At 61.6% G+C, this 110,708-nt stretch carries 114 protein-coding genes and 4 tRNA genes (1 of these 118 cut by a window edge); 57 read left to right on the top strand and 61 right to left on the bottom strand.

The genetic code is table 11. From position 1 onward, the window contains the following. The 3 genes from yidC to K3136_RS06425 all read left to right on the top strand — a co-directional run. Nucleotides 1–138: the 3' portion of a membrane protein insertase YidC gene (gene yidC / locus K3136_RS06435; protein ID WP_221432040.1), read on the top strand. The gene continues 1,611 nt to the left of window position 1, outside the view; 138 of the gene's 1,749 nt are visible here — the last part of the coding sequence; its start codon lies off the left edge, out of view; the stop codon is at nt 136–138. Nucleotides 139–148: 10 nt separating this feature from the next. Beyond that, entirely contained in the window at nt 149–802 is a 654-nt protein-coding gene (gene yihA / locus K3136_RS06430) for a ribosome biogenesis GTP-binding protein YihA/YsxC (RefSeq protein WP_221432039.1), read from the top strand. 73 nt (nt 803–875) lie between these two features. Beyond that, nucleotides 876–1,814 carry a TraB/GumN family protein gene (locus tag K3136_RS06425; protein ID WP_247711456.1) on the top strand — a complete coding sequence of 313 codons (939 nt, stop codon included), beginning with the start codon at nt 876–878 and terminating at the stop codon, nt 1,812–1,814. Between the two features lie 22 nt (nt 1,815–1,836). Here K3136_RS06425 and K3136_RS06420 read toward each other — a convergent pair whose 3' ends face one another. Further along, entirely contained in the window at nt 1,837–2,256 is a 420-nt protein-coding gene (locus tag K3136_RS06420; RefSeq protein WP_221432038.1) for a VOC family protein, read from the bottom strand. Between the two features lie 101 nt (nt 2,257–2,357). On the opposite strand from K3136_RS06420, the gene K3136_RS06415 reads away from it, so the two are divergent. Together K3136_RS06415 and K3136_RS06410 are read left to right on the top strand one after the other, a co-directional pair. Further along, nucleotides 2,358–3,017, top strand: a complete 660-nt coding sequence (locus K3136_RS06415) for a glutathione S-transferase family protein (protein WP_221432037.1) — start codon at nt 2,358–2,360, stop codon at nt 3,015–3,017. Beyond that, complete coding sequence (locus K3136_RS06410; RefSeq protein WP_221432036.1) at nt 2,984–3,877, top strand: S1/P1 nuclease; 894 nt, start codon at nt 2,984–2,986, stop codon at nt 3,875–3,877. Before K3136_RS06415 ends, K3136_RS06410 begins: the two co-directional genes overlap by 34 nt. Here the strand turns inward: K3136_RS06410 and K3136_RS06405 are convergent. Further along, nucleotides 3,874–4,341, bottom strand: a complete 468-nt coding sequence (locus tag K3136_RS06405; protein WP_221432035.1) for a cupin domain-containing protein — start codon at nt 4,339–4,341, stop codon at nt 3,874–3,876. The two genes, K3136_RS06410 and K3136_RS06405, sit on opposite strands and share 4 nt — an antisense overlap. A 29-nt stretch (nt 4,342–4,370) precedes the next feature. On the opposite strand from K3136_RS06405, the gene dapE reads away from it, so the two are divergent. Genes dapE through K3136_RS06390 form a run of 3 tightly spaced genes read left to right on the top strand, consistent with a single transcriptional unit; the run spans nt 4,371 to nt 7,054 of the window. Beyond that, the gene (dapE, locus tag K3136_RS06400; protein ID WP_221432034.1) at nt 4,371–5,504 is read left to right on the top strand and encodes a succinyl-diaminopimelate desuccinylase; all 1,134 of its coding nucleotides are present in this window, start codon (nt 4,371–4,373) and stop codon (nt 5,502–5,504) included. A gap of 25 nt (nt 5,505–5,529) precedes the next feature. Next, entirely contained in the window at nt 5,530–6,768 is a 1,239-nt protein-coding gene (locus K3136_RS06395) for a dicarboxylate/amino acid:cation symporter (RefSeq protein ID WP_221432033.1), read from the top strand. Beyond that, nucleotides 6,761–7,054 carry a hypothetical protein gene (locus K3136_RS06390; RefSeq protein ID WP_221432032.1) on the top strand — a complete coding sequence of 98 codons (294 nt, stop codon included), beginning with the start codon at nt 6,761–6,763 and terminating at the stop codon, nt 7,052–7,054. The genes K3136_RS06395 and K3136_RS06390 overlap by 8 nt, the downstream gene beginning before the upstream one ends. A 106-nt stretch (nt 7,055–7,160) precedes the next feature. Here K3136_RS06390 and nth read toward each other — a convergent pair whose 3' ends face one another. From nth to dapB, 3 genes are read right to left on the bottom strand one after another with little or no spacing between them, the layout of a single operon-like run. Continuing rightward, nucleotides 7,161–7,811 (bottom strand): endonuclease III, encoded by a 651-nt coding sequence (nth, locus tag K3136_RS06385; RefSeq protein WP_221432031.1) that lies wholly within the window; start codon nt 7,809–7,811, stop codon nt 7,161–7,163. A 10-nt stretch (nt 7,812–7,821) separates the two neighbouring features. Next, on the bottom strand, nt 7,822–8,613 hold the full coding sequence (locus K3136_RS06380; RefSeq protein ID WP_221432030.1) for an ion transporter: 792 nt from the start codon (nt 8,611–8,613) through the stop codon (nt 7,822–7,824). 4 nt (nt 8,614–8,617) lie between these two features. Then, nucleotides 8,618–9,346, bottom strand: a complete 729-nt coding sequence (gene dapB / locus K3136_RS06375; protein WP_221432029.1) for a 4-hydroxy-tetrahydrodipicolinate reductase — start codon at nt 9,344–9,346, stop codon at nt 8,618–8,620. 35 nt (nt 9,347–9,381) lie between these two features. Here dapB and K3136_RS06370 point away from each other — a divergent pair, with 35 nt between their 5' ends. Further along, nucleotides 9,382–10,080, top strand: a complete 699-nt coding sequence (locus K3136_RS06370) for an NAD-dependent deacylase (RefSeq protein ID WP_221432028.1) — start codon at nt 9,382–9,384, stop codon at nt 10,078–10,080. Nucleotides 10,081–10,195: 115 nt separating this feature from the next. Here the strand turns inward: K3136_RS06370 and K3136_RS06365 are convergent, their stop codons facing one another. From K3136_RS06365 to rpsT, 4 genes are all read right to left on the bottom strand, one after another. After that, a complete protein-coding gene (locus K3136_RS06365) occupies nt 10,196–10,963 on the bottom strand; it encodes a HesA/MoeB/ThiF family protein (protein WP_221432027.1) in 768 nt (255 codons plus the stop codon). Continuing rightward, a complete protein-coding gene (locus K3136_RS06360) occupies nt 10,960–11,391 on the bottom strand; it encodes a DUF983 domain-containing protein (RefSeq protein WP_221432026.1) in 432 nt (143 codons plus the stop codon). Before K3136_RS06360 ends, K3136_RS06365 begins: the two co-directional genes overlap by 4 nt. A gap of 110 nt (nt 11,392–11,501) precedes the next feature. Further along, complete coding sequence (gene dnaA / locus K3136_RS06355; protein ID WP_221432025.1) at nt 11,502–12,959, bottom strand: chromosomal replication initiator protein DnaA; 1,458 nt, start codon at nt 12,957–12,959, stop codon at nt 11,502–11,504. Nucleotides 12,960–13,402: 443 nt separating this feature from the next. Continuing rightward, a complete protein-coding gene (gene rpsT / locus K3136_RS06350) occupies nt 13,403–13,663 on the bottom strand; it encodes a 30S ribosomal protein S20 (RefSeq protein WP_221432024.1) in 261 nt (86 codons plus the stop codon). A gap of 201 nt (nt 13,664–13,864) precedes the next feature. On the opposite strand from rpsT, the gene msrB reads away from it, so the two are divergent. Both msrB and K3136_RS06340 read left to right on the top strand, forming a co-directional pair. Continuing rightward, the gene (gene msrB, locus K3136_RS06345) at nt 13,865–14,269 is read left to right on the top strand and encodes a peptide-methionine (R)-S-oxide reductase MsrB (protein ID WP_247711455.1); all 405 of its coding nucleotides are present in this window, start codon (nt 13,865–13,867) and stop codon (nt 14,267–14,269) included. Nucleotides 14,270–14,380: 111 nt separating this feature from the next. Continuing rightward, nucleotides 14,381–16,573 carry a transglycosylase domain-containing protein gene (locus K3136_RS06340; RefSeq protein ID WP_221432023.1) on the top strand — a complete coding sequence of 731 codons (2,193 nt, stop codon included), beginning with the start codon at nt 14,381–14,383 and terminating at the stop codon, nt 16,571–16,573. Nucleotides 16,574–16,652: 79 nt separating this feature from the next. On the opposite strand, the gene K3136_RS06335 is transcribed toward K3136_RS06340, so the two are convergent. The 3 genes from K3136_RS06335 to hflK all read right to left on the bottom strand — a co-directional run bounded on the left by K3136_RS06335 (nt 16,653) and on the right by hflK (nt 20,306). Next, complete coding sequence (locus K3136_RS06335) at nt 16,653–18,185, bottom strand: Do family serine endopeptidase (protein WP_221432241.1); 1,533 nt, start codon at nt 18,183–18,185, stop codon at nt 16,653–16,655. Nucleotides 18,186–18,346: 161 nt separating this feature from the next. Then, nucleotides 18,347–19,180, bottom strand: coding sequence for a protease modulator HflC (gene hflC / locus K3136_RS06330; RefSeq protein ID WP_221432022.1), 834 nt, complete (start codon nt 19,178–19,180; stop codon nt 18,347–18,349). Between the two features lies 1 nt (nt 19,181). Then, complete coding sequence (gene hflK / locus K3136_RS06325) at nt 19,182–20,306, bottom strand: protease modulator HflK (protein WP_247711454.1); 1,125 nt, start codon at nt 20,304–20,306, stop codon at nt 19,182–19,184. Nucleotides 20,307–20,423: 117 nt separating this feature from the next. Between hflK and K3136_RS06320 the strand changes: the two genes are divergently transcribed. The 4 genes from K3136_RS06320 to K3136_RS06305 are packed head-to-tail and all read left to right on the top strand — an operon-like array spanning nt 20,424 to nt 26,120. Further along, complete coding sequence (locus K3136_RS06320) at nt 20,424–21,389, top strand: Mrp/NBP35 family ATP-binding protein (protein ID WP_425594363.1); 966 nt, start codon at nt 20,424–20,426, stop codon at nt 21,387–21,389. After that, a complete protein-coding gene (locus tag K3136_RS06315; protein WP_221432020.1) occupies nt 21,368–23,668 on the top strand; it encodes a molybdopterin cofactor-binding domain-containing protein in 2,301 nt (766 codons plus the stop codon). Before K3136_RS06320 ends, K3136_RS06315 begins: the two co-directional genes overlap by 22 nt. Continuing rightward, nucleotides 23,665–24,693, top strand: a complete 1,029-nt coding sequence (hemH, locus tag K3136_RS06310) for a ferrochelatase (protein ID WP_221432019.1) — start codon at nt 23,665–23,667, stop codon at nt 24,691–24,693. Before K3136_RS06315 ends, hemH begins: the two co-directional genes overlap by 4 nt. A gap of 38 nt (nt 24,694–24,731) precedes the next feature. Continuing rightward, entirely contained in the window at nt 24,732–26,120 is a 1,389-nt protein-coding gene (locus K3136_RS06305; RefSeq protein ID WP_221432018.1) for a cytochrome P450, read from the top strand. Between the two features lie 8 nt (nt 26,121–26,128). On the opposite strand, the gene K3136_RS06300 is transcribed toward K3136_RS06305, so the two are convergent. Together K3136_RS06300 and K3136_RS06295 are read right to left on the bottom strand one after the other, a co-directional pair. Further along, nucleotides 26,129–26,392, bottom strand: a complete 264-nt coding sequence (locus K3136_RS06300; RefSeq protein WP_221432017.1) for a hypothetical protein — start codon at nt 26,390–26,392, stop codon at nt 26,129–26,131. Then, a complete protein-coding gene (locus K3136_RS06295; RefSeq protein ID WP_221432016.1) occupies nt 26,393–26,551 on the bottom strand; it encodes a DUF1674 domain-containing protein in 159 nt (52 codons plus the stop codon). A 57-nt stretch (nt 26,552–26,608) separates the two neighbouring features. Here K3136_RS06295 and K3136_RS06290 point away from each other — a divergent pair, with 57 nt between their 5' ends. After that, complete coding sequence (locus tag K3136_RS06290; protein ID WP_221432015.1) at nt 26,609–27,847, top strand: RsmB/NOP family class I SAM-dependent RNA methyltransferase; 1,239 nt, start codon at nt 26,609–26,611, stop codon at nt 27,845–27,847. A 277-nt stretch (nt 27,848–28,124) separates the two neighbouring features. Beyond that, nucleotides 28,125–29,003 (top strand): OmpA family protein, encoded by an 879-nt coding sequence (locus tag K3136_RS06285; protein ID WP_247711453.1) that lies wholly within the window; start codon nt 28,125–28,127, stop codon nt 29,001–29,003. A gap of 56 nt (nt 29,004–29,059) precedes the next feature. Here K3136_RS06285 and K3136_RS06280 read toward each other — a convergent pair whose 3' ends face one another. Beyond that, the gene (locus tag K3136_RS06280) at nt 29,060–30,007 is read right to left on the bottom strand and encodes an NAD(P)/FAD-dependent oxidoreductase (RefSeq protein WP_221432013.1); all 948 of its coding nucleotides are present in this window, start codon (nt 30,005–30,007) and stop codon (nt 29,060–29,062) included. A 23-nt stretch (nt 30,008–30,030) separates the two neighbouring features. Beyond that, a complete protein-coding gene (gene msrA / locus K3136_RS06275) occupies nt 30,031–30,567 on the bottom strand; it encodes a peptide-methionine (S)-S-oxide reductase MsrA (RefSeq protein WP_221432012.1) in 537 nt (178 codons plus the stop codon). Nucleotides 30,568–30,670: 103 nt separating this feature from the next. On the opposite strand from msrA, the gene K3136_RS06270 reads away from it, so the two are divergent. The 4 genes from K3136_RS06270 to K3136_RS06255 all read left to right on the top strand — a co-directional run bounded on the left by K3136_RS06270 (nt 30,671) and on the right by K3136_RS06255 (nt 33,639). Further along, the gene (locus K3136_RS06270) at nt 30,671–31,495 is read left to right on the top strand and encodes a class I SAM-dependent methyltransferase (protein WP_221432011.1); all 825 of its coding nucleotides are present in this window, start codon (nt 30,671–30,673) and stop codon (nt 31,493–31,495) included. Between the two features lie 73 nt (nt 31,496–31,568). Beyond that, nucleotides 31,569–32,336, top strand: a complete 768-nt coding sequence (locus K3136_RS06265) for an SIMPL domain-containing protein (protein ID WP_221432010.1) — start codon at nt 31,569–31,571, stop codon at nt 32,334–32,336. Between the two features lie 12 nt (nt 32,337–32,348). Next, nucleotides 32,349–33,212: an N-carbamoylputrescine amidase gene (aguB, locus tag K3136_RS06260; protein WP_221432009.1), complete on the top strand. Its 864-nt coding sequence runs from the start codon at nt 32,349–32,351 to the stop codon at nt 33,210–33,212. Between the two features lie 4 nt (nt 33,213–33,216). Then, nucleotides 33,217–33,639, top strand: a complete 423-nt coding sequence (locus tag K3136_RS06255; RefSeq protein WP_221432008.1) for a hypothetical protein — start codon at nt 33,217–33,219, stop codon at nt 33,637–33,639. Here K3136_RS06255 and K3136_RS06250 read toward each other — a convergent pair. Continuing rightward, nucleotides 33,636–35,051, bottom strand: a complete 1,416-nt coding sequence (locus tag K3136_RS06250) for a M20/M25/M40 family metallo-hydrolase (RefSeq protein ID WP_221432007.1) — start codon at nt 35,049–35,051, stop codon at nt 33,636–33,638. The two genes, K3136_RS06255 and K3136_RS06250, sit on opposite strands and share 4 nt — an antisense overlap. A 48-nt stretch (nt 35,052–35,099) precedes the next feature. Here K3136_RS06250 and folK point away from each other — a divergent pair, with 48 nt between their 5' ends. Further along, nucleotides 35,100–35,585, top strand: a complete 486-nt coding sequence (gene folK / locus K3136_RS06245; protein WP_221432006.1) for a 2-amino-4-hydroxy-6-hydroxymethyldihydropteridine diphosphokinase — start codon at nt 35,100–35,102, stop codon at nt 35,583–35,585. On the opposite strand, the gene K3136_RS06240 is transcribed toward folK, so the two are convergent. After that, entirely contained in the window at nt 35,551–36,144 is a 594-nt protein-coding gene (locus K3136_RS06240) for an LbetaH domain-containing protein (RefSeq protein WP_221432005.1), read from the bottom strand. The genes folK and K3136_RS06240 overlap by 35 nt on opposite strands. A gap of 91 nt (nt 36,145–36,235) precedes the next feature. Between K3136_RS06240 and K3136_RS06235 the strand changes: the two genes are divergently transcribed. The 3 genes from K3136_RS06235 (at nt 36,236) to K3136_RS06225 (ending at nt 37,661) form a co-directional block, all read left to right on the top strand. Then, nucleotides 36,236–36,311, top strand: a tRNA-Lys gene (locus tag K3136_RS06235). Between the two features lie 55 nt (nt 36,312–36,366). After that, nucleotides 36,367–36,942 carry a TIGR04282 family arsenosugar biosynthesis glycosyltransferase gene (locus K3136_RS06230; protein ID WP_221432004.1) on the top strand — a complete coding sequence of 192 codons (576 nt, stop codon included), beginning with the start codon at nt 36,367–36,369 and terminating at the stop codon, nt 36,940–36,942. Continuing rightward, nucleotides 36,939–37,661 (top strand): glycosyltransferase, encoded by a 723-nt coding sequence (locus tag K3136_RS06225; RefSeq protein WP_221432003.1) that lies wholly within the window; start codon nt 36,939–36,941, stop codon nt 37,659–37,661. The genes K3136_RS06230 and K3136_RS06225 overlap by 4 nt, the downstream gene beginning before the upstream one ends. Nucleotides 37,662–37,670: 9 nt before the next feature. On the opposite strand, the gene K3136_RS06220 is transcribed toward K3136_RS06225, so the two are convergent. After that, on the bottom strand, nt 37,671–38,687 hold the full coding sequence (locus tag K3136_RS06220) for an SDR family oxidoreductase (protein ID WP_221432002.1): 1,017 nt from the start codon (nt 38,685–38,687) through the stop codon (nt 37,671–37,673). Continuing rightward, the gene (locus K3136_RS06215; RefSeq protein ID WP_221432001.1) at nt 38,681–39,733 is read right to left on the bottom strand and encodes a methyltransferase domain-containing protein; all 1,053 of its coding nucleotides are present in this window, start codon (nt 39,731–39,733) and stop codon (nt 38,681–38,683) included. Before K3136_RS06215 ends, K3136_RS06220 begins: the two co-directional genes overlap by 7 nt. A gap of 89 nt (nt 39,734–39,822) precedes the next feature. Between K3136_RS06215 and K3136_RS06210 the strand changes: the two genes are divergently transcribed. Genes K3136_RS06210 through K3136_RS06200 form a run of 3 tightly spaced genes read left to right on the top strand, consistent with a single transcriptional unit; the run spans nt 39,823 to nt 42,772 of the window. Next, nucleotides 39,823–41,238 carry a dihydrolipoyl dehydrogenase family protein gene (locus K3136_RS06210; RefSeq protein WP_221432000.1) on the top strand — a complete coding sequence of 472 codons (1,416 nt, stop codon included), beginning with the start codon at nt 39,823–39,825 and terminating at the stop codon, nt 41,236–41,238. Next, nucleotides 41,235–42,224, top strand: a complete 990-nt coding sequence (locus K3136_RS06205; protein ID WP_221431999.1) for a radical SAM protein — start codon at nt 41,235–41,237, stop codon at nt 42,222–42,224. Before K3136_RS06210 ends, K3136_RS06205 begins: the two co-directional genes overlap by 4 nt. 32 nt (nt 42,225–42,256) lie before the next feature. Next, the gene (locus K3136_RS06200; protein ID WP_221432239.1) at nt 42,257–42,772 is read left to right on the top strand and encodes a DUF421 domain-containing protein; all 516 of its coding nucleotides are present in this window, start codon (nt 42,257–42,259) and stop codon (nt 42,770–42,772) included. A gap of 6 nt (nt 42,773–42,778) precedes the next feature. Here the strand turns inward: K3136_RS06200 and K3136_RS06195 are convergent, their stop codons facing one another. Beyond that, the gene (locus tag K3136_RS06195; protein WP_221431998.1) at nt 42,779–43,510 is read right to left on the bottom strand and encodes a queuosine precursor transporter; all 732 of its coding nucleotides are present in this window, start codon (nt 43,508–43,510) and stop codon (nt 42,779–42,781) included. 134 nt (nt 43,511–43,644) lie between these two features. Between K3136_RS06195 and K3136_RS06190 the strand changes: the two genes are divergently transcribed. The 3 genes from K3136_RS06190 (at nt 43,645) to K3136_RS06180 (ending at nt 49,602) form a co-directional block, all read left to right on the top strand. Further along, nucleotides 43,645–44,988: a NupC/NupG family nucleoside CNT transporter gene (locus K3136_RS06190; RefSeq protein WP_221431997.1), complete on the top strand. Its 1,344-nt coding sequence runs from the start codon at nt 43,645–43,647 to the stop codon at nt 44,986–44,988. A gap of 14 nt (nt 44,989–45,002) precedes the next feature. Continuing rightward, a complete protein-coding gene (locus K3136_RS06185) occupies nt 45,003–45,944 on the top strand; it encodes an isopenicillin N synthase family dioxygenase (RefSeq protein ID WP_221431996.1) in 942 nt (313 codons plus the stop codon). A 250-nt stretch (nt 45,945–46,194) separates the two neighbouring features. Further along, entirely contained in the window at nt 46,195–49,602 is a 3,408-nt protein-coding gene (locus K3136_RS06180) for a TonB-dependent receptor (protein WP_221431995.1), read from the top strand. 78 nt (nt 49,603–49,680) lie between these two features. On the opposite strand, the gene K3136_RS06175 is transcribed toward K3136_RS06180, so the two are convergent. Continuing rightward, nucleotides 49,681–52,479, bottom strand: a complete 2,799-nt coding sequence (locus K3136_RS06175) for an ATP-binding protein (protein ID WP_221431994.1) — start codon at nt 52,477–52,479, stop codon at nt 49,681–49,683. A 76-nt stretch (nt 52,480–52,555) separates the two neighbouring features. On the opposite strand from K3136_RS06175, the gene K3136_RS06170 reads away from it, so the two are divergent. The 3 genes from K3136_RS06170 to K3136_RS06160 are packed head-to-tail and all read left to right on the top strand — an operon-like array spanning nt 52,556 to nt 55,167. Then, nucleotides 52,556–53,281 carry a TonB family protein gene (locus K3136_RS06170; RefSeq protein WP_221431993.1) on the top strand — a complete coding sequence of 242 codons (726 nt, stop codon included), beginning with the start codon at nt 52,556–52,558 and terminating at the stop codon, nt 53,279–53,281. Nucleotides 53,282–53,341: 60 nt separating this feature from the next. Further along, entirely contained in the window at nt 53,342–54,358 is a 1,017-nt protein-coding gene (locus K3136_RS06165; protein WP_345725183.1) for a mannose-1-phosphate guanylyltransferase, read from the top strand. Continuing rightward, nucleotides 54,355–55,167 carry a class I mannose-6-phosphate isomerase gene (locus tag K3136_RS06160; protein WP_221431991.1) on the top strand — a complete coding sequence of 271 codons (813 nt, stop codon included), beginning with the start codon at nt 54,355–54,357 and terminating at the stop codon, nt 55,165–55,167. Before K3136_RS06165 ends, K3136_RS06160 begins: the two co-directional genes overlap by 4 nt. Here the strand turns inward: K3136_RS06160 and K3136_RS06155 are convergent. The 6 genes from K3136_RS06155 to K3136_RS06130 form a co-directional block, all read right to left on the bottom strand. Next, nucleotides 55,154–57,715, bottom strand: coding sequence for an HWE histidine kinase domain-containing protein (locus tag K3136_RS06155; protein ID WP_221431990.1), 2,562 nt, complete (start codon nt 57,713–57,715; stop codon nt 55,154–55,156). The genes K3136_RS06160 and K3136_RS06155 overlap by 14 nt on opposite strands. Then, nucleotides 57,712–58,203, bottom strand: a complete 492-nt coding sequence (locus K3136_RS06150) for a biliverdin-producing heme oxygenase (RefSeq protein ID WP_221431989.1) — start codon at nt 58,201–58,203, stop codon at nt 57,712–57,714. Before K3136_RS06150 ends, K3136_RS06155 begins: the two co-directional genes overlap by 4 nt. Before the next feature lie 219 nt (nt 58,204–58,422). Next, complete coding sequence (locus K3136_RS06145) at nt 58,423–58,725, bottom strand: polyhydroxyalkanoic acid system family protein (protein ID WP_221431988.1); 303 nt, start codon at nt 58,723–58,725, stop codon at nt 58,423–58,425. Continuing rightward, entirely contained in the window at nt 58,725–59,483 is a 759-nt protein-coding gene (locus K3136_RS06140; RefSeq protein ID WP_221431987.1) for a hypothetical protein, read from the bottom strand. The genes K3136_RS06145 and K3136_RS06140 overlap by 1 nt, the downstream gene beginning before the upstream one ends. 1 nt (nt 59,484) lies before the next feature. Further along, the gene (locus tag K3136_RS06135; RefSeq protein WP_247711452.1) at nt 59,485–60,735 is read right to left on the bottom strand and encodes a toxic anion resistance protein; all 1,251 of its coding nucleotides are present in this window, start codon (nt 60,733–60,735) and stop codon (nt 59,485–59,487) included. Between the two features lie 115 nt (nt 60,736–60,850). Then, nucleotides 60,851–62,590 (bottom strand): fatty acyl-AMP ligase, encoded by a 1,740-nt coding sequence (locus K3136_RS06130; protein WP_221431986.1) that lies wholly within the window; start codon nt 62,588–62,590, stop codon nt 60,851–60,853. 131 nt (nt 62,591–62,721) lie between these two features. On the opposite strand from K3136_RS06130, the gene K3136_RS06125 reads away from it, so the two are divergent. The 4 genes from K3136_RS06125 to K3136_RS06110 all read left to right on the top strand — a co-directional run bounded on the left by K3136_RS06125 (nt 62,722) and on the right by K3136_RS06110 (nt 64,750). Then, nucleotides 62,722–63,300 (top strand): regulatory protein RecX, encoded by a 579-nt coding sequence (locus tag K3136_RS06125; RefSeq protein ID WP_221431985.1) that lies wholly within the window; start codon nt 62,722–62,724, stop codon nt 63,298–63,300. Then, nucleotides 63,282–63,794 (top strand): DUF192 domain-containing protein, encoded by a 513-nt coding sequence (locus K3136_RS06120; protein WP_221431984.1) that lies wholly within the window; start codon nt 63,282–63,284, stop codon nt 63,792–63,794. The genes K3136_RS06125 and K3136_RS06120 overlap by 19 nt, the downstream gene beginning before the upstream one ends. A 63-nt stretch (nt 63,795–63,857) precedes the next feature. After that, entirely contained in the window at nt 63,858–64,253 is a 396-nt protein-coding gene (locus K3136_RS06115; protein ID WP_221431983.1) for an NADH:ubiquinone oxidoreductase subunit NDUFA12, read from the top strand. A gap of 2 nt (nt 64,254–64,255) precedes the next feature. Then, nucleotides 64,256–64,750: a DUF2155 domain-containing protein gene (locus tag K3136_RS06110; RefSeq protein ID WP_221431982.1), complete on the top strand. Its 495-nt coding sequence runs from the start codon at nt 64,256–64,258 to the stop codon at nt 64,748–64,750. Here the strand turns inward: K3136_RS06110 and aat are convergent. Next, nucleotides 64,699–65,382 (bottom strand): leucyl/phenylalanyl-tRNA--protein transferase, encoded by a 684-nt coding sequence (gene aat, locus K3136_RS06105; protein ID WP_221431981.1) that lies wholly within the window; start codon nt 65,380–65,382, stop codon nt 64,699–64,701. The two genes, K3136_RS06110 and aat, sit on opposite strands and share 52 nt — an antisense overlap. Before the next feature lie 90 nt (nt 65,383–65,472). On the opposite strand from aat, the gene K3136_RS06100 reads away from it, so the two are divergent. Beyond that, a tRNA-Trp gene (locus K3136_RS06100) sits at nt 65,473–65,548 on the top strand. Between the two features lie 53 nt (nt 65,549–65,601). Then, entirely contained in the window at nt 65,602–66,492 is an 891-nt protein-coding gene (locus tag K3136_RS06095) for an LOG family protein (protein WP_221431980.1), read from the top strand. Here the strand turns inward: K3136_RS06095 and thiD are convergent. The 3 genes from thiD to glmM are packed head-to-tail and all read right to left on the bottom strand — an operon-like array spanning nt 66,489 to nt 68,868. Beyond that, nucleotides 66,489–67,310: a bifunctional hydroxymethylpyrimidine kinase/phosphomethylpyrimidine kinase gene (thiD, locus tag K3136_RS06090; protein ID WP_221431979.1), complete on the bottom strand. Its 822-nt coding sequence runs from the start codon at nt 67,308–67,310 to the stop codon at nt 66,489–66,491. The genes K3136_RS06095 and thiD overlap by 4 nt on opposite strands. Then, complete coding sequence (locus K3136_RS06085; RefSeq protein ID WP_221431978.1) at nt 67,307–67,531, bottom strand: DUF1272 domain-containing protein; 225 nt, start codon at nt 67,529–67,531, stop codon at nt 67,307–67,309. The genes thiD and K3136_RS06085 overlap by 4 nt, the downstream gene beginning before the upstream one ends. Beyond that, complete coding sequence (gene glmM, locus K3136_RS06080; protein WP_221431977.1) at nt 67,531–68,868, bottom strand: phosphoglucosamine mutase; 1,338 nt, start codon at nt 68,866–68,868, stop codon at nt 67,531–67,533. The genes K3136_RS06085 and glmM overlap by 1 nt, the downstream gene beginning before the upstream one ends. A 174-nt stretch (nt 68,869–69,042) precedes the next feature. Here glmM and K3136_RS06075 point away from each other — a divergent pair, with 174 nt between their 5' ends. Continuing rightward, nucleotides 69,043–69,654: a superoxide dismutase gene (locus tag K3136_RS06075; protein ID WP_221431976.1), complete on the top strand. Its 612-nt coding sequence runs from the start codon at nt 69,043–69,045 to the stop codon at nt 69,652–69,654. Between the two features lie 57 nt (nt 69,655–69,711). Here K3136_RS06075 and K3136_RS06070 read toward each other — a convergent pair whose 3' ends face one another. From K3136_RS06070 to K3136_RS06060, 3 genes are read right to left on the bottom strand one after another with little or no spacing between them, the layout of a single operon-like run. Continuing rightward, nucleotides 69,712–70,890 (bottom strand): AI-2E family transporter, encoded by a 1,179-nt coding sequence (locus tag K3136_RS06070; RefSeq protein WP_221431975.1) that lies wholly within the window; start codon nt 70,888–70,890, stop codon nt 69,712–69,714. Nucleotides 70,891–70,933: 43 nt separating this feature from the next. Beyond that, nucleotides 70,934–71,542 carry a sigma-70 family RNA polymerase sigma factor gene (locus tag K3136_RS06065; protein ID WP_221431974.1) on the bottom strand — a complete coding sequence of 203 codons (609 nt, stop codon included), beginning with the start codon at nt 71,540–71,542 and terminating at the stop codon, nt 70,934–70,936. Beyond that, a complete protein-coding gene (locus K3136_RS06060; protein ID WP_221431973.1) occupies nt 71,542–71,727 on the bottom strand; it encodes a NepR family anti-sigma factor in 186 nt (61 codons plus the stop codon). Before K3136_RS06060 ends, K3136_RS06065 begins: the two co-directional genes overlap by 1 nt. A 222-nt stretch (nt 71,728–71,949) precedes the next feature. Between K3136_RS06060 and K3136_RS06055 the strand changes: the two genes are divergently transcribed. Continuing rightward, nucleotides 71,950–73,608, top strand: coding sequence for a CHASE domain-containing protein (locus K3136_RS06055; RefSeq protein ID WP_221431972.1), 1,659 nt, complete (start codon nt 71,950–71,952; stop codon nt 73,606–73,608). 111 nt (nt 73,609–73,719) lie between these two features. On the opposite strand, the gene K3136_RS06050 is transcribed toward K3136_RS06055, so the two are convergent. Beyond that, nucleotides 73,720–74,511 (bottom strand): response regulator, encoded by a 792-nt coding sequence (locus K3136_RS06050; protein ID WP_221431971.1) that lies wholly within the window; start codon nt 74,509–74,511, stop codon nt 73,720–73,722. Nucleotides 74,512–74,771: 260 nt separating this feature from the next. Here K3136_RS06050 and K3136_RS06045 point away from each other — a divergent pair, with 260 nt between their 5' ends. Further along, nucleotides 74,772–75,425 (top strand): Crp/Fnr family transcriptional regulator, encoded by a 654-nt coding sequence (locus K3136_RS06045; RefSeq protein ID WP_221431970.1) that lies wholly within the window; start codon nt 74,772–74,774, stop codon nt 75,423–75,425. A gap of 239 nt (nt 75,426–75,664) precedes the next feature. Here the strand turns inward: K3136_RS06045 and K3136_RS06040 are convergent, their stop codons facing one another. Both K3136_RS06040 and K3136_RS06035 read right to left on the bottom strand, forming a co-directional pair. Beyond that, the gene (locus K3136_RS06040; RefSeq protein WP_221431969.1) at nt 75,665–76,102 is read right to left on the bottom strand and encodes a response regulator; all 438 of its coding nucleotides are present in this window, start codon (nt 76,100–76,102) and stop codon (nt 75,665–75,667) included. Between the two features lie 138 nt (nt 76,103–76,240). After that, nucleotides 76,241–77,398, bottom strand: coding sequence for an N-acetyltransferase (locus K3136_RS06035; protein ID WP_221431968.1), 1,158 nt, complete (start codon nt 77,396–77,398; stop codon nt 76,241–76,243). A gap of 159 nt (nt 77,399–77,557) precedes the next feature. On the opposite strand from K3136_RS06035, the gene K3136_RS06030 reads away from it, so the two are divergent. Beyond that, the gene (locus tag K3136_RS06030; RefSeq protein WP_221431967.1) at nt 77,558–78,649 is read left to right on the top strand and encodes a fatty acid desaturase family protein; all 1,092 of its coding nucleotides are present in this window, start codon (nt 77,558–77,560) and stop codon (nt 78,647–78,649) included. 94 nt (nt 78,650–78,743) lie between these two features. On the opposite strand, the gene K3136_RS06025 is transcribed toward K3136_RS06030, so the two are convergent. The 8 genes from K3136_RS06025 to K3136_RS05990 form a co-directional block, all read right to left on the bottom strand. Then, complete coding sequence (locus tag K3136_RS06025; protein ID WP_221431966.1) at nt 78,744–78,983, bottom strand: hypothetical protein; 240 nt, start codon at nt 78,981–78,983, stop codon at nt 78,744–78,746. Nucleotides 78,984–79,052: 69 nt separating this feature from the next. Beyond that, nucleotides 79,053–79,571: a GNAT family N-acetyltransferase gene (locus K3136_RS06020; RefSeq protein ID WP_221431965.1), complete on the bottom strand. Its 519-nt coding sequence runs from the start codon at nt 79,569–79,571 to the stop codon at nt 79,053–79,055. After that, on the bottom strand, nt 79,568–80,665 hold the full coding sequence (gene lptG / locus K3136_RS06015; RefSeq protein WP_221431964.1) for an LPS export ABC transporter permease LptG: 1,098 nt from the start codon (nt 80,663–80,665) through the stop codon (nt 79,568–79,570). Before lptG ends, K3136_RS06020 begins: the two co-directional genes overlap by 4 nt. Beyond that, nucleotides 80,665–81,885, bottom strand: coding sequence for an LptF/LptG family permease (locus tag K3136_RS06010; RefSeq protein WP_221431963.1), 1,221 nt, complete (start codon nt 81,883–81,885; stop codon nt 80,665–80,667). Before K3136_RS06010 ends, lptG begins: the two co-directional genes overlap by 1 nt. Before the next feature lie 68 nt (nt 81,886–81,953). Then, nucleotides 81,954–82,460 (bottom strand): DUF427 domain-containing protein, encoded by a 507-nt coding sequence (locus K3136_RS06005; RefSeq protein ID WP_221432237.1) that lies wholly within the window; start codon nt 82,458–82,460, stop codon nt 81,954–81,956. A 4-nt stretch (nt 82,461–82,464) separates the two neighbouring features. Then, on the bottom strand, nt 82,465–82,827 hold the full coding sequence (gene clpS, locus K3136_RS06000; RefSeq protein ID WP_221431962.1) for an ATP-dependent Clp protease adapter ClpS: 363 nt from the start codon (nt 82,825–82,827) through the stop codon (nt 82,465–82,467). A gap of 223 nt (nt 82,828–83,050) precedes the next feature. After that, nucleotides 83,051–83,860 carry a phasin family protein gene (locus K3136_RS05995; protein WP_221431961.1) on the bottom strand — a complete coding sequence of 270 codons (810 nt, stop codon included), beginning with the start codon at nt 83,858–83,860 and terminating at the stop codon, nt 83,051–83,053. A gap of 122 nt (nt 83,861–83,982) precedes the next feature. Further along, nucleotides 83,983–85,863, bottom strand: a complete 1,881-nt coding sequence (locus K3136_RS05990) for a PHA/PHB synthase family protein (protein WP_221431960.1) — start codon at nt 85,861–85,863, stop codon at nt 83,983–83,985. Between the two features lie 134 nt (nt 85,864–85,997). Here K3136_RS05990 and K3136_RS05985 point away from each other — a divergent pair, with 134 nt between their 5' ends. The 3 genes from K3136_RS05985 to K3136_RS05975 all read left to right on the top strand — a co-directional run bounded on the left by K3136_RS05985 (nt 85,998) and on the right by K3136_RS05975 (nt 88,801). After that, complete coding sequence (locus K3136_RS05985; protein ID WP_221431959.1) at nt 85,998–87,185, top strand: LL-diaminopimelate aminotransferase; 1,188 nt, start codon at nt 85,998–86,000, stop codon at nt 87,183–87,185. Between the two features lie 73 nt (nt 87,186–87,258). Continuing rightward, nucleotides 87,259–88,029, top strand: coding sequence for a winged helix-turn-helix domain-containing protein (locus tag K3136_RS05980; protein ID WP_247711451.1), 771 nt, complete (start codon nt 87,259–87,261; stop codon nt 88,027–88,029). Further along, entirely contained in the window at nt 88,001–88,801 is an 801-nt protein-coding gene (locus tag K3136_RS05975) for a crotonase/enoyl-CoA hydratase family protein (RefSeq protein WP_221431958.1), read from the top strand. The genes K3136_RS05980 and K3136_RS05975 overlap by 29 nt, the downstream gene beginning before the upstream one ends. Before the next feature lie 34 nt (nt 88,802–88,835). Here K3136_RS05975 and K3136_RS05970 read toward each other — a convergent pair whose 3' ends face one another. From K3136_RS05970 to K3136_RS05960, 3 genes are all read right to left on the bottom strand, one after another. Then, entirely contained in the window at nt 88,836–90,287 is a 1,452-nt protein-coding gene (locus K3136_RS05970; protein WP_221431957.1) for an amidohydrolase family protein, read from the bottom strand. 83 nt (nt 90,288–90,370) lie between these two features. Continuing rightward, nucleotides 90,371–91,213: a transglutaminase-like cysteine peptidase gene (locus K3136_RS05965; protein WP_221431956.1), complete on the bottom strand. Its 843-nt coding sequence runs from the start codon at nt 91,211–91,213 to the stop codon at nt 90,371–90,373. Nucleotides 91,214–91,317: 104 nt separating this feature from the next. Continuing rightward, nucleotides 91,318–92,097: an acyl-CoA thioesterase gene (locus tag K3136_RS05960; protein ID WP_221431955.1), complete on the bottom strand. Its 780-nt coding sequence runs from the start codon at nt 92,095–92,097 to the stop codon at nt 91,318–91,320. Between the two features lie 114 nt (nt 92,098–92,211). Here K3136_RS05960 and K3136_RS05955 point away from each other — a divergent pair. The 3 genes from K3136_RS05955 to K3136_RS05945 all read left to right on the top strand — a co-directional run bounded on the left by K3136_RS05955 (nt 92,212) and on the right by K3136_RS05945 (nt 92,790). Further along, nucleotides 92,212–92,285: transfer RNA gene (locus K3136_RS05955), tRNA-Cys, on the top strand. A 26-nt stretch (nt 92,286–92,311) separates the two neighbouring features. Next, nucleotides 92,312–92,387: transfer RNA gene (locus K3136_RS05950), tRNA-Thr, on the top strand. Between the two features lie 196 nt (nt 92,388–92,583). Then, entirely contained in the window at nt 92,584–92,790 is a 207-nt protein-coding gene (locus K3136_RS05945; RefSeq protein ID WP_221431954.1) for a hypothetical protein, read from the top strand. 35 nt (nt 92,791–92,825) lie between these two features. On the opposite strand, the gene K3136_RS05940 is transcribed toward K3136_RS05945, so the two are convergent. From K3136_RS05940 to K3136_RS14180, 5 genes are all read right to left on the bottom strand, one after another. Then, a complete protein-coding gene (locus tag K3136_RS05940; protein ID WP_221431953.1) occupies nt 92,826–93,173 on the bottom strand; it encodes a hypothetical protein in 348 nt (115 codons plus the stop codon). 391 nt (nt 93,174–93,564) lie between these two features. After that, nucleotides 93,565–93,720, bottom strand: a complete 156-nt coding sequence (locus K3136_RS14060) for an excalibur calcium-binding domain-containing protein (RefSeq protein ID WP_247711450.1) — start codon at nt 93,718–93,720, stop codon at nt 93,565–93,567. Between the two features lie 144 nt (nt 93,721–93,864). Continuing rightward, nucleotides 93,865–94,545, bottom strand: a complete 681-nt coding sequence (locus tag K3136_RS05930) for a hypothetical protein (RefSeq protein WP_221431952.1) — start codon at nt 94,543–94,545, stop codon at nt 93,865–93,867. After that, nucleotides 94,542–94,793, bottom strand: a complete 252-nt coding sequence (locus tag K3136_RS05925) for a hypothetical protein (protein WP_221431951.1) — start codon at nt 94,791–94,793, stop codon at nt 94,542–94,544. The genes K3136_RS05930 and K3136_RS05925 overlap by 4 nt, the downstream gene beginning before the upstream one ends. A gap of 137 nt (nt 94,794–94,930) precedes the next feature. Further along, a complete protein-coding gene (locus K3136_RS14180) occupies nt 94,931–95,098 on the bottom strand; it encodes a helix-turn-helix transcriptional regulator (protein WP_221431950.1) in 168 nt (55 codons plus the stop codon). A 100-nt stretch (nt 95,099–95,198) separates the two neighbouring features. Between K3136_RS14180 and K3136_RS05915 the strand changes: the two genes are divergently transcribed. From K3136_RS05915 to K3136_RS05900, 4 genes are all read left to right on the top strand, one after another. Continuing rightward, nucleotides 95,199–95,510 (top strand): hypothetical protein, encoded by a 312-nt coding sequence (locus K3136_RS05915; RefSeq protein ID WP_221431949.1) that lies wholly within the window; start codon nt 95,199–95,201, stop codon nt 95,508–95,510. A gap of 75 nt (nt 95,511–95,585) precedes the next feature. Beyond that, nucleotides 95,586–96,734: a Na/Pi cotransporter family protein gene (locus K3136_RS05910; RefSeq protein WP_221431948.1), complete on the top strand. Its 1,149-nt coding sequence runs from the start codon at nt 95,586–95,588 to the stop codon at nt 96,732–96,734. A 103-nt stretch (nt 96,735–96,837) separates the two neighbouring features. Further along, a complete protein-coding gene (locus K3136_RS05905; RefSeq protein WP_486659991.1) occupies nt 96,838–97,575 on the top strand; it encodes an Abi-alpha family protein in 738 nt (245 codons plus the stop codon). Nucleotides 97,576–98,051: 476 nt separating this feature from the next. Next, on the top strand, nt 98,052–98,699 hold the full coding sequence (locus K3136_RS05900; RefSeq protein ID WP_221431946.1) for a competence protein CoiA family protein: 648 nt from the start codon (nt 98,052–98,054) through the stop codon (nt 98,697–98,699). A 47-nt stretch (nt 98,700–98,746) separates the two neighbouring features. Here K3136_RS05900 and K3136_RS05895 read toward each other — a convergent pair whose 3' ends face one another. Both K3136_RS05895 and K3136_RS05890 read right to left on the bottom strand, forming a co-directional pair. Then, complete coding sequence (locus tag K3136_RS05895) at nt 98,747–99,223, bottom strand: hypothetical protein (protein ID WP_221431945.1); 477 nt, start codon at nt 99,221–99,223, stop codon at nt 98,747–98,749. Between the two features lie 48 nt (nt 99,224–99,271). Continuing rightward, entirely contained in the window at nt 99,272–99,526 is a 255-nt protein-coding gene (locus tag K3136_RS05890; RefSeq protein ID WP_221431944.1) for a hypothetical protein, read from the bottom strand. Nucleotides 99,527–100,200: 674 nt separating this feature from the next. Here K3136_RS05890 and K3136_RS05885 point away from each other — a divergent pair. Continuing rightward, a complete protein-coding gene (locus K3136_RS05885) occupies nt 100,201–100,467 on the top strand; it encodes a hypothetical protein (RefSeq protein WP_221431943.1) in 267 nt (88 codons plus the stop codon). Here K3136_RS05885 and K3136_RS05880 read toward each other — a convergent pair. Next, nucleotides 100,464–100,601 (bottom strand): hypothetical protein, encoded by a 138-nt coding sequence (locus K3136_RS05880; protein ID WP_221431942.1) that lies wholly within the window; start codon nt 100,599–100,601, stop codon nt 100,464–100,466. The two genes, K3136_RS05885 and K3136_RS05880, sit on opposite strands and share 4 nt — an antisense overlap. A gap of 312 nt (nt 100,602–100,913) precedes the next feature. Here K3136_RS05880 and K3136_RS05875 point away from each other — a divergent pair, with 312 nt between their 5' ends. Next, entirely contained in the window at nt 100,914–101,219 is a 306-nt protein-coding gene (locus K3136_RS05875; RefSeq protein WP_221431941.1) for a MerR family transcriptional regulator, read from the top strand. Between the two features lie 141 nt (nt 101,220–101,360). Here K3136_RS05875 and K3136_RS05870 read toward each other — a convergent pair whose 3' ends face one another. The 3 genes from K3136_RS05870 to K3136_RS05860 form a co-directional block, all read right to left on the bottom strand. Next, nucleotides 101,361–102,119 carry a tyrosine-type recombinase/integrase gene (locus tag K3136_RS05870; RefSeq protein ID WP_247711449.1) on the bottom strand — a complete coding sequence of 253 codons (759 nt, stop codon included), beginning with the start codon at nt 102,117–102,119 and terminating at the stop codon, nt 101,361–101,363. Between the two features lie 288 nt (nt 102,120–102,407). Then, nucleotides 102,408–102,611 carry an Arm DNA-binding domain-containing protein gene (locus tag K3136_RS14175; protein WP_221431939.1) on the bottom strand — a complete coding sequence of 68 codons (204 nt, stop codon included), beginning with the start codon at nt 102,609–102,611 and terminating at the stop codon, nt 102,408–102,410. A gap of 975 nt (nt 102,612–103,586) precedes the next feature. After that, nucleotides 103,587–107,180, bottom strand: coding sequence for a class I SAM-dependent DNA methyltransferase (locus tag K3136_RS05860; protein WP_221431938.1), 3,594 nt, complete (start codon nt 107,178–107,180; stop codon nt 103,587–103,589). Between the two features lie 230 nt (nt 107,181–107,410). Between K3136_RS05860 and K3136_RS05855 the strand changes: the two genes are divergently transcribed. Next, the gene (locus K3136_RS05855; protein WP_221431937.1) at nt 107,411–107,914 is read left to right on the top strand and encodes a hypothetical protein; all 504 of its coding nucleotides are present in this window, start codon (nt 107,411–107,413) and stop codon (nt 107,912–107,914) included. Nucleotides 107,915–108,734: 820 nt separating this feature from the next. Here the strand turns inward: K3136_RS05855 and K3136_RS05850 are convergent. Continuing rightward, nucleotides 108,735–110,222 (bottom strand): S1 family peptidase, encoded by a 1,488-nt coding sequence (locus K3136_RS05850; protein ID WP_221431936.1) that lies wholly within the window; start codon nt 110,220–110,222, stop codon nt 108,735–108,737. Nucleotides 110,223–110,708 lie beyond the last annotated feature (486 nt).

The raw sequence follows: 110,708 nt of genomic DNA, 5'->3' as shown, positions 1-110,708 counted from the left end.
CTGCTGCTCTACTGGGTGACCTCGAACATCCTGACGCTCGCGCAGCAGAAATATCTCTATTCGAAGCACCCGCAATTGAGGGCGGCGGCCGAGAAGGAAAAGGCCGAGAAGGCCGCAGCGGCGAAGGCCGGGAAGTAGGATAGCGCAAGTGACCGAAAAAGAAGCCGCCGAACTGGCCCAGCTGGAACGGCGCGCCAAGAAGCTGTTTTCGGGTCGGGTGGAGTTCCTCCTCTCGGCCCCGCAGCTCAAGTTCCTGCCCGAACCGACCGTGCCCGAGATTGCCTTCGCGGGCCGCTCGAACGTGGGCAAGAGCTCGCTCCTGAACGCGCTCGTCGGCCGCAAGAAGATCGCGCGTGCCTCGGTGACGCCGGGCCGCACACAGGAACTGAACTTCTTCGAAGTGGGCGATCCCACGCTGTTCCGCCTCGTGGACATGCCCGGCTACGGCTTTGCCAAGGCGCCGGTGAAGGTCGTCGAGAAGTGGAAGAACCTCGTGAAAACCTATCTGCGCGGGCGTCAGGTGCTGGTCCGCAACCTCGTGCTGGTCGACAGCCGCCACGGGCTGAAGGACGTCGACCGCGAGATGATGAAGATGCTCGACGAGGCCGCCGTCGGCTATCGCGTGGTCATGACCAAGGCCGACAAGATCAAGGCGAGCGAGCTGGAAAAGACCGTGGCCGCGGTCGAAGCCGAAGCGAAAAAGCACGTCGCAGCCTTCCCGCACATCCATGTGACGTCGAGCGAGAAGGGCATGGGGATCGGCGAACTGCGTGCCGCGTTGCTGCAGGATGCCGGCGTCTGATCCGAAAGCCGGATCACCACTACGCCACGTCCATTCAGAAACCGTCTATCCGCTGCTCGGTAGGCAGGCGCGCATGATCTCCAAGTCAATCGCCGTCCTCGCTGCAGGTCTTGCCGCGGTCTCGCTTTGCGCAGTCCCGGCAGCGTCGCAGGCCCCTTCTTCGCAGAACGAGATTATCGTTACCGCCCAGCGCTCCGGAGCGCCGATGTGGACCATCGACACGCCGACCGGCACGATCATACTTGTCGGTGAAATCGCTGCGGTGCCCAAGGCCACGCCATGGCTGCCCGAGCGGCTGGAGGAAGCCACTGCCGAATCCAGCCGGGTCATCCTGCGCGCGACCCCGAAGTTCTCGCCCGGCGATGTGTTCCGGCTGATCTTCAGCGGCGGCAAGATCACCAAGCTGCCCGATCGCACGAATGCGGGCGATTACCTCTCGGCCGACCAGCGCGAGAGACTGGCGGCGCTCGAAGCCGAATACGACATCGACTACGACCGGCGCAGCTTTCTCATGACGTCCTTCGACCTGCTTGCCCGGCGGCTGGACTTCGATGACGACATCACCAAGGATGCGACCGAAATCGTACGCAAGGCGGCAAAGCGCGCCGACGTCCCGATCACGCGACCGGAGCGTTTCCGCGGCGAGGACCTGCTCGACGATCTGGCCGAGGCGGAACCGGCAAGCCATATCCCGTGCCTAATGGCAGCCATGACCGCCGTCGAAGCGGGACCCGCAGTGATCGAGGCGCGTGGCAATGCGTGGCGTAAGTTCGATGTAGCAGGCGTAATGGCGAACCCGCTGGAAATCGCGCTCGGCACTTGCTGGCCGTGGACCGATGACGATCTGGGAGAGGAAATTCGCGACCAGTGGACGGGCCTGATCGAGGATGCTGCCGGCGATACGGGCGTTACCCTCGCGGTCGTGCCGCTACGCGTGCTGGCAGAAGAGGGCGGCGTCCTCGACCAGCTAGAGACGCGCGGCTTCGAGATATTCGGGCCCGACTGGCGCTGATCGGAAAGGTCCGCGCGGACACTCAGGTGGCGAAAAGCATCCCGTCGTCGGCGAAGGCCTTCATCTCCAGCGCATTGCCGCTAGGGTCGCGGAAGAACATCGTGGCCTGTTCGCCCGGCTGGCCCCTGAAGCGCACGGTGGGCGGGATGATGAAGTCCACGCCCGTCGCCTCGAGACGGGACTTGAGCGCTTCCCATTCCGCCATCGTCAGGACAACGCCGAAATGCGGCACCGGGACTTCTTCGCTATCGACCTTGGTCCGCGCGCGGTCTGCCACAAGGCCAGGTGCCTGGTGTGCGACGATCTGGTGGCCGTGGAAATCGAAGTCGATCCAGTCGTCGGAAGAACGTCCCTCCGCGCAGCCGAGCAGCTCGCCATAGAAGGTGCGTGCAGCATCAAGGTCGTGGACGGGGAAGGCGAGGTGGAAGGGGCGTAGACTCATGGCGCCTGTCTAGCTCCATCGGCCACTCACGGAAAGTCGTGTTGTTCAGCCTCGACAGTGTAATCCTGAACCTTTAACGCGCGCTCTCGAAAGGTGGGTTCATGAAGATCATCATCGGCAACAAGAACTATTCGAGCTGGAGCTTGCGCGGCTGGCTCGCGGCCAAGCAGTCGGGCCTGTCGTTCGAGGAAATCGTCGTGCCGCTGTTCGGCGAAAACTGGGAAGCCAACAAGAAGGGCGACGACATCCAGCCCAGCCACGGCAAGGTCCCGCTCCTGTGGGATGACGAGATCGTGGTGTGGGACAGCCTCGCCATGCTCGAATATCTTGCCGACAAGGTCGGGCGCGACCGCTTCTGGCCGAAAGAGGATGCGGCACGCGGCATGGCGCGATCGATGGTCGCCGAAATGCACAGTTCCTATGCCGCGCTGCGCAGCGAATGCCCGATGAACGTGCGCAAGCGCTTCGACGGGTTCTCCCCGAGCGAGGCCTGCAAGGCCGATATCCTGCGCATCCTCGGCCTGTGGGCGGAAGCGCGCAGCCGCTTCGGCAGCGGCGGCCCCTATCTCTTCGGCACCTTCGGGGCGGCGGACATCTTCTTCGCCCCCGTCGTGTCGCGGTTCATCAGTTACCAGATCCCCGTCCCGGGCTTCGCCGCCGCCTATATGCAGGCGGTGTGGGAGCACGACTGGATGAAGGCGTGGATCGAAGCATCGGAAAACGAAGAATGGGTCATCGAGCAATACGAAACCGTTTCCTGATCGCATTCGCGGCGCTGCTCGCGATGCTTCCGGCACAGGCGCATGCGTGGGGCGAGTTTGCCCACCGGACGACCGCTGAAATCGCGCTGGAGAACATCCGGCCCGAAACGCGCGCGGCTATTGCGGAATTGCTGAAGGCCGCGCCGGAACTGGGCGAGCCCGACTGCGAACTCTCCAGTCTGGAGGATGCGGCCGTATGGCCCGATTGCCTGCGCAAGGATTACTGGCGCTGGGGCTATACCTTTGCCTGGCATTATCGCACCACGCCGGTGTGCGAGGCCTATGAGCCGCGCAAGAACTGCTCGGGCCAGAACTGCATCCTTGCCCAGATCGAGCGCAACCAGCGCATCCTTGCCGACGAGGACCTGCCCGCCAATGTGCGGCTGGAGGCGCTGGCCTTCCTCGTGCACTTCATCGGCGATGTTCACATGCCGCTCCATTCGGGCGACCATGAGGACCGCGGCGGCAACGACATCGAGACAGATTACGGCATCGCGCCGGGTCTCAACCTGCACTGGATCTGGGACGGGCCGCTGGCCGAGCGCGCGATTACCTCTGCGGAAGTGCCGCTGGTGCGCCGATATACGGCGGAAGAACGCGCAGAGCTTGGCGGGGGTACACCTGCCGACTGGGGCCGCGAAAGCTGGCAGACGAGCCGCGACTTCGTCTACCCGAACGCCTTCGACCGACCGCCATGCGACGAGGGGGAACTGCCCGACGAAACCGCGCTGACGCAGGAGGATATCGAGCGAGCCATTCCCATCTCCCAGCGCCGCGTCACGCAGGCAGGGATCAGGATGGCGGAATACCTCGACGCGGCCTTCGCGCCCGGCCCTCTTCCCGAGCCGGAGCGTAACTAGGGCACGCGTTTGGTCGGGTAGGGGCTGCCGTCCTTCCTGAAATAGCCTTCGGGCGTGAAGACCATGTCGATATCGGGATATTCGCCGCGGTCCTCGTCGCGATCTCCGCCGCTGATTGCGATGAAGACGCACGGGATGTCGCCGCTGTTATGAAGGCGGTGACCGTTCTTCTCTCCCGCAGGCCAGGCAAGGATATCGCCGGGGCCGACCGGTATCTCGCCGTCGTCCTCGATCAGGATCGCCTCGCCCTGGAGGATGATGACCAGCTCGTCCTGCCCCTCGTGCCAGTGCCGCTGCGATGAATAGGCGCCCGGTTCGAGCACGACATGGCTCGCCCCCAGCTTGGTGAGGCCCGCGGGCGCTGCAAGGCGGCGGTAATTGCGACCCGCAACGTCCTCGTCGTAGGGCGGCGGATAGCCGGTGGCATTGGTCTGGGGGATGGCATCGAGATCGAGCTTGGGCATCTGCGCGTACTCCTGCTAGCGCTGCCAGCATGACCGAAGTCCTTGATCTAGCCAAGCGCCTGATGGGTGCCGAAAGTGTAACCCCCGCAACGGGCAGCGTCTTCGACGAGATGGAGGCGATGCTCGCCCCGCTCGGTTTCGAAGTTCACCGCTTCACGCGCGGCGATGGCGAGGTGGGCACGCCCGAAGCGCCGGTGGAGAACCTTTTCGCGATCCGCAAGGGGCCGCAAGGCTCGAAGCATTTCGCCTTCGCGGGTCACCTCGACGTCGTCCCGCCGGGAGGCGGCTGGGCATCGGATGCCTTTGCCCCGGAAGTGCGCGGCGAACTGCTCTACGGACGTGGCGCGGTCGACATGAAGGGCGCGATTGCCTGCATGGTCGATGCGGTGGCAAATGTTCCGGCAGAGGCTGGGACGATCAGCTTCATCATCACCGGTGACGAGGAAGGCCCCGCGCTCCACGGAACGCGCGCCCTGATCGACTTCATGCGCGAACACGGCCACCAGCCCAACCTGTGCCTCGTCGGTGAACCGACCAGCGTGAACCGGCTCGGCGACATGATGAAGATCGGGCGGCGCGGCTCGGTCAATATCTGGCTGGAGGTCGAAGGGATGCAGGGCCATGTCGCCTACCCGCATCTTGCCGACAATCCGATCCCCAAGCTGGTCGCCATGCTGGCCGAGCTTGACGCACTTGTGCTCGACGAGGGTACCGACTGGTTCCAGCCGTCCAATCTCGAGATCACCGATCTCGAAGTCGGTAATATGGCGCACAACGTGATACCGGCAAAGGCCGAGGCGCGCATCTCGATCCGCTTCAACGACCGGCATTCGGGCGCATCACTATCCGAAAAGGTCGGCGCGATTGCGGAAAAGCATGGCGGCGTCGCCAAGTCCATCATTTCGGGCGAGCCTTTCCTGACCCCGCCGGGCGAGTTCAGCGACATCATCGCGCGCGCCGTGAAGGCGGAAACGGGCGTGGATCCGGAACCCTCCACCACCGGTGGAACCTCGGATGCCCGCTTCCTGCGCGCCGTGTGCCCGGTGATCGAATTCGGCCTCGTCAACGCGACCATGCACAAGCGCGACGAGGCTGTAGCCATCGAGGACCTTTCCACGCTAAGCCGCATCTATGCGGCGATCGCGAAGGACGCGCTGGCATAACTTACGGGACGTGAGGGGGACGATAATGCTGAGGACCTGGTTCGAAATTCCGCTGTGGCAGCGCGTTCTGACCGCGCTCATCCTAGGCGTGCTGACCGGTTATGCCTGGGGGCCGGAAGCGGAAAGCATCAAGTGGATCGGCGACTTCTTCATCAAGTCGATCAAGATGCTGGTCGTACCCTTGATCTTCTTCAGCCTCGTGGCCGGTGTCGCGGCGATCGGGGACTTGAGGAAACTGGGCGCCGTTGGCGGACGGGCGATGATCCTGTTCATCGTGACCGGCCAGATCGCGGTCTGGCTCGGCCTTGCGCTCGGTACCTTTGTCCAGCCCGGCGCGGGTGTGGACACCTCGGCCATCGCTAAGGGCGCAACGCCCGAACCCAACCCGACCACGGCAGTCGACATGATCCTCTCGATCGTGCCCGAAAGCCCGGTGCAGGTGATGGCGGATGTCGCGGTGTTGCCGCTGATCGTCTTCTCCATGCTGATCGGCATCGGCATATTGATGGCGGGCAAGGACGGCGAACCGGTCCAGAAGATCTTCGATAGCGGCGCTGTCGTCATGCAGAAGGTCACCATGATCGTTATGGAACTGACCCCCTTCGGCGTCTTCGCGCTGATGGCATGGGTGGCGGGCACGCTCGGCATCGATGCGCTGATCGCACTCTCCAAGCTGGTGGCGCTCAACTATGTCGGCTGCCTGCTGATCATTGCGCTGATCTACGGCGGGATGATCAAGTTCCTCGCCAAGCTGCCGGTGCGCGATTTCTTCCGCGGCATCATCGATGCGATGGCGGTGAGCTATTCGACCGCTTCATCGAACGCCACGCTGCCCGTGACGCTGCGCTGCGCAGAGCGCAACCTCGGCGTATCGAACTCGGTCGCCAGCTTCGTGATCAGCCTCGGCGCGACGATCAACATGAACGGCACGGCGATGTATCTCGGCCTTGCCACGCTGTTCGGCGCACAGATCTTCGGCGTCGACCTGACCATGGGCGATTACTTCCTCATCTCCATTCTCGCGACTTTGGGTGCAGTCGGTGCAGCGGGCATTCCGGGTGCGGGTCTCATCATGATGGCGCTGGTCTTCGGCGCGGTCGGCGTGCCGCTGGAAACGATCGCCTTCGTTGCAGGTGTCGACCGCATCATGGACATGATGCGCACCACGACGAACGTCAGCGGCGATGCCGCTGTTGCGACGACCGTGGCTGTGATGACGGGCGAGATCGACACGAAGGAAATGATCTCGGCGGACGATGTCTGAGATTTCGTCCAAGCCCGGAGACGGGGTGGTCCGGTTTTTCGTGCGCCACGAGCGCCTGTTTGGTGTCATGGGCTTGGCCTGGCTGGCGGTAAGCTGCGCCAGCTATGCCCGCTTCATCGACCTGCCAGACATTCCCTTCGTGACCGACGAGATGGCGCTCTACTTTTCGGCAGCTTACAATGCGGGATGGTGGGGCTTTCTTCGCCCGGCAATCGAGCGGCGCAAGGCGGCGCTGGTAGCGGGAAATGAAAGTTCCGCCATGGCATCGACGAAAGATGCCTCGTGAGTTTCTATCGCAAGATTAGAAACGACCTGGTCATCGGATCAGGCGCCCTGCGTAGCTCTTGGGCTCACAAAAGGCGCCAAAACTGCGGCGCAGAATTCGAAAGAGTTCACCGCCCCTTCGGCTTCTCCAGCACCTTCTTCCGGTAGCTGCACAAATCCACCACCGGACAGCGCCAGCATTCGGGCGTGCGCGCCTTGCAGACATAGCGGCCGTGCAGGATCAGCCAGTGGTGCGCGCCCAGGCGGAAGGGTTGCGGCACGCGTTTTTCGAGTTTCGCCTCGACCTGCTCGGGCGTCTTGCCCTTGGCGAGGCCGGTGCGGTTCCCGACGCGCAGGACATGCGTGTCGACCGCGAAGGTCTCCTGCCCGAACCAGCAGTTGAGAACGACATTGGCCGTCTTCCGGCCCACGCCGGGCAGCCGGACGAGGTCTTCGCGCGTGTCGGGAACCTCGCCGCCGTATTCGTCGACCAGCAGCTGGCTGAGCGCGATCACGTTCTTGGCCTTGGAGTTGAACAGGCCGATGGTCTTGATGTGCTCCTTCAGCCCATCCTCGCCGAGATCCAGCATCTGCTGCGGCGTCTCGACTTCGCGAAACAGCGCGCGGGTGGCCTTGTTCACGCCCACGTCGGTTGCCTGCGCCGAGAGCGCCACGGCCACCACCAGCTGGTAGCAATTGCCATATTCCAGCTCGGTCTCGGGCGAGGGATTATCCTCGGCAAGACGCCGGAAGAACTCGAAAATCTGGTCTTTGGTCATGCGAGGGCGATCACCCGATCTCTTCGATTTCGGCAAGTGCCTTGGCCAGCGCTTCACGCCGACGCTGCATGGCATCGGAAAAAGCCGCGGCGAAAATGCCCGTCGGCAGCGCCACAAGCAAAACGCCTCCAACCGCGACGAGCGCGCCAACCATCTTGCCGGCGACGGTCACCGGATAGGCATCGCCATATCCGACCGTGGTCAGCGTGATGACGGCCCACCACAAGGCGCGCGGGATGCTGCCGAAATTGTCGGGCTGGAGATGGCCTTCGAGCCAGTAGAGCCCGCTCGCGCCGACCAGCAGGAGGCTGAAAGCCAGCGCCGCGCAAACCAGCAGGTCGTAGCTGCGTTCGCGCAAGGCGCCGAGTATCTCGCGCATGGCGGCGGAGAAATGTCCCAGCTTTGCGAGCGCAAAGACGCGGAGCAGCCGCAAGAGGCGCAAGACTGCCGCATTGGCGATGAAGAAGGGCGCGAGGCTGACGATGACGACCGCGAGGTCGACGAGCCCGATCGGCGAGCGGATGAACCGCCAGCGCTTGGCCCAGTCGGATCCTTCGCCCGGCATTTCCGGTGCTGCATAAACGCGCGCAAGGTATTCGATGAGGAAGAATGCGCCGAAGGCAATTTCCGCCAGCAGGATTTCCTGCCGGTATTCGCGCAAGATCGTCGGTTCGGTAGAGATGACCCCCAGCACGACCGCCGCGAGGATCACCCATATCAGGAGGACATTCATCCCCGTCAGCTTGCCGTCGGGCCATGACCCGATGGTGATCTGGTGATGGAGATATTCGCGCAGCTTCATGGCGTCAGATCCCGAGCACATCTTCCATGGTGTACCTGCCCAGCTCCCGCCCGCGCAGCCATTCGGCCGCGCGTACCGCGCCGCGAGCGAAGATTTCGCGGTTCTCCGCGCTGTGCGACAGGGTGATCCGTTCCTGTTCGCCGGCAAGGATCACGCTGTGTTCGCCGGCAACGGTCCCTCCGCGAAGCGCGGCAAAACCGATGGCCCCGGTCGACCGGGGGCCGGTCTGTCCGTCGCGGCCACTTTCCGAATTGTCATCGAGGTCGATGCCGCGCGCATCGGCTGCAGCCTCGCCGAGCAGTAGCGCCGTGCCTGAAGGAGCATCGACCTTGCGGCGATGGTGCATCTCGAGGATCTCGATATCCCAGTCGTCGCCAAGCCTAGACGCCGCTTCGCGGACCAGGTGGGCGAGCAGGGTCACGCCGAGCGAGGTGTTGCCGGTCTGCAGGATCGGTACCGCACGCGCCGCCTCGTCGATCGCCTGATGGTGCTGCGAACCGAGCCCGGTGGTGCCGATGACGATCGGGATCCCCGCGCCGATCGCGGCATGCAGGTTCGATTGCAGCGCGGCCGGTGCGGAAAAGTCGACCAGCACATCGCTGACATCTGCCAGCGATGCGACGTCGTCACCCTTGTCTGCACCGCCCGCATAGTCGTGGCCCGATGCCTCGATGACGCGCCGCAGGGCCTCGCCCATTGCGCCCTTGCTGCCGATGACACCGATGTTGGCCATTGCCCCTCCTTGCATTTGTGTGGTTCATGGCTTGAATGGAGAGCATCCGCAACATCGTCGTCCTGACAGGCGCGGGCATTTCGGCAGAAAGCGGGATCGATACCTTCCGCGATGCAGGCGGCCTGTGGGAACAGCATCGTGTGGAGGACGTGGCGACGCCCGAAGGTTTCGCCCGCGATCCGCAGCTTGTCCAGCGCTTCTACGATGCCCGCCGCGAGGCTGTGCAGCAGGTCGAGCCCAACCCCGCGCACGATGCGCTGGCATTGCTCGACAGGCAGTGGGAGGGCGAGCTGCTGATCGTCACCCAGAATGTCGATGACCTCCACGAACGGGCCGGGGCGAGCCGCGTGCTGCACATGCATGGCGAATTGCTGAGTGCTCTGTGTTCGGCCTGCGAGGCGCGGCACAAGTGGAGCGAGCCGCTGCTGGGACAACCGGCCTGTCCCGGATGCGGTGAGCAGGCTTTGCGGCCGGACGTCGTCTGGTTCGGCGAGATGCCTTACGAGATGGACCGCATCTACGCCGCGCTGCGCCGTGCGGACCTGTTCGTCAGCATCGGCACGAGCGGGGCGGTCTATCCCGCGGCGGGTTTCGTACGCGATGCGCGGGAAATGGGGGCGCGCACGCTCGAACTCAATCTCGAACGCAGCGAGGGATCGTATTGGTTCGAGGAATCGCGGCAGGGCAGGGCAAGCAAGCTGGTCCCCGAATGGGTTGCCGAGATGCTGGGATGACCGGGCTGCACGGAAGCTGTCATTGCGGCAGTGTCCGGCTTGTCCTTGACGATGGCGTATCGCAGTTGCGCGAGTGCAATTGTTCGCTCTGCCACCGCGAGGGCGGCGCCAGCTTCTAGCCGCCACACCCCTTGCATTCCGGATCCTTGGCAATCGTGAACTGCCGCATGCCGGGTTTCATTCCGTCGAGCAGGTTCACGCGGCTCCATTGCGGGTCGCCAAAGGCGCTCACCCCGTCGAGCAGCACGCGAATGGCGTGGAGCGAGGCGAAGGTCGCGACCCAGCCGGCCATCGCGCCGAGCATGCCGTCTTCGGCACAGGTATCGCAATCCTCGGCATCGAAGGCATCGCCCACGAAACAGCGGTAACAGGCTTCATCGGGCAGGTGCCCGGCAAAGGCGCCCACCTGTCCCTGGAAGCGCCCGACCGCGGCCGATAGCAGCGGGACTCCCGCGGCTACACAGGCATCGGAAACCGCGAGGCGGGTGGCGAAATTGTCGGTCCCGTCGAGCACGAGGTCCGCGCTTGTCACCAGCGAGGCTGCTCGTTCCGCGCCGATCCGGCGGTCGCTGATCTCCACATCGAGTTCCGGGTCGAAAAGCTTGACCCAGCGCTTGGCAGAAACCGCCTTGCCGTGGCCGATGTCGCGTTCGTTATAGAGCGTCTGGCGCTGGAGGTTGCTGGGATCGACCTTGTCATCATCGACCAGCGTGAGCTTTCCGATCCCCGAGGCAGCGAGATACTGGAGAGCGGGGCTGCCGATGCCGCCCAGGCCTACCAGGACGAGATGCTTTCCCGCCAGCGCGACTTGGCCCGCCCCGCCGATTTCGGGCAGGACGATATGGCGCGCGAATCTTTCGAGGCGTTCGGGCGGCAGGCTCACGCGGGCGGCTCCTCGACCCGTTCCTTGCGAAAGCCGTGCATGCCGTTCCACCACTGCAGCGCGATCACCGCGCCTTTCGATGGCTGGAGCAGGCCGATCAGCATGATGACAGCCAGCGGTATGATGATGCCGAGCAGCGCCATGGCCGACAGGGCAAAGGCGGTCACCAGGGCGATGATCACCGGCGCGAGCAAATGGCCGGTAACAAAAATGCCGATATAGGCCGGCAAATCGTCCGCACGCTGGCCCGAGATATCGAGCGAGCAATTCGGGCAGGTATCCACCGGCTTGAGCCAGCGCCTGAAAAGCTTCGCCTCGCCGCAGCGCGGGCATTTGCACAAAACGCCGCGCCACAGCGCATGCGCGAAACTGCCGGGCAGGTCATAGGCCCGCTCGGCTGCTTTCGGATTGTCGGTGGACAAGCTCATGGAGAGCCTGTTGGCATCATGTGGTCAAGCTGTCGACAGGCCTCTGCGATGAGCCTGTCGACGCCTCTCCCTCCCCAAAGGGCGATCCGAAGGGCTTGGGAATTGTGAGCTTAGCTTTCGAGCTGGCGCAGTAGGCTGCGAACATCGCCGTCCATGTCGGCATCGCGCTGCCGCAGGTCCTCGATCAGGCGCACGGCATGGATGACGGTGGAGTGATCGCGCCCGCCGAACTTGCGTCCGATTTCGGGATAGCTGCGCGGGGTGAGCACCTTCGACAGGTACATCGCCACCTGGCGCGGGCGAACGACGGCACGCGCGCGGCGCTTGCTCGACATTTCGCTGCGGTCGATGCGGTAGAACTGGCAGACCGTGCGCTGGATCTCGTCGATCGTGATGCGGCGACGGTTGGCCGAAAGGATATCGGTCAGCTGTTCTTCTGCGAGCTGGAGCGAGACTTCCTGGCCCGTCAGCTGCGCATAGGCGATCAGCTTGTTGAGGCCGCCGACCAGTTCACGCACGTTGCGCGTGATGGTGCGGGCGAGGAAGTCGAGCACGTCTTCGGGCACGGCCAGCGGCGCGAACTTGGTGAGCTTGGAGTGCAGGATCTTCTTGCGCAGCTCGATATCGGCCGGCTGGATGTCGGCGACGAGGCCCATCGAAAGACGGCTGAGAAGGCGCGGTTCGACACCGTCCAGCGCCTGCGGAGCGCGATCGGCGGCGAAGACGAGGCGCTTGCCCTCCGCCAGCAGCGCATCGATCGTGTAGAGCAGTTCTTCCTGCGCGGAAGCCTTGCCGATGATGAACTGGATGTCGTCCACCAGCAGGAGGTCGAAGCTGCGCAGGCGGGCCTTGAATTCGATCATCCGGTTGGCCTTCAGGGCCTGGACGAATTCGACCATGAAACGCTCGGCGCTGCAGTAGAAGATACGGCTGCGGCTGTGCGTCTGCAGGAAGGTGTGGCCGATGGCGTGCAGCAGGTGCGTCTTACCCTGGCCGGTGGCGGCCTTGAGGTAGAGCGGGCTGAACTGCGGCTTCTCGACGGCGGCCATGCGCTGCGCCGCGTTGAAGGCCAGCACGTTGGCTTCGCCGGTGACGAAGGCCGCGAAGGTGAGCGAGGCATCGAGACCGACGGAGGAGGTGAAGCCCGAATCGCCCAGCGTGTCGGCACCGATCGCCATCATCGACGTGTCGGCATCATTGGCCGGACGACGGCCGTCGGTGTGCAGCTGCAGGTCTGCGACCTGGCGACGTCCCGGGTGGACCGAGATAGCGACCTTGCGCACTTCGCTGCGTGCAATCTTCCACGCAAGGCTCAGGCGATCGGCGAATCGATCCTTGACCCAGTTCGCGCTGAATTCGGTCGGCAGGAACAGGTCCAGCGTACCCGTTTCCGAATCGATCTTGCCCAGCTGGATCGGCTTGATCCACTGGCTGTGAAGTTGGTGGCCCAGATCCTTGCGGAGACCCTGGCTGATGTCGGCCCAATCTGCAGCCAGATTCACCGCCTCGAGATCTTCCATATCGTCAATCACTTTCCGTTTACCGGCCATGTCGCCCGCTTTTGCCATCGCGCTTCAATCCCCCGAGCAGCCCGTCCAAGAGCTATTCAATATTTGTTATGTGGCGTCGGGAGTTCGGCATGGCTCCGCCGTCTCGCAGAATCGGTGTCCGCGAGTTCCCCCCTGTTGCCATCGATGTGAAAACCCGGGCTGTCCCCCCCGAGAGTTCCCATTGTGTAGGTCGCGCTCGGGATGAGTCGCAAGGGGGATAACTGTAAAAAAGTCGAAATAAACTTGTTGACTCACCGCTACCCCGCAGACCTTCGTTCATGTCCTTGAATTGCAAGGAAAAGCGCTCAATTCCCGATGCGAATCGCGGGAATTGCGTCACTTATGTGAAGGGGTAACCGGTGTTGCATCGCAGCTGTACAACTGCAGCATGACAAAGGGGCCGTCGCACGCTGCGACGACCCCTTCAATTTCGTCTCGATCCGGCACAGGCCGGATGCGAATCAGAGCGCGGCGACGCGCTTCGTCAGGCGGCTCAGCTTACGCGATGCCGTGTTCTTGTGCATCACGCCGCGTGCCACACCGCGAGCCATTTCAGGCTGGGCGTTCTTGAGCGCGGTCTGGGCCGCTTCCTTGTCGCCAGCTTCGCAGGCCGTCTCGACCTTCTTCACGAAACCGCGGATGCGGCTCATGCGGGCGCCGTTGATTTCGGCGCGGCGGTTGTTGCGACGGATGCGCTTCTTGGCTTGCGGCGTGTTGGCCATGTCTGTCCTCAATGCAGGCCGCACTAGAGAGCGGCGAAAATCTTGTTTGGTCGTGTCGAAAAGCGGCGGAAGGACCGCCGGAAAGCGGCGCACTTAGCCCCCGACTTGCGAATCGTCAAGCTAAAGCCGGAACCGTGCGCTCCGCCTCCTGTTTGCCTATATGGGAAGCGTGCTGCTGCCACACAAGAGAAAGGACCTGCATTGACCGACAAGCTCAATATGACCGACGCCGAATGGCGCGAGAAGCTGACACCGGAGCAGTTCCACATCCTGCGCGAGAAGGGAACCGAGCGGGCCTTTACCGGCAAGTACGACAAGAACAAGGCCGAAGGGGAATATCATTGTGCCGCCTGCGGCCAGCTATTGTTCGAAAGCGACGACAAATACGACAGCGGCTGCGGCTGGCCGAGCTTTACCGCTCCTGCCGAAGGCGACGTGGTGGAAGAGCATCGCGACACCAGCCACGGCATGATCCGCACCGAAGTCGTCTGTTCCAATTGCGACGGGCATCTCGGCCATGTCTTCCCCGACGGGCCCGGCGAGACGGGTCTGCGCTATTGCATCAATTCCGCCGCGCTCGACTTCGAGCCGGAAGACGGGGAATAGTTTTCCCGGGCCGCGACTCGACGTTCACATTCCGTTACGTCTCGCCATGCAAGATCGCGGCGGATATGGGGCCAGATGCTGCTCCAAGAGAATTGAGGACATAAGGCCAGCATGACGAAACGAGGCAGCCGCCGCAAAGGGGCAACGCGCGCGGAACGCGCCGCACGCGCGGAGGCGGAAGGCAAGCGGGACTTCAGCCCGCTTAGGAAGTGGAGCAAGCGGATCGTCATCTGGGGCGGCGCGGCGGCGCTGCTCGGTGCGCTGTTCATTGCCATTGCGGTGGCATTTGCCGCGCGTTCGCTGCCCAGCTTCTACCAGCTCAAGGCGACCCAGAACGCACAGACCATCGTCGTGCGCGCGCGCGACGGCAGCGAGCTGGTCGAGCTCGGGCCGAGCTACGGCCGCTGGATCTCTTCCGACGAAATCCCGCAGGTGATGAAGGACGCGATGATCTCGGTCGAAGACCGGCGTTACTATTCGCATCCCGGCGTCGATCCTTACGGCCTTGCGCGCGCAGTCTACGTCTGGGCGACGGGCGAAGATCGCCTGGGTGCGACCTCGACGATCACGCAGCAGCTTGCGCGTAATGTCTTCCTCAACTCCAACCGCTCGCTGGACCGCAAGGCACGCGAGGCGGTGCTGGCGATGGCGCTCGAATGGAAGTTTTCGAAGGAGCAGATCCTCGAGCTCTATCTCAACAAGGTCTATTTCGGCGGCGGCGCATATGGCATCGATTCGGCGAGCCGTAAGTTCTTCAGCCATCCGGCGACCGAGCTTTCGACTGCCGAGGCCGCGATCATCGCCGGGCTCGTCAAGGCGCCGAGCCGCTATTCGCCGACTGCCGATGTCGATGCCGCTGTAGGCCGCGCCAGCGTCGTGCTGCGTCTCATGCGCGAGCAGGGCCGGATTACCGCCGACCAGGCCAAGGTCGATGTGTCCGCGGTGAACCTGAAGCAGGAGCAGGGCACCAACTCGGTCCGCTACTTCACCGACTGGGCGTTGCCGCAGCTGGAACTGCTGCTGCCCGAGACCTTCGAGCCGATCGAAGTCTGGACCACGCTCGATCCCGGCATGCAGAAGGCAGCCACGACTGCCGTACAGGCCAATGCACCCGATGGTGCGCAGGGCGCGCTGGTCAGCCTCGACCGCGACGGAGCAATCCTCGCGCTGGTGGGCGGCACCGACTACGTCGAGACCAATTACAATCGCGCGACCAACGCCATGCGCCAGCCCGGTTCGAGCTGGAAGCTGTTCGTCTATCTCGCGGCGCTTGAAGCAGGTTACACGCCGAACGACCGCGTGGTGGATACCGAAGTGTCCATCGGCGGGTGGAGCCCGCGCAACTCGAATGGCCGCAATATCGGCGAGACGAACCTGCGCACAGCCTTCGCCTATTCGATCAACACCGTGGCAGCGCAGCTCGGTAACGAGGTCGGCTTCTCGCAGGTCGCCTCGATGGCAAGGCGCTTCGGGATCAGCACGCCGATCAATACCTATCCGGCAATGGTGCTCGGTTCGAACGAGGTGCGCCTGCTCGACATGACGCGTGCCTTTGCGGCCGTTTCGGCTGGCGGGTCCTCCGTCGAGCCCTATGGCATCGTCAAGGTGACGACGGCCGACGGCGAGTTGCTCTACCAGCACCGCAAGGCGCGCAGCACCCAGCTGGTGCCCGACCACGTCGCGCGCGGCATTACCGACCTGCTGCAGGCGGCCGTCCAGACCGGCACCGGTCGTGCGGCCCAGATCGGCAGGCCGGTTGCCGGCAAGACCGGCACGACCAGCTCGAACAAGGATGGCTATTTCGTCGGGTTCTCTTCCGGGATTACCACCGGCGTATGGATGGGCCGCGACGACAACCGCCGCGTCGGCGGGCTTCAGGGCGGACGTGCGCCTGCGCAGGCCTTTGCCGCCTATATGCGCTACGCAGTGAAGGATCGTCCGGTCGAGGAATTCGACACCGAGCTACAGCTGCCCGAATGGCAGATGGATGCGGAAGACGATTACTTCTTCGGCAATCCCGACGATTATTACTACATCGACGAGCAGGGCAATATGATCGAACCCGGCCGGAGCGACCAGCCGGGCGGTGACCTGCCCTTGCCGGGCGAAGGCGGGGTGCAGCGCCAATTCGATGACGAGTTCGACCGGTCCGGTCGTCCCCAGCGCGTGCCGGGACCGCGACCCGATACGACTACCGGGCGCGGCGAAGATGGCGCACCGCAAGCGATCGACGACGACTTCCTCGACAATGCCATCGGGCGAGACGAGCGGCCGCAGAGGCCGGAACCGCGGCCCCGCAACTAGGGCCGCCCGGCAGCAGGCAAAGAAAAAGGCCCTTCCGGTGCGAACCGGGAGGGCCTTTTCTATGTGCTGTGATCAGAGATCAGCGCAGTCGCACGGCTCTGTATACAGGCTGCCCGCCGCGGCGTTGGAAGCGCAGCAGGACCGCATCGCGTCCGTCAGCTTCTGCGCCGCGAATGGTTTTCTCCAGATCGGCCACCTCGACCATCGGGCGATAGTTCGCCGTCAGGATGATGTCGCCGCGCTGGAGACCCTTGCGGGCCGCGTCCGAGTTCTGGTTGACCGATGCGATCACGAGACCGCTCGTAACGCTGCTTGCACCAAGCTGGCGCGCGATCTGCGGCGTGAGCTCGAGGACCTGCAGGCCAAGGCGCTCCTGGATCACCTCGTTGTCGCTCGGCGCCATGTCGTCTTCCGGCTCAGCATCCGGATCGAACATCTGGCGCTGGCGAAGTTCCTCTTCGCTAGGACGCTTGCCGAGAGTGACATTGAGTTGGCGGCGTTCGCCATCGCGGATGACTTCCACCGGAATAGTGGTGCCCGGCGCGACATTGGCGACGAGGAAGGACAGGGTCTGGTCAGGCGTCACGTCCCGGCCGTTGACCGAAATCACGATGTCGCCCGGCTCGATGCCGGCCCGTTCGGCAGCTTCGCCCGACTGGACCATCTGAACGATCTCTCCGCGCTTGCTGCGCAGGCCGAGCGAAGATGCGAGATCGTCGCTTACCGGTTCGATCTGGATGCCGAGATAGCCGCGCTCGATTTCCACGCCGCGGACAAGCTTGTCGACGATCGGAGCGGCGGTTTCGGCCGGAATGGCGAAGCCGATGCCCACGCTGCCGCCGGTCGGCGAAATGATGGCGTTGTTGATGCCGATCACATTGCCCTGCATGTCGAACAGCGGGCCGCCCGAGTTGCCGCGATTGATGCTGGCATCGGTCTGGATGTAGCGGTCATAGGCACCACCGCCGGTCGAGCGCAGGACGCTCGAGACGATGCCGCTGGTCACGGTTCCGCCAAGGCCGAAAGGATTACCGATGGCGATAACCCAGTCGCCCACACGTGCCTGGCCGCTATCGCCGAACTTGACGAAGGGGAACGGCTCGCGGCGGTCAACCTTGAGGACGGCGAGGTCGGACTGCGCGTCCGTGCCGACCAGTTCGGCATCGTATTCGGTGCCGTCGGGCAGGGTGACCGTGATTTCCTGGACCGACGCGCGGCCCGAGGGGCTGACCACGTGATTGTTGGTCACGACATAGCCGTCTGCCGAGATGATGAAGCCCGATCCGAGCGACTGGCCTTCACGGTACTGCGGCTCGTCGTCTTCTTGCTGCTGGCCACGGCGCTGGTTGAACAGTCCTTCGAAGGGTGTTCCCTGGAAAGGATTGGTGCTGCGCTCGATCTCGACGCGCTGGCGGGTCGAGATATTGACGACGGCGGGCTGCAACTGCTCGGTCAGGTCGGCGAAGCTTTCCGGTGCACCCGCACGCGGGACTACGCGGGCCATGGTCGAATCGTCGTTCTGGGCGACTTGCGCGCCGGCGGGATAGCCGGCCAGCGAAAGGGCAGCACCACCGGCCAACAGGGCGGCGGTTACGGAATAGGCATAACGCACAGGCTTCACGTCCTTTTCTCAATCCTCGTTATATCGGCGAACCTTAGTCCCACGCATATCCTATGCCGGACCCGGCTCGCGGTTCCGGCGTCAGGAGTGCAATTCGGCGCTGAATGCGCCTTGAACGGGCCCATCCGGGTGCGCCGCTCTTCGACGAACGGTCAACGGCGCCCGCGGAACTGCTGCAGATACTCATTATCCGGCGACAGGATGATGCTGCTCTCGGCAGTCCCGTTCTCGCTGGCAAAGGTCGTATCGTAGCTCTGCATGGCGCGATAGAAGTCGTAGAAACTCGCATCCTTGCCATAGGCATCGGCATAGATTTTCGCGGCGCTCGCATCCGCCTCTGCGCGGATGATGCGGGCATCGCGTCCGCCTTCTGCACGGATCGCCCGGGCTTCACGTTCACGGTCCGATTCCATCCGGCGGAAGGCCGACTGGAGCGGGGCGTCGGGAAGGTCGGTCCGCATGATCTTCACATCGACCACCTCCGCACCGTACTGGCGGGCCTGGCGGTCGAGATTGGCCGTGACGTTCGACAGGGCAGAACCGCGTTCTGCGGTCAGCATCGACTGGAAGGTACGGCGACCCAGTTCCTGGCGCAGCACCGAGTTGAGGATCGGCTCGAGTGCGGAGCGCACCCCGTCGGTCGAACCGGCACGTTCGACCATGCGGACAGGATCGGTAATGCGGAAGCGGGCATAGGCATTGACGAGCAGGCGTTGCTGGTCGGCCGACAGGACTTCCTCGTCGTTCATTTCCAGATCGAGCAGGCGTTTTTCGACCCGTACGACCCGGTCGACGAAGGGCATGCGCAGGTAGATGCCGGCATCGCTCTGACCGCCCGGCGTATTGACCGTACGCTTCGGTTCACCGGTACGGATCACGACGGCCTGTTCTTCTTCCGGCACGACGTAAACGCTCATCAACAGTCCGACGAGTGCGACGGCTGCGACGATGATCGAAAGGCGATGATCTTCCCAGAGACGGTTCATCTTACTGGCCTCCCGGTGCGGTTACGGTGGTGGTCGGTTGCGCCTGTTGCGAACGTCGGCGCACCTCGGGAAGCGGCAGATAGGTTGTCACGCCGTCCGTTTCGACAATGGTCTTGTCGGTCTTGCTGAGCACACGTTCCATGGTCTCGTAATAGAGACGCTGGCGGGTAACCTCGGGGGCAAGGCGATACTGTTCGTAGACCTTGTCGAAGGCTTCTGCCTCACCCTCGGCTTGCGAGACAACCTGCTGGGCATAGCCGCGCGCCTGGTTGCGGGCGGCGTCGGCATTCTGCTCTGCCACCTGCACATCACGGAAGGCGTCGACCACCTGGCTGGGCGGGTCGGCCTTTTCGATTTCTACACCGAGCACGCGGATGCCTGCGCGGTAGCTGTCGAGCGTAGCCTGCATGCGTTCGCGCACGTCGAGCTCGATCGCGGCGCGGCCCTGACCCGAGAAGGTCTCGTCGAGGTTCTTCTCTGCGACCGATGCTCGCATGGCGGCTTCGGCGGCGTCGTTCACCGTTTCTTCCGGATCGACCACGCGGAACTTGTAATCTGCGAGGTCCTTGATGTTCCAGCGCACGATATAGCTCAGGTCGACCAGGTTCTGGTCGCCGGTCAGGATGAGCTTGGCCTGGTTGTTGTTGCCCGGGATGCGGATCGGACGGACGCCCTCGACATCTTCGACGTCGACCGTTTCGATGGGGAAAGGTGCGCTGAACTGCAGGCCCGAATCCATCGTGCGAGTGTAATTGCCGAGCGTCTTGACCACGGCCTTCTGCTGCGGACCGATCAGGTGGACACTGGTGGCAAGCAGGCCGAGGCCGATGATGCCGACCACCAAAACCGGAAACCAGCTCTTGCCGCCGGGGCGCTGTGGGAACTGGAAGCCGGGACCGCCCGGACCGCCGCCCTTGCGGCGCGGACCTTCGGGGCCGCGGTTCTTGAAAATGTCTTCGATATTGGGACCGCGGCGTCCATCCCCGCCACCCGAACCGGGCGGAAGCCAGGGATTGCGTGGACCTTTCCCCTTGTCGCCACCGCCGGAGCCTTTCGCCCCATCATCGTCATTGCCTGAACCCGAAGAGCCATCGCCCCCCGAACCCCAAGGATTGTTTCCTGCCATTGCGAGGCGGATCCTTTGTCCTAACCCGTCAAAAATTCTCATAAGTGTCTTATAGGAAGGCTTTGCAGGAAAAACAGGGGTTGCCGCGCGCTTTTCGATGCGCCAGCAGCTTCGCCCATGAGCGAAAGCCGAATTACCGACAATCTGCCGCCCGAAATCGCAACCCGTGTGACGGGGAGCGTTATCAATGAAGGTCGCGCCACAGTCGTGCTCGATGTTGCCGGGCTGGGTGAGGATGCGCGAAAGGCGATCGAGGCCGAGGTGAAGCAGTCGCTGGCCGACGTCGCGGATATCGCGGACGTGCGGGTGGTCATGACGGCAGAGCGCAAGGGTCCGATGATCATCGCCGTGGGATCGGGCAAGGGCGGTGTCGGCAAGTCGACGCTGACCGCCAACCTCGCGATCGCGCTGGCGAAGAAGGGCGTGAAGGTCGGGCTGGTCGATGCCGATATATACGGTCCCTCGCAGCCGGTCATTTTCGGTACGCAGGGACAACGGCCCGATGCGCGCGACAACAAGCCGATCCCGCTCGAAAGCAAGTATGGCGTCGATCATCTTTCGATGGGGCACCTCGTGGCACCGGGCAAGGCGCTGGCGTGGCGCGGGCCGATGGCCGCTGGCGCGCTCGGCCAGCTGATCGAGGCGCATTGGGCCGAGGATACGCAGGTCCTGCTGATCGATCTCCCGCCGGGCACGGGCGATGTCCAGCTGACCATGGTGCAGAAATTCAAGCCGGCGGGGGCAGTGCTGGTCTCCACCCCGCAGGACCTGGCGCTGATCGACGCGGCACGTGCCGGCCAGCTCTTCGATACGGCCGGGGTTCCGGTGATCGGACTGGTCGAAAACATGTCCGGCTATGCCTGCCCGCATTGCGGCGAAACATCCGATCCCTTCGGTTCGGGCGGGGTCGAGGCTGCGGCTGGACGGCTCGAATTGCCCTTCCTCGGCCGCATCCCGCTGGCGATGGATATCAGGCAAGGCAGCGACGCCGGCGAACCGCCGGCAGCAGGCGACGGCGCGCATGCCGGAGCCTTCCATGCGATTGCAGAAAAGCTCGCGACATGGATATCCGAGAGAAGCTGAAAGACATCGAGGTATCGCGGCGCAAGCTGCTGATCGGCGCCGCTGCCGGCGGCGGACTGCTCGTCGCATGGACGCTCTGGCCGCGTAGCTACCCCAGTCCCTTGCGGGCCGGCGAGGGCGAGGCGCTGTTCGGCGGCTGGCTGGTGATAGGTCGCGACGGCGTCGTGACGGTCGCTGTACCCCAGCTCGAAATGGGGCAGGGTATCGGCACGGTTCTGGCACAGGTTGCGGCAACCGAACTGGGCGCCGACTGGCGGCAGGTGGGGATCGAACCGACCCCGCCCGCAGGACATTTCGCCAACCTCCCGCTTGCCGCGAGGTGGTCCGCGCTCTGGTCGGGCATGCCGTCATGGGCAGAGGACCAGGACGATTGGCTGGTCGAACGCTTCGCGCACCGCAACGACTTCAACGCGACGGCCTGCGGCACCAGCCTTGCCGCTTACGAGATGCCGCTGCGACAGGCCGCCGCCACCGCTCGCGACATGCTGACCCGCGCCGCTGCCGACCGCTGGGATGTCGAGCCCGAGGAATGCGAAGTGGTCGAGGGCTTCGTCATCAATGGCGAAAACCGGCTCCCCTTCGGCGAACTGGTGGCCGAGGCTTCTGAGCTAGACCCGCCCGACCCTGCGCCCATCCGGCCCGTCGCAGCCTTCGAGGAACCGATCCCGGGCGAGGCCGATGGATCGACGCTCTTCCCGCGACTCGACCTTCCATCCAAGGTCGATGGCACACATGTCTTTGCCGCCGACGTGCGCTTGCCGGGCATGGTCTTTGCCTCGATCCGGCACGGTCCGATCGGCCTGCCCGAACTGCTCCGCTTCGATGAGAGCAAGGTCGCCGGCATGCGCGGCCTGCGCACCGTCGTGACGTCGAAACGCTGGATTGCCGCGGTGGCCGACAGCTGGTGGATCGCCGATGAGGCGCTTGCCCGCATGAGGCCGCAGTTCACGGGCCCCGGCGCGCTCGAGCAGATCGTCCTCGATACCGAGATGGAACGGGCGATCGGAGGTTCGGACGATCTTGCAGAGCGGATCGTCACCATCGGCGATCCCGACGGCATGATGGGCACGCCCGATCTCGTCCGGCGCTATGGTTTTGCAGCTGCTGCCCATGCGCCCCTGGAAACCGCGAGTGCGACGGCGCGCTACGAGGGTGGGCGGCTGGATCTGTGGATTGCCTCGCAGGCACCAGCCGAAGCGCGCGATGCCGCGGCCAGGGCTATCGGTATTTCGGCCAGCGATGTCGTACTGTACCCGGTTTCTGCTGGCGGAAGTTTCGATGCGCGGCTCGAGAAGCAGCAAGCGATCGAAGTCGCGCAGATTGCGGAGCAGGTCGGACGTCCGGTCCAGTTGACGTGGAGCCGCGCGCAGGATTTCCAGGCCGTCCCGCCGCGCCCGCCGGTATCGATCGAAGTGTCGGCTTCGAGGGGCGCACAAGGCCAGCCTGCCGCTCTGCGGACCCGCGTCACGGCCCCTTCCGCCATGCTGGAGATGGGCGCGCGCTTGTTCGACAATCTCGTGCCGGAAGCTGCCCAAGGCAAAGCCGATGGCGTGGCGGACTCCTTGATGGTGGAGGGCGCCGTGCCTCCTTATGGCATCGGCAATGTGGCCGTCGAACATGTGCCGGCCACGATCACGCTTCCCGTTGGCCGGATGCGCGGAGGCGCGAATGCCTGGACGGCCTTCGCGATCGAGAGTTTCATCGACGAAATGGCCGCAGATGCCGGCCGCGATCCTTTCCTCTACCGCATGGCCATGCTGGGCGGAGCGCCGCGCATGGCGGAAACGCTCCGCCGCGCGACAAGGCTTGGCGACTGGGACGGGGGCCGCGAAGGCTCCGGACAGGGCGTGGCGATGCTGAAGATGGGTGAAGATCCGGCAAGCTCCGGATACATCGCCTGCGTCGCGCAGGTCGCTCCCGGCGAAGGGCGGGTGCGGGTTTCGCGCCTCAGCGTCGCGGTCGATATCGGACGGATCGTCAACCTCGATATCGCTCGCCAGCAGATCGAGGGCGGGCTGCTGTTCGGTATCGCGCTGGCGATGGGTAGCCCGCTCACTTTCACCGACGGGCACCCCGTACCCAAGCGATTCGAGGGAATGGGCCTGCCGCGCCTTGCCGATTGCCCCGAGATCGTGGTCGATTTCATTTCCAGCGAAGCGGAACCGTTTGATCCCGGCGAACTTGGTGTGGCGGTGGCGGCTCCGGCCATTGCCAATGCCATTCACGCAAGTACCGGTGCAAGACCGCAGCGGTTGCCGCTGTTTTCGGAGGGATTATGACCTGGCAGGAACAAGCACTCCCGGCAGACCATCCGCCGGTGAAGTCGGGCCGCATCGGCGTGCTCGTCGTCAATCTCGGCACGCCCGAAGCGCCCGAGAAAGGGCCGGTGAAACGCTACCTTGCCGAGTTCCTCTCGGACCGCCGCGTGGTCGAGATTCCCGCCATCGCGTGGCAGCCGATCCTGCGCGGCATCATCCTCAACACGCGACCCAAGAAAAGCGCGCATGCCTATAAGCAGGTCTGGACCGAGGAAGGTTCGCCGCTGGCCGTTATCACGCGCCGGCAGGCCGAAGCCATGCAGGCCCGGCTTGGCGATGGGGTGCTCGTCGACTGGGCCATGCGCTACGGCGCCCCCTCGATCCCCGACCAGATTCAAAAGCTGATGGATGCGGGCTGCGACCGCATCCTGCTTGCCGCGCTCTATCCGCAATATTCGGGTGCGACGACGGCGACGGTGGTCGACAAGGCCGCCGACAAATTGAAAGAAATGCGCTGGCAAACGAGCCTGCGAACGCTGCCGCCCTATCACGACGATCCGGCCTATATCGACGCGCTGGCGCAGGACCTTACCCGCCAGCTGGACGCGCTCGATTTCGAGCCTGAGGTCCTGCTGCTGAGCTTCCACGGAATGCCGCAGCGCACGCTGGAACTGGGCGATCCGTACCATTGTCACTGCCAGAAGACCGCGCGCCTGTTGCAGGAAAAAATGGCAGGCAGGGTGCCGCGCTTCCGCGTCACTTTCCAGTCGCGCTTCGGCCCCGCCAAGTGGCTCGAACCGGCGACCGATACGGTTATTTCCGAGGAAGCCGCCAAGGGCACCAAACGGCTCGCCATCGCGGCTCCGGGCTTTTCCGCCGACTGCCTGGAAACGCTGGAGGAACTGGCGATCCAGGGCCGCGAGCAATTCGAAGAGGAAGGAGGCGAGAAATTCGCTGCGCTGTCCTGCCTCAACACCTCCGACGCGGGGCTCCACATGCTCGAGACGATCTTGAAGCGTGAGCTTTCGGGGTGGATTAACTTCTGACGATTACTTACACTGAAGTAAGTTGTCAGGAGCTACCTATGGCCACCCTCGCCGCACACGATCCGATCCCGACCCACTGGACCGAAGGCGTCCCGAGCGAAGACGAGCTTGCTCACATCCCGGGGGAGGGCGGCTGGCCGCTGGTCGGCAACACGTTCAAGATGCTCAAGGACCCGCACGCGTTCACGCGGCACATGGTCGAAACCTATGGCCGGGTCTATAAAAGCAAGGCGTTCGGCGGGTGGAACGTCGCCCTGATCGGTGCCGATGCGAACGAGCTGGTACTGTTCGACAAGGGCAAGAATTTCTCCAGCGAGCAGGGCTGGGGCCCGGTGCTCGACCAGCTGTTCCCCCGCGGGCTGATGCTGCTCGACTTCGACCATCATCGTGCCGATCGCCGCGCCTTGTCGATCGCTTTCAAGCCCGGTCCGATGCGGCACTATTCCGGCAGCCTCAACCGCGGCATCGCGAAGAAGGTGGAGGATTGGGGCGAAGGGCGGATGGAATTCTATCCCGCGATCAAGACGCTTACGCTCGACCTTGCCGCCGACAGCTTCATCGGCATCGAATGGGGGCCGGAAGCAGACAAGATCAACACTGCCTTCATCGACATGGTCCAGGCCTCGGTCGCGCCGGTGCGCAAGCCACTGCCCTTCACCCAGATGAAGCGAGGCGTCGACGGGCGCGCATTCCTCGTCGATTTCTTCACCAGGGAAACGCGTCGTCGCCGCGCCGAAGGCGGCGGGCAGGACATGTTCAGCCAGTTCGCCACCGCCGAATATGACGATGGCTCGCTGATGCCGGTCGACGAGGTTGTCGACCACATGAACTTCCTGATGATGGCCGCGCATGACACCATCACCAGCTCGGCTACCTCGCTGATCTGGCTGCTCGCCAAGCATCCCGAGTGGCAGGAGAAGCTGCGGCAGGAAGTCGAAAGCGTCACCGGCGGTGTCGGCAGCGACGGCAAGCCCCGCGACCTGGCCTATGAAGACATGGGCAAGCTGGAACTGACCGAAATGGCCTTCAAGGAAGCGCTGCGGATGGTGCCGCCGGTTCCCTCCATGCCGCGCCGCGCGCTGCGCGAGTTCGAATTCGGCGGCTATCGCATTCCGGCCGGCACCCATGTCGGGATCAACCAGTACTTTGTCCATCACGACGAAGAACACTGGGACAAGCCGTTCGACTTCGATCCCATGCGCTTCACGCCCGACAAGGTGAAGGCGCGGCACAAATATGCATGGGTGCCCTTCGGCGGCGGCGCGCACATGTGCCTCGGCCTCCACTTTGCCTATATGCAGGTGAAGATCCTGATGGCGCAGCTTCTGCCGCGCTACGAAATCAGGCTCGAGCAGGAGCCCGACTGGCAGCCCTGGCCGATCCCCAAGCCGAAGGACGGTTTGAAGATCTCGCTCAAGGCGCGCTGACGCGAATTCTATTTGTCGCTATTGAGGCGGCTCGCCCCGCGGCTTGCATAGAAGAGCAGGCCTGCGCCCAGTGCGATGACTGCCATCGAGGCGGCAATCCGCTCGGCGTAGCTCATCTTGCTGCCGACATTGCCGCTAAAGCCACCGCCATCGATGACGTTCCACAGAACCGCAGCGCCAGCGAACAAGAGGAACCCGCCAGCCAGCGTAGCGAGGATATACCGCAAGTCTTTGGGAGCCTCGCGCCCTTCGAGTGGATCCGGCCTCATCATTCAGAAGTCGATCGCGATGCCGTCCTTGACCCAGTCGCCGTAGCGTGTCGGGCTCAACTCCTCGTCGTCGTCGCTCTTTTTCGGCTCGGGCGGCGGTTCGCTGGTCCAGTGTGCCGGCTTCTGGAATTTCTCGGGCCGCTTGGTTGCGCGTTCGGTCATGCCATTAGAATGCGCGGACTGGCGCCTTGTTTCAAGTGCGGGTAGGGGCCGGTGCCAATGGCACAGCCTCCCGGAATCCACGCGCGCCGCGCCGCGCTCCGCCTGCTCGATGCGGTCCTGCGCCGCGGCGAGACGCTCGACATCGCCTTCGGCCCTGCAACCAAGGACGTTCGCAAGTTCGAGGACAAGGCGCTTTCCCGCGCGATCGCCAGTGAAGTGCTGCGCTGGCTGGTCGATCTCGATGGCCTGATAGACAGCGCGACGAAGAAACCGCTTCCGGACGATTCCAAGGCCCGCACGGTGCTGCGCATGATGCTGGCCCAATGGCTCCGGCTCGATACGCCGCCGCATGCGGTCATTGCGACTTGTCTCCCGCTATTGGCTGGTGGCCCGCGCAGGCTGGCGCATGGGGTCTTCTCGACCCTGTCGAAGCGCGAGGTCTCGCTTCCGGCCGCGCCGACGCTGTCTGCCGATGTGGCAGAACGCTGGGGTGAGCGGTCCGGGGCGATTGCAGGCGGCCTTGCCGAACCGCCGCCGCTCGACCTGACGCTGAAAAACCCGGAAGAGACCGAGGTCTGGAAGGCGAAGCTTGCCGCCGACAGCCTGATGCCCGGCCACCTGCGCCTCGCGCGCGGAGAGAACATCGAGAAGCTCGCCGGTTTCGAAGAGGGGGCCTGGTGGGTGCAGGATCTTGCCGCCTCGCTGCCCGCGCGCCTGCTCGGGGCTGGCGAGGGGCGGCACGTGCTCGACCTGTGCGCGGCACCGGGGGGAAAGACGCTGCAACTGGCGGCGCAAGGCTGGAAGGTGACCGCGCTCGATATTTCGAAGCGGCGGCTCGACCTGCTCAAGGTCAATCTCAAGCGCACTGGACTGAAGGCGAGCACGGTGCGCGCCGATGCGCTGGAGTGGGAGCCGAAACACACGTTCGACGCCATCCTCCTCGACGCACCCTGCACTGCGACGGGTACCGCGCGGCGCCACCCCGATGTGCTCCACCGGATCGGCGAGCGGCAGATCGAGGGGATGGCCGAGCTTCAGGCGGCCCTGCTCGAGAAGGCAGCTGGCTGGCTCAAGCCGGGTGGTCAGATGGTCTATGCCACCTGCTCGCTCGAACGCGAGGAAGGCGAGGATCGCGCCGCGCAAACTTCGCTGCCGACCGCCCCGATTGCCGCCGACGAATTGCCCGAAGGCATTCAGCCGGACGATTCCGGCTGGGTCAGGACCGACCCCGGGATGCTGCCTGAAAACGGGGGAATCGATGGATTCTTCATCGCGAGGATGGTCTGTCCCGACTAAAAAAGGGCAGAAAAAAGGCAGGATTTAAACGGTTCATCGCACCAGCGGGCCGAACCGCCCCCCTTGCGCTGCCGCCAAGCTTGCCATTCACTTTTTAGAAAGCATCAGGGCAACAATCAGCTTTTCATCGAACGAATGCGCGGCCTCCAGCGCCGCCTAACCCAGACAAGCCAACCGATTTGAATACCGACGGCCGGCATGCTCCAACCAAAGAGCGGCCGGGCAAGAAGCCGTAATATCGCACCAGCCGACCGTCGCGGATTGAAGGAGTATGAAAGTGACTGCAATTACGAAGACCGCAGGGATCCCCCTCCTGCTTGGCGCGCTCGCGCTTCCGATGACGCTTTCGGCGCAGGAAACTGCTGCTGAGAACACCAACATCGACGTCTACGGCCAGGCCATGACCGAAGGCCCGGAAGTCGAAGGCATCATCACCGCACGCACCGGCGACACCATGACCGTTACGCTCGAGAACGGCACCCGTACCGATATCATCATCGACGACGGTACCGAGATCAAGGCGACCGGCGGCTTCCTCGGCCTGAGCAGCAAGAAGCTGACCTCGCGCCAGCTGCTGAACGGCCTGCCGGTCGAAGTCGAAACGCTCCAGTTCTCGGGTGGCCTCGTTGCCAGCCAGATCAAGCTCAAGGCAAGCGACCTCGAAACCGCAGCCATGATCCGCGGCGCGACCGCTCAGCAGTTCGCAGAGCACCGCACCGACATCGACGCCAACGCTGCTGCTGCAGAAGCACTGCGTGGCCGCATGGCGAACATCGACCAGTACAACGTCCGCGGCGTGACCAACGTTTACTTCGACAGCGGCAAGTGGAACATCTCGGCTGACGGTCAGCGCGAAATCTGTGACATCGCTTCGCAGGCCGAAGCCATGGACAACGCTCTCCTGCTCGTGGTCGGCTACACCGATTCCGATGGTGACGAAGACTACAACCAGGTCCTGTCCGAGCGCCGCGCAGGCCGCGTCGTGAACTACCTGCAGCAGAAGTGCGGCTGGCAGCCCTGGCGCATGCTGACCCCGACCGGTATGTCGGAATCGGATCCGGCAGCTGACAACAGCACGCCCGAAGGCAAGGCACAGAACCGCCGCGTCTCGATCAACATCCTCGTCAGCAAGGCGACCGAGGAAGCTGAAGGCTAAGCCTGCGGCAACACAAGACTTTCGAACGGGGCGGGCAGCGATGTCCGCCCCGTTTTTTATGTCTGACAGTCTCGGGAGAGGATCGCTTCTGCAAGCGCTCGGCCCGACATGAAGGCCGCCTCGACCCGCGGCGCGATCAGCCAGTCGCCGCATGCTCCGAGACGCAAGTCCTCGTCCCACAGCTTCCCTGCGCCGGCGCGCCCAGACTTGGCGAAGCGCCAGCGATGCGCGCTGCTGGCCGTGATAACGGGAAGGTCCTGACCGATCGCCGATGCGAATTCCCGCAGCAGGAGTGTCGAGACCTCCTCGGTACTGTCTTCAAGATGCTCGGCTGACCAGCGCGGGTCGGCCTGGACCACCCAGCGTTCGCCAGTCTCGCGCTCAGGTTTCGCACTGTCCCTTGCTGCCCAGCCGATCGGCCCGGCGTCGCGAACAGCGTCAGCTTGGTGGGCGACGCGCTGATCGAAGGCGAGCATCAGGGTCCAGCAGGGGTCGGAGACAGTCCCTGCCGCCAGATCGCTCCAATCTGCGCGATGCGGGGCGAGCAGGGGAGCGGCCTGTTCGGCTGGAACGGCGATGATGGCCGCATCGTATGACGCGGGCTCGATACCCTCGCCTTCGAGCCGCCATGCACCATCATGCTTCGCGATACTCTCGACGCGATGTGAGAATCGCACGCCGAGCTCTTCGGCCATGGCGCGGATCGGCGCGTTCATGCCGGGCGTGCCGACCCATGCATCGTCGCCACCGGCCTTCCACGGGGCCACGATGCCGGCTGCATGCCATGCGCTTACCTGCTCCTTGAAGCCGGTATCGCGGGCAGTGAAATATTGCGCGCCATGATCGAAGCGCACGGTCTCGCCGTCCACCTCCATCCGCCGCGTCGACATGCGCCCACCGGGGCCGCGGCCCTTGTCGTGTAGCGTGACCTCATGCCCGCCTTCGCGCAACCGCTTGGCGCAGCTTAGGCCGGCCATGCCGGCGCCAATGATCGCAATCTTCATCAGGCAGCCTGCGTCCCGGGCCGTCAGGCGTCTGCTTTTAGATATTTCTGGAAGCTCTTGCGCAGCTTCATGAGCTTGGGCGGGATCACGGCCTGGCAATAGGGGTTACGCTGGCCTTCGCCTTCCCAATATTCCTGGTGGTAGTCTTCGGCCGGATACCATTCGCCGGTCTCGATGGTAGTCACCGCGCTCTGGCCTGGGTGCTCTTCGTTCCAGCGGGCGATGGCTTCTTCGGCGGCCTCGCGCTGGTCATCGGTCGGGAAGATTGCGCTGCGATATTGGGTGCCGACATCATTGCCCTGACGGTTGAGCTGGGTCGGGTCATGCGTGCCCATGAAGACGTCGAGGATCTGGTCGAGCGTGATCTGTTCGCTGTCGAAGGTGACGCGCACACCCTCGGCATGACCGGTGCTGCCGGTGCAAACTTCCTTGTAGGTCGGGTCGGGCTTGTCGCCCCCGATATAGCCGCTTTCGACCTCGCTCACGCCGATCACGTCCTTCATCACCGCTTCGGTGCACCAGAAGCATCCGCCTGCGACGATTACCTGTTCCTGAGCCATGCAAATCTCCTTCTCGGCGCCTCATGTAGGAAGCGGTAACCACCTTGTCATCCGCCTGCTGCACGGGCAGGGACAGCTTCGCATTTCCCCGAGGAGAGAAAATATGCGCCTGTTCCTTTCTGTCGCGGCTGCCGCGATGATTGCTACCCCGCTTGCTGCCGACGATCATGCACCCGACCTCGAAGAGGTCCTCGCCGCCGACTTGCGCGATGAAGACCGTGCGCGCGACCAGTATCGCCACCCGGCGGAAACGCTCGAATTCTTCGGCGTCGAACCGACCATGACCGTTGCCGAGTTCGGCCCCGGTGGCGGATGGTACACGCGCGTCCTGGCGCCCTATATCTCGCAAGCTGGCACCTATATCGCCTTCAATCCCGACAGCGACGGCGGCAATTATCGCGACCGCGCACAGGAGGCGCGCGCCAAGGGCTGGACCGAAAGCTTCCTCGAAGCCGCAGCCGATCAGGCGAGCATCAATTCCGACAACGTAAAGGCATTCGAAATCGACGAGATGCCCGATGATGTCGCCGGCACGGTCGATCGCGTGCTGATCTTCCGCTCGATGCACGGCCTCAACATCGGCAATGAAGCGGACGCGGTCCTCAAGGCCGCGCGCGTCATGCTCAAGGACGATGGCATGGTTGGCGTTGTCCAGCACCGTGCGCCCGAAGGGGCCAGCTACGACGATTACGGCGCCAACCAGCGTGGCTATATGCGCACGCAGGACGTGGTGGCGATCTTCGAAGCCAACGGGTTCGAGCTGGTGGCCGAAAGCGAGATCAACGCCAATCCGAAGGACCCGGCGAATTGGGAGGGCGGCGTTTGGACCCTCCCTCCCGTCCTTCGCTACGGCGACCAGGACCGCGACCGCTATCTCGCCATCGGCGAAAGCGACCGCATGACGCTGCTTTTCAAGAAAGCCGACTGATCGCGTCCATCCAGCGTTAATCTGAACCCTGCAATCCCTCCGATGTGATAGTGTTACATCGGAGGGATTTTCCATGCAAAAACTGATTCTTGCCGCAGCGGCCCCGCTTGTGCTCGCCGCCTGCAGCGACCGTGCCGACGAGGCGCGCGGCGTCGATCATGGCGAAACGCTGCTGTCCGTCAGCGCCAGCGGGCAGGCCGAAAGCCGCCCCGACCGTGCGCAATTCAATGCGGGCGTCGAAACTTTCTCGCGCAGCGCCACGGCTGCCAGCGAGGCCAATGCCGAAAAGCTGGCCGAGATCGTTGCAGCCCTGCGCGAAATGGGTGTGGCCGAAGACGACATCCAGACGCAGAATGTCTCCGTGCAGCGCATTACCTGGGGCGACCGCAAGGGCCAGTACCAGGCGAGCAATGTCTTCCAGGTAACGATGGACGATCCCGATGCGGCAGGCGCCGCAATCACAGCCGTCACCGAGGCCGGAGCCAATGTCCTTGGCGGGCCAAGCCTGACGATGAGCGATCCCGAAGCAGTGGCGAACCTTGCTTATGCAGACGCTTACAAGGCCGCGCGCACCCGTGCCGAGGCCTATGCCGAAGCTGCGGGCATGGAAATCAGCCGTGTGCTCTATATCCGCGATGCGGGCGGGCAGCAGGGCAACACCTGGCTGCGCGGTGCCGAGGTGATGAACGAGGCGATGGTCCAGCGGACCGCGCCCGTCGCGCCGCCCCCTCCGCCGATCGCCCTCGGCCCGCGTCCGGAGAGCGGATCGCCCGGTATGATGGTCGGCACCACCCGCTCCAACGTCTATATCCAGGTAGACTTCGCGCTTCGGGAGAAATAACGCATCTCTCCCATGAGAGAACTGACCGTTTCCGTCCTGCAATTGCCGCTCGCCCGCCCGGACGAAGCCGACAATATCGCTGCCGTGTCCGCGCTGGTCGAAGAGGCCGCAAGCAAGGGCGCGCAGGTGATCCTGCCGCCCGAGCTCTTCGCCGCCGATTACTTCTGCCGTGAGGAGGAAGAGGAACTGTTCGCCCGCGCCCGGCCGCTGGCCGATGACCCGAGCGTCAGGGCGATGCAGGAGCTTGCAAAGAGGCTGGGCGTCGCAATCCCGACCAGCTTCTTCGAGCGCGACGGCCATCATTATTACAACACGCTTGCGATGGTCGGGCCCGATGGCGAGATCATGGGCACCTATCGCAAGAGCCACATCCCTGACGGCCCGGGCTACGAGGAGAAGTACTATTTCCGCCCGGGCAATGACGGCTTCAAGGTGTGGGACGTCTTCGGGGCGCGTATCGGCGTCGGCATCTGCTGGGACCAGTGGTATCCCGAATGCGCCCGCGTGATGGCGCTGAAGGGCGCCGAGGTATTGCTTTACCCGACGGCCATCGGCTCGGAGCCCTATGATGCCGATCTCGACACCAGCCGCATGTGGCGCCGCGCGATGATCGGCCATGCGGTGTCGAACTGCATGCCCGTATGTGCAGCCAACCGGATCGGCCATGAAGGCCCGGCCGACCGCCAGCAGAGCTTCTACGGCCACAGCTTCATCTCGGACGAGTGGGGCGATTTGCTGGAAGAATATGGCGCTTCGGACAGCGGCGCCCTTGTCGCGACGCTCGACCTCGACCGCGCGGCGAAGCACCGGGCCGGCATGGGCTTCTTCCGCGACCGCCGCCCGCAGCTCTACGGGCGTATCTGCGAGGATATCTAGCATCTTGCAGGGTCGCGCCATCACACAGGACCAGCTCGATCACCTCTTTACCGCGGCCCTCGAAGCGGCCGTCGGGCGGATCGAGAAGGACGGGCATTTCCACCCGCTGGTCTTCGAGCTGCGCGGCACCGGCGCGATCCACAATGTCGCCGTGCTCGATACCGACACGATCGACGGGAGGCGCACCGTGATCGACCGCCTTTTCGCGATCCTGCGCCCACGCGTGGCGGAAGGGACCGTGAAGGCCTGCGCCATCGCGCTCGACCGGCATGATGATGCCGAGGTCGCCGTGCTGCTCAGGGCACCCAATTTCTCGGCCAATATCGCCGTGCCCTATACCGAAGAGGGCAAGGGTTTCCTCAAGCTCAAGCGGCGCCTCTCGCTGGGCGAGTTTGGCGCGCGTGAAGTGCCCAACGAGCTGTTCTAGCTCCCGGCAAGCTCTTTCAGGATGATGCTCCAGTGGTCGAGGCCGGCGTAGAAGGCATCGACCCGCATCCGCTCGTCCAGCCCGTGGGCGTAGACATCCTGCGGCCTGCTGGCGCCGCCGCTGATCGCCACGGTGTTATATCCCAGCGTTCGGTAATGCATACCGTCGGTCCCGCCCGATTCCATGTAGGGTACGATCGGAAGCGGCTGCCCGAAGCGCGCCGTGAGCGATTTTGCCAAGGCCCCGCTGACATCTTCGCGCAGCGTGCTTTCGGGGCTTTCTGTCGGCTCGCCCAGCATTACGATCTCGACGTCCGGATTGCCGATTGCCTCTGCCAGGCGCTGTTGGGTCAGCTCGACGCCCTCGCCGGGAAAGACGCGGCAATTGACGGTCGCCGTCGCAGTCTGGGGCAGGGCGTTCTCGGCGTGACCTGCCCGTAGCATCGTTGCCACGCAGGTCGTCCCCGTGGTGCCGAGAAACTCGGGCACCGAGCGGAGTGTGGCCACCGCAGCCGCATCCTCGGGATTTTCCGCAAAGCTGCGCATGGCGGCTCCGAGTTCGCCGGGTACTGCCTGCCCAAGGGCCGCGAAATAGCTGCGCGTCAGCGGCGTCGCACGGACGGGAAACTCGTAGCTGCGCACCTTTTGCAGCGCATCGGCGAGTTCGTAGATCGCGTTGTCCTTGCGCGGCCGCGAAGAATGACCGCCCTGGTTGGTGACGGTCAGCTCATAGGTAACGAAGGTCTTTTCCGCTGCCTGCACGCGCTGGGCGAGCGGCGCGTAATCGTCTCTCAGACCGATCCCCCCGGCATCGGAATTGAGCACGAAGGCCGGATCGACGTTCTCCGCCACCCACTTGGCCTGCGCCCGGGTGGACACCATCCCGGTCTCCTCGTCACCGGAAAACACGAGGTAAAGGTCGCGATTGGGAGTCCAGCCTTCTTCCATCAGGCGGATGAAAGTGCCGGTCAGATTGGCGACCCCGTACTTGTTGTCCATCGTCCCGCGACCGTAGAAATAGCCATTGTCCTCGGTCAGCGTGAAAGGATCGCGCACCCAGTCTTCCGGCAGGGCATCGACGACATCCATATGCGCGAGCAGCACGATCGGCTTCTCGCCCGAAGACCCGTCACCACGGTACCGCACGATCAGCCCCTGGGTCGGATCGCCCTCGCTGTCGTAATCGGTGACCATGATATCTTCATCGGCAAAGCCGGCCTCGGACAGACGCCCGGTGAGGTAGGAGACCATGTCGTCCACCTGCCCGTGTCCCTTGGCAGTGCGGAATGCGATGATGTCACGGTAGATATCGTAGACGCGCTGTTCGTGCTCGGTCCGGTCGCGTTCCTGTGCGAATACGGGCGCTCCCGACAAGGCGACTGCGCCAGCCACCAACAAACCTGCAAGCCGCATGGCTCATCCTCCCTTTGCTTTGCTGCGACGCGAGGCTAGGCGCGGGGGATGACGGGCGCAAGCAGCCACAGCTATGTCATCGCGCTGGGATCGAACATGCGCGTACCGCGGATCGGCGGTCCGGGGGCAGTGCTGCGCGCCGCGCTCGAGACGCTGGATGCCGAGGGCGTGGTGCTGCGCGAAGTGTCGCGCATACGCCCGAGCCTGCCGGTCGGTCCCTCGCTGAGGCGCTATGCCAATGGCGCTGCGCTGGTCGCCTCGAGGCATGCGCCCGGCGAGATGCTGGCCCTCCTCCAGTCGGTAGAGGATGCTTTCGGGCGTCGCCGCCGTGGCGCACAATGGCGCGCGCGTACCCTGGATCTCGATATCGTCTTGTGGAGCGGCGGGGTGTGGAACACGCCCGACCTTGCAATACCCCATCCGGAGTTTCGCGGCCGCGATTTCGTACTAGGACCAGCGGCAGAAGTCGCACCGCGATGGCGCGATCCCGTGACCGGGCTTACGCTTCGCCAGCTCGCAGCACGCGGGGCTTGAGCTTCACGGCCGGGTTGCCGCGATAGATCGACCAGCTTTTTGCATCCTCGAACAGCGCGCCACGCGCTGCAAGAACCGCGCCTTCGCCCATGGTGACGCCGGGGCCGACAAAGGCCTCGGCCGCTACCCACACCTCCGGCCCCAGCGATATGGGACGCAGGACCAGCTGAAAATTGCTGTCCGAGACATCATGCGTGCTGGCGCAAATATGCGCGCGCTGGGACACCACGGCATCGCTGCCGATCGCGATGCGGCCCTGGTTGTAGAGAATTGCTCCCGGACCGATCAGGACATTGTCGCCCAGTTCGAGATTTGCCGGCAGCCATATGCGGACGCTGGCGTGCACCCGGCAGCCGCCTCCCAGCTTCGCCCCGAACATTCTGAGCACCATCGCGCGCCAGGCGTGCAGCGGCGGCGGCGTCCATCGTGCGAGCGCCAGCCACGCGACCTGCCACACCACGCGGGCAATCCTGTTCACCAGCGAAAAGGACGGCCCGCCACTGGCGCTGCCTGCGCCTTTCGCATCGAGCGGCTGCGAAGTTGATCCCTTGGCTGACATCGGGAACGACCTAAGTGGCGGATGGGGCGAATGGCAAGCCAAAGCATGCTTGACCCCCATCGCTCACCTGCCTAGGGGAGCGCCCGTGGTCGGGCCGTTAGCTCAGTCGGTAGAGCAACTGACTTTTAATCAGTAGGTCGCTGGTTCGAACCCAGCACGGCTCACCACCTTTCTTCCCATCGCCCCTTTCGCCTTACGACAAGCGCGCTATCCTGCGCTGCGATGGCTTCCCCGAAACTTTCGATATTCGCTCGCCTGCCCGTGCCGGGCAAAGTGAAGACGCGTCTCATCCCGGCCGTGGGCGCAGAGGGCGCGGCGCGAATCTATGCTCGCCTGCTGGCGCATACGGTCGAGGTGGCCCGGGAGAGCGGGCTGGACTTCGAATTGCGCGTGACTGGCGGGGAGATCGCGGCTTTCCACGAGCTGTTCGGCGAAGACACCAGCGTGGTCGATCAGGGCGAGGGCGACCTTGGCGAGAAGATGGGACGGGTCGAGGCGCCGGCAATGCTGATCGGCAGCGATTGTCCGGGGCTTTCCGTGCCGCTGCTGCAGGCTGCTGCAGCAGCGCTGGATGATCGCCGCGTCGTGCTCGGCCCTGCCAATGACGGCGGCTATTACCTTATCGGCTTCACCGAGCCGGTCCCTTTCCTGTTCGACGACATGGAATGGAGCACGCCCAAAGTGCTGCCCGAAACGCTCGCCCGCCTGGCGGCGCATGGCTATGGCCCGGCAGTGCTGCCCGAGCTGGCGGACATCGATACCGGCGAAGACCTCGCCCAGTGGCCCGAACTGCAATGAGTGTTACACTGCTGATCCCTGCGCTGAACGAAGCCAAGGCCCTGCCGGATCTCGTAGCAGCATTCGAGTGCCTCGATCCCAAACCTCACGAAATCCTGCTGGTCGACGGCGGGAGTAGCGACGAGACCTGCGCAATCGCGCGCATGGCAGGCTGGCGCGTGATGGCCTGCGAGCAAGGGCGGGCAAAGCAGATCAATGCAGGGGTCGAAGCAGCCGAGGGGAGGCTGGTGTGCGTGGTCCATGCCGATACCTGTCCTCCCTCCGACATGGTTGCCGTTGTCGAGAAAACGCTGGCGGACGATACGATCGCGCTGGCGAGTTTCACGCCGGTCATTCGCGGTCCGGAGAAGACCCGCTGGGGCACGACGATCCATAACTGGGCAAAGACCTGGTACGCCCCGCTGCTGACGCGGCCGCACCTGTTCTTTCGCGGCGTCCGACTGCTCTTCGGCGATCACGCAATGTTTTTCCGGCGCGACGATTTCCTTGCAGTGGGTGGCTGCACGCCCGGCGACGCCGTGATGGAAGAGGCAGACCTGTGCGTGAAACTCGCGCGGCTGGGCCGGGTGAAGATGGTGCGGCGAAGGGTCTACACCTCGGACCGCAGGATCGCGGCATGGGGCCCGCTCAAGGCGAACTGGATATACTTCAAGGTCGGCATGATGTGGGCCTTCGGCCTGCGCGGCCGGATGGCGAAACACTATCCCGATGTGCGGTGAGCAGCAGGCTCACGCTTCGGGCAGGAACCCGTCGGCAATGCAATAATCGATAAGGCGGCTTATGAAGGCCTCGCCGGTTTCTGGGCATGGTTCACCAGCGAATGCGCGGAACGCGGCATCGTCGAAATGCGGATCGCGCTGGAAATAGCTCGCATAGAGGCCGGCAACACGCTTGAAGAGCCGCCGCTCGAGCGCGGGCAGCATGGTCGGATCGAAACGTTCGGGCGGGACCAGTTCGGGCTCGTGGAATTGTTCGTAGCTGCCGATCACACCGGTGAAGCGTTCGACGGGAAGCGGCTGGCCCGAAACAAGGTGGAATGTCCCGCTCGCGGCCTTTTCCATGTCCGCCGCGATGGCGGTGATCCCGCCGACTACGTGATCGAGCGGAACTAAATCGAGCGTGGCCCCTTCGCGAGCAGGCATGTGCCGCACCCGGCCCTCGGCAATCAGTTTAAAGGCAGCATAGGTGGTGTCAAATTGGCGGATCCGGCCGCTTGCGTGCTCGCCCACCACGATAGAGGGTCGCGCGATCGCCCAGCGTGTTCCGCTTGCGCGTACGAGCCTTTCGCCCGCAGCCTTGCTGGCTTCATAGCCATTGGCGAAGCCGCCTTCGGGCAGCGGGTCGGCCTCCAGTATCGCTCCGTCGCGCGTCCCGCAGACATAGGCGGTGGAGACATGGAGGAAGTCCATCCCGCCCGCCTCGGCCAATGACAGGGCGTTGCGCACACCATCGACATTGACCGCTTGGTAATCGGACTCCTCGAGGTCGAAGCGGACGGTCGCGGCGCAATGGATCAACAGGTCGTGCGCTTCGGCGACCGTCTCGAATTCGCTATCGGTCCAGCCCAGTTGCGGCTTCGATACGTCGCCCGCCAGCCTTGTGACAGACACGGCAGCGCCATCGTTTGCGCGCACCTCCGGATTGCGATGGACGAGCGCGGTCACGCGGTGACCCTGATCGGCCAGCCGCTTGCAGACCTCACCCCCGAGGAGGCCGGCCGCTCCGGTAACGAGGATATTCAGCAACAGGCTGCCGGCGTGTCGGGTACGTTGCCGTCGACGCCGAAAGGCATGGCAATGCCGCAATCGGGGAAGACGCCGTAATGGGTCGAAAAATCGCCGAAGAATTCGAAATGTTCGGCAAAGCGGGTGTCGGCCAGCATCTTCCAGCTGTTGCCGCAGATAGGGAATATCCGGCCCGCCTCGATATGATGATGGCCGTCGAGTTCGAACACGCGCTCGTTTCCGCCGACCGTGCCCTTGTAGCGTACGGCCTGCCCGTAATCCTCGCACTGGCTTTCCAGTCCCGACAGCTTGAACAGGCGGTATGTTGCCGAATGGAAGGCGATCCCGTCGAGCTTCGCCGCGATCTGCGCATCGTCAATGCCGAGCGGGCGGCTGGTAACGAGGCGCGGGTCGGCAAAGCCTGCCCGCTTTGCGAGGTCCAAGAAATCGCCCCAATACAGAGCCCCCGACAGGCACTCGCCGTGCAAGACCGGGTCGGACTGCAATTCTTGCGGCACGCGCCGTTCGGAATAGACGTCGGAGAAATAGAGCTCGCCGCCCTCCTTCAACAGGCGATAAGCGGCATCGAATACCGCACCCTTGTCGGCGACCAGATTGATCACGCAGTTCGATACGATCACGTCGAAGTGGTTTTCGGGAAGATCGAGTTCGAGCAGTTTCTCGATATCGCCTTCGATGAAGCGGACATTCGATGTGGCATAGCCGAAGCGCTCACAGTGCCATTCCTCGTGGCTCCGCGCCACGGCCAGCTGTTCGGGGGTCGCGTCCACGCCGGTGACCGAGCCGCTCTCGCCGACCATCTGCGCGAGTATATAGGCGTCCTGCCCGCTGCCCGAGCCGAGATCGAGGATGTTGCATCCCGCGATGGCCTGCGGGGCGACAAGGCCGCAGCCGTAATAGCGTGCGCGCACGTCCTCATGCACATTGCGCATGGCGTCCATCACCGCAGGCGGCGGTGCCTCGGCAGTGCAGCACGCATCGGTTTTCAGATCGGCAGAGGTGGCGAGGACCTTGCCGTAATAGTCCTGCGAATTTTCCAGATTCATGTAACCGGATGCTTCCTGGCTGCGAAAAGATCGGTGCGAAATGCACCGGGGCTTTCGCATCTCCCGCATATTCGGTTACGGAGCAAGCGATGAAATTCACACATGACGTGATCGTGATCGGTGGCGGGGCGGCCGGTCTGACCGCTGCCGGCGGATGTGCTCTGTTCGGGCTGGATGTCGCGCTGATCGAAGCGCGCAAGATGGGCGGCGAGTGCCTGAACGACGGCTGCGTGCCGTCCAAGGCGCTGATTGCCGCAGCCAAGCGCGCGGCCGAGGCGAACGAGAGCGAGCGCTACGGCATCACCCTGCAGCCGCCGAAGGTCGAATGGAAAGGGGTGCACAAACACATCCACGATGCCATCGCCGCCATCGCTCCGCATGACAGCGAAGAACGGTTCGACGAAATGGGCTGCGAGGTCATCCGCGATTGGGCGAAGGTCACCGGCCCGCAGTCGGTCGAGGTCGGCGGTCGCACGCTGCGCGCGCCGCGCATCGTGATCGCCACCGGTTCGAAGGCTGCAGTCCCGCCGATCGAGGGCATCGATACGACGCCTTACCTCACCAATGAGAATATCTTCGATCTCGATGTCCTGCCCGATCATCTCGTCGTCGTGGGAGGCGGTGTCATCGGCATGGAAATGGCGCAGAGCTTCCGCCGCCTCGGCAGTACGGTCACTGTGCTCGAACCGGGCGACCTCATGGGCCGCGACGATCCTGGCAGCGTGGCGGTGGTGCGAGAGACGATGGAAGCGGAAGGTGTCCGCTTTGTGAAAGGGCAGGCCGACAAGGTCGAAGGCGGCGTTGGCGCGATCAAGGTGCATGCGGCCGGTGAGGTGATCGAAGGATCCCACCTGCTGATCGCGACCGGTCGCAACCCCAATTGCCGCGGCTTCGGGCTTGAAGATATCGGCGTTGAAATGGGTCGCGGCGGGATCGTGGTCGACGAGCGTCGCCGCACCTCGGTCAAGGGAATCTATGCCATCGGCGACTGCCGCGACGGCCCGCGCCTGACGCATGTTTCCGGCTACGAAGGCTCGAACGTAGCGCTCGAGATCACGCTTGGTGTGCCCACCAAGGTCGACTGGTCGGCGCTGCCATGGTGCACCTATACCGATCCAGAGGTCGCACAGGTCGGCATGACCGAAAAGGAAGCGCGCGAGAAGCATGGCGACAAGGTTGCCGTGGTGAAAGAGACATTCCACGACAACGAACGCTCGCTCGCCGAAGGCAAGGACAAGGGCCACATAAAGCTGGTGCTCAAGGGCAAGAAGGTGCTGGGCGCGAGCATCGTCGGCAAGAACGCGGGCGAGCTGCTGCTGCCGATCAGCCAGTCGATCACGGGCAAGAGCAGCACCTTTGCGCTCGGCTCGGCGATCATCGCCTATCCGACCCGCAGCGAGATTACCAAGGCCGCCGCATTCACCGCGTGGGAGCCGACCGTATTCGGCGCGATCCCGAAGAAATATGCCGGTTTCCTGGCCTCGATGCGGAGGCGTTTCTCGTGAATGCAACCCGCGCACAGACGCGCAATGCTCCGACAGGCTCGTCACCCTTCCGCGTCGAGGCGGCGGCGCTTCCGGCGGAGAAGTTCAGCGATCCGCTGGTGACGGCCAAGGGCGAACAACGCGCATCGGTCGCGCTCACGAAGCTCGACACGCTGTGGCTCAACACCGGCACGCTGTGCAATCTCGCCTGCGCCACCTGTTATATCGAGAGCAGCCCGACCAACGACGCGCTGGTATACCTGTCCGCCGACCATGCGGCGCGCTTCCTGGAAGAAGCGGAAACGATCGGCACGCGCGAAATCGGCTTCACCGGCGGCGAGCCATTCATGAACCCGGACATGCTGGCGATGCTGGAAGACAGCCTCGCGCGGGGGTTCGAAGCGCTGGTCCTGACCAATGCGATGAAGCCGATGCGACGTCACGAAGCGGCACTGCTCGCACTTCGCGAACGCTTCGGTGACAAGCTCACCCTGCGCGTCAGCCTCGATCATCACACAAAGGAAGTCCACGAGGGCGAACGCGGGCCGCGTAGCTGGGAGCCGGGCCTCGATGGCCTGCGCTGGCTGTCGCAAAACGGCTTTTCCATCGCGGTTGCCGGACGCCTGCTGCCCGATGAAGGTGAGGTCGCTGCGCGCGAGTGCTACGCTGCACTGTTCGAACGCGAAGGCATTGCCATCGATGCGCATGATCCAGCGCGACTGGTGCTGTTTCCCGAGATGGATGAAGACAAGGACATCGCCGAGATCACGACCGAATGCTGGGGCATCCTCGGCAAGTCTCCGCAAGACATCATGTGCGCATCGAGCCGTATGGTTGTCCACCGCAAGGGCGAAAATGCCCCGCGCGTCGTGGCCTGCACGCTGATACCCTATGATGATGGTTTCGACCTCGGCGCAACGCTGCAAGAGGCGTCGGGGGACGTGCCTCTCAACCACCCGCATTGCGCGCGGTTCTGCGTTCTGGGTGGAGCAAGCTGTTCGGCTTAGGAGCATATCGCGCCATGGCCCGTTAAGTGGCTATGTTCTTCGATAACACTTGGCTCGACATCGCTGCACGCGCGGCAGTTCTATCCGCAATCGGGATTGTCTGGGTCACCATGCTGATCCGCATCATCGGCCTGCGCACGCTGTCGAAGATGACCAATTTCGACTTCGTCGTCACCGTCGCATCGGGCTCGCTCCTGGCCGGGGCGGTCCAGGCCAGCGAGTGGACGGCTTTCGCACAAGCCTTGCTCGCCACGGCAGCGCTGTTCTTCGTACAGTTCCTGATCGCCAAGGGGCGCAGGGCATCGGATGCGTTCGAAGATGCGATCCAGAACGGCCCCATTTTCCTCATGTACGATGGCGAGATCATCGAGGAAGGCCTGAAGACCTCGCGCGTCGCCAAGAGCGACCTGATCGCGAAACTGCGCGAAGCCAACGTGCTGGAATTCGACAAGGTCCGCGCGGTCGTGCTCGAGACGACCGGCGACATATCGGTCCTGCACGGGGACCATCTGGAAGACCGGATTATCGACGGTATCGAGCGGCCCTGAGCCTGGCTACGCGTTGCGCCGGTCCAGCCATTTCGCGAAGGCCACCCCGCCGGTGATCAGGAAGGGCACTAATATGATGCTGAGTGTGACCTTTGCAAAAACTTGGCCGACCAGCAGATCGGTAATGTCGAATTCTCCGTAGAATGCCAGCGTAACAAAGATAACTGAGTCGATAGCTTGGCTGAGAGCGGAAGCGATTGCTCCTCGCACCATAAGGCCGAGTGTATTGGCTTCGCCATACCCGCGGAGACGCGAAAATATCCAGATATTGAGTAACAGCGAGACAAGGTACGCGACGGGGCCTGAGGCGACCACACGCCAAAATTGACCATGAACCATCTCGAACGCTTCAATGGCCCCCGGTCGACCCGATACCATTTCCGGCGAAACTGGCAGTGCAAGCACCAGCCACATCAAAGCAATAGAAAAAGCGAGTGGGACGAACCCGAACAAGACGAGCCGGTTCGCAAGTTTTTCACCATAGAGTTGCGCGATGGTGCTTGTGATTACGACCAATAGAAGAAAGGCAAAGATTCCGGACTCGACCGCTGGATTGTCAAACAGGCTAAGCAGAAAAAGAGTGTCATCTGGAAGGTTCAAGTTCCACAATTGCGATTGCTTGTAGGCGAGTACGCCCGCAAGCACGGTCATCCCGCCATAAAGCAGCGTGTAAACGAAGAGCCCAAGTGGCATTGCGGCTGCCGCGAGGCGGGTTTCATTGGCCGGTTGGTCGGTCATGCTGGCGTTTCGCGCCCCTTATGGTCTGGTGATAGCCGAAGCTGGAATCGGGCCTGAAAATTGACTAAGCGGGCCCGCCGCGCAAGACAGCGGCTGATTTCATCCGCAACTAGCGCAAAGCCAAAGGGGTCGGCATGCCGCCAGTAGTCATCAATATCCTCGGTATTCTCGCCATCCTGGCGATCGCCTTCCTTCTTTCGACGGGCAAGAAGCGCATCAAGTTGCGCGTCGTCGGTGCAGCCTTCGCCCTGCAAGCCATCATGGCCCTGCTGGTCCTGCGCACGCCGTGGGGCGTCCAGATGATCGAGGGCATGTCGAACGGTGTCATCGCCCTGCTCGACTATTCGAAGATCGGGATCGAGGCCGTGTTCGGCCCGATGGGTTCGAACCCCTTCACCAATACCTTCGTGATCGCCGCATTGCCGGTGATCGTGTTCTTCGCCGCGATCGTGTCGATCCTCTATCACTGGGGCATCATGCAGCGCCTCGTGCGCTGGGTCGGCGGTGCGATTGGCTGGATCACGGGTATCAGCAAGGTCGAGGCGCTGGGCAGTGCGGCCAATATCTTCGTCGGCCAGTCGGAAAGCCCGCTGGTCGTGCGCCCCTATCTCGCCTCGCTTACGCCGAGCCGCCTGTTCACGCTGATGGCGGTTGGCATGGCCGGTGTCGCGGGCACGATCCTGGCAGCATACGCCAGCTTCATCGGTTCGGAAGCCGTGCCGTTCCTCCTCGCGGCAGCCTTCATGTCTGCGCCCGGCGGTATCCTGATGGCAAAGATCATCATGCCCGACGACGAAAGCGAACTCGCCCGCAGCGCGGCCGAGCTATCGGGGACGGACGAGGACATCAAGCTCCCCGAAGCGCGCATCAGCGCAGAAGGTCCCGCCGCACTCACCGAAAGCGGCAGGCCGCACGAAGTCGAAGTCGCTGAGACATTCGAGGAAGGCCACAAGCCGGCCAATGTCATCGAGGCCGCCGCGCAAGGCACGCAGACGGGTGTAAAGCTCGCGGTCGCCGTGGGTGCGATGGTCATGGTATTTGTGGCGCTCGTCGCGCTTGCCAACGGCATCCTCGGCGGGATCGGCGGGCTATTCGGCTATCCCGACGTCACCTTCCAGATGCTGCTGGGCTATATCTTCGCGCCGGTGATGTATATGATCGGCATTTCCGACTGGGGCCAGGCGCAGTTCGCCGGCGGCCTGTTCGGGACCAAGATCGTGCTCAACGAATTCGTCGCCTTCATCGAGCTTGGTGCAGCCGATGCCGGAATGCTGACCGAACGCAGCCGCGCGATCGCGACCTTCGCGCTGTGCGGCTTTGCCAATTTCAGCTCGATCGCGATCCAGATGGCGGTCACCGGCGGACTTGCGCCAAATCAAAGACCGGTCATCGCGAAGCTGGGTATACGCGCACTCGCCGCCGGTAGCCTCGCCAACCTGATGAGTGCCGCGCTGGCAGGACTCTTCCTTCCGTATTAAAGGGCGCACCCATTATGACCGATTCGAACACCGACATCGCGGTTGTGTCGCTGGCACAGCCGCTCGAGAACATCGCCGACGAGATCGGCCGCAGCTTCCAAGAATACGGCTTTGCCGTGATCCGCGACCACGGGATCCCGCAGGACCTGATCGATCGCGCGGAAGAGCTGTCGAAGGAATTCTTCGCGCTGCCCGACGATGTGAAGAAGGCCTACCACATTCCCGGTGGCGGCGGTGCTCGCGGCTACACGCCCTTCGGAACCGAAAAGGCCAAGGACGCCAATGTTCATGACCTGAAGGAATTCTGGCACGTCGGGCGCGAACTGCCCGAAGGCCACCCGCTGGCCGAATACATGGCGGACAACGTCTGGCCCGAAGAGGTCGAGGGATTCCGTCAGACCTTCTCCGGCCTCTATTCCGCCTTCGAGGAAGCCGGTGGCCGCGTGCTCGAGGCGATCGCAATCCACCTCGGCCTGCCGCGCAAGTTCTTCGCGTCCACGGTCGAGGACGGCAATTCGGTCATGCGCTTGCTGCGCTATCCGCCGCTCGAAGGCGAAGAGGCCGAAGGTGCCATCCGCGCTGCAGCCCATGGCGATATCAACACGATCACCCTGTTGCTCGGTGCAGAGGAAGCCGGCCTTGAACTGCTGACCAGGCAGGGCGAGTGGAAAGCTGTCGACGTGCCCGAGGGTGCGCTGGTCATCAATGTCGGCGACATGCTGGACAGGCTCACCAATGGCAAGCTGCGTTCGACCACCCACCGCGTGGTCAATCCGCGCGGTGAAGCCGCCTACCGCGCCCGCTATTCGATGCCGTTCTTCCTGCACTTCCGGCCCGACTACGTGATCGAGACCCTGCCCTCGTGCATCGACCCCGAGAATCCGGGCGATCACCCCGAGCCGATCTCGAGTCATGAGTACCTGATGCAGCGGCTGCGCGAGATCAATCTCGCCTGAGCCACGGCCTGCCGCGCTCCGTTTCGTAGGGAAACGAATCTTTTCGGCGGCTGTGTGGTTTTTGCAACAGCGGTAAACGACTGAAAAACTTTATTTTTTCGTCAAAACGTGACTCGCCCTCCACAGGAGTGGGTCCGTTGTCTTGACTCTGTCACAAAACGATAGCTTTGCCGAAACATCGCCGGCCTAGCCGGGCGGCGCATTTCCAGTGCAAGTTTTTCTATCCGATGAGACGAAGGGGTCTTCTCCGATGAAGTTCAAGTATCTCCTGGCTGCCAGTGCGGTCAGCCTTAGCGCAACGGCCGCCATGGTCGCTGCACCTGCTGCCGCTCAGCAGATCACCTCGGGCATCGAAGGCCGCGTGGTCGACGACGCCGGTGCTCCTGTTCAGGGTGCAACCGTCACCGTCACCGACACCCGTACCGGTCAGTCCAGCGTCCTGACCTCGGGCCCCGACGGCACGTTCCGCGTCGGCTCGCTCGTCCCGGGCGGTCCCTACACCGTTACCGCGCAGGCTAATGGCTACGAAGGCCAGTCGGTCGAACAGCAGTTCATCACCGTTTCGGGTAACACCAGCTTCACCTTCGAACTGACCCAGAGCGCAAACGAAGACGTGATCGTCGTCACCGGCGCACGTGCGAACGTCCAGCAGCTCGCAGTCGGCCCGGGTGCCGCATTCGGCGAAGCGACCCTCGAAGCATTCCCGAGCCTTTCGCGCGACGTCCGCGACATCATCCGCCTCGACCCGCGTGTCAGCCTCGAGCGTTCGGACGAAGTCGACCGTATCTCGTGCCTCGGCGGTAACGACCGTTCGAACACCTTCACCGTCGACGGCATCGTCCAGGCCGACGTGTTCGGTCTCAACGGCACCCCGTTCGCAGCGCGTAACTCGCTGCCGCTTCCCTACGACGTGGTCCGCGAGACCTCGGTCGAATTCGCACCGTTCGATGTCGAATATTCCGACTTCACGGGCTGCCTCGTGAACGTCGTGACCAAGTCGGGCCAGAACGAATTCCACGGCTCGGCCTTCTACACCTATTACGACGACAGCATGCTGGCCGACACGATCATCCGTCCGGATGGCGAGGAAGTCCCCCTTTCGTCGGGTAGCGAAAAGCGCTGGGGTGCAACCCTCGGCGGCCCGATCATCAAGGATCGCCTGTTCTTCTACCTCGGTTACGAAGAAACCGATCTCGGCGACGCGAACGACGAAGGCCCGCTGGGCGGCGGCTTCGCCAACCCCGAATTCGGTGTCACCCAGGCGCAGTTCGATCGCTTCGCGCAGATCGCACGTGACGTCTACGGCCAGGACGTCGGCGGCTATCCGCGCACCCTGGACGAAACCAGCGTCCGCTACTTCGGTCGTATCGATGCCTACATCAATGACGATCACCGTCTCGAAGCGACCTACCAGCGCCTCGAAGAATCGAACATCGAGCCCGACTTCGGCGGTGGTAACATCACCGGCCTGAACTCGTTCGAAGACGAAGGCACGATCTCGGACTACTACTCGGTCCGTCTCTACTCGGACTGGAGCGACAAGGTTTCGACCGAACTGCGTCTCAGCCGCGCAGAAGTGGGCGACAAGCAGGGTCCGGTCGGCTTCGGTGAAGCACAGTCGGACAACCCGACCGTGCGTCTCGCAGTCGGTACGCAGGTTCCCGACGCAAACGATCCGGGCGAATTCAACTACGGCGTGCTGAGCACCGGCCCGGGCATCTTCCGTTCGGCCAACCAGCTCGACACGAAGATCGACCAGGCGAAGTTCCAGATCAACATCGATGCTGGTGATCACCTGTTCAAGATCGGTGCCGAAGCGAACTCGCTCGAAGTTTACAACCTGTTCGCCATCAACGCGACTGGTACGCTCTACTTCGAAAACCTCGACGACTTCGAAAACGGTGTCCTGAGCCAGGGCTTCGAGTTCTTCCCGAACGCATTCGAAATCGCCACCGGCCAGGCATACGGCGCTGACATCAACGCCACACCGAGCGGCGACATCAACGAGGCAGCTGCACGGTTCAACCGCAACATCTATTCGTTCTACGCACAGGACGAATGGCAGGCGACCAACCAGCTGAGCATTACTGCCGGCCTGCGCGTGCAGATCTATGACGGCGATGCACCGCGTGCGAACCCGTCGTTCTACGACCGCTTCGGCTTCACCAATGCCAACTCGTTCGGCAAGCTCGACCCCGTCCTGCTGCCGCGCCTGAGCGCAACCTACGAACTCGACAATGACGGGTTCTTCTCGAACTCGCGCATCACCGGTGGTGTCGGCGTGTTCTCGGGCGGTGACCCGGTGGTGTACTTCTCGAACGCATTCTCGAACAACGGCTTCTCGACCGCACTGGGTACTTCGGTATTCTGTGCCTCGACGCCGACCAATGTTCTTGACGGCAACGGCGAGTTCACCGGCTTCCCGCAGTGCGTGACCGACTCCGGCTCGGCTTCGGCTGCCGTTGGTGGCGGTGACGTCCAGTCGACCGATCCCGATTTCGACGTGCCGACCGTGGTACGTGCGAACCTCGGTTTCGCGACCGACTTCGGCACCGACACCGGCTTCTTCAGCGACTGGCGCCTGAACCTCGACTACATCTACTCGCGGTTCAACGACACGCTGAACTTCGTCGACCTCGTGCAGGCTCCGAACCCCGATGAAGGCCTCAACGGCTACACCATCGACGGTCGTCCGATCTACGACGCACTCGACATCAACAATGCTGGTTGTAACGCCACGCTGGTTGGTACGGGTGGCACGCCGCCGGTCTACGACAACCTGACCGGTGACTGCTTCGGCACGCGCCTGGATGACTTCATCCAGCTGACCAACGGCCCGAGCTACGAAAGCCACATCGCCTCGGCGCTGCTTTCGAAGCGCTTCGACGGTGGCCTGATCACCGACGGTGGTAGCGTCAACGTCCGCTTCGGCTACGCCTTCACGGACTCGGAGAACAACCGTAACGTCGGCTCGTCGACTGCAACCTCGTCCTACGACGTCACGGCAGCCTTCGACCGTCAGAACCCGGCCGTTTCGACTTCGAACTACGAAACGCGTCACAACTTCACGGCTGCCATCAGCTTCCGTGAAGAGTTCTTCGGTGACTACGCCACCCAGCTTGGCCTGTACTTCCGCGCCCGTTCGGGCCGTCCGTACAGCCTCGTGTTCGACGGTGGCAGCGTGTTCAACGACAGCGCTTCGGGCTCGGACAACGCACTGCTCTACGTCCCGTCGGGCATCAATGATCCGAACCTGTCGCCGTTCTCGGACGCAACCGCGGTCCAGGAACTGATCGACTACGTTGCTGCTTCGGGCTGCGAGTACACGCCGGGCGCAAGCATCGAGCGTAACACCTGCCGTAACCCGTGGTCGTACGATCTCGACATGCGCATCAGCCAGGAACTGCCCTTCTTCGGCAGCCTGACCGGCCTCGTCGACGACCGTCTCGAAATCTTCGCCGATTTCGACAACGTCCTGAACATGATCGACGCAGAAGCAAACCGCGTAATCTTCAACTTCGACATCCCGACCTCGTTCGCGGATTACGACGATGAAGGCCGCTACATCATCGACAACTTCAACCCCGATGATGACCAGGCGATCTCGATCTCGGGCTCGGCATGGAAGATCCAGGTCGGCGCTCGCTACGAGTTCTGATCCTTCGAACGATCGAAACAGGAAAGGGCGGCCCCTCGGGGTCGCCCTTTTCGTTTGTGCCGCTGGTTTTGCGGGCTCTCAGGCTAGGTCGAGCAGTTCCTGCGCAAGCTGGCGGCGTACGCCGGTCTCGACGCTCGCCCGCAGCGCGCGTTCGAGTGCTGCGGCTTTCTCTCCCAGTTCGACTTCGCCGAACATCCCCGCGCTTCCCGCCAGCTTGTGCACGGTACGCGCAAGCTCCTCGATATGGGCGCCTTCCAGCGCGTTATCGCGCAAGGCCGAACCCACGGCCTCCATCGCTTCGCCCTTTCGCTCGCTCCAGCGTTGCTCCATCGCATTCGAGGGCGTCAGCGTGGCGCGAGCTGCCGACGCGACGGCGCCTTCGTCGACGATATGGACCGGCATCCAGCGGGCCAGCGCCTCCGCCAGTTCCTCGAATACCAGGGGCTTGGCCAGGTGCGCCTGCATGCCGGCCTCCACTGCTGCGGCGATGTCCTCTGGAAATGCGTTGGCCGTCAGCGCCACGATAGGCAGGCCGTGCGCATCGAGTCCGGCACGACGGATCCGTCGTGCTGCCGTATAGCCGTCGCATTCGGGCATCTGGATATCCATCAGTACCAGGTCGTAGGGCTCGCTCCGTTCACTCGCGTCTATGACCGCTTCGACCGCCTGGATGCCATCATGGGCTGTATCCACACGCTGGCCCAGTTCTTCGAGCATGGCGGTGACGAGCATCCGGTTCACATCGTGATCTTCTGCAAGCAGGATGCGGCCCGAGGTCGGCATCGGGCCGTCGCTGGCCCGACGGGAATGCTCGTCGACAGTATCACGCTCCACATCGCCTGCCTCGAACGGCAGGCGCAGGGTGAAACGCGATCCGAAATCGGGTGTGGAAGTCGCCTCGAGCGACCCGCCGAGCAATTCGGCCAACTGGCGCGAGATCGAAAGGCCGAGGCCGGTGCCGCCGTATCGCCGCGTGGTGCTGGCCTGTTCCTGCACGAAGGGGTCGAAGATATTCGTCAAGCGGTCGGGCGCGATGCCGATGCCGCTGTCTTCGACAGTGAGGATCAACTCGCCATGCTCATATCCGACCTTCAGTGCGACCTCGCCCCGCTCGGTGAATTTGACCGCGTTGCCCAGCAGGTTGAGCAGGATCTGGCGGAGCCGCAACGGATCGCTGCGAACCAGGCGCGGGACATCGGGCAGGCATACCGCGGTCAGGCGAACCCCCTTGGCCTCGGCACTGCTCTTGTGGAGCCGTTCGCAGTCGGCCACGAGCTGGAGCAGGTCGAAGGTCTCGTTCGTAACGACAAGCTTGCCGGATTCGATCTTCGATATGTCGAGGATATCGTTGAGCAGCATCATCATCGAGCGGCCCGAACGGACGATCAGGTCGGCATAGCGCGCTGCTTCGGGATCGAGCTTCATACGGCTCAGCAGGTCGGCAAAGCCGAGCACACCGTTCATGGGCGTACGGATCTCGTGGCTCATATTGGCGAGGAACTGGGATTTTGCCCGGGCCGCATTCTCCGCATGCGCCGTGGCACGTTTGAGCTTGCGTTCGAGCTCGATGCGGTTGGTGACATCGCGTGCGGAGACGATGATGCCCTCGCGTTCGCCGGTCTCGCCGTTATAGGCGACGGCGCAATCGGCCTCGATGAAGACGGCGCTTCCGTCAACAGCATCGAGATAGCGCCGGTAGGTGAACCGTTCCTTGTCCTTTTTGCCGGTCAGCAGAGCTTCCTCGACGTCTCGGACTGCGGCCTGGGCATCGGGATGGACCCGTTCGCTGCTGGCTCGACCGATGAAACTGGCCGGGGGAAGTCCAAGGACATTCTCCACCGAGGGGGAAGCGTAGGTGCAGCGTCCGTCGATGTCGTATCGCAGGATCGCATCGGTGATATTGTCCGCAAGCAGCGCCATCTGCTTCTTGCCCGCCGCCAGCTCGGCGGAGACCTTGTCGCGCGTGGCGAGCACTGCCGCCACGGGAAGTCCGACGAGCATCGAGGTGGCGAGGAATGCCTCCAGCATCAGTATCTGGACGTCGACCGGCGCGGGGAGGAGGTTGATCGGCCCCCTGCCAGCCTGGGTGAAAATCAACGCGATCACGGCTACCTTCATGACCGAAAAGGCGGTGCCCAGCGCACCTAACCTGAAGGCGTGGGCAATCACGATCGGAGGGATCAGGAACAGGAGCGGTAACGCGGTCTGGTAGAAGACGACGAGGGTGAGCGTCGTGCCGCCGATTGTCAGCAACAGCCATTCCACGACCTCGCGCACGGTAGGCATGCGAATGTTGGCGATTGCATCCTGCAGCACCAGCGCGCCGGGCGCGAGGATCAGCATCGAGAGCGCATCCGATGTCGCCCAGCGCAGGATGGGAGCAAGCGAGAGCCCTGAAGTTCCGGCCAGTGCGAGCGATGCAATCGCGGCCGATGCAATCGGCGCAATCAGTCCTGCGGCGAGTATGAAGCGCGAAAGGTCATAGGTGTCCGACATGTCGGGCCGGTTTCCGCACCAACGCCTGACCAGCGCCACGGCGAGCCATATTTCTGCGGAATTGGCCAGGGCCAGCGCCGCCGCCGTCAAGACTGCGTCGCCCACGATGAAATTCGCCAGCACGTTGCCGAGGAACATTGCGATAAACAGCGCCGGTTCGTGCGGAACCTTGCGGCGAAGCAGGAAGGCGACGGCAAGCGCATTGGGCAGCCAGACTACGGCTATGCGGCCTTCACCACGTGTCAGATCGATGCTTACATATGCAAGCGCCGCAAAAGCCAGCAAAGCGATCAGCGGATAGGCCAATCTCGCAGCGGCAGGGCGTAGACCATTGGCGGACCGCGCTGCTGCATGATCCAATCCGGCGGCGCTGGTGGCCATGGGTATCTCTCCTGCCTTTTCGAGCTTGCCGGTCGAAGCGACGGAACGTCCCGGCGGTTTGCGCCGTTTGATCTCCATGGCCGAACCCGCGACCAATTTCAGTGCGACGAAGACGCGTCTCAACCCGTGGCTTATTGCGCTTATACTGCTGATTCACTTGGGAATCCTCTACGTATTGGCACGTATGCTGGCGCCAACGGCCGTGGCCGGTGTCGAACGCACAGTCGTGTCGGCCTTCACGGTGACGGTCACGACGCCCGAGGAAGAGACCCCCGTGACCGAGCCCGAACCGGACGAGGGTGCCCAGGGTGATCCGGGGCAGGAAGCCGTCCCGCAGCCAGTCACCGCACCGACCCCGAGGCGTCAGGTCAGGGAAGACCAGCCTGTGCCGCGTGCCGCCTCGACCGGCAGCGCCACGACCTCTGGTGCAACCCAGTCGGGCGAAGGCACCGGCGCCGAAGGCAGCGGCGTGGGAACCGGATCGGGCAGGGGCGGAAGCGGGCAAGGCGGTGTTGCTGCGACCAAGCCGGTGCTCACCCGCTCCATCACCGACAGCAGGGCCTTTCCGATCCCGCCGGGCGGCAGGCAGGCGCGCATCGGCAAGTCTGTCATCGTCCGCCTTGTGGTCTCGCCGGAGGGCAGGGTGACATCCTGCTCGATCTACCGCGCTAGCCCTTTTCCCGAAACCGATGCGGTTGTCTGCCAGCTGTCCTACGAGCAGATCCGCTTCGAGCCTGCCCGTGATGCGCAGGGCAATCCTGTCGCTGCACCGTTCCTTTACCGCCAGCGTTTCTTCAACTGACAAGCGCGCCACCCGCCTCTATGCAGGAGGGAAGAGACCGGTCGCAGTAAGGAAGTGCAAGTGATCCAGCCCGTCGTCCTGTGCGGAGGCAGCGGTACACGCCTGTGGCCGCTCAGCCGTGCGGACAGGCCCAAGCCGTTCCTTCCGCTACTGGGAGAGCGGACACTGTTCCAGCAAACGCTCGACCGCCTGGATGACCGCGACCTGTTTGCAGAGCCGCTGATAGTAGCCGGCGAAAAGCAGGTGGCTCTCGTCGGACGTCAGGCCGGGCAGTATTCCCTGATCGTCGAACCGGCAGCGCGCAATACGGCGCCCGCCATCGCCCTCGCTGCGGCAAGGGTCGAGCCTGATACCATCCTGCTCGTTTGTCCGAGCGATCACCATATTGCCGACCGGCAGGCGTTCCACGAGGCAGTCCAGAAGGCGCAAAGCCTCGCGAGGGATGGCAAGCTGGTGTGCTTCGGCATCGAACCCGACCGGCCCGAAACGGGTTATGGCTATATCGAGAAGGGCGGGCCCGTTGGTGAAGGGCACCATGTCGCGCGTTTCGTCGAAAAGCCCGATGAAGCCACCGCGCAGGCCTATCTCGAAAGCGGCCGGTTCACCTGGAACAGCGGGATGTTCGTTTTCCGTGCAGGCACCTTCCTGGACGAGCTGTCCCGGCACTGGCCCGAGATGGCAGAAGCTGTCCGGCAAGCGGTCGAAAACGGCAGGGAGGACGGGGCGCAGTTCCATCCCGAGGGATCTGCGTTCGCCCGGATAGCGGGCGAGAGCGTCGATTATGCGCTCATGGAAAACACTTCCCACGCCGCGGTGGTATCGGCTGACATCGGCTGGTCGGATATCGGCGACTGGAATTCATTGATGACGGCACGGGAAGCCGCCGGCCTGGACCTGCTCGCCGACGGAACCCGAACGATCAATGCAGGCGGCATCATGACGGTCGGGGAGGATCGACGAATTTCGGTCGTCGGTCTCGACAATGTCATCGTTGTCGTCGATGGCGATGACGTGCTTGTCCTGTCGCGTGATGCGGCGCAGGCGGTGAAGAATCTGGCGACGGACAAGTCCAAGTGAATTCGAACAGCGCAATCGTGCCGAGGCTGCTGGTCAAGCCGTGGGGTCGCGACGACCTCTCGCCCGCGCTCGTCGGCGATTGCGATGAGGCTGTCGGCGAGATCTGGTTCCAGCCGGATGCCCCGCTCGACACGATCCTCACCAAATACCTCTTCACCAGCGCCAAGCTGTCGGTCCAGGTGCACCCGAAGGGCGAACTTAGCCCGACCGGCCGGGGCAAGGACGAATGCTGGCTTATCCTCGATGCTGCTCCGGGCGCGCAGCTGGCGACAGGGTTCCGCCGCGATATCGGCCCCGACGAAATCCGCGGGGCGGCACGGGACGGTTCGATCGAGAACCTTCTGGCCTGGCGCGAAGTTGCCGCGAACGATTTTCTCTACGTGCCTGCAGGGACGGTGCATGCCATGGGGCCGGGCCTCACGCTGGTCGAGGTGCAGCAGAGCACCGACATTACCTATCGCCTCTATGATTACGGGCGCGACCGCCCCTTGCACCTGGAGGAAGCGGTGAGGTGCGCCATCGGCGGCGAACACCCCGCGGATTTGCGGCGCACCATAGACCCTTCACGCACGCAAATGCTTGTCGAAGGCCCCCTGTTCAGCGTCGCCCACATCGCGGGCGGCGAGACTGGCGCCGTGCGCGAAAGGTTCGAGGGCGCCGTGCAGGTCATCCCGCTCGAGGGGCATTGCTCGACGGGCGGATTGACGATCGCTTCGGGCAGCTCCGCCCAAGCGGAAAACCTGGGTCAGGTCGACTTGTCGGATTGCTCGCGCTGCCTCGTCGCCGGACTGCCGCTCACCCCTCGATGATCCCCATCAGGTCGGATTTCCCGTAAGGTTTCACCAGCAGGCCCTGCGCTCCGATTTCATCGAGCCGGTCCTTCATCTCGCCATAGCCGGTCGCCAGCCAGAACGGAATGTTCCGCCGCACCAGTTCCTCGGCCACCTTCTCGCTGCTCTCCTTGCCTAGGTTGTAGTCGAGAATAGCGAGGTCGGGGCGGTTGCTTTCAAGCGCGCGCAGCGCGCCGGCGACGGTGCTTTCCATGATGACCGTCGAAACGCCAAGTTCCTTGAGGCAATCTTCCGTATCGAGCGCGATGATCATGCTGTCTTCGACCAGCATCACGGTTTCGGGAGCGTCGACCTTCGCATCGGGCTGGTCTGCCGAAGGGGTCTCGTCCTCTTCGATCCGGTCTTCGGCCGGAACTGGAGTGTCCGTCGTTTCATAGGATACGAAGCGTTCGGGTACGGTGAAGGTCGCTTCGACTCCCTCGAGCTTGTAATCGATATTGGATTCGCCGCCCAGTTCGAAGGGGATGGAGCGATCGATGATGGTCGAGCCGAAGCCCCTGCGCTTCGGCGGCTTGACCGGAGGGCCTCCGCTCTCCTTCCAGTCGATCTGGAGGAACCCGTCACCTGTCTGCCTGATCGTAACCTTCAGCGTACCCGAGCTGTCGCTCAGCGACCCGTATTTGGCAGAATTCGTGATCATCTCGTGGATGACGAGCGCGATCACCGTGTAGGCCTCGGGAACGATAAGGACTTCGGGACCGCTGATCTCGACACGATCGAGTTTGCCGGAAACATAGGCCTGTGCCTCGGTCTCGATCAGGCCTCTCAAGGGCGCCGATGACCAGTTGTTCTTGGTGATATTGTCATGCGCGGAAGCCAGCGAAGCGATGCGGCCACCGACGATCTCGGAAAATTCCTCGATGGAGGAGGCTTCGCTGCGCGACTGGCTGATCAATCCGCGAATGAGGTTGAGGATGTTGCGGACGCGGTGGTTGAGTTCCGCAATCAGCAGTTCCTGCTTCGACTGGGCCTTGGCCCTTTCCTTCACCGCTTCGTCGGTCAGGCGAAGGATGATCTCGAGCAGGGTGACACGCAGTCCTTCTGCAACCTGCTGTTCGCCGGCGGTCCAGGGCTCGCTGCGTCCCTCGACGGTTTCCTGCCATGCCTCGAAGCTCTTGCGCGGCGTGAGGCGCACGCCATTGGGGCCATGTTCGACCGGCTTCTCCGGATTGCGTGCCCAGCGCACGGTCTGGTCCAGGCCCTTGCGCCACAGGACCAGATAATCGCGCGGCATGCGCGACACGGGGATAACAAGCGCGCCGGTGGCGCGGTGTGCGAACCGTTCTGCCCGCGGGATGCGGCTGGATATCTGGTCGGTCACGAAAACCTTGCTGGTTGCAGCCCCGTTTAACTGGCCGACAATGGCGCGAAATTCTTCCTCGTTGGGAGCCGCCCCGCGCGCGATGTAGATATCGTCTACGAAGACGCTCGCACCGTCATGCGGGATCACGTCCTGGATGACCGGATCGAGCGTGGGCAGGGATTCGTGCAGCGGTGTACCGGCCGCAATGTCGCGCATGAGCTGGTCATGCACTTGGCGGCCCCTTTGCCTTAGCCGGTCGCTCTCGCGAAACAGCGTTCTCTCCAGCATGAGCGAAAATGTTTCGGAGAACAGTTCGGCAGTCGTCCGCTGCGAATAGGGCAGGATCTTGGGCGAATAGTGATGGCAGGCGAACAGCCCCCACAGCTCGCCGCCGATCACGATCGAGATCGATATCGAGGCGCCGACGCCCATGTTCTTGAGGTATTCGATGTGGATCGGCGAGACCGCGCGAAGCGTGCTCATCGACAGGTCGAGGTCTTCGCCTTCCAGGGTCTGGCGGGGCGTGATGGGAATGGGTTCGCTCTCGACATCGCTGATGATGCGAAACCGGTTGCGTTTGTAGAGTTCGCGCGCCTGCGCGGGAATGTCGCTTTTCGGATAACGCAGCCCGAGGAATGCCTCGAGATCGTGGCGTTTGGCTTCGGCGACCACCTCACCCGACAGGTCGTCACGAAAGCGATAGACCATGACCCGGTCGATATCGAGCACGACACGCAACTGGCGCGCCGCATCGCAGATCAGGGCGTCGACGTCCGACAATTTGTCCAGCCGACCCAGGACCGGCCGCAGGATCGCCATTTGCCGGTTGATATCGCCCTCGGCATGCGGCTCTATCTCGATGATCGTATACATGCCCGAGCAGTGGATCGCACAATCGAAAAGCCTGCCGTCTTCCAGCAAGTCGATGCCGAAAAGCCGCTCTACCTGATCGCCCCGGCCAATTGCGGAGACGGCGCTGCGCAGGCGCCGGAAAGCGGAGGCGGAAAGGATGTCTGCCAGCCTGGAGCCGATCTCCACCTCATCGCCAAGACCGAGCATCTCTTCCAGGTTTGCAGAGCGCTGGCTTACGAACCAGTCTGTATTGATGCTCAGCAGGGCGCCGAAAGGCTGGATCTGGCCGAGAATGTGGATCGGCTCGCGGTCGCAATTGGTCAGATCGACCTGGTTCTCTTCGGCGCTCATGCCGCATTCTCCAGCTGCTGCGCTGCAAATGCGCATTCGAACAGGGCGAATGCTTCGTGAGCGCCGTCAATTACGCCTTCGATCGAAGCGTGGTTCGCGGGGCTTTCGAGGACATCGAGCAATCGCTTGAAATAGGCTGGCATTGCCGGATCGGAGAGGAACCTTTCTGCGCCACCCAGCCCGGCCTTGCCGCGCTGCGCAAGCATGGCACGGTTGCCGAGCGAGGAGCCGGCCACGACCCACGCTGCGCCAAGCGCTTGCGCTTCGCCGCGCAGGTGTAGAGGCGAAACGGGGGGAGGTGCCGCATAGCCGAGCTCTGCCAGGTCGGCCAGGATCAGCTGCGTCTGTTGCGGAGGCTGGCCCAGCTTGCCGGGCGAAGTCGTAGCAAAGGCATCTTCCATCGCGGCACGCGCTGCGAACTGCGCGCCGAGGAACGAGGCATAATCGCCTGTCGAAGATAATGGCATGGTTGCGGCAATGCGGTCCAACCTGTCATGGGCTGTTCGCGTTGCCTGTCTTAATTCGTGTCTCAAGCTGGAACCCCCGTCCCGGTAAACAACAGGAAATGCGAGCGAAAGCTGGCCGGTTCACCGCGACCCGGGGAACCATGCGCATGCCGAACCGACAGACCTGCTTCAGGGAGAAGCGATTGAGAACGCAGAAGGTTCCAGCAAGAATGCCAAAACAATCACCGCCGGAAATGCGGCTTATTTGGACTCGAGAAGTTTCTGGCCTTTCTTGCGGATCGCACCGGCCACGATCGGCTCCACGAAGGACAGGGCCGGGGGCAGGTTGACCTCGAAAATCACCTGCGTTTCCTCGATCAGCACCTGCGCGCGGGTCACATTGCCCATCGCCTTGATGTCGAGCGCCATGCAGTCTTCATTCGGCCAGCTCGTCTCGACATCGGCCATTCCGCCGGGGATGGCGTCACCGATTTCGTGGCTGCGGGCCTGAAGGCGGCGGCGAACCTCTTCCTTGCCGAGGTCGTGGGACAGTGGGACGCGCATCAGCTCTTGTTCTCCAGTTCCGGTGCAGTCGCAGCGCCTTCGCCGAACTTGTAATCGAGATAACGGTGCTTGATCGCCAGATCGTCGAGCGAGCCTTCGGCCAGCTGGCGCGTGATCGAGTCGATCTCGCCGCTGATCTTGCCGAGGCTGTCGGTGAGCTGTTCGTCCGGCGTGGCGCCCGCGCGCTGTTCAGCGCGAAGGTGGGCCGGAATCTTGCGATAGCTGTCGATCATTTCGGGCAACTGTTCGCCCACCAGGCTGCGGACTTCGCGGGCCTTGGGGTGGTTCTGGTCCACGCCTTCAAGCTGGAGGCCCAGCGCATCGAGCTGCACGCCCATGTCGCTGACGATCCTCGCGGCGGGCGGGGGCAGGGCGGGTCGTTGGCTTTCCAGCCACAGTTCGGTGCGGCCGACCATGTCCCTGACGTTACCCTTGTTCAAATTTTCGCGGCGGGGCGTCTTGAGCTTGGGATAATTGCCCAGCACCGCGATCGCGATAACGCTTGCCACCACCAGCGCCATGACGCCTGCAAAACCGATCCCGTCGAGGATCAGTCCGGCGATACCGGTCGCAACCCAGATCCCGAACAGGGCGATCGCGATATTGCGGATGCGCTTGACCCAGATGTCTTTCTTGATCTTGGCCGAACCGGCGCCGATCGACACTTCGCGCCGGTGCCGTCCGCCGGTGCGATTGTCATCGCGCACGATCCGTGCGTTCTCGATGATGCGGTCGCTATCGCGGGTCAGGTCGCCCATATCAGCCTTCGATGCTCAGCAGTGCCGATTCCTGCACCGACTTCTGCGCCTGCGCCTGCCCTTCGGCGCGCGCGATATAGCCCTTCGACTTCTCGACCTCGTCGGAAAGCACGGTGACCGTCTGCTTCATGCTGTCGAGTGCACGCAGCTTGAACTGGTCGACCTCGTCCATCGTGTCGTAGATGTTCTGGAAGGCACGTTGCAGCGTTTCCAGCGGGATGGTGCTGGCTGCGGCCTGTTCGTGGATCTTGCCGGTCTGGTCGCGCAGCATGGTGGAGGTGCTGTCGATGATGCCTGCCGTGGTATCGTTGAGCGCGGTGATCTGGCCCAGCACGAGGCGCTGGTTGGTCATCGCCTCTGCCACGGTCACAGCCGTTCGCAGCGCACCGACAGTCGTGGTGCTGGCGCGGTCCACACCCTTCACCAGTTCGACATTGTTCTTCTTGACCAGGTCGAGTGCGAGATAGCCCTGCACGCTCACCGCCATCTGGGTGAGCAGATCCTGCGTACGCTGGCGGACATAGAACAGAGCGGTCTCGCGCACCGCCTTGGCCTTGGCCGGATCGGTCGCGTCGAGTTCGGCGGCCTTTTCTTCCAGCTTCTGGTCCAGCGTGTTCGAGATGTGGATCATCTGTTCCAGATTACCCATCGCTTCCCACAGCTTCTGCCGTTCGACGTCGATTGCTGCATTGTCCATGATCAGCTCGTCCTTGCCGCTGGCAAGGTTGTTGAGGATCGACTGGATGTGGGTCTGCGCACTTTGGTAGCTGCGGAAGTAATTGTTCAACTTGTTGCCGAAGGGAATGATGCCAAGGAACTTGCGCGTGCCCGAAAGCTTGCCGCGCTTGCCCGGGTCGAGGTCTTCCACCACGCGGCGCAGCTCGGACAGGTTCGCGCCGACGCCTTCGTCCTTGTCCATCGCGCGGACCGGGCGGTCGAGGAAGCGGTTCGACATGCCTGCCGCCGCCATGATTTCCTTGCGGCCCATGTTGGTGAGCTGGTCGACCTTCTTGCCGAATTCGGGCGAGTTTGCGTCCTGCGCCAGCAGGTCTTCGACGAAACCGTCGACCTTGGTTTCGAGCTTGCTCTTCACGTCCGCGGAAACGGGAACAAGACCGGCGGCCTTTTCGGGCGCGACGACCGGCACGGGATCGGGCGGCGTCAGGTCGAATTCGGGCGGTGCAGCCGTAGTCGTGGGGGCAGCTTTTGCAGCTGCGGGCGCGGTTTCGGCCTTAGGCGTTTCGTCACTCATGATATTTCAGCAGACCTCCCTGAGAACAACGGCGTGAGAGCCTTGGTTCTGTATTAGGTTGCTATAACACGAGTTTCAAGCGCCTCCGTACTTGCCGGTTGGCGCTTGGTCGAAACTAGGCCGCCATCTCCAGCTCGATCGGCTGGATTTCGCCGGCAAGGTACAGGCGCTTGGCCTTGGCGCGGCTAAGCTTGCCCGAACTGGTGCGCGGGAGCGTGCGCGGCGGCACGAGTTCCACCACACAGTTCATGCCGGTCACGCCGCGAACCTTGTCGGCGATCTGGTCGCGCAGCTTGATGCGTTCGTCATGCTCGGACACGCGGCAGTGGACGAGCACGGCGGGCGCTTCCTCGCCATTGTCGGTATCGATCGAGAATGCGGCGATATCCCCGTGGTTGAAGCCCGGAAGCTGTTCCACGGCCCATTCGATATCCTGCGGCCACAGGTTCTTGCCGTTGATAATGATCATGTCTTTCGCGCGGCCGACGATGAACAAATAGCCATCGGCGAGATAGCCCATGTCTCCGGTGTCGAGCCAGCCATCGACGAGGCAGTCGTTTGTGGCTTCCTCGTTGCGGAAGTAGGAATGCATCACGCTCTTGCCGTGACACCAGACCTTGCCGATCTGGTGGTCGCCCTTGGCGTTGCCCTTCTCGTCACGGATTTCGACATCCATGCCGGGAATCGCCTTCCCGCAATTGACGATGGCGCGGTAGCGCGCGGGCTTCGACAGGTCGCGCGGGCGGCCCGAAAGGCGCTCTTCCTCGACCAGTTCGACACGGATACCTTCGCCCGGAGGCATGACGGTGACGGCCAGCGTGGCTTCGGCAAGGCCGTAGCTGGGCGTGAAGGCATTGGCCTTGAAGCCTGCCTCGGCAAAGGCATTGACGAAATTCTGCATCACGTCGGGACGGATCATGTCCGCGCCATTGCCCGCAGTCCGCCAGCGCGACAGGTCGAAGCGATCCGCGACGTGGCTCTGGCTGGAGATGCGGCGCGCGCAGATGTCATAGCCGAAGGTCGGCGAATAGCTGAGCGTCGTGCCCTTGTTGCGGCTGATCAGGTCGAGCCAGGCAAGCGGGCGGCGCGCGAAATGTTCGGTGCGCAGGAGGTCGACCGAAACCTGGTTCGCGATCAGCGACAGGAAGCAGCCGACAAGGCCCATGTCATGGTACCACGGCAGCCAGCTGACGACGCGGTCGTTGGTACCGATATCCATCGACTGGGCATGGCCGCGCAGATTGTGCAGCAGCGCTTCGTGCGTGACCGCGACACCGGTCGGGAAGCGGGTCGAGCCCGAGGAGTACTGAAGATAGCTGATATCGTCGGGCTTCGCTTCGGGAAGCTCGCACTCCGGGCCTTCGCGGCTGGCGAACTCGTCCCAGGTCTCGCCCTCGCAGCCCTGTTTGTCGGCCGCTGCCTTGGCCATTTCGGCGATGTCCGAAGGATAGAGCAGGATGCGCGGATCGCTGCTCTGCAGCTGGACCGCAAGCTGGTCGATATAGCTTTCCTTGCCGCCAAAGGTCGTGGGCAGCGGCAGCGGCACCGGCCAGGCACCGGCATAGATGCAGGCGCAGAACATGGCGGCGAATTCGGGGCTGGTCTCGGCGACCAGGGCCACGCGCTCGTTCTTGCCGATCCCCGAAGCGATCAGCTTGTACGCCAGTTCATGGGCATCGCTTCGCATCTCGGCATAGGTATAAACGCGTGACAGATTGCCGCGCGGATCGTGGAAATTGAGCCCCTTTTCGCTGCGGGCAGCGTAATCGATGGCGTCGTTAAAGGTCGCGAAGTCGCTCCTGCGTCGCGGCAGGTTGCAGTCGTTCGGCGTCGGCGTCAAAACGGCGTCGTTCATGGCTTTGTTATGATACCTTTTGAAAATCAGTGCCTTACGGCGACCCTAATGTAGTATTGTGCCGCTCTCCCTATAGCGGCCCGTCACTTGACGTTTCCCAATCGATAAGGAGTGTGGCAAGAATATGGCCGATGGTTGAAGCTTCCGCAACATCTCGTCGCACTCGCCGCCCGTCCAAACCGCTTGATCGCACGCGGCTGAACGATCTCGCGCTGCATTATGTGGCGCGTTTCGCGACCTCTACCGGCAAGTTGCGCAGCTATCTCCAGCGCAAGCTTCGCGAGCGTGGCTGGGAGGATGACGCTCAGCCGGATATCGAGGCGCTGGTCGAGCGGTTTGCGGAAAAAGGCTATGTCGATGACGAAGCCTATGCTCGATCCAAGGCCAACGGACTGCTGTCACGGGGCTATGGCGCGCGGCGGGTCGAGCAGACCCTGCGTGCGGCCGGCATCGAAGAACAGCTACGCAGCGATACCGCACCGGAAGAAGCCGAGGCGCGGCAAGCGATCGTGGCGCTCGCCAAACGGCGGCGGTTCGGACCCTTTGCCGCTGCCCGACACGACGAAACGGTCGAAGAAGCGCACAAGCGGCGCGAAAAGCAGCTTGCCGCAATGATCCGCGCGGGCCATTCATTCGAGCACGCGCGCCGCGTCAGCGAAGCGCCATCGATCGAGGATCTGGAGAATTGGGCATGGGACGCACAGGATTGAAATTGCGGGGCATTGCCATCGCACTCGGGGCGACGGCGCTTGTAGCCTGTTCGCCGCAACCCACGGCCGAGGCGACGCCTGCCAGTGCAGAAAAGCAGGCTGCAGCCAGCGTTCATCCGGTATCGGGCCTTGAGATCATTCCGGTCACCGTGACCAGCGGCGACGATGTTCACCAGTTCCGGGCCGAGCTGGCGGCCAGCCGCGAAGCGCAGGCGAAGGGCCTGATGTTCCGGACCGAGCTCGGCGACTGGGAAGCAATGATCTTCCCGAGCGACCAGCCGACCGCACGCAGTTTCTGGATGAAGAATACGCCGATCCCGCTCGATATCATCTTCATCGGCACCGATGGCCGCATTCTCAATATCGCTGCCATGACCGAGCCCTATTCGCTCGAATCGGTCTATTCGGTCGGCTCGACCAGCGGCGTGCTCGAACTGCGCGGCGGCAGGGCGGAAGAACTGGGCATCGAGCCCGGCGACCTCGTGGAGTGGTAAAAGCGTGCTGGCGCCCTCGCTAGATGCTTGGCCTGCGCGCGCGAATCAGCTAGGCGCGCGGCCATGAGTTTCCTCGGCAAGATCTTCACCTGGTGGAATGGTGCCACCATCGGAACGCTCCTGTGGAGCTGGCGCAACGGCGAAAAGGTCGGCAGCGACGCGCAGGGCAATGAATATTTCCGGTCCAAGCCCAAGAAGGGCCAGCGCGAACGTCGCTGGGTGATCTATTCCGGCAGCAACGATGCCAGCAACGTGCCGAGCGAGTGGCATGGCTGGCTGCACGGCTCTTTCGATGATGTGCCCGAAAGCAACCTTCCGCCGCCGCGCATCTGGGAAGCCGACTTCACGCCGAATGCCACCGGTACGGCCGCTGCTTATCGTCCGCAGGGCGCGCTGGAAAAGGGCGGCAAACGCGCCCGTGCCGTGGGCGACTACGAAGCTTGGTCGCCGGACGCCTGAGGATGCTGCGCGCGGGCGCATTGCTGGCCGGCGTCGCCTTGCTGGCCGCCTGTTCGGACAATCCGGACGATCCGACGGCGCCGGCGCCTGTCGAAACCGAAATTCCCGAAGAACTGCAAAGTGCCGGACCGCCCGCGATCGTGGCCGAGGAAGCCGGGATCGGCACGCCGATGGAAGAGCGTGTCGCCACCATCGGCCTGCTCAACAAGCGCAACAATCTGAGCCAGGACCTGGAGCTCAAGCCCGGCGAACAGCAGCGTGTCGGTGATGTGATCGTCCGGGTGAGCGCCTGCGAGCGCACTGCGCCGTGGGAGTATGACAAGGACGAGGGCGCCTTCGTCCAGCTGCTCGTGCTCGAACGCGGCAGCGAAAGCGATTTCCGCAAGGTATTTTCCGGCTGGCTCTACAAGAACAAGCCTTCGATCAACGTGGTCGAGCACCCGATTTACGACGTGTGGGTCAAGGCCTGCGCGATGGAATACCCGGGCGAAGAGTGAGCGTTCGCCGCGGCAATCGCCTGCGGTATTCTCCCCGAAGGAATGCCGCGGGCCGAATGCAGCAGCCCGAGATATTGCGACTGCGGCATGGCGACCGCGCCCAGTGAGGCGAGGTGGTCGGTCATGAACTGGCAGTCGAGCAACACATAGCCGGAAGCCCGCATCGCCGCGACCAGCCATGCAAGCGCGACCTTGCTCGCATTGTCGGCGCGCGAGAACATGCTCTCGCCGCAAAATACCCGGTCGAAGGCGACGCCGTAGAGGCCGCCGACCAGCCTGTCCCCCTCCCACACTTCGATGGAATGGGCATGGCCCTGTTCCTGCAGCGCGATATAGCTCGCCTCGATCTGGTGGCTGATCCAGCTTTCGGCATGTTCTTCGCGCGGTTCGGCGCAGGCGGAGATGACGGACGGGAAATCCCTGTCGCAGGTCACGCGGTACCGGTCCTGACGGATGACCTTTTTCAGGCTCTTCGACATGCGGAAGCCATCGAGCGGGATGATCGCCCGCTCGCGTGGTTCGACCCAGTAGACCTCGCGGTCGTTCCGGTGGTCGGCCATAGGGAAAATGCCGCTGCGATAGGCGCGCAGGAGCAATTCTGCCGGAATCAGGTCGGGAACGGGGGCATGCATGGCGTGATTGAGCCTAACAGTTTGTGCGCGCGTGCGATACGTGTCTTGCCAAGTGCGCGCACCTCTACTAATGCGCGCGCTTCCGGCTGCAGGGGTGTAGCTCAGCTGGTAGAGCATCGGTCTCCAAAACCGAGGGCCACGGGTTCGAATCCTGTCACCCCTGCCATTTTCTTCCATTCTGCTTGTCGCCCGCGTCGCTGCGCTTTATCGCGCTGACCCATGACAGAAGAAGAAAAACGCCAGCGCGATCTGAAGGATCGCAAATTCTACCCGGCAGAAAAAGAAGCCGAATTCGAAAAGAAGGGGCTGGAGCAGCATACGCCGCAAACGGCGCATCCGTCCTACAAGCTTGCATTCCAGGACAAGGATTTCCTCCTGCGCGAGGAATTGCGCCCTGTCCGTTTCCAGCTTGAACTGCTCAAGCCAGAAATGATCCTGGATGAAGCCAATGTCGGCTCCACCATGGTCATGTACGGCAGCGCCCGCATTCCCCCGCCCGAGGCCGCCGAAGAGGCACTGGCCGGCGCCAAGGACCTGCCCGAAGACGAGCGCAAGGTCGTCGAGAGCCTCGTCGCGAAGAGCAAGTATTACGGCGAAGCTCGTAAACTGGCCCGGATGGTCACTGAAAAGTCGATCATCGAAGACGGCAAGCGCCAGTTCGTCGTCTGCTCCGGCGGTGGCCCCTCGATCATGGAAGCTGCCAATCGCGGTGCCAGCGATGCGGGCGGCGAATCGATCGGCCTCAACATCATCCTGCCCCACGAGCAGGCGCCCAACCAGTATGTGACGCCTTACCTTTCGCTCAACTTCCACTACTTCGCGCTGCGCAAGATGCACTTCCTGCTGCGTGCCAAGGCAGTCGCCGTGTTCCCGGGCGGTTTCGGTACTTTCGACGAATTCTTCGAGCTTCTCACGCTGATCCAGACGGGCAAGATGAAGCCCATGCCGATCCTGCTTTTCGGCAAGGATTTCTGGAGCCGGGTGGTGAATTTTGAGGCGATCGCCGAAGAAGGTACGATCTCGAAAAAGGATCTCGACCTGTTCCGCTGGGTGGAAACTGCGGACGAGGCCTGGGAAAAGATCTCCGGTTTCTACGGCCTCGAACGCTAGGCCTCGTCGGGAGTGGACAGCTTGCGCACCGCATGGTGGCCGAGCGGTCCGCTCCCCTCACCGAAGCCGGGTGCCTGCTCGATCGCTGCATAGGTAAAGGCGCGCGCGATCCGCACCGCATGGGTCAGCGGCTGGCGCATGGCGAGCAGCGTGGCAAGCGCGGCCGAAAGCGTGCAGCCCGTGCCATGCGTGTGGCGCGTGTCGATCCGCGAATGGCCGAAGCTGGCAAGCTTGCCGCTGGCCGATACGACATAGTCGATCACCTGATCGCCTTCGCCATGCCCACCCTTGGCCAGCACCGTGGTGTCGTGTTTGCGCGCCAGATCCAGTGCCGCCTCGAACACTTCCTCGCTGTCGACTTGCGCGCGCCCTGTCAGGGCCGCGAGTTCGGGCAGGTTCGGCGTGACCACGGTCGCGATCTTCATCAGCGCATCGAAGCCTGCGATAGTGGCCTCGTCGGCAAGGACCGATCCGCTGGTGGCGACCATCACGGGGTCGAACACGATGGGCCCTGCGAAGGTGTCGAGCCGTTGGGCAAGCCTTTGCGCAATTTCGGGCGATCCGAGCATGCCGATCTTGATCGCATCGACACCGATATCGCCGATACAGCTCTCGACCTGCTCCATCACAAGGTCGGGATGCATTGCGCCCACCTGCTGTACCCCGCGCGTATTCTGCGCGGTGACCGCGGTGATCGCGGTCATGGCGTAGCCGCCGAGCATGGCGATCGTCTTGATATCGGCCTGTATGCCCGCGCCGCCCGAACTGTCGGACCCGGCGATGGACAGGATGCGGGGAGGGGAGGTGAACTCGCTCATCCCTTGAACTTGCGCTCCGTGGACGGCGGGAATTTTTCCTGAAGCTTGGCGGCACGGGTGGGGCGATCCATCAGCTCGCCGCCGCAATTGGGGCAGAGATCATCCAGCGCATCGCTGCAATCGGCGCAGAAGGTGCACTCGAAGCTACAGATAAATGCGCCGGGTGCCTCGGCGGGAAGGTCCGTACCGCAGCGTTCGCAATCGGGACGCATTTCCAGCATCAGACGGCCTTTCTCACGGCATCGCAAATGCGGTCTACGACGGTCTCGACCTGCGCGGCGTCGTCGCCTTCAGCCATCACGCGGATTACCGGTTCGGTGCCCGAGGGCCGGATCACGAGACGTCCGCAGCCCTCAAGCTCCTTCTCCGCCTCGGCGATCACGGACTTTACCGTTTCATTCTCGAGCGGCTTGCCGCCCGAATAACGCACGTTCTTGAGCAGCTGCGGGACAGGATCGAAGACATGGAGCAATTCGCTCGCCTTCTTTCCGGACCGCACCACGCTGGCGAGGATGCGCAGCGCCGCTACGGTACCGTCCCCGGTGGTCCCGAAATCGGTCAGGATCATGTGGCCCGACTGCTCGCCGCCGACATTGAAGCCGCCTTCCTTCATCCGTTCAAGGACATAGCGGTCGCCGACCTTGGTCCGCTCCAGCGTGAGGCCGATACTGTCGAGATAGCGTTCGAGGCCGAGGTTGCTCATGACCGTGGCGACCACGCCGCCGCCCTTGAGATCGCCGCGTGCGTGCAGGCGTGTAGCGATCAGCGCCATGATCTGGTCGCCGTCGACCGCCTCGCCCTTCTCGTCGATGACGATGAGCCGGTCGGCATCGCCGTCGAGCGCGATACCGATATCGGCGCTTTCCTCGACCACGCGGGCCTTGATCGCATCGAGAGCGGTCGAACCGACCCCGTCATTGATGTTGGTGCCATTGGGCGAGACGCCCATGGCGATGACTTCCGCACCCAGTTCCCAGATCGCGCTGGGGGCGACCTGGTAAGCGGCGCCGTTGGCGCAATCGACTACGACCTTGAGGCCATCGAATCGGATATCGGTGGCGACCGACTGCTTGACCGCGTGGATATAGCGACCGGCGGCATCGTCGATCCGGCGGGCACGGCCGATCCGGCGCGGTTCGACCAGCAGCGGTTCTTGCCCGAGCAGGCGTTCGATAGCCGCTTCGGCCTCGTCCGACAGCTTGTAGCCATCGGGTCCGAACAGCTTGATGCCGTTATCCTCGAAGGGGTTGTGGCTGGCGGAAATCATCACGCCGAGATCGGCGCGCATTTCATGGGTCAGCAGCGCGATCGCAGGCGTCGGCAGCGGCCCGGTCATGATCACGTCCATGCCAACGCTGGTGAAGCCGGCCACCAGCGCGCTTTCCATCATGTAGCCCGACAGGCGCGTGTCCTTGCCGATTACGACGCGGTGGCGATGCCCTCCGCGCAGGAAATGCGTGCCTGCCGCCTGGCCGACCCTCATCGCGGTCGCGGCGGTCATTACGCCTTCATTGGTGCGCCCGCGAATACCGTCGGTGCCGAAAAACTTGCGCGACATCCGGATCCCCTTGTCTGTCTGCGGCGCCCTTCTGACGCGGAAAAGTCACGAAGAAAAGACTGCTCACCCCCCTTTCCGTTCCTTTCGCCGCAGCTTAGTGCAACTTCGCGCGCTCTGGTGCGTTAGGGTCGCAACGGAATTATATTCACACCAACCCAAGAGGGGACAATTCGCATGGCTTTTGAGCTGATCGACCTTCCTTACGACGACACGGCGCTGGAACCGGCCGTGTCCGCAAAAACGCTGAGCTTCCATCACGGCAAGCACCACAAGGCCTATATCGACAAGACCAATGCCGCGATCGAAGGCACCGACCTTGCCGGCAAAAGCCTTGAAGAAGTGATCGCTTCGGCGCGCGGCAGCAACCAGGGGCTGTTCAACAACTCGGCGCAGAGCTGGAACCACGGTTTCTACTGGCACTCGATGGCTGCGGAAGAAACTGCGGCTTCGGACGAACTCAAGAGCATGATCGACGATGCTTTCGGTTCGGTCGACAATCTCAAGAGCAAGCTCGCTGAACGCGGCGCCGGCCATTTCGCCAGCGGCTGGGTCTGGCTTGCGGTCAAGGATGGCAAGCTCACCATCGAGGAAACGCATGACGGCGATACGCTGGCCGACCAGGACGGCGTGAACCCGCTGCTGGTCATCGACCTCTGGGAACATGCCTATTACCTCGACCACCAGAACGCGCGTCCTGCCTATCTCGACGCGGTCAATGGCAAGCTCAACTGGAGCTTCGCGAGCGAAAACCTCGTTCGCGGCACGGCATGGACCTATCCCTGCTGATAACTGCCGCCATCGGTAGGTAAAGAAGGCCCGCCGCGCTCCTGCGCTGCGGGCCTTTTACGTATCGGGGTTATCTTGCGACATCTCCAGGACGTTGTTGGCGAACAGCGGCTCGCCGAAGATGAAGCCGACGAGGTTGGGCCGTCCGACATGGTCGAACAGTGCCGTCAGCATCAGCAGGATCGGCACCGACAGCAGCGCGCCGAAAATGCCCCAGATCCAGGTGAAATAGGACAGCGCGATCAGGATCATCACCGGGTTCATGGTGAAGCGCGCGCCGAGGATCGACGGCGTGATGACATTGGCCTCGATCGTATGGAGCCCGAGATAGGCCGCCGCTGGGATCAGGCCGATGAAGATGGTTTCCGTCGTCGCGATACCGAACAGCGCGAGCAGCGCGATCATGAGCGTCGGGCCGATATAGGGCAGGAAATTGAGGATCGCGGCCAGACCGCCCCACATGATCGGCGCGTCGACACCCAGCGCCCACGCACCCAGCGCGACGATCACACCAACGCCGAGATTGATGAGGCCGACGGTCAGGATATAGGCCGCGACGCGATCCTGCACCTCGCGCAGCACGCGCGCGGCCTTGATGCTTGTGCCGAAGCTGGTGCGCCCGAACAGCAGGCGCTGGCGCAGGCGGACACGCGCTTCGATCATGAAGAATGTCATGAGCAGGGTAAGGATCGTCTCGATCACGAAGCTCGGTGTGGCGAAGGCGAGTTCTTCCAGCAGGCTGGGCGTCGCCACGACGACTTCGCGTTCCTCGCCGCGGCTCATGAGGTCGGCGAGCTGGTCGTTCATCTGCCCGATCCACGCGAAACGGTTGCGCAATTCGGTAAACCGGTCGGCCACGTTCTGCACCATGGTCGGCAGTTCGTCGAACAATGTCACCGCCGGTTGCAGGATCAGCGCGAGCGCCAGCAACAGGATGGCGAAGAAGAACAACAGTGAGGTCAGCGATGCCAGGAGGTTGGGAAAGCCCCAGCCATTGAGCCTGTCGGCGAGGGGCGAGAGGATGACGGTCAGGATGATTGCCGTGACCACCGGCAGGAACACGACCGAACCGATCGAAAGAACGAAGGGCAGGGCGAAGAACAATCCGAGCCCGATCAGTACCACCAGGGCCGAAATCAGGCGCAGTTCCTGTTCGGCGAACGCAAGGCGCCGTCCGCGAACCGCAGGGGCCGGTTCGCTGGCGGTGCCGTCGCTGATCTGATCGCCGTCGCTCATCGCTTCCTTGTGTGCCGCGATGTCAGGGCGAGGGCAAGAACCCTCAACTGCGCGCCGCTACGCCCTGGCCGGCCGCCACATCGTCGAGCTCCTCGAGAATGGCGCGGTGGGCAGTGTCGTCATCGATAGAGCGCTTGGGGATCGAGCCGTCGGCAAGCATCGTGTTGAGAGCTGAGCGGGCGCGGCCCACTCGGCTCTTGATGGTGCCGACTGCGCAGCCGCAGATATTCGCGGCTTCCTCGTAGGAGAACCCGCCTGCCCCGACGAGCAGCAAGGCTTCGCGGCGCTCGGGAGGCAGCGTCAGCAGCGCACGGTGCATATCCGACAGGTGAATCGGTTCTTCCTGCCCGGCAGGAGCGGTCAGGACGCGCTCGGCGACGGTCTCGTCATACTCGCCGCGAAAGCGATTGCGGCGCATGTCGGTGAGATAGGCGTTGCGAAGGATCACGAAGGTCCATGCACGCATGCTGGTGCCCGGCTGGAAGCGTTCCTGCGCGGCCCATGCCTTGAGCAGGGTTTCCTGCACCAGATCGTCGGCCATGTCGGCGCGGCCGCAAAGCCCGCGGGCGAATGCGCGGAGGTGCGGCACCACCTCGGTGAGTTCGCGTTTGAAGTCGGCCTTTTCGGAAGCCGTCCGTTCCGTAGCCCCCATCAGTCCTTGGCATCCAGTTGCGAGAGTAGATCCTTGAAGGTGTCCGGCAGAGGTTCTTCTACCACCGAATCATACAGCTTGCGCAGGCCATTGGCCCATTCGGGCTGCGCTTCCTTGCGACGCGGGATTTTCGCGTCGTCGGAGCCCTTCTCGGGCTGATTTTCTGAAGTTTTCGAAGCGTTCATCGCTTTTGGTAACGTCCTTGCCATTCCGGAGGAGGCCTCGCGCGCGATGCACGATATAGCCCCCGGTGTTCGATCCCATGTGCACGCTGAACGCAACCGGGGCGATTACGTTCCATTCTCGATGCAAAAGACTTGGCAGCCGTGGAACAATCTGCGCACCTGAGGATAGTAGGCGCACACAGGCAGTTCTAGTGAGTTAACACACTGGTCGAAACCATTCTCATGGCTAGGGGGAAGCGCAAGCGATGGCTCGTGGAATATCCGCGCGCCGCGCCGCTTGCCATTTTTGCGCTTATCGCGGCGATCACCGTCCTGGCTGTCTTTTCGATCGAGCGCGGCGAGCGAGTCCGCGATACTGCCGAACTCAACCGCCAGGCGATTACGATGGCCGCGGCTATCGAACGGCGCGCCTATTCGAACTCGTCATTTCTCCGCGCCGGTGCCGCCCTGTTCGGGGCGCAGGACCAGGTCACGGCAGAAATGTTTCGTACCTTCGTTTCCGAACTTCGGCTCGACGCGGATTATCGCGGCGCTGAAGGTATCGGCTGGGCTCCTGCCATCGGCACCTCGCAAATCACCCAGTTCGAGCAAGCCCTGAACGAAGGGCGGGTCGGTCTGACGAAGATCACGCCATCGCTCGAACAGCAACCGCGCCGGCAACTCGTCCCGATCCTTTATCTCCAGCCCGATACGCTGCGGAACAGGCGCGCGCTGGGATTTGACATGTATTCCGAAGAGGTCCGCCGCGAAGCGATGGACGAAGCAACCCGTACCGTCAGGCCAACTGCCTCCGGCCGGATCACGCTGATGCAGGAAGGCGGCGGTTCGGATGCCGGCTTTATCATCTATATGCCTGTTTTCGACGGTTTCGGTGCGTCCCGCAGTCTCAAGGGCTTCATCTACAGCCCGTTCAACGCGTCGCAGTTTCTCTCGTCGGCCGCCGACCTCACGCGAGGGAAAGATGCCTCGATCAGGCTCTACGATATTCGCGGTGACGAGCGTCAGCTGATGGCGCAACTGGAAGGTTGGAGGGAGGAGGGCGAGACGGTCGAACGTGAGGTCGATCTTGCAAATCGGACGATGGTCCTCGTGGTGCAGTCCGGCCGTGACGGCGTCCTTTCGCCCCTGTCCATGATCACGCTGTTGTTCGGTCTTGCGGTCGCCAGCCTCCTGCTGGTCGTCGCCCGATTGCTGACCCGACAGGCACAGGAAGATAGCCGCTCGCTGGAATGGTTCGCCGAGCAGAACTCGATCCGCAATTCGCTAACCCGTGAACTCAACCACCGGGTGAAGAACACGCTGGCCAATGTGCTGTCGATCGTGGCGCTGACGCGCCGCCGCGCGGAATCGCTGGATGAATTTGCTACCGGCATCGACAATCGCATCCGTGCACTTTCGGCGACGCATGACCTCTTGACCAATTCCGAATGGGGTACCACGCCGATCGCATCGGTCGTCCATGTCGAGTTGGCGCCCTATGCCAATGACGATGATCACATGGTGGAGATCAGCGGTCCCGATGTCGAGCTGGCGCCGAACGATGCCCTATCGCTGGGCCTCGCGATCCACGAACTGGCGACGAATGCCGCCAAATACGGCGCGCTCAGTCGCACCGGAGGGAAAGTCGAGGTGCGCTGGTTGCTCGTGAACGATAAGCTCGCACGGATCCATTGGGTGGAGAGCGGCGGTCCCGAAGTTTCACAGCCTGAAAAGCGCGGTTTCGGCACCGACCTGATCGAGAAGATCGTTGCGCACGAGCTGCGCCATCCGGTGGAACTCGACTTCGATCCCGAAGGTGTGCGTTGTTCCTTGCTGGTCCCGGTCAGGGAGCCGAGCGAATTCGAACTGCGCAGCTCCTCCCCTTCCACCAGGGGGCACTGAACCGCGCGGGGCTACCATGCGCTGCCCCAGCTTCTTCCCATTCTCGAGGCAAAAAGAAAGGCCGCCCGGATCGTCTCCGGGCGGCCTTTCCCCTTTTGACTTCTCGTCTGCTCAGCCGAGCGGTCGGCTCGATCCGAAGAACAGGGCCTGGCTGATCGCCGCGCGCACTGTCTGTTCCTGGAACGGCTTCGTCACGAGATAGGTCGGCTCGGGACGGTCGCCGGTCAGCAGGCGTTCGGGATAAGCGGTAATGAAGATCACCGGCACGCTATCGATCGCAAGGATGTCGTCGACCGCATCGAGTCCCGAAGAGCCATCGGCGAGCTGAATATCCGCGAGCACGAGGCCCGGTGTCTTCTCGGCGACGACTTCCTGCGCCTGTGTGCGCGTTGCAGCGGTACCGCAGACTTCATGGCCGAGGGAGGTCACGAGGTCTTCGAGCTGCATCGAGATGAGCGGCTCGTCTTCGATGATCAGCACGCTGGTCGAGCTTTCGCGGTCGATTTCGCCGACCGCTTCCTGCACGAGGCGTTCGACTTCCTCGGCCTCTAGATCCATGATCTCTCCGGCCTGCTCGACGCTGAAATCTTCCAGCGTGGTCAAAAGCAGGGCCTGGCGGTTGAGCGGAGTGATGGACTTCAAACGGTTCTGGGCGGCGCCTTCGTGGCTGCCGCTTTCGCCCTCGTCGCTCACATCGAGATAGGCACTGGCCCATACCTTGTTGAAAGCGCGATACAGCGGCACGCGGCCACCTTCGAGCGAAGACTTGAGCTGTTCATCCGCCAGCGCTGCCTCGAGGGTGGCGCGAACGAAGGCATCTCCGGTTGCCTGCGATCCGGTCAGCGCGCGCGCATAGCGGCGCAAGTAAGGCAGGTTTTTAGCAATCTGGTCACCAAGCGACATATAACCCCTTCCGTGGTTTGCGCGTGGAGAACGCCCGTGCGCGAGTTAGGTTCCGTAAGCTACTGGCAGATTGCCGCGATTTGACAAAAGACATATTTGCTCCGACGAAACGCTCCGACGAAACGCTCCGGCGAGAACTGGATTTCGCCACACATGGGGGTGCTGCGGTGTTTGAAGTCTCCGATCCTTATAATTGCCTGAAATGCCCGCTCCAGGATTGCCGCGGCTTGCGCCCGCTGGAGGATCGGCAACGGGCATATATGAACAATTTCAAGGACGGCGAGGTCCGCTGCGAGCGTGGCGACACCGTGCTTTGCGAGGGCGATCATGCGCGCTCTCTCTATACCGTACTCGAAGGCGTGCTGATCCGTTACCTTTCGCTGGAAGATGGCAGGCGCCAGATCGTGAACTTCATGTTTCCGGGGGATCTCGTCGGACTTCAGGGCGCTTTCGACGAACCGGCGAGCCACACGGTCGAGGCACTGATCCCGGCCCGCCTGTGCGTTTTCCCGCGGGCCGATTTCACATCGCTGATCAAGGAGCACCCGCGCCTCGGCTACGATATTACGTGGTTGGCAGCGAAGGAGGAGACCGAGCTTGAAGGCCACATCGTCTCGCTCGGCCAGCGCAGCGCGAAGGAGCGGGTCGTCTATCTTGCCACCTGGCTTCTCGACCGTGCGCTTGCGACGGGGGTAGCCGATGAAGGAAACACGCTGTCGATACCCGTCACCCAGTCGCAGATCGCCGACATGCTGGGCCTCTCGCTCGTCCACACAAATCGCACTATCCGAGCGCTCGACCGCGAAGGCCTGGTCGAATGGAGCGCGCGCGAATTGTGCGTGCCCGACCTTGAAAAGGCGTCGGATTATTCGGGTTTCGACCGCAGCGGTCGCAGTACACGTCCGTATATCTAGGGCGCAAAATAGCCTTTCAAAAAAAATTGATCTGATCGGGGAACCCCATTCCTGCTGGGTCATTTAGCTTATGTCACCGCCGAGACCCCCCCTCCCGTCCAAGCGGCTGGTGATACGATCCCGAAAGGCCTTCGCTCCTAGAGAGCGGAGGCCTTTTTTCTTGTATGGCCACACGCCGTGTCTGCCGGGCGCAGGGAAGGCCCCCGCTTCAGGCGGATCGGCACTGGGCCTTGGCGAATTTACTTGGCTGTGAGGGCGCCGCGCAGGCGCGAGAAAATGCCGGTGCGCTCGGGCCTGCCGAGTAGCTCTACGAGGTCCGCAGGGTCGTACGGCTTTTCCAGCACGCAACCCAGGGCCACGATCTCTTCCGGAATGTCTTCGGGCGATCCGGTCGAGAATATGATCCGCGGTCCGTCGGGCCCGAGCGTGCGCAGCAGTTCTGCAATCGCCCAGCCGTCGTCCCGGTCGGACAGGTGCACATCGAGCACGATCGCATCGGGTCGCTTGCGGCGGAGTGCCTCCAGCGCGGTTTCGGTGCTCGCGCAAAGCTCGATCTTGCCCACGCCCGCATCGTCGAGCGCATTTTCGATGGTCATCGAGAGGATGGCATCGTCTTCCACCACGAGGACGTGAGGGGGCAGCTTTTTCGCTGCTTTTTTATTGCCGCTGCGCTTCATGGTGATCCGTGAATACCGGAATGCCGCCCCATCGCGGCTCCCCAGAACTGAACGGCGCTCGGGGCCTTGCGGTTCCCGTGTGATGCGATTGTGCAGCCCGGTGTTGCCGCGGCGCCACGAATGCGCCGGCGGGCAGGCTCAAAGCTGCTTTTCGTAGATCACGTATTCGCGGTTGATGGAGCTTTCGATGGCGTCGGCGATGGCGACCATCCCCTTGTTGTCATCGAGGATCCAGCCGATTTCGGCCCTCTGCGAACCGTGTATGCCGGTCGCGCTATCGCGGATCTTGCTGATCATCATGAAGGCAAGCTGGCTGGCGAGGCGCGAGCTCTGGAATTCCTTGAGTACGCCCATCAGCGGGACCCGCATGTCGAGCCCGGTGGGCTTGCGCAGCGCCCGCAGCAGGTGGAACCAGCCGAAGGGGAACAGCTTGCCGCGGACCTTCTTCAGCACGCGGTTGAGATCGGGCAGCACCACCATGAAGGCGACAGGTCGACCATCGAGCTCGGCAATCATGTTGAGTTCGGGCCTCACCACCGGCTTCAGCTTCTTGGCCGCATAGGCGATCTCGGCTTCGGTGAAGGGCACGAAGCCCCAGTTGGTCGACCAGGCATCGTTGAGGATTTCCAGCACCGTGCGGATTTCCTCCGCCCAGCGCGACTTGTCGACCTGTCTGACGTGAATGCGCTCGTTGCGTTCGCCCGACTGGACGATCCGCTGCACGATACGCGGAAACGGGTTGCTGATGTCGAGATCGTAGGTCAGCAGGCTCTTGGCGTGTGAGTAACCTGCGCCTTCGATCATGGCCTGGTACTTGGCAGGGTCGTGGCCCATCATGATCATCGGGGAATGGTCGTGGCCCTTGACCAGCAGGCCCGGCTCTTCCCAGATCGACAGGGAAATCGGGCCGATGACGCGGGTCATTCCCTGCTCGCGGAGCCACTCCTCGGCCTGTGCGAGCAGTGCGTGCGCCACGGCCTCGTCTTCTGCGTCGAAGTAGCCGAACATGCCGGTGCCCGTGCCCATGCCCTGTTCCCTGGGCAATTCGAGCGCGAGGCGGTCGATATGCGCTGCAATCCGGCCCACCGGCTTGCCGCCGCGCTTCGCCAGGAACAGCTGGACACTGGCATGGCCGAAAAAGGGGTTCTTGTCGGGATCGATCAGTTCGAGCTGTTCGGAGCGGATCTGCGGTACGCTGTGTTCCACGCGTGCCGCGAATTCGCGCCCGAGGTCGACGAAGGCGGCGCGCCCCTGCTTGCCTTCGACAGCTTCGATAACAATATTCTGGTCAGCCACGCATTGGTCCTCTGATTGGCGCTCTGTTCAGCCACGGTTAGCCCTGAGTATGGCAGTTGATCTTTGTCAAGGAATCGCGCCGCTTCGATTACTATGATCGAGAGCGGGCACTGTCCTTTTTCGTGCCTTTGCACTAAGGCCGCCCCCAGGAAAAAGACCATGAAACTCGACCAGACCCTTCCGGCCGCCGATCCCGCGCAACTGCGCGCCAAGCGCGGCTGGCATTCGCAGATCGCCGACGACAAGGCGATGCTTCGTGCTGCGCGCGACCTGACCAAGGATATCTCGGAGCATCGCGCGGCGATTTACTGGACCGACATGATCGCTTCGGCGCTGATCGGCTATGCTACGCTTGCGGGCGCAATCCTGATCGAAAGCACTGCGCTTGCCATAGTGCTGGCTGTGGTATCGGTGCTCTCGCTCTATCGCGCACTGCTTTTCATCCACGAAATCTCGCATTTCCGTAATGGTGCGCTGCCGGGCTTCCGCACGGGCTGGAATGCGCTGGTCGGCATTCCGATGCTGACCCCCTCCTTCATGTACGAGCAGGTACACACGCTGCATCACAAGCGCACGCAATACGGGACTGTCGAGGATCCCGAATACCTGCCGCTCGCGCTGATGAATGCCTGGAGCCTGCCGCTGTTCGTGATCATTGCGATCCTCGCGCCGGTCGCGCTGCTGTTCCGCTTTGCCGTTCTGGTACCGCTGGGCGCGATCATCCCGCCGATCCGCCAGATCACCTGGCAGCGGGCAAGTGCACTGGCGATCAATCCCGAGTTCCGCCGTCGTCCGCCCGAAGGCGACCTGAAACCGCGCGTCCTGCTTCAGGAAGCTGCGGGGGCGATCTGGGCCTGGCTCCTTATCGGCAGCGTGTTGGTTTTCGGCTGGAAGCCGCTGCTTGTCGCGCTTGGTGTTGCTTCGGCCGTGGCACTGCTCAACCAGCTGCGCACGCTGGTGGCGCATCTGTGGGAGAACGAGGGCGAGGCGATGACTGTCACCGCGCAGTTCCTCGACAGTGTGAACGTGCCCCCGCCGGGCCGTATCGCAGAGATCTGGGCACCGGTCGGCCTGCGCTATCATGCGCTGCATCACCTGATGCCTTCGATGCCATACCATTCGCTTCCCGAAGCCCACCGTCGCCTCGTGAAAGAACTGGGCGAGACTTCGACCTATCACGGCGCAAACCACAAGGGCATGGGCGTCTTGGTGGCGCGTATCGCCCGCAGCACCATGGGGCGCCGCGCCTAAGGCAATCTCGACCGCGCACGAAAAAGGCCGCCCCCCTCGGTGATTGGGAGCGGCCTTTCGATCACGGGTCATGCGACCCCATGAAATGCGTCGCTTAATTGGCGTCGATTTGTGCCTGCACACCGTCTTCGCTGATCGTGGCGTCGACATTGGCGCCGTCGATCGTGACACTCGAACCTTCGTCTTCGGTCGCGACCGGATCGGTCATGACGGTTTCGGTCGCTACCGGCTCTTCGACGACAACGGTATCGCTTTCGGCCTCGGGTGCTTCGGCTTCACCGCAGGCAGCCAGGGCCATGGCAGCGGCAAGGGCGGGAATTGCGAATTTCTTCATGCCGTATCTCCTTTGTGGCATCATTGTGTCATCAATGCGCCGAAATTGAGGCGGTTCCCGTGAAGATGTTCAGCCGAGGAATTTGATCATCGCGCAGCGCCGATCGCGCGGCAGGCCGTGTTCGACTTCCTGGTCGATGTCGGCCGCAAGGCGGGGATGAGCCTCGAGTTCGGCAATCGTCTCGAAGCCATGCCTTGCATAGAATGGCGCGTTCCACGGCACATCGCTGAAGGTCGTCAGCGTGATAGCCTGAAAGCCGCTATTTCCCGCATCGATGGCAATCGCGCGCAGCAGCACGCTGCCGATCCCCTTGCCTTGAGCATCGGGATGGACAGAGAATTCGCGGATATGGAGTTCGCGGCGGAAGGGCTCTGTCGACAGGAAGCCGACTATGCTGTCCTCGCTCGTCGCCACGAGGCAGTGGCCCTTGCGGATCATGCGGCGCTGTTCGTCGGCGGGGATCGCATGCATGCCGGCTACATTTGCCAGCCGCTCGACCGTCTCGAAAAGCTTTCCTGCAGCCAGTTCGATCGCCGGGAGGGCATCGGCATCCTCCAAGCGCGCCAGACGGATGGCGAAATCGCTCATTCTTCTGTGCGGATCAGCACCGTCTCGCCGATGAGGGCGAACAGCAGGAAGGGAGCCCAGGCCGCGAGGAAAGGCGGGTAACCGCCGAAGTTGCCCATCGCGAGCGCGGCATTGTCGACCACGAAATAGGCAAAGCCCAGGGCCATGCCGATAAGCGCACGCACGAAGAGCTGGCCTGAACGGGCGAGGCCGAAGGCCGCTACCGCGCCGAGCAATGGCATGAGGAAGGACGACAGCGGACCCGACAGCTTGTGCCACCACTTGGCCCGCATTTCGCCCGTTCGTCTGCCGGCCTCCTCGAACGCGTCAATCTGTTCGCCGAGATCCCAGAAGGGGATCGCGTCCGGATCGATCTTGGCAAGGTCGATCTGGTCGGGGGTCAGTTCCTCGCCGACGACGATGCTCTCCTGCTCCTGCGTGGAAGCCGAGCCGACATCGAAACGGGTCACGCCCTCCAGCCTCCAGCCGGGGCTGGCAAAGCTGGCGGTGTCGGCATCGATCTGCTCGACGATCGCGCCATCGGGGCTGCGGCGGTACCAGGTGACATCGCGCATGCGGATCGTCTCGCCGCTACCGGTCAGCTGTGCTGCGGTCAGGACATTGCTGCCTTCTGCGAGATAGACATTGGCCCTGACTGAGGATTCCTCCGGGATCGGACCGTATTCCGCTGCGTCCCAGGCCTTGAGCGTAGCCGTGGCGCGGGTCACCACCCTTTCGTTGAAGACGAAACTGAAGGCACCCACCGCAAGCGCGGTCAGCAGCAGCGGCGCGAGGACCTGGTGCGCGGACAATCCGGCGGCTTTCATCGCGATGACTTCGCTGTTCTGGTTGAGCGTCACCAACGAGATCAGCGTCGCCAGAAGCACCGAATAGGGCAGGAAACGCTGGATCAGCTGCGGTATCCTGAGACCCGCATAGGTGAGGAGCTCACCCTGGCCGTTGCCCTCCACCGCGAGGATCTTGCCGCTGTTCGACAGCAAGTCGAGCATCATCAGCACCAGCACCAGCATGACGAGAACCGCCAGGATGCGGACCACGAACAGCTTCGCGAGATACATCGTAAGCGTGCGCGAAGGGAAGAAGTCGAGCTGCATCAGCTTGTCTCCTCATCGATCACAACGCGCCGGTTGCGTTTGAACAGCTTGCCGATGCGCTTGCCGATCTTCGAAAACCAGTTTTCGAGCGCGCCGATGGCCTGTCCGCCCGGCACGAAGGCGACGCGATAATACATCCACATGATCAGTGCGGCGAAGAGGATGAACGGCACCCACAAGGCCAGTATGGGATCGAACATCCCTATCGCGGCCAGATCCTCTCCGTACTGGTTCACCTTGTGATAGGCGACCACCATGATGATCGAGAGGAACACGCCAAGTGCGCTGGTACTTCGCTTGGGCGGTATGCCGAGCGCAACGGCGAGCAAGGGCATCAGCGCCATCATCACCACCTCGACCAGCCTAAAATTGAAACTGGCCTGGGAGGCATCGCGCTTGGTCTCGGTTTCGTTATCGGCCCAGCCGATGCGTAACAGCTCGGGCAGGATATACTCCCGCTCGTCCTCTCCGCGGGCGCGGAATTCCTCGATCGCGGGCAGGTCGATCGGCAGGTCGTGCCGCGTGAAGGTGAGCACGCGCGGGGTCTGGCTTCCGGTGTCCTGGACGATGGTGCCTTCGGTCAACCGCAGGATGATAGTGTCGGGATCATCGGTCGTCGCGAGGAAAGCGCCTTCCTTCGCGCTGATCGAGAGAACTTGCCCCTTGTCGTTTGCTACGCGGGCGAAAATGCCCTTGAGCTGGCGGCCCTCGTTCTCGCTCTCTTCGATGCGCAGCGCCATGCGGTCGGCCAGCGTGGTGAACTCGCCCACCTTGATCGAGGCGCCGAGCGCGCCGGAACGCAGTTCGTATTCGAGCCGCTCGTAGGTGAAACGGCTGACCGGCTGGATGAAGAAGACCAGCGCGACATTGACCGTCATCAGCACGGCGGTGATCGCAAAGGGGACGCGCAGCAGGCGGCCATAGGACATGCCGACAGCGCGGAAGACATCGAGTTCGCTCGTCGTCGCCAGCTTGCGGAAGGCAAGCAGGATACCGAGCAGCAGGCCGAGCGGGATCGCAAGGCTCGCATATTCGGGCAGCAGCGTGGCGAGCATCTTGAACACGACGCCGACCGGTCCGCCTTCCACCGCGACGAAGTCGAGCAGGCGCAGCATCTTGTCGAGCACCAGCAGCGAGGCCGCCAGCGCGAAGACCCCCAGCATGGGGACTATCACCAGCCGGAAGATGTAGCGGTCGATTGCGGGGAGGAAGTTGAGCACTCGGGTTCCGGCTATTGGGTCGCGTCTACGGCTGAGGCCCTAGCGCGAAAAATTGCGCGCGTCATGCCCTACCAGAAACGGCTTCCGGGGATGCCCTTGAACGGACCTGCCTCGCGGCTGGTGATCCAGCCGCCGTAGAAGCCGCCCGGCTGCGGGATGACCTGTTCGCCATCAACGAGGCATTCGTCGAATGGTTCGGGGTAGAAAGCGAAAAACCCGGCGATCGGCACGAAGCTGGCGGTCGGTTCCTGATAGCTCCAGCAGGCAGCCTCGAGCCTTTCATCCTCGATCACGACATCCCAGTAGCGCGCCTGGCCCTTCCATTCGCACAGCGAACGGCGCGGATTGGGCGCAAGATGCTGGGTCGCGACGTCCCGCGGCGGCAGGTAATATGTCGGGGGATGGCTGGTTTCGAGCGTGCGGTAGGCAGCCCGCGTATCGGCAATCGTCACGCCATGGTGGCGGATCACGATATGGCGGTCTGTCTTTTCGAGGATCGCGGGGCGGGGATAGTCCCAGACGCTTTCCTGCCCTTTGCGGACCGGATCGGGTTCGGGATGGCCGAAAAAGGCGATCGCCTCAGGCCTTTTCCAGCGTGCACTGGAGCGGGTGCTGGTTCTCGCGGGCGAAATCCATCACCTGGTTCACCTTGGTCTCGGCGACTTCATAGGGGAAGATACCGCAGACGCCGACGCCTTTCTGGTGGACGTGCAGCATGACCCGCGTCGCTTCTTCCATGTCCATGCGGAAGAAGCGCTTCAGCACGATCACCACGAATTCCATCGGGGTGTAATCGTCGTTCAGCAGCAGCACCTTGTACTGGCTGGGCTTCTTTGGCTTGGCGCGCGTCTTGGTGGCGAGACCAGTCTGGCCTTCGCCGTCGCGCGAATCATCATCGTCGCCTGCGGCGCGGATGGTCATGAAATGATGCGGCTGGGTCATCGAAGGCGCCAATATCGTATCCGGATCGAAAATCGCAAGCTGTGTCCTGTCCGAATTTGGAGGAGACGGGTCAAGAAAACGTCAATTCGCCGCTTTCGTGCCTGCAAAAGCAAACGGGCCGGACAACACCGAAGTGCCATCCGACCCGCCGTTTTCAACCACCGGGCAAAGGGAGAGAGGAGAGAGATGCCCGGCGGGTTGAAGCTGGTATTGTTTTTCGCGCTTAGGCGGCCTTGCGGACCTTCTCAGCGGCGAGGCTCATGCGGCTCGAGAGCGGAGCGAAAGCTTCGTTGGCGAGCTTGAGCATGGCTTCGGTGTTCTTCGAGGTGGTCGAAACCATGGCGTCGAAGTTGCGACGCGCGATTTCGCCCTGCAGCTGGAACAGCTCGGTCGGCGACTTCACAGCGGCCATCTTCTTGACGTCGCCCTGGACGGTTTCAGCAGCCGACTTGGCTTCTTCGACATAGGTGCGGCCCATGTCCTGCATGCCGCCAGCAAGGATCTTGCCGCTCTCGACGAGAGCTTCGAGGTTGCCCTTCTGGAATTCGACGACGTCCTGGGTCATTTCGGCACCCTTGTCGTAAGCAGCCTTGGCGCGGGTCTGCACGTCGGCAGCCATTTCCTTCGCCTTGGCGGTGTAGTCGGTGGTCTTAGCGTTCTTTGCAGTAGCCATGATGGTGTCCTTCAATTTCGTAATCGGGGTAACAGAGGTCTTGGCAGCGGCCTTTTTGGCGACCGGCTTCTTGGCCGGTGCAGCCTTCTTGGCGGCGACCTTCTTCGGAGCGGCCTTCTTTGCCGGTGCCTTCTTGGCAGCGACCTTCTTGGCCTTCTTCGGTGCAGCCTTCTTGACCGGAGCCTTCTTCGGCTTGGCGGCAACGGCTTCGGCGACCTTGTCGGCCTTCACCGGCGCAGTCGTGTCAGCTTCGACAGCCTTCTCGACAGCCTTGGTGTTAACCCCGGCAGTCTTCTTTTCGGCAGCCTCGGCATAAGCCTTTTCGGCAGCAGCATCGATTTTGGTCTGGCTTTCAGCCATGTCAGTAACCTCGCATTTGTTGCACTGCACAAAATAGGTATTGCAGCTGCGAAGTCAAGGATTTTTTGTGCACTGCACAATAAGCCGCGACGAGGCGTGTTTTCAGCGAGTTAAGCCGGATTTCAGCGCGTGGCGACGTAGCGGCCGGGCGCGTCCTCGATCACTTTGTCGCCTTTTCCACCCGGCTTGCGCTTGCCGGTGGCAGCCACGGTTTCGCCGTCCTGGTCGCGCAGCCAGTCGATCCAGTCGGGCCACCAGCTGCCGGGGTGCTCTTGTGCGCCTTCGCGGAATTCGGCGAGGTTTCGAGGGCTCCCGTCATTGGTCCAGTACTGGTACTTGCCCGAGGAAGGCGGATTGACCACGCCGGCGATATGGCCCGAGCCCGCAAGCACGAACTTGATCGGGCCGGTGAAGTGCTCCTTCAGGCGCCACACGCTTTCGGCAGGCGCGATATGGTCTTCCTTGCCGGCCTGCACATAGGTCGGCGTCCTGACCTGCCCCAGGTCGATCGGCGTGCCGTCGACGCTGAGCGCATCGGCCTCGACCAGGCGGTTGTCGCGGTAGAGATCGCGCAAATACTGCTGGTGCCACTTGGCAGGCAGGTTGGTAACGTCCCCGTTCCAGTGCAGCAGGTCGAAGGCTGGATAGTCCTCGCCAAGCAGGTAATTGTTGACGACGTAGTTCCAGATCAGGTCCGTGCCGCGCAGCAGGTTGAAGGTTGCAGCCATGTAACGTCCGTCGAGATAGCCGTCAGGGCTCAGCGCCTTGATCGTGCCGAGCTGGCTATCGTCGATGAAATTGAGCAGCTCGCCCGCTTTTTCGAAATCGACCTGCGCGGTGAAGAAGGTTGCGCTCTTCACCTTGTCTTCCTCACCCCGGCGATGGAGCAGGGCAAGCGTAGCGGCGAGCGTCGTACCGGCCACGCAATAGCCGATCGCGTGGACGCTCGGCACATCGAGGCGGGTGCGGATATGGTCGATCGCGTCGATCTGGGCGCGGACATAATCGTCCCAGATGATATCCTTCATGCTGGCATCGGCCGACTTCCAGCTGACCATGAAGACGGTCACGCCCTGTTCGACCGCCCATTTCACGAAGCTCTTCTTCTCGTTCAGATCGAGGATGTAGAAACGGTTGATCCACGGCGGGAAGATGACGAGCGGGGTCGCCATGACCTTGTCGGTGGTCGGGCTGTACTGGATCAGCTGGTAGAGCGGGGTTTCGTGGACGACCTTGCCCGGGGTCGTCGCGATGTTCTCGCCCAGCGTGAAGGCGCTTGCGTCGGTATGACTGAGCTGCCCGCGGCGCATATCGGCGAGCAGGTGTTCCATGCCCTTGACCAGGTTCTGGCCCTTGGTTTCGAGCGTGCGTTCCATCACGACGGGGTTTGTGAGCGGGAAGTTCGCCGGGCTGGCCGCCTCGGTGATCGCCTTGGTGGTGAACTTGAGCTGCTCGCGCTGCTGCGGGTTCAGGCCCTCCATATTGTCGGCCATCTGCTCCACCCGCTCGGCAAGGAACAGGTAGGTCTGGTGAATCAGCGCGAAGGCCGGATGCGCCCGCCATTTCTCGTCGGCGAAGCGGCGGTCCTTGCGCGGCAGTTCGACATCGCCGCCGGCATTCTCGCCCGCTTTCGGGCCGAGGCCGTACTGGCCGAGTACCGCGTTCCACAGCTCCATCCCTTCGTCCCACAGCGCTTTTTGCTGTTCGGGCTGCGCGATCGGCATCTGCTGGTACCAGTCGGTCGCCAGCGCCATCCAGCGCGCCGGATCGAAATAGGGGACCAGCGCCTGCGGATTGCTCATCTGTTCGGCCTGGTATTGCGCCCAGAGCGCCTGCAGCTTCGCGCCCGTTTCGGCCCAGGCCTGCGCGTCTTCCGGCTTCATCGGCGTGTCGCCCATCATAAGCGAAGGGTCGATCGCGCCCGTCAGCGGAGCAAACATCGCCCGCGCAAGCTTCGCCGGGTGTTCGTAAAGGTTGGTGAAGGGATCGGGCGTTTCGGTCATCTGTGTCCTCTGGCCGTGAAAGCGTCGCTTGTCGCCATGCCAAGATAATTCGTGCTGCCGCAATAGCGAGCATCTTTGCGCTTGGGGCGCGAATAGGTAATCAGTGTGACAGACCAACGCCCAACGGAGCCTAAATGTCCGACGAATTCTATCGCATCAAACGCATGCCTCCCTATGTCATCGCAGAGGTCAACGCGATGCGGCATGCGGCGCGGCAGGCGGGGCGCGACATTATCGATCTGGGGATGGGCAATCCCGACCAGCCCCCGCCGCAGCATGTGATCGACAAGCTGTGCGAAGTGGCGTCCAAGCCCACCGCGCACGGCTATTCGCAGTCCAAGGGCATTCCCGGCCTGCGCCGCGCACAGGCGAACTATTACCAGCGCCGCTTCGGGGTCGAACTCGATCCCGAAAGCGAAGTCGTGGTCACGATGGGCTCGAAAGAGGGCCTGTCCTCGATGGCGACTGCGATCAGCGCGCCGGGCGATGTCATCCTCGCGCCGAGCCCGGCCTATCCGATCCACACCTACGGCTTCATCATTGCCGGCGCCACGATCCGCAGCGTGCCGACCACGCCCGACGAACGCTATTGGCGCGCGCTGGACAACGCGATGGCCTATACCGTTCCGCGCCCCACAGTGCTGGTGGTCAACTATCCCAGCAATCCCACGGCAGAGACGGTCGACCTCGCCTTCTACGAGCGGCTGGTCGACTGGGCGCGCAAGAACGAGGTCTGGGTACTGTCCGACCTCGCCTATTCCGAACTCTATTACGACGGCAATCCCACGCGCTCGATCCTCGAGGTGCCGGGCGCTAAGGATGTGGCGGTCGAGTTCACCTCCATGTCGAAGACCTTCTCCATGGCGGGGTGGCGCATCGGTTTCTGCGTCGGCAACAAGAAGCTGATTTCGGCCCTGACGCGCGTGAAGAGCTATCTCGACTATGGCGCCTTCACTCCCGTGCAGGCAGCCGCCTGTGCCGCGCTCAACGGCCCGCAGGATGTCGTCGAGCAGAACCGCGCCCGCTACCAGGCACGGCGCGATGTCATGGTCGAAAGCTTCACCCGCGCGGGTTGGGAGATCCCTTCGCCGCCCGCCAGCATGTTCACCTGGGCCCCGCTGCCCAAGGGGTTCGAGCATATGGGCAGCCTCGAATTCTCCAAGAAACTCCTGCAGGAAGCGGAAGTTGCCGTGGCGGCAGGCGTCGGTTTCGGCGAGGAAGGCGAGGGCTTCGTGCGCATCGCCATGGTCGAGAACGAGCAGCGCATCCGGCAGGCCGCGCGCAACATCAAGAAGTTCCTTACGGAGCATGCGAAACACTAGGTAGTCATCCGGAATTCCGGAAAAATCCAACATCAGCCATTGGTTAAGCGACGGGTGGGGATAGGAGTCCCTTATGTCGCTCGCCGAATATTCATGGCTCTCCGTGTCTCCCAGCCCTCCGGGGCGCTGGGACCTCCGGCTCATGGGCTGGACATTACATTCCTTCTTCCGCTGCGAGGCGCTGCCGCACGGCATTCCCGCCCTGCTCGACTGGCGGGTGGGATGCCGCTGTCCCGACTGGGGGCTTTTGCAGAACAAGCAGAACGTGATCGTGATCGGCGTCGATGATGCCGAAACCCGCGCCCAGCTGCTGAGCGAAGGTTTCGGCGATGCACTCGATTCGCAGCACGCGCTGGTGGAACTCGCCGCGCGCCTGCTCAAGTTGGAAGGTCTTGCGAAAAGCATTCCGCAACTGCGCCGTGCGGGGCCCCTGGTGCTCGACCTCTTCCACCGCGATGCCCGCCTGAAAGATCGCTGGATCGGCCTGCATCCGCGCGAATTCGGCCTGCTCTGGCGGCTGGCGGAAACGCCGCACCGGCAGGTCAGCCGCAAGGAGCTCTTGCAGGATGTCTGGCGCCTGCGGCACGAGCCGGAAACGAACTCGCTCGAGGTCCATGTCTCGCGCCTGCGCGCCAAGCTGGCGGTCTCTCAGCTCGGCTGGCTGGTCCACACGCATCCTGAAGGCGGTTACCAGCTGGGCTCGCGCCGCCGCGGCGATGGCGAGCCGATCCGCGTTGTCGAAGGCGGCGCGCTGGACAGTCGCGGCGCGATAAAGCAGGAAAGGCCTTCCGAATACCGCAGAGTGCAGGAACGCCATGATCACCGAGAACCGCGTTACGATTGACCTTGCCGACAACGGCGTCGCACAGGTCCGCTTCAACCGCCCGGACAAGATGAATGCGCTCGATCCGGCGCAATTCGAGGCAATCATCGCGGCGGGTGAGGAACTGCGCGAAATGAAGGGCTTGCGCGCCGTGGTGCTGGCGGGCGAGGGGCGCGCTTTCTGCGCGGGCCTCGACGTATCGAGCTTCACCGCCGCGCCCGATGGCGAGCGCAAGCCGCTGACCGAGCGGACGCATGGCAATGCGAACACCTTCCAGGAAGTCGCCATGACGTGGCGCAAGTGCCCCGTGCCGGTGATCGCGGCGGTCCACGGCGTGTGCTTTGGCGGCGGTCTCCAGATTGCCAGCGGCGCCGATATCCGCGTGGTCCATCCGGCAACGCGCATGGCGATCATGGAGATGAAGTGGGGCCTCGTGCCCGACATGGGCGGCTATCACCTGTGGCGCGGCAATGTGCGCGACGACGTCTTGCGCGAACTGGTCTACACCAACCGCGAGTTTACCGGCGAGGAAGCTTTGGCATACGGCCTTGCGACCTTCGTCACCGAGGATCCGCTGGGCAAGGCGAACGACATCGCGAACGAGATCGCCAATCGCAATCCAGAAGCCATCCGCGCCGCGAAACGCCTTCAGGACGCCATGCTGGAACAATCGGGAGACGAAATCCTGATGGCCGAGAGCGTCGAACAGGCAGGCGTGATGCGCAAGCCCAACCAGATCGAGGCGGTCATGGCCGGCATGCAGAAGAGGGCGGCGAATTTCACCGACGTTTGAGGGCAACCATCCCCGCGGTTGCCCGAGGCGATCGCTAGAGTCCGAGCGCCGCGGGATCGGTACCTTGCGCCTTGAGCGCTTCGACCAAATTCGCCTGCGTCCTGCCGATATCGTGCTCGGCCGCCGTGACCAGCATGGCATCGAGCGCTGCGCGATCGTGGAAGTCCCCGCCCGCGACGACAGCAGAAACTGACCGCAAGGAGGCCAGATCCTTGGTCGGGTCGTCATCCAGCAGGATCAGGTCCGCCCGATGTCCCTCCGCCACCCGGCCCGCGCTTGCTTCTTCGCCAAGGGCGATCGCGGGATTGATCGTCGCCGCTCGGAGGACTTGGGTCCTGTCGAGGCCGGCTTCTTCCAGCAGTTCGAGCTCGTCGATCAACGACATTCCGGGCACGTTGGTGAAGATACCCGCATCGCTTCCCGCCACTAGGAGCACGCCTTCTTCCGACAGATATTTCGTCATGAGCTTGTAGAATTCGAAAGCCGCCCGGTTCCGCGGCACGTCTTCATTGCTCCAGCGGTCGTATTCGGCCTGGCTGGTGGCAACCAGGAGCGGGCTCATGAGGCCGGTCCCCTCGCGCCCGAGGTATTCTCCATTCGTCTCGGCCACCCTCAGCAAATTGTAGAATGCCAGCAAGGTGGCATCGACAGGGACATTCGCGGCCGCAATCCGCTTGGCGAGCTCGCGGGCCGCGGCTTCATCGTGCCGATCGCGCAAGCCGTGCCACACGATCGATTCAACGTGCTCGATCGTGACCAAGCCGTCATCGAGGATTTCCTCGAATGCGATCTGGAAGGGCATTTCCACGGGCATTCCCTTTTGCCGCACGCCCTCGGGCGTATGGCCCATTACGGTCATGTCGAGAATTGCAGCCTCGTCGAGCACCGCCTCGTAGGCCTCGCGAGTGAGGTTGGAGTGGACTTTGAGGTGGCGGTACCCCTGTTCGTGCTGGCTCCGCACCGCCGCGCGCGCTTCTTCTGCGGTGGTCACGAACTGATGGTTGATCTGCTGGTTCGGGCCCGGGCTGTTGAGGATCGGACCCGAGGTGAGAAGGCGTGGGCCCGCAAGCATGCCCTTCTCGATCTGGCTGGCGAGGCGCAGGTGCAAAGGCATGCCGGAAGCGTTGCGAACCGTCGTGACGCCATGCGCCAGATAGGCGCCGAGCGACGCGCGGTCCCAGATATGCACATGCATATCGACCAGCCCTGCCATGACGATGCGGCCGTCGCCCTCGATGACTCGCGTGGCCGTGTCCGGTTCGATCTCTTCTGTCGTAGCTATGGTGGTGATTTTCCCGTCCCAGATCAGGATCGACATGCCGGATGTGAGGACGGCTTCGTCACCATCGAGGTCGAGGATGCTCACGTTTCTCAGCAGGAGAAACTGGCCGGTATCGGCCCGTGCGGGCATCGCCAGTGTCGCCAGCAATAGGCTAAAACTAGCGACCAGCTTCGCGAACGCTTTCATCGTACTCTCCGAATCCATTGCGCCTTCCTTCTGACAGAAGTTTGCGACGGGTCAAAAGTGCTCGGCTGCGAGGTGGTTCACATAGATCGATCCGTTTCCTCCTAGCGCGCTCTCTCGCCATAGATCCAAGAGAACGGCCCCGAATAGCTCACGATCGGCCGGTAATCGTGCACCAGCTCTGCCGGCAGCACCTTGTCCGTCCGGTTGTCGAGGACCATCAGGCGACCCCCTCGCTTCACTGCAAGGATCGCGTGCTCGACCTCCTGCCGATCGCGCAGGACGACGAGGTACATCTCGTGGCTCGGCACGCCGAGTTTCTCCAGCAGCGCCATCTTCGCCAGCGCGAAATCCTCGCAGTCGCCATAGCCGCGGGCGAGGGTGGCAGGCGCGCTCGACCATTGGTCGCCATAGGCGTCGTCGGTGTAGCGCAGGTTCCAGTTGACCCAGTTGTTCACCGCCAGCAGCGGATCGCGCGAGGGGCTGGCGCTCGTCTTGGCCAGCATCGCGTTCCACGGGCCCGCCTGCACCGTCAGCCGGGCAAGCCTTGCCGCGTCCCACTTGCGCGTCGGCACGGTGCTGCCCCCGACGGGTAGCGCGGTCATGCTGAACAGGCTCGGCGCTGCGGGGCGTACGGGGGGCACGGGCAGCGGCGGAGCGCAATGGTGAAGGGCGCGCGGATCCTGCGGCTCTGCCTCGTCTTCGCTCACCTGCGAAGGCAGGGTGAAGACGAAGCCGGTGGTCGGCATGACATAAGCATCTTCGGCGTCATCTTCCCCCGGCTCGGCAGACGAGGCAGGCTCGGCCAACGGAGTTTCGGCCACGCACTCGGGCGGGACCTGCATGGCCTCTTCGCGATATTGCGCATGGGCCTGGGGCGCGCACAGCATCGCGCCTGCCGCTGCAAGCGATGCCCAAGATATCGTCCTGTTGGAAAGCCCAGTCATGCGTGTCCCGTCGCCATGCAAACTGGCAGCGATCTAACTGTCAGGCAAGCTGGGGCGCTGTCGCTCCCGCGCGAATGCTGCACCGCATGTCGCAGCGCTTCCAATCAGCCGAAGATCGCGACCGATTGCATGCCGTCGAGCACCTGCTTGCCATCGGCATTCCACAGCCGCAGCCGTTCCGAAGAATAGCCGCCTGCGGCATGCTGGCTGGCGTTTTCCGACAGCCACCAGCCGTCGCGGGTCTCAGGGGCGGTCTCGAGCAGGTTGAAGGACCAGTTGATCGAGCTGATCGGTCCCTGGCGCTGCATCGCCCGCATGGCACCGGGCGGCAGGACATCCCCCAGGAGGATCAGCTCACTGACGGGGTCCAGCCCCTCGCGATCCGCCAGCCTTGCCCAGCGCCGCACCACCGGATCGCCCGGTCCACGCTGTTCCTGGGCGCGCTTGAGCTCGAAATTGTGGCGGATGAAGGCCGGGCCCTTGTCGGTCATCGTATCGGGCGCTTCCTCGGGCGGGCCGGGCCAGTTATCGACCGGTGCTGCGTCATGGACCGCATTCGGCTCGCGCTCGGTGCCGAACAGCCAGAAGGCGGTGAGGGTGCATTTGCCCTCGCACCAGATTTCGCTGCGCACCTGCGCGACATTGCGACCCTGCCGCACGATCTCTCGCTTGAGATCCACCTCGGGCCCGGTCGGTGCGACGAAGGCGACCTGCGCAGCGCGCAGCGGCGGCAGGTCGCTAAACGCCTTGATCGCGGCCGTATAGGCAACCAGCGCCGAGGCTCCGCCATACATGGTGCGGCCCTGCAGCCAGTGATCGAGATTTTCGAAGCGGGTGTTGCCGCCCTCGGCGGTGATCGGATCGGTCAGGCTGGCGATACTCATATGCCACTCATTGCCCGCCTTTAGAGCTTCGTCCAGACTGACGTTACGTAAGGCGATTGCAAAGCCTTGTGAGAATCGCTAGTGGGCCGCTTCCCGTTCCGAGAGGGCGGGCGAGGCCCGATGGCGGAGTGGTTACGCAGAGGACTGCAAATCCTTGCACGCCGGTTCGATTCCGGCTCGGGCCTCCACTTCTCTTCCCGTTGCAAGAGAATGTGCCGCTTTAGCTCAGTTGGTAGAGCACATCATTCGTAATGATGGGGTCAGGTGTTCGAGTCACCTAAGCGGCACCATTAAAAAAAGCCCAGAAATCAGCCGGTTTTGGAAGACTAGGGAATCTCGATTCCTCGGTCAAGAGTCCCCCGAAATTGGTCTCGGGGCAATCTCGGGGTGATCTTTTGCCGGGTTTGTTGACAATACAGGCACGGCTTACGACCTATTGCCTCCAATCCATCGTCCGCATCGGCGGGACCAAACAAGGATGCATAAATGACTAAAAAAGAGTGGCTAGATAAAACCCAAGGTGTTCAGGACCGAATGACTCGCAAGCGAGAGCAAATTCAGGCGACCGGTGACATCACGGGAAGCAAACCGGAAGTCCGAAAACTTTACGATGAACTCCATGCAATGCCCGACGAACTCAAGGAGCTTGACCGAGAATTTGCGGAAGCCAATGGCTTGAATTGGGGCGAATAGGCCGAGACCCTTTCGAGCCTCGGCCATATCTTTGGTTAGCCTTCGACCAACCAGCTTTCGGAAGGCTGATGACCTTCCTCGATAGCGCCTTCGTAGTAGCTAACTATTCCGTCGATAGCGCGACGGAGCGCGTAGTCGGGCGTGTCGTCATCGGGGCGGCTAGTCCAATACGGGCCAAACTGACTTGGCGTATGAATAGCGTGTGAGGTTTTGAACTTTGTCCTCTGCGATGTCAGATAACGCCCCAACTCGATCTCAATCTGAGTTTCGAGTTCGGGGAGTTTGAAAATGTAATATCCAGAATCGTGGTCCTTAAGGTCCACTCGAATATCAAAATCATTTAATACGGCATCCATAGCCGCGTAATGGTCGCCTTGCGCCATCTCATTCTCCTGAATTTTCGATGATTAGATTAGCAGCGCATACGAAAAGGGGGCCGCCTAAAGCATAGATAAAATTTTATTCGAGTGAGTCAATTCGGCCTCGATAAAATTTCCGTCCGCACGCATTCGGCTCTCGCCATCGTGCGCGAGACTTGTGGCTTCGCGGCGTGACATTGTTCGCCGAAGCGCTCATCGCACAACCTCCGATAAAGGAGGCCCCTATGGCGAGAGTGATAGATGTGAGAATTGTTGAAGACCCAAGCCTCGGGATGACTTTTCTCAAACTGGTGGGGTTCTTGTGGCTCGTAGCAGGGGCGTTGAAGCTTCTTTTCTACTTCGCAGTGGCATGCGCGCTGTTCCGCCTTGTTACCGGATAGCCTCAGTTGCGCGGTTATTCGCAGCCAATTCCGTCATTATCGCGGTCAAGGTGCCGACCGTAGCCGGGGTCGCCTATACGGACAGGAGCGCTGGCTTTCCAATTTCTTTTGAAAGCGAGATAGACTGGTCTTTTGAAAGCGACATTCCCCGTTCGCAGAACGGATAGCACTTCTAGTTAGAGGTGTAAGGCGTGAACCTTGGTTTTCTGCCATTTTTCGTTCGCAGAACGGCTATTTCGAAGTGATACACTTCTAGTAACTATCCCTTATATAACCATGGTGGATAGTTACTAGAAATGTAAGGCCAAGAAGGCTTACCAACTAGACCAATTGCACTCGCTTCTTTTATTAAGTCTCGATTGAAAGAGAATGCGGCTTTTGCCCTTGGCATTGGATTTGGTCGCGAAAGCGGACCCATCCGGCAAGGTCGTGACGAAGCCCCCGATCTCGATTTCCCTTTTCGGTATGACGAGCCGAACATCACCGGCTGTCACAGGATCGCGGCAAACTACGAAGTGGTCTTCGTGGACATGCCGACCTCCCGTGCCGCGCTTATGGATAATCATCCTCCCAACTAGGCTATCGGGATAGTCGCTCGCTATCTTCGCTAAACTCGCTTTCTCTAATTCGGTCATCTTCCACCGCTTCGCTTTTTTTATCACGGTTTCGATGTCGCGAAGGTCGGCTTTGCCTTCGAAAACTGTCTTGCGGTTTTCGAATGCTGTCACCGCAATGCAGTAACGGGCTTCAACCTTCGATACCTCTCTCCCATACTGGTTATCCCAGATCGAAACCTCGAAGCGTTGAGGGTGGTCCGGAAAGGGGTCTAGGATTGCGTTGAGCGAGCTTTTGGCACCTAGTTTGGCTAAGACCATTTCCTTGATCGCAGGGTCGGTTTCTGCCCGCTCTAGGACTACTTTAAGTGCGTCGTGAAAGCCGATCTCTGGTTTGACCGAATTTCGAAGACGCTCCACGAGGATTTCGCCGCTATTCATAGCGTAAAACCATATTCTGCAACTAAGCTATCGTCGCCCAACATGAGGAGCGCTTTGGTGAGAGTTGCCTTGGTGAGTTGTCGAAATTGGTGTTGGCTAGCGTTGCCATTGCCCAAGGTAGTGCCGAATTCGGTCATAAGCTTCGTGAGTGCTGGAATGTCGAACTCAACGGGTTCGCCGTTCGAGCGCGCGACGAACTCTGCCGCGAACTTCTCGTCGCGCTGGGTCAGAAATTCGAGCGCCGCCATCGTGCACTCTTCGAAATACTTCTTTCGGCGTTCCTCTCGAAGTTGGGATAGATGGTCGGTGCCGATATCGCCTTCGCGGACCCTCGAGGAATGACCCAGTTGGTCGAGCGTAGCGTCTAGGTCGTCTGGGAAGCCAATCATTGTGCTTCTACCCATTCGATTATTTCTCGGGCATTCCAAACGAGGCGGCGCTTGCCAATACGCTTGGGCCTCGGAAAACTCTCGTCTGAGCGTAGCGCTTGTAACGAAGATTTTCCGACCGTGAGAAGTTCGGCAAGTTCGTCTATATTCAAATAACGGTCCATGTTTTTCTCCAACTATGTGTGGACCGTTATTTATCAAACCTATTCGGCGCTCCTAAATATTTATAATGCCTCCTCAGCCCTCCTCGGATATAAATAGAGGATGACAAATCGTAGCGCATCGCCGAACCACGCCGACTACCTAAATGATTTATGGGTCGATCACTCTAAAGTCGTAGCAGAAGCGCGAACCACCGCCCTTTTGATGTCTATTGCTTCGCTGTTGAGCGGACACCTAACGATCCGCGAGTTATCGAGTGGACCGCTTGGCCTCACCCGAGATCACATCGAGACACTGGAAGTGCTGGAAAGGCGCTTTGCTAAGATGCGCGAAGCCGAAGCTATGATCTCCTTCCTTCGCGAGAACGCTTTGATCAGTGATGCCGATGAAGTTCTTTATCGAGTTGGTCGCTAGTCTGTTGAAGATTGGACAAACCGGTTTAAGCTCTTCAAGCTCTAGCAACTTAGACAAAGACCGAGGGGGGAAATTTTGCAAAACGAAAAAGTTTATGTGGAGCCGACGACCGTAGTGGCAATCGCCAAATTCGCTTACGCGGCGTGGCAAGCTTATCAGAAGAATAGGAGGGAGCAGGAGGAACTCGACCTCTTGCGTTCAATAGATCGTCGCCTAGGGCGAGTGCTAGATAACCAACAGGTAATTTTGCGGAAGCTTGATGAGATGCAAGTGTTCATTTCCGCCGAATTGCGAGCACATGGTATAGATCAAATTCGCGACGAGGTGGAGGCCTATCGAAGCAATCTGGAAGTCGTGGCGAAGCTCATACCGAATTCGCCCGAAGCAGCTTTGCAGCGGGTGAGAGAGCTTGAGATGCCGACAAGGCTTCTTTGTTTCGAATTAATGGAAAAGGGATTTTCGGCATTCTTGATGTCCGTGCCTGCATCAATTTTGCACTTGGCCGTTCTCGATACAATGCGTCGCCTCGGAGAAGACGCGGAAGTTATCAAGAATCTGGAACTCGCATACCTGACCCAATGGGAGCAAATTTTCTCTAGTTGGCTTGAGGAAGGCGAGCAGCAAGGCATCGTTTACGCAGCGAATTTGCTCAAGCAAAACCGAGAGCGTTGGTCCAACTCAATCGCAGCATACCCTCGTGAGCATCATGTGGGTTGGCACAAAACCAACTCCTTTAAGACCGAGAGACGCAGCATCTATCGGAAATACATAAAGAAATGGCTCGTAATAGAAGGGAGTAAAGAGGACGGTTTTTCAGGAAGGGGGAGAAGAGGCCCGGGGAAGGAGTGGCGATACCACGGATATAACGATGTGCACCCCGGCACTCATAAGGAATCTGATGATTTAGGTTTCAAAGCCTCCATTCCTATCGAGCAAACTCGATCTCTTGCTGAAGTTTATCCGTGGCTATCTGGGAACAAACACTCGTTCGATTTTGATGGAGATGAGGCCTACGAATTGGAAAGGGACGAGTTAGCCAACTTCTTAAGCGATGGTGCGGGCAAGGCTATCTCGGCAATGCATCCAGCGCTGCAAAAGTTAAACAATTTGCGTCAGCATTGGATCGACGCTGTAAGTGATGAGACCGAGTTTGCTGAGTTTGTAGCGATATCCTTAAAAATTAGGCAGGAAGCTTCTGAGCGCCGCGAGGAATTGGAAGCCTAAGGTTATGCGTTGTTCGTCTAATTTGAACGCATAATATGAGGGGTAGTGGCAAGGCCGAAACCTTGCCGCTTCCCTACCCTAAAGATCTACGCGAGTGACCAAAATGGGCGAAAATCTACTGCCGATTGTAGCTAAGGAGGCGGGCAAGGCTGCTACGCCTGCGGTTAATGCCGCAGGTGGAACTCTATCGGAAGTTTGGCAGGGCTTGGTAGGTGATAAGATCGTCGCTTGGCGGATCAAGAATGCCGCCAAAGCACAGCAAAAACTTGAAAAGGAACTGTCGGAGCGCGGTCTTAAGCTTGATCGCAACTCCGTAACTGAACGGTATGCGGTGACTTGGTTCGATAAGGTCAGCGAAGAGGACGAACCGGAAATTCAGGAGCTTTTCGCGAAACTCCTCGCGAACGCGGCAGAGGGCAATGAAGCGGCGCGCGACCGGCGCAACATCAAGCTAATTTCGAATTTTACACCGGCGACCGCGAAACTGTTTTCGGAGATTTGCTGTGTCGTTAAAAAGAATTCCGAAAAATGGGGAAATTTGAACTTGAATTTCGGGCTTTACGAGTTGGAATCAACCGATGAAGTTATCCGACAAAAAATTGGGCGCGTTTTGGAGTATGAACATCTCCTCGCGTCAAACCTGATATCGGTTCAACAAACTCTTACTGACCATGGTTTTGGCGGCTCCGATAGTGAGCAGTTTGGCGCAGTTCGCACTGATGTCTTCGGTAGCGAACATCTTGTCGGTGTGAAAACATCTCTAAAAATGACTGAGATGGGGATGTCTCTCGGCATCGCACTTGGCTTGCTCCAGAAGATAAATGAGCGATCAAAGTGGTAATTAGAAGTGATTCAAGAATGCACACGGTGCTCTAGCGGTGATGCGAACATTAGTTTTCCCCAGCCGCATTTCGCAACTTGCTTTTTGCTACGGTCATGCTGGGATTGGTCATACGCAGCACGAAGGACAAGCCCGATAGAGGCGGCGCACCGATGCAAACGCCAAAATATCGTTGACCCTCTTGTGTGAACACGCGCTCTGATTCACATTCTAATAAGGGCCTGAACAGAATTTCGGGTTTCGGCACCGGCTTGTGGAGAAATTGCGGGTAAGTTTTTCCTGCTTTCAAGAACCGGTGCTACAAGGAGGTAGCAACATTGCTCAGGGTCCAAGCTGGGTAATGGGGGGACCGTTGCTGGTCGGTGTGAAGGCCCTTCTGGTTGTCATGGCCAGAAGTCGAAAGTGACCGGTAACCGTCCCCTGCTTTCTTTGTGCCCGAAGTGCATTCTGGAAGCAATATCCGACGAAGGATAGCTGTGCAGGACCATCGCAATTCACTTGGATATCGTATCGGCCATACCGGCGAGGCCATGATTGTCGAGGGTCATAACGCCGATGGTGAACTCATTCGCATCGGTGATGCGCAACGCGGCGCGCAACAGAAATTGCGATGCGAATGCGGTGTAGAACTGGTCGCCAAGCAAGGTGATGAACTCGCGTGGCATTTCGCGCATGCCAGTGGTCAGGCCGGTGCTTGTGAGCAAGCTACAAAGGCCGCTGCAATGAGGTTCATCAGGGCAACTTTGCTCGATGCGAATGCGATTTCGCTACCGCAAGAAGGACTGACTACGCCGGTCCAGTCAATCAGTAGCATCGATAAAGAGGGATACGGCGATTTTCCCATCCATCGTGTGTCCGGTAATCCGCTCCCATCCTTAGCCATTCTCACCAAGTTGAAGAAGAAATCGGCAAACGAGATTGCGGTTCGCGCGAGGCGCAAGAACATGGCGTTGATGGAGGTCACGCTTTATAGCTATCGAAATCTCCCAGACGAAGAATTGGCCGAAGCGATTATCGATAACGCTCCGCGTAAATGGCTTCATGGCGGCGACGATTACATTCGCCGTAGCTACTACCACAGGCCCATGGATATGAGCGAAGTTCGGAGGAAGCTTGGTTTTTAGGATTGAGGATGACCTCGAATTCCTTCGCCTTCATGGCCCCTGATCCGCTAGTCCGCCTTTCGCGTCGTCACTTCCCGCAGTGATTTCGTAATCTGCTCAATCCACTGACGATGCGCAGCATCTTGGTCGCCTAACTTCTTCTCGACGCGATCAAGCGCGTCCAGCTTCATCTTGTTCTCGATCTTCGCGACATCGATGAAGCGCTCTAGGTGACTGGCATTCTTGGCGTAGCTTTTCGACAGTTCGCTTAGAACCTCATCAATCTTGTCGAAACGCTTTTTGAAAGCCAGCGACTCTTGCTTCGCGTTATCTTTGTGATGTCCAAGATCGCGCTCCAACTTTTCGAGGCGATTATCGGTCACCATTAAGCGCTCCGATTGCGCCGCGTTTTCTTCCGCCCGCTCCTTGCGTTCCTGCTCCAACACATCGTTGATGCCACTTTTCAGAAACCATCGGAGAACTACGCCGACGCCTCCCAATGAGGCGGTTGCAGTGAGTATATAAGCTAAGCTTTGATGGTCCATTACAGCGGTATTTATCGCTGCGTCAGAAGTCGTCGCCCAAACTGTCCATCATTCGCACACTGTCGGATTGTTGCGTCCATCCCAATCGGTGTAGCACTCAGGTTCTTCATAATTATCGGCATACCCACCGCCAGCGGGGATATAGACATAAGGCTTCACTACTGGTTCTTCCTTTTCGAACATAATCTCGAAAACCCCAGCGACCATGACCAAGATGAACACCGAGCCGAAAGCTATGGCGACTTGCCCCCAGAGCCATGACAGGAAGTGTTCACCGTCTTGCCGCTTCTCGAATGGCCACATCGCTAGCCTCCCCCATTGGACCACACTTCCGGTCCCATCACCGCACAATAATCGACTTTTCGACTACCGCAACTCCGGCACTTCAACTGGCCTTCGAGAGCCTTCAACCGGACAATCTGCCTAGCGATCAGGGTCATGGGGTCGAGGCGCGCATCGTGGCCGGACCGACAAACCACCTTCAAGAGGTAACCAGACCTAGCGAGGTCGGTAAGGGTGCGAATGTTATGGCTGACCATTCGCGCGCTATGGAACAGAAATGGAACGCGTTCAAAGTGCAGAAGGATTATGAAATCATCATCTCGGGAAAACCGCTTGTGCATAACGCGCACCGAGAATGGCTGAATTCTGCCGTTTCGGAGGGGCAATAGGTTTTCTTCCGGTTTTTCTTTCCCACCCCCCTTTCGAATGATCTTTCCCAATCGGTATAACGGTTGTCAGGCCAACTCTGATGGGGTGAGCGGCTCGATAAGAGAGCCTATCGGAGGGAGTGGAGAACAAGCTCTGGTGAGTGCCTAGCAGCGGCCCGTGTTCTCCACTCCGGTCTTTTCGATAACCGGTTCTGCGAACCTTGGGAAGAGGTTGCAGAGTCAGTTCGCCAAACTCCGACGCCTGATAAATACCGGCATGATTGACGGACAAGACCCGTGCCTTCGCTAGAGGAAACGACGAAAGGCTTGCTGACCGCCCTCGCGCGGTTTGACGAAACGCTGGACCGCGAATTTGCCGGTATCTCTCAACTCGGATGGGGTCTCGATTATTTGACAGAAGATGGCACCGGCCTTGTTTCCGAGCACTTGGATATGATGGCCGAGATTGACCGCATTAGAGCGCAACTGGTCGTCGCGGGGACATGCCTCGACAACACTCGCCGAAAGTTCAACCGGACCGCGCAGGAAGCGGACCGGACCTCGCACAAGCTGATATTGAAAGGTGCGATCTAGAGGAACGCGAGACGGAACAACATCGCCGCGTCTTCCTCGTCGAACCCTACTAGAATGCCGACCAGATACCGTTCGTGAAATATACCGGTGAAGGTGAAGCCATCGCCGGTCGTATCGAGTAGCCAATCACGCACCGCTATGGTGTCAAACCTATCGTCTATCGGCAGGACTACATGCGTATCGTCTTGCTGGAAATCGATTGGTCGTGCCCGCGCCTTTGCGACGAACTCGGCTTGCATGCAATGCTGCCAGTCTATCGTTCGAACCTCGTCCATCTAAACGCCCTCGTTCCGTTAGCATTCGTGGAGGCACTTTTCGAATCGGTCAAGACTTCAGCCTAAGTTTGCGAACCGTAAAATGCCGCTATTCAAATAACGATTTTGTAGAGTTCGCGAAGTTGGCCGCGAATATTGCAAAGGCACCGCGCGAATCATTATATCTGGGGCATGGCAGAAGCGGCCTCAATCCATGAAGACGGTCTAGTAACCCTTTTGCGCAAGGTGGTGCGGCAAGAGTTGCGCGCCGAAGCCGACCGGCAAAGCTTTGCTTCGGCTAGCCCGTGGATGAACCGCGAAGCTGTGATGTCCTACCTCTCGATATCTTCGACCAAGTTGCACGAACTGACGGTCGAACGCTCGATGGCTCGGGATAGCGAGAAGGATAAGGTTTTTCCGCCGCGATACGGGGAAGGGCGGAACATTCGCTACAATCGTGACGAAATCGACGCATGGATGCGTAGGCAAGCGCAATAGTCTGTGTCTTACTGCCCTCGTCGCGCCGACTCTTCTGTTAGATCAATAGAGGTTGAAGGGTCTCTCTAAGGTTGTGCGATACCATTGCTCAACATCTTCGGAGGGGTCGGGTTTCAGTGATTTCCCCCGACCCCTCAACCCTCAGGCAACCGCCGCAATCCGTTCGGCCACTACCGCCTCGATTTCCTCATTCAGTCGCTTATCCCACGCTTCCAGAGCCTCGCGCTTCTCGTCGAAGAAATCAGGGTCGTAGTGCTGGCTGAATTGCTCTTTGCGCAGCGGGTGAATCAGCTTATCGGCCAACTCACTATCGGCGATTTTCGCCTTACGGATATTGCTGCGGAAACTGTAGCGAAGGCTATGCGGTGTCCAGCGCTCGATAGTCTCTCCGGCCAATTCCGACATGATGTCGGTCACCTTCTCAATCATGTGCGCATCCTGTCCGGTGCGGATTCCACTTTGATATGGCAGGATGAAGGTCTCCCCGCGCTTGCAATGGCGCTTGAAGATAGCCCGACCGGTAGGCCCCAATGGCAGGGAAGCGTTCATGCTGGTTTTGTAGCGCTCCGGCGAAATCGTGAAGACGCCGGTCTTCGGGTCGTATTCCTTGCACATTGCCTCGTAGATTTCCGACTTGCGGCAACCCGTGAGGCACAGGAGCGTGATGTAGTCGGCCCATGTCGAGACCTTCCCGTCAGCGGTATTGCGCCGGTCCAATTCGCGCGCGGCAACCACTGCCAGCGCCATTTCACGAAGGGACAGGACGCGCGATATTTTCGAGTTCGTGATGCGAATTTTCTTCACACCGCGCGTCGGATCCCAGACAAGACCACCGTAGCAGTTGTCGAGGCAGAAGTTGAAGAACGCGGTTAAGATGCCAAGCCGGTAGTTACTCGCCACGATACCACCACTACGACCGGTGCCACGGTCGATAGGCCGCTGGACGATCTTGCGAATGTCGTCGCTCGTTACATCGATAAGATGATGGTCGCCGATAAGGGGTTCGATATCCTTCCAGAAAAGCTTCTCGCAACTCTGGACGGTGCGACCGCCACGGCGCTTGCTATCGGCGACATAACCCTTCCACGCTTCCTTGACCGTATCGGTCGTGTTGCGAACCGCCTTCACCGTCTTGAGGAAGGGGTCTTCTCCCTTCTCGATCTTCTCATTGATTTCGAGCGCGCGTCCCTATGCCTCGGCCATGGACATGGCAGGGAAGCGTCCCATGGTTTTCTTGTGACGCTTACCATTGGCCATACGCTCGAAGAGCCATGTCTTGCGGCCCGATGGAGCGATGCGGAAGGTCAATCCCTCTACGGTCGGGTGCCGGTGTTCCGTATGCTTTTCGACAGCGATTCCGACAAGGTTTTGATGTTTCCAATTGATAGTCATGGTCAGCCTTTCAAGTTGCCCGAGACCGCCCGTTTCGGGGCAATTTCGGGGTAATTTCGGCTAACTCACTAGGCTCCCCACGAACCCCCGCGCATTATTCACCTCACCGAACTGCAATAGAAACAGCATGTTGGTTTCGCGAGGTTTCGCGGGGCTTCTTTCGGAGAGATTTCGTAATGATGGGGTCACGTGTTCGAGTCACGTAAGCGGCACCACTAACTCATTTCTCAATTTCTCTCGAAGCCTTGAAAATCCGAGGCTTTTGCGGGATGTATCGGTTCCCAGCGGTGCTGGTTGTTTCTGCCAGTGCTCCCAAAAATCACCAGATTTGGGGGCACTGGCCGCAATACAGAGCCTAGGTGCCCCCAGATGCCTCTTAAAGCATTGTCGATAAAAGCATTCTCGCCTGCCGAGAAATTCTACCGCAGGAGCACGGGAATACATTCGGCCAGCATGCGCATGTCCTGCTGCACGTACCCGCCGAACTGGACTTGCTCTTTCGACCCATGCCGCTTCGCTGGGGCAAGGCGTTGTTGAAAGGCGGCTATGTTGCCGGAACCATTCAATCGCAGCGACTGGCTTCGGCCTACACTCACGACGTCAATCCAGAGCTTTATCGGGCGGTCATGCTCGGGAAGCTGCACTACATGCTGAAGTGCAGCCCCATTCACCTGGAAGGGGTACTTGGCATGACCGGCTGGGGGCACAAGCCATGGGGTCAGTCTAGTCGGGTCGTGGGCAAGAGAGCGGGGGTCTGGCAGCGAAGGTCAGGGGAGGGGGTGGGTTAATCCCTCTGCCGCAACGGACCGCTGGCGGTACCGCTGCTACAAGGAAACGCTAATACAGTTTCTCGCCCGCGCGCGCGAGGACGGCTAAAATAGGCTGGAATAGCCGTTGCGGGTTTTGCGTCCCGACGTTCCTGATTGGACCAGAAATGCAATTCTTCCAATTGATTTCGGAAAATCTGGAAACGGGCTAGCGAGGAAGGAAGTACCCCTCTTCGCTGTCGCGGGCCGCCCCTGTTTCGACGAGGGTTTCCAGAACCTCCTCGACACGCTGTCTGCGTTTGGAAGTCGTCCGGCCTTTGAAGAGGGTGGCCAGCGCGTCGGCTAGCAGCGGCGCTTCTGCTTCGGACAACACATCGCGCAGGGCACGGATCTGTTCGAGACCATCCTTGGGCCAAGCCCGCTCCTCTACTACACCTGCTTCGACAAGGCCCATGTCGAGATCGTCCTGCCCTTTCACCTTATGGGCGAGACGGGGCCTCTGGTATTCGGGGCGCAGCCAGCGGATGAGGCCGCGCTTTTCCTCCGCTGCGCGTTCCTGGTTGAGCGCGACGAGGCGGGTGAGCAATTCCTCCTCGGCGGCTTCCTGGCCTTCCGTCTTGTGTGGGCTGGGTGTGGTTGCACCGGGGCGGCCGACCAGCCGCTCGCCAAGGTCTTCCCAGCCATAGGCAGCGAACACTTCGCGGTCGATATCGTCATGGATATCCTTGAGCACAGAGATCAGGCCAGCCTCGTGGATATCGCGCTCCTTCTGGCTGAGCGGCTCACCCACGCCCTGTTCGAGCTCGCGCAAGCGTTCGAGCACGTTGTAAATGTCGGTCATAGTGAGGAAGTCGTGCTCGGCGAGCCGCTCCTTGCGGAAGGCGTCGAGCCGCTCGCCGAGCTGGTCGAGCTTGGCGGATTGCGCGTCGGTGAGGATGGGGAATGGGAAGGGATCGAAACACTGAGTCTTATTGTAGCGCGGTCGATCCTCAAGAGTACCGCCTGATCCGAGCATCCAAAGGATATGTGCCCGTGAGCTCAGCACTGCCAACAAATCTGCGCCTTCTAAGCCTAGAGCAACCAGCATATTGTCCGGGCGAATGTCTGCTGCCAGAAATTGGAAGAAATGATGTTTCGCCGTTTCGATAGTGACGGCATAGCGGGGCAGCCCAACCAGAAACTCTCTCATCTCCGGACGTGTGCGACCAAACTCCGTCCAGCGCTCTCTAATATCCCTATCGCGATTTTGATCTCGCTCCGGTTTAACATTTTCCAGCAGATGCTGATAAATGTCTGGAAACTCGGACCCGAGTGTTTGAAGGCTGATGCCAGTCACATCGATCAAATAAGCGTCTCTGGAGTGTTGGGCGAGGTCACGACCGTTCCGATAGCGGAAAATCACCGCCTTCTGCTGCGATTGTCTATTCAGCCCCAATCGTCGTGCGCTACGCTCAGTGAGAATGAAACCAGCGCCGTGAAGCTTTACACCCATAGCTGAAAGTAATTCATTGGCGGCAAGTGGAATAACCTTCGAGAAGCTTGCGCCCAATTTTAGGCCGCTCGTAACCTTCCCCTCATCCACCTCCAGCCGCACCTCGGGAGTATCGGTATTCAGCCCGCTCTCGTGCACCACTTCCGCCAGCTTGCCCTGACGCTCGCCGCGCACCGCGACGGTCATGGCGATGCGCACCGCCGCCTTGTCGCTCGCTTTCAGCCAGGGGTGGTCGGGGATGGCATAGACGAGGCTGAGCGGCAGCTTGGCGTTCATATGCCGCTCCACCACGCGGCGGCTGAAGGTCTGGGTAATCGAATTTGTGGTAATGAAGCCGAAGCGGCGCAGCGGGTTCTCGCCCTTCGCGCCCTTGGGCGGCTTGGCGAGCAGGCGCGTCGCCGCCTCGTCCCAGAAATGCATCACGAAGTCCGCGCCGCCGGGCACGTCCTTGCGGACCTTCCACGCTGCCTCGGCATAGCCATCGCCCAGTTCGGCGCGCATATCCTTGCCGCCGATGAAGGGCGGGTTGCCGACGATGAATTCCACCTCCGGCCAGTCTGCGCGGCGCGGGTTCACATATTGGTACAGCTCCATGGTGGCATCAGGATCAGGGATTTCCTCGCCCGTGATGGGATGCAGCTTCATCGTCTCGCCGTCCCAGCGAGACAACGGCTTGCCCTTGTCGTCGCGCAGCATTTCCATGCTGTCATAGGCGAGAAGCGCATCCTGTTCCTTGATCGTGCCATAGGCATGCAGGATCGGTTCGGGCAGGTTCTTGGCCTCGGTGGTGCGTAGCTGCCATTTGAGGAAGCCGATCCACAGCACGAGGTCGGCAATTGGCACGGCGCGCGGGTTGATCTCCAGCCCGTAGAACTGGCGCGGATTGACCGTCTCGCCGTCGAGCAGCAGCCGCGCCTCGTCATCGCCCAGCGATTCCAGCGCGTCGAGCACTTCGCCTTCCAGCCGCTTCATCAGTTCGAGGCTGACGTAAAGGAAGTTGCCCGTACCGCATGCCGGGTCGAGCACGCGGGTGGTGCAGAGCTGGTGGTGGAATTGCCTTACCGCTTCGATCGCAGCTTCGTTCTTCCCTGCGCGACGCAGGTCGGCGACCAGAGCCTGAACTTCGTCCCAGTCCTCGCGGAGTGGTTCGATGATAGTCGGCACAACCAGCCGCTCGACATAAACACGCGGTGTGAAGTGGGCACCCAACTTGCCGCGCTCCTTCGATGCCAAGGCACGTTCGAGGAGGGTGCCGAAGATGGCGGGTTCGACCTCTTGCCAGTCCTTCCGTGCAGCGAGCCAAAGCTCCCTGATGTCATCGGCCTCCAGCTTGAGCGCTGTGCGCTTCTTGAACAGCGAACCGTTGAAGCGTTTCAGGGGCCTGCCAAACTCGCCAGCATAGCCACCTGCGTCCATCGTTGCCCAAAGGCTTTCGAGCGCTTGCGGGAAGTAGTCGGGCGTCTCCACCATACGTTCGAGCATCGCTTCGAACGGGCCGACGCCTGCGCGCTTTTCCTCCTCGGTTTCTTCGATGAGGCCGATGTCTTCTGCAAACATCGTGAAGAGACAGCGCATGAGGAATTCTGCGATGTCCTTGGGGTCGTATTTCCTTTCCAGGCTCTTCGCGATCTTGGCGAGGCGGGTTGCGATGTCCTCGGTAACCTCTGCGCTGATACGCGCGGGATCGAGGGCATGAGGCTCGGTCCAGATGGCTCGCAATCTCTTCTGGACCTCATCTTCCAGAAGGTCGTCCATCGATAGCCGATAAGTCTGCCGATCCGGAAAATGCGCATAGTTGCGGCCCTGTCCGCTGAAGTCGGCATAGACTTCGATTACATTCCCGATGTCTGCAATGAGCAGGAACGGTGGATAGGCGTGGTCGTCGGGAAGGGATCGAGCATAGTCTTCCGCCTGCTTCTTGGCAGCGATCATGACCTTGTCCCAGGTCTTCGTGCCACGCTTCGCATGCCCGAGCTTCAGTGATGTTTCTATGCCAGCCAGCTCGAGCTGTTCGCTTTCGCGGGCTTTCTTGCGCTTGGCTGACTGCTTTGCCTCAAGAATGAAGCAGTCGCGTTTATAGCAGTCGATACGGCCGGTTGATGTAGAGCCGCCCGTGTGGCGGAAGGTCACTGGACGTTCGAAGACGTAGTCGCTGGTTGCGGTGTCTTCTTTTTGAAGCTTGGGCGAGGGCAGTCCCAACGCTACTGTCAGCCTCTCGATAAAGAGCTGGGCATTGGCCATTTCGGAACCACCCGAGGCCTTCGCTTCGTCGATAAGGTCCGCAATCTTGGTTTGGTCGATTTCCCCCATGGCCAGTGCATGGCGCGGCAATGAAAGCCGTTCAAGCAAAAAGACTTGGAGCAAATCTTTCGGGTGAGAAGGTTGGTTTCAGGCTCACTTTTTGCGTGTTAATAGTGTAATACACTCGCGTGGGCGGATTTGGATCGGGACGGAGCGGCGGCAGGCCAACAGCGGAGCAATCGCTCCGTATCGACTTGTCTTGGATGATGCGCGTAGGCTTGGCGCGCGAAGGATGTGAAGTGACTGGCACCCTTCGCTGGAACTGTGGCGATCAACCGGCTGGCAGTATCAGCTATGTCGCAAAAATGAGCGAACTTGGCGAAGAGAGGCTTCTGCTCTATTTCTCGCGCGGGACAGGTGAGGAACGCGAGAGCGTCGAGCAATCTGTGCGACTAACTCACACGGAACCGAACTTCGGTGGCAAGCGCTGGTGGATGATTTGCCCTTATCGCGGCATTCGCGTCGGCAAGCTCTACCTGCCTCCAGGGGGCGATCGCTTCGCCTCACGAAAGGCATGGCAAATTGGACATCAGTCCCAGCGTATCGCGAACCGAGACCGACCTTTCGAGGCGCTGTTCCGCATTCAGAAGCGGCTGGGGTGCCCTCAGGGGTGGGAACAACCAATCCGCCGACCGAAGGGGATGCATCAAAGCACATACGCTCGGCTAGAAGAGGAGTATTGGCGGCTTGATGAACTTTGCGCGGTCGAAATGATGCGCGTGATTGGCCTGTTGTCCCGCTAGTCCGGAACCCGAATTGAGCGACCAAAAGCGGACATTCCGCTACCGACCCGAAAGCAGACATTCCCGCGATGTCAGCTTTGCGCCCTCGATTCCGACATTGGTTCAAGTGTGACTGAATCCGAAAAGCGGACGTGCTGAGCAGAAAAATTCATCACAGCATTTCGCCCATTTGCCTGAAAAGACCCTGTATCGCCTTCGCAGCACGTGCGGTCTACTAAGAAGGCGTGCAAGTACCATGGCTGGGCTAGAGAAAATCGTCACCGACGGGCTGTGCACATACAGCGCTGCTACGCAGAAGTTGAGTTGGATCCGCCAAGAGGAGGTGGGCCGCCGCCCCGACATCCGGGTCGAGATTAGCCACCTCCCGTTTCGGCGACGCGAGCGGGAGATGCTGAGGTTTCAATGAATGAGAAGCCTGCAGACGATCGCCTCGGTTCATGCTAACGTCCTTAATCATTTCAATACCGAACGCCGTCTCGTCAATCGCACCACTTACAAAGAGCGCTGCACGGCAGCTCTTGCCGAATGGCAAAGTTCCGTGGGCTCAATCCGCGCTTAAAAAAGCGATCCTTACCCGAGCGTAGTATCGTGTGATATAGTCTGCCAGCACCATTTGACGTACATCATCACCGCAACGTGGATCATTTCGGGGGAGGAGTTAAAGTAACAAAACGGGCTCGGTGGCTTAGCTCTCGATCTTAGACTCATCGCCTACCGCTAGCAGCCAGCGAACGTCCCTGGCACGTCATTCCTCCAAGGCGTTCTTTTGAAATCCTTGGAAGATCGGCGGCTAGAAAAATCTCTCTAGCCGCCGACGAAATTAATTCACATCGATAGCAGTTTCGGAGTAGGCTGCGTTAATCCCCAGAGAATAATCATCATTAATGCGATCGATAGGCATATAAATGATGTGGCAATCTCCTCTTATTGAAGAGGAGCAAGGCACATATCCGCTAAGTGTGCCTGAACTGGCAAACGTCCCGCCCGACACCACGCCGATAGCGGTGGCAGTCGGAAACGAGCCGGAAGTGCTGGTTATTCGGAAAACGGCGCCACCGCTGTCTCCCTTCGAACCAGCAGTTGGCCAAGACGGATCGATTAAAACTCGAACAAAGTTATCATACGAAACTCCTTCGTCTTCATAGCTGTAGAACGAGTCGACGATTCTGCCGCAAGTCGTACCGGTGACCATGCCATATTTGCATACGACGTCGTTTTCAGCATGATTATCGTTCCATCCGTATGCAGACCTCCACGTACCTTTAACCGCGTCAGTGACCGCGACATATCCAGTTGTACTTACGCCACCATAGATATTGCGCCACGTCTTCGTTTTGCAATTATTTCCGGCCACATCACAATCGTATTTAAACGATCCCGCGACGTCGCGATCGATCCACAAATAGCCATCGGTTGTGAGGGACCCTGGCCAGCGAGTCTGAAAATCGTAATCCCCGCCATGACGCATATACAAAGGCTCGGTGAGCTCTCTGAGTGTCAAATCCGACCACATGATGCTCAATCTGCTGGCACCACAATGACCAGCTGTCAGGAGAGACTGAAAATTTGTCTCAGTATTCTGAACAATAAAGCTCGACGAACACACAGCCTGCCTTGTTCCGATGCGAACTGGCCAACCACCCCAGATAGAACCTTTCCCGCTATGCGTAGGATCGTCGGCATTGGTATTGTAGCCCGCCCCGGTTGTTCCGGGATCTTCATTGCGTAGATCCACCATGGTCCGTAATTGCGAAGGAACAAGGCCTCGCGCTACAGCCATGTCAGTTCCTTCGGGAAGCATAATCTTGAATCGGTCCCGTTTAAAATCAAATGAAGCGCCTACCGAACTGAATTCGGCCTTCATTGCTGCTAGCAATTCGTCTTTGCCGGACATAATTTGTTCTTGCGTGAAACGACTGCGACCAACCTTGACGTGCTGTCGAAGATTAGAAGGCACCGCCTGCTGTAACTCATTCGCTGTAACATCGCGTGAGAAGATTACGTCAATGCTGAATGGCTGACCGTAGTTGTAGATTGTCATCAAGTACGCGTCGCGGAACTGCTCCGCCAAAGCGGAGATCTGAGGCTGAAACTGATCAGTGAGCGCAAGCTGCTCTGCAGCTCGCTGCTCTGAGATGCCAAAGTTGCGAGCTACGTAATCAATACGGGCATCAGTTCCCGCTGTAGCCGCATTCTCTGGAACTGACGCTTCAGTATTATCTTGCGCTGCAATTGGCGTATAGATTGAGAGGGTGCCGGCGACCGCTAAAGCGCGTACAGACCGTTTTGACATCGCGCGAAAAATCATCTTGCTTGACCTTTAAAGTTCACGGCTCGAGAGGAATTCGATGAAGAAACTTATATTCGTTGCGATTGCTATCCTAGCCGCTCTTGCTTCCGTGCTACTAGTTAGATTTCCAAGTCCCGGTCGAACTCTTCATTTTCGTGGAGATGCAGCAGCACTTGGCACATCCACTGTGCTACTACTACGCCTCAACGACTGTTTGGTTCTTTCACGCTCTGAAAGCGATATAGGACGGAACAGTCTCTCCGAGCTCGCGCGCGAGCGGACATATCAATTAGCAATTGATGGGAACGTGGAGATCATACAAACAGGCAGTGGCCCATCGATTGCGACGGAGAGCCGAGACTACGTTGTTGAGGTTGGCCAACCTTTCGAAGGCGCCATAGTCTTTCGGCCGAACGACAACTCTTCAATTATTTCAGATTTGTGGGAGTATGGATGGCCAAGAGATAAAGATTGTGGTGCCAATGTCGCCATTGTTTCATCAAT

It is taken from the genome of Qipengyuania gelatinilytica (assembly GCF_019711315.1).
GTDB lineage: Bacteria > Pseudomonadota > Alphaproteobacteria > Sphingomonadales > Sphingomonadaceae > Qipengyuania > Qipengyuania gelatinilytica.
Note: the sequence above shows the minus strand (reverse complement) of the source record. Positions and strands in the feature narration are given on the sequence as shown.

Coding starts and splice junctions, on each gene's coding strand:
- K3136_RS06425 (WP_247711456.1), top strand. CDS start 876: ATGATCTCCAAGTCAATCGCCGTCCTCGCTGCAGGTCTTGCCGCGGTC.
- K3136_RS06420 (WP_221432038.1), bottom strand. CDS start 2,256: ATGAGTCTACGCCCCTTCCACCTCGCCTTCCCCGTCCACGACCTTGAT.
- K3136_RS06415 (WP_221432037.1), top strand. CDS start 2,358: ATGAAGATCATCATCGGCAACAAGAACTATTCGAGCTGGAGCTTGCGC.
- K3136_RS06410 (WP_221432036.1), top strand. CDS start 2,984: ATGGGTCATCGAGCAATACGAAACCGTTTCCTGATCGCATTCGCGGCG.
- K3136_RS06405 (WP_221432035.1), bottom strand. CDS start 4,341: ATGCCCAAGCTCGATCTCGATGCCATCCCCCAGACCAATGCCACCGGC.
- dapE (WP_221432034.1), top strand. CDS start 4,371: ATGACCGAAGTCCTTGATCTAGCCAAGCGCCTGATGGGTGCCGAAAGT.
- K3136_RS06395 (WP_221432033.1), top strand. CDS start 5,530: ATGCTGAGGACCTGGTTCGAAATTCCGCTGTGGCAGCGCGTTCTGACC.
- K3136_RS06390 (WP_221432032.1), top strand. CDS start 6,761: ATGTCTGAGATTTCGTCCAAGCCCGGAGACGGGGTGGTCCGGTTTTTC.
- nth (WP_221432031.1), bottom strand. CDS start 7,811: ATGACCAAAGACCAGATTTTCGAGTTCTTCCGGCGTCTTGCCGAGGAT.
- K3136_RS06380 (WP_221432030.1), bottom strand. CDS start 8,613: ATGAAGCTGCGCGAATATCTCCATCACCAGATCACCATCGGGTCATGG.
- dapB (WP_221432029.1), bottom strand. CDS start 9,346: ATGGCCAACATCGGTGTCATCGGCAGCAAGGGCGCAATGGGCGAGGCC.
- K3136_RS06370 (WP_221432028.1), top strand. CDS start 9,382: ATGGAGAGCATCCGCAACATCGTCGTCCTGACAGGCGCGGGCATTTCG.
- K3136_RS06360 (WP_221432026.1), bottom strand. CDS start 11,391: ATGAGCTTGTCCACCGACAATCCGAAAGCAGCCGAGCGGGCCTATGAC.
- dnaA (WP_221432025.1), bottom strand. CDS start 12,959: ATGGCAAAAGCGGGCGACATGGCCGGTAAACGGAAAGTGATTGACGAT.
- rpsT (WP_221432024.1), bottom strand. CDS start 13,663: ATGGCCAACACGCCGCAAGCCAAGAAGCGCATCCGTCGCAACAACCGC.
- K3136_RS06340 (WP_221432023.1), top strand. CDS start 14,381: ATGACGAAACGAGGCAGCCGCCGCAAAGGGGCAACGCGCGCGGAACGC.
- hflC (WP_221432022.1), bottom strand. CDS start 19,180: ATGAACCGTCTCTGGGAAGATCATCGCCTTTCGATCATCGTCGCAGCC.
- hflK (WP_247711454.1), bottom strand. CDS start 20,306: ATGGCAGGAAACAATCCTTGGGGTTCGGGGGGCGATGGCTCTTCGGGT.
- K3136_RS06320 (WP_425594363.1), top strand. CDS start 20,424: ATGAGCGAAAGCCGAATTACCGACAATCTGCCGCCCGAAATCGCAACC.
- K3136_RS06315 (WP_221432020.1), top strand. CDS start 21,368: ATGGATATCCGAGAGAAGCTGAAAGACATCGAGGTATCGCGGCGCAAG.
- hemH (WP_221432019.1), top strand. CDS start 23,665: ATGACCTGGCAGGAACAAGCACTCCCGGCAGACCATCCGCCGGTGAAG.
- K3136_RS06305 (WP_221432018.1), top strand. CDS start 24,732: ATGGCCACCCTCGCCGCACACGATCCGATCCCGACCCACTGGACCGAA.
- K3136_RS06300 (WP_221432017.1), bottom strand. CDS start 26,392: ATGATGAGGCCGGATCCACTCGAAGGGCGCGAGGCTCCCAAAGACTTG.
- K3136_RS06295 (WP_221432016.1), bottom strand. CDS start 26,551: ATGACCGAACGCGCAACCAAGCGGCCCGAGAAATTCCAGAAGCCGGCA.
- K3136_RS06290 (WP_221432015.1), top strand. CDS start 26,609: ATGGCACAGCCTCCCGGAATCCACGCGCGCCGCGCCGCGCTCCGCCTG.
- K3136_RS06280 (WP_221432013.1), bottom strand. CDS start 30,007: ATGAAGATTGCGATCATTGGCGCCGGCATGGCCGGCCTAAGCTGCGCC.
- msrA (WP_221432012.1), bottom strand. CDS start 30,567: ATGGCTCAGGAACAGGTAATCGTCGCAGGCGGATGCTTCTGGTGCACC.
- K3136_RS06270 (WP_221432011.1), top strand. CDS start 30,671: ATGCGCCTGTTCCTTTCTGTCGCGGCTGCCGCGATGATTGCTACCCCG.
- K3136_RS06265 (WP_221432010.1), top strand. CDS start 31,569: ATGCAAAAACTGATTCTTGCCGCAGCGGCCCCGCTTGTGCTCGCCGCC.
- aguB (WP_221432009.1), top strand. CDS start 32,349: ATGAGAGAACTGACCGTTTCCGTCCTGCAATTGCCGCTCGCCCGCCCG.
- K3136_RS06250 (WP_221432007.1), bottom strand. CDS start 35,051: ATGCGGCTTGCAGGTTTGTTGGTGGCTGGCGCAGTCGCCTTGTCGGGA.
- folK (WP_221432006.1), top strand. CDS start 35,100: ATGACGGGCGCAAGCAGCCACAGCTATGTCATCGCGCTGGGATCGAAC.
- K3136_RS06240 (WP_221432005.1), bottom strand. CDS start 36,144: ATGTCAGCCAAGGGATCAACTTCGCAGCCGCTCGATGCGAAAGGCGCA.
- K3136_RS06230 (WP_221432004.1), top strand. CDS start 36,367: ATGGCTTCCCCGAAACTTTCGATATTCGCTCGCCTGCCCGTGCCGGGC.
- K3136_RS06225 (WP_221432003.1), top strand. CDS start 36,939: ATGAGTGTTACACTGCTGATCCCTGCGCTGAACGAAGCCAAGGCCCTG.
- K3136_RS06215 (WP_221432001.1), bottom strand. CDS start 39,733: ATGAATCTGGAAAATTCGCAGGACTATTACGGCAAGGTCCTCGCCACC.
- K3136_RS06210 (WP_221432000.1), top strand. CDS start 39,823: ATGAAATTCACACATGACGTGATCGTGATCGGTGGCGGGGCGGCCGGT.
- K3136_RS06200 (WP_221432239.1), top strand. CDS start 42,257: ATGTTCTTCGATAACACTTGGCTCGACATCGCTGCACGCGCGGCAGTT.
- K3136_RS06195 (WP_221431998.1), bottom strand. CDS start 43,510: ATGACCGACCAACCGGCCAATGAAACCCGCCTCGCGGCAGCCGCAATG.
- K3136_RS06190 (WP_221431997.1), top strand. CDS start 43,645: ATGCCGCCAGTAGTCATCAATATCCTCGGTATTCTCGCCATCCTGGCG.
- K3136_RS06185 (WP_221431996.1), top strand. CDS start 45,003: ATGACCGATTCGAACACCGACATCGCGGTTGTGTCGCTGGCACAGCCG.
- K3136_RS06180 (WP_221431995.1), top strand. CDS start 46,195: ATGAAGTTCAAGTATCTCCTGGCTGCCAGTGCGGTCAGCCTTAGCGCA.
- K3136_RS06175 (WP_221431994.1), bottom strand. CDS start 52,479: ATGGCCACCAGCGCCGCCGGATTGGATCATGCAGCAGCGCGGTCCGCC.
- K3136_RS06170 (WP_221431993.1), top strand. CDS start 52,556: ATGGCCGAACCCGCGACCAATTTCAGTGCGACGAAGACGCGTCTCAAC.
- K3136_RS06155 (WP_221431990.1), bottom strand. CDS start 57,715: ATGAGCGCCGAAGAGAACCAGGTCGATCTGACCAATTGCGACCGCGAG.
- K3136_RS06145 (WP_221431988.1), bottom strand. CDS start 58,725: ATGCGCGTCCCACTGTCCCACGACCTCGGCAAGGAAGAGGTTCGCCGC.
- K3136_RS06140 (WP_221431987.1), bottom strand. CDS start 59,483: ATGGGCGACCTGACCCGCGATAGCGACCGCATCATCGAGAACGCACGG.
- K3136_RS06135 (WP_247711452.1), bottom strand. CDS start 60,735: ATGAGTGACGAAACGCCTAAGGCCGAAACCGCGCCCGCAGCTGCAAAA.
- K3136_RS06130 (WP_221431986.1), bottom strand. CDS start 62,590: ATGAACGACGCCGTTTTGACGCCGACGCCGAACGACTGCAACCTGCCG.
- K3136_RS06125 (WP_221431985.1), top strand. CDS start 62,722: ATGGTTGAAGCTTCCGCAACATCTCGTCGCACTCGCCGCCCGTCCAAA.
- K3136_RS06120 (WP_221431984.1), top strand. CDS start 63,282: ATGGGACGCACAGGATTGAAATTGCGGGGCATTGCCATCGCACTCGGG.
- K3136_RS06115 (WP_221431983.1), top strand. CDS start 63,858: ATGAGTTTCCTCGGCAAGATCTTCACCTGGTGGAATGGTGCCACCATC.
- K3136_RS06110 (WP_221431982.1), top strand. CDS start 64,256: ATGCTGCGCGCGGGCGCATTGCTGGCCGGCGTCGCCTTGCTGGCCGCC.
- aat (WP_221431981.1), bottom strand. CDS start 65,382: ATGCATGCCCCCGTTCCCGACCTGATTCCGGCAGAATTGCTCCTGCGC.
- K3136_RS06095 (WP_221431980.1), top strand. CDS start 65,602: ATGACAGAAGAAGAAAAACGCCAGCGCGATCTGAAGGATCGCAAATTC.
- thiD (WP_221431979.1), bottom strand. CDS start 67,310: ATGAGCGAGTTCACCTCCCCTCCCCGCATCCTGTCCATCGCCGGGTCC.
- K3136_RS06085 (WP_221431978.1), bottom strand. CDS start 67,531: ATGCTGGAAATGCGTCCCGATTGCGAACGCTGCGGTACGGACCTTCCC.
- glmM (WP_221431977.1), bottom strand. CDS start 68,868: ATGTCGCGCAAGTTTTTCGGCACCGACGGTATTCGCGGGCGCACCAAT.
- K3136_RS06075 (WP_221431976.1), top strand. CDS start 69,043: ATGGCTTTTGAGCTGATCGACCTTCCTTACGACGACACGGCGCTGGAA.
- K3136_RS06070 (WP_221431975.1), bottom strand. CDS start 70,890: ATGAGCGACGGCGATCAGATCAGCGACGGCACCGCCAGCGAACCGGCC.
- K3136_RS06065 (WP_221431974.1), bottom strand. CDS start 71,542: ATGGGGGCTACGGAACGGACGGCTTCCGAAAAGGCCGACTTCAAACGC.
- K3136_RS06060 (WP_221431973.1), bottom strand. CDS start 71,727: ATGAACGCTTCGAAAACTTCAGAAAATCAGCCCGAGAAGGGCTCCGAC.
- K3136_RS06055 (WP_221431972.1), top strand. CDS start 71,950: ATGGCTAGGGGGAAGCGCAAGCGATGGCTCGTGGAATATCCGCGCGCC.
- K3136_RS06050 (WP_221431971.1), bottom strand. CDS start 74,511: ATGTCGCTTGGTGACCAGATTGCTAAAAACCTGCCTTACTTGCGCCGC.
- K3136_RS06045 (WP_221431970.1), top strand. CDS start 74,772: ATGAACAATTTCAAGGACGGCGAGGTCCGCTGCGAGCGTGGCGACACC.
- K3136_RS06040 (WP_221431969.1), bottom strand. CDS start 76,102: ATGAAGCGCAGCGGCAATAAAAAAGCAGCGAAAAAGCTGCCCCCTCAC.
- K3136_RS06030 (WP_221431967.1), top strand. CDS start 77,558: ATGAAACTCGACCAGACCCTTCCGGCCGCCGATCCCGCGCAACTGCGC.
- K3136_RS06025 (WP_221431966.1), bottom strand. CDS start 78,983: ATGAAGAAATTCGCAATTCCCGCCCTTGCCGCTGCCATGGCCCTGGCT.
- K3136_RS06020 (WP_221431965.1), bottom strand. CDS start 79,571: ATGAGCGATTTCGCCATCCGTCTGGCGCGCTTGGAGGATGCCGATGCC.
- lptG (WP_221431964.1), bottom strand. CDS start 80,665: ATGCAGCTCGACTTCTTCCCTTCGCGCACGCTTACGATGTATCTCGCG.
- clpS (WP_221431962.1), bottom strand. CDS start 82,827: ATGACCCAGCCGCATCATTTCATGACCATCCGCGCCGCAGGCGACGAT.
- K3136_RS05995 (WP_221431961.1), bottom strand. CDS start 83,860: ATGGCTGAAAGCCAGACCAAAATCGATGCTGCTGCCGAAAAGGCTTAT.
- K3136_RS05990 (WP_221431960.1), bottom strand. CDS start 85,863: ATGACCGAAACGCCCGATCCCTTCACCAACCTTTACGAACACCCGGCG.
- K3136_RS05985 (WP_221431959.1), top strand. CDS start 85,998: ATGTCCGACGAATTCTATCGCATCAAACGCATGCCTCCCTATGTCATC.
- K3136_RS05980 (WP_247711451.1), top strand. CDS start 87,259: ATGTCGCTCGCCGAATATTCATGGCTCTCCGTGTCTCCCAGCCCTCCG.
- K3136_RS05975 (WP_221431958.1), top strand. CDS start 88,001: ATGATCACCGAGAACCGCGTTACGATTGACCTTGCCGACAACGGCGTC.
- K3136_RS05970 (WP_221431957.1), bottom strand. CDS start 90,287: ATGGATTCGGAGAGTACGATGAAAGCGTTCGCGAAGCTGGTCGCTAGT.
- K3136_RS05965 (WP_221431956.1), bottom strand. CDS start 91,213: ATGACTGGGCTTTCCAACAGGACGATATCTTGGGCATCGCTTGCAGCG.
- K3136_RS05960 (WP_221431955.1), bottom strand. CDS start 92,097: ATGAGTATCGCCAGCCTGACCGATCCGATCACCGCCGAGGGCGGCAAC.
- K3136_RS05945 (WP_221431954.1), top strand. CDS start 92,584: ATGACTAAAAAAGAGTGGCTAGATAAAACCCAAGGTGTTCAGGACCGA.
- K3136_RS05940 (WP_221431953.1), bottom strand. CDS start 93,173: ATGGCGCAAGGCGACCATTACGCGGCTATGGATGCCGTATTAAATGAT.
- K3136_RS05930 (WP_221431952.1), bottom strand. CDS start 94,545: ATGAATAGCGGCGAAATCCTCGTGGAGCGTCTTCGAAATTCGGTCAAA.
- K3136_RS05925 (WP_221431951.1), bottom strand. CDS start 94,793: ATGGCGGCGCTCGAATTTCTGACCCAGCGCGACGAGAAGTTCGCGGCA.
- K3136_RS14180 (WP_221431950.1), bottom strand. CDS start 95,098: ATGGACCGTTATTTGAATATAGACGAACTTGCCGAACTTCTCACGGTC.
- K3136_RS05915 (WP_221431949.1), top strand. CDS start 95,199: ATGACAAATCGTAGCGCATCGCCGAACCACGCCGACTACCTAAATGAT.
- K3136_RS05905 (WP_486659991.1), top strand. CDS start 96,838: ATGGGCGAAAATCTACTGCCGATTGTAGCTAAGGAGGCGGGCAAGGCT.
- K3136_RS05895 (WP_221431945.1), bottom strand. CDS start 99,223: ATGGACCATCAAAGCTTAGCTTATATACTCACTGCAACCGCCTCATTG.
- K3136_RS05890 (WP_221431944.1), bottom strand. CDS start 99,526: ATGTGGCCATTCGAGAAGCGGCAAGACGGTGAACACTTCCTGTCATGG.
- K3136_RS05875 (WP_221431941.1), top strand. CDS start 100,914: ATGGCAGAAGCGGCCTCAATCCATGAAGACGGTCTAGTAACCCTTTTG.
- K3136_RS14175 (WP_221431939.1), bottom strand. CDS start 102,611: ATGACTATCAATTGGAAACATCAAAACCTTGTCGGAATCGCTGTCGAA.
- K3136_RS05860 (WP_221431938.1), bottom strand. CDS start 107,180: ATGGGGGAAATCGACCAAACCAAGATTGCGGACCTTATCGACGAAGCG.
- K3136_RS05850 (WP_221431936.1), bottom strand. CDS start 110,222: ATGATTTTTCGCGCGATGTCAAAACGGTCTGTACGCGCTTTAGCGGTC.